Genomic DNA, 92,207 nt, shown 5'->3' with positions numbered 1-92,207 from the left:
ATCCCATCCCGAACTCAGCAGTGAAACGATGCATCGCCGATGGTAGTGTGGGGCTTCCCCATGTGAGAGTAGGTCATCGTCAAGATTCATTTCGCAAAACCCCTATCTGCGTGAGCAGGTAGGGGTTTTGTCTTTATGGCCTTGAAAGACACGCCGCCTCTAGGCCGAGGCAAGCCTGCTTCTGCAGCTGCGAACCCTGCCTTCGCAGCAAATATCTTTTGCTCGTCGGCTACCTCACGTCGCCTTATCGTAAGTGCGACAATATTGCTGACACATTACGTGACTTCCCCGTACCTACCCTGCGTCAAGGCTTAGGTTCGGGGCGATCCTGGCACCCGGACCGAGCGATGCCAGCGCACCGTGCTGCGCATTCCTGGACTTCACCACCGTCCTATCACTTGAGGTAGCAAGCAAGATGGCCAAGGCCGCCGATGTCGTTGTGCAATGCCTGGAAAACGAAGGCGTCGAGTATGTGTTCGGCATTCCCGGCGAGGAAAACCTCGACCTGCTGGAATCCCTGCGCAAGTCGAAGATCAAGCTGGTCCTGACCCGTCATGAGCAGTCCGCGGGCTTCATGGCCGCCACCTACGGCCGCCTGACCGGCAAGACCGGCGTCAGCCTGTCGACCCTCGGCCCTGGTGCCACCAACCTGGTGACCGCCAGCGCCTACGCCTACCTGGGCGGTATGCCGATGATGATGATCACCGGCCAAAAGCCGATCAAGAAGTCCAAGCAGGGCCGGTTCCAGATCATCGATGTGTGCGGCATGATGGACCCCATCACCAAGTACACCCACCAGTTCGCCTCGGCCGACAACATCCCGGCCCGCATGCGCGAAGCCTTCCGCCTGGCAGAAGAAGAAAAGCCAGGCGCTGTGCACCTGGAACTGCCGGAAGATATCGCCGCCGAGCAGACCGATGCCATGCCGATCCAGCCCAGCCTGCACCGACGTCCGCTGGCCGAGCACGTGGCCATCGAAGCGGCCGTCGAGAAGCTGCGCACCGCCCGCAGCCCGATCCTGGTGATCGGCGCCGGCGCCAACCGCAAGATGACCGCCAAGGTCCTCAAGCAACTGATCGACAAGACGGGCATTCCATTCGTCACCACCCAGCTGGGCAAAGGGGTGGTGGACGAGCGCCATCCGAGCTTCCTGGGCAACGCCGCGCTGTCGTCCGGCGACTTCGTGCACCGCGCCATCGAGGCGGCCGACCTGATCATCAACATCGGCCACGACGTCATCGAGAAGCCGCCATTCTTCATGGTGCGTGGCGGTACCGAAGTCATCCACGTCAACTTCCGCTCCGCTGAAGTCGACGCCGTGTACTTCCCGCAGATCGAAGTGATCGGCGACATCGCCAACGCCGTCTGGCAGATTGCCGAAGGCCTGGGCGACACCTCGCATTGGGACTTCACCCGCCTGCTGGCGATCCGCGAAGCCAACGAAGCGCAGATCGCCGAAGGCAAGGACGACGACCGCTTCCCGGTGTACCCGCAGCGCCTGGTCGCCGACATCCGCCGCGTCCTGCCGTCCGAAGGCATCGTGGCCCTGGACAACGGCATCTACAAGATCTGGTTCGCCCGCAACTACAAGGCCCACAAGCCCAACACCGTGCTGCTGGACAACGCCCTGGCGACCATGGGCGCCGGCCTGCCGTCGGCCATGGCGGCGCACCTGGTGTACCCGGACCGTCCGGTCATCTCGGTGTGCGGTGATGGCGGCTTCATGATGAACAGCCAGGAGCTGGAAACCGCGGTCCGTCTGGGCATGCACATCACCGTGGTGATCCTGCGTGACGACGGCTACGGCATGATCCGCTGGAAGCAGGCCAACATGGGCTTCACCGACTTCGGCCTGGACTACGGCAACCCGGACTTCGTCAAATACGCCGAAGCCTACGGCGCCAACGGTCACCGCGTCGAAAGCGCCGAAGGCCTGCTGCCGCTGCTCGAGCACTGCATCAAGACCCCGGGCGTACACGTGATCGACTGCCCGGTGGACTACAGCGAGAACGACCGCATCCTCAACCAGGAACTGCGTGAGCGCGCGTTGGCGGTCTAACGGCTGACGACCTGTCGCGGGACAAGCCCCGCTCCCCTAGGCATTGCACCTTTGGGGAGCTGGGTTTGTCCCGCGATTGCGATTGTTCAACCCATAATTTCCTCAACACCTTCCCCCATGTGCTAGGGTGCACCCAAATTTCCGCCCTAGGACACTCATCATGCTTCCCGCCCTCAGCGAAAAAGAGCTCGACCGTCTTGAAGACTTGCTGATCACCTACGGCAACGACTATTCCGTGCTCAACCTGGCAGAGCTCAACGGCTTTTTCACGGCGTTGGCCAGCTCACCCAATGCAGTCATTCCCGAGCTGTGGTTGCCTGCTGTCGCCGGCGGCAAGGTCCCCAAGTTCAAGAAGCCGGCCCATGAGGAAGCCTATACCGCGCTGATGCTGCGCTACGCCAATCAGGTGGCTCAAGCGCTGGCTGATGATCTTGAGCACTTCGAGCCATTGTTCGAAGAAAGCGAAGGCGAAGAGGGCCCGGCGATCATTCTCGAAGAATGGTGCTTCGGCTACATGCGCGGCACCCAGGTGGCCGAGTGGAGCGAGCTGCCGCCGGAGCAGGATCGCCTGCTCAAGGCCATTTCCCTGCATGGCTTGGAAGACAATTTCGAACTGCTTGACTCGATGAGTTTCGATGAGCACCAGGCCTGCGTGCCCCAAGTGGTCGAAGCCGCTCGCGGGTTGTACCTGTATCAGAAGCGGCAGCGGCACTGAGCATGGACCTTGCCGCCGCGCTGTAGGCGCGGACATGTCCCGCGCCAGGGGCTACGATTGTTCCACCTGGCGAAATACTGGATTGCTTCGCGCACCGATTCTGCTGCCCACCGATCCCGTGCAGCATGTCCTCCAGCAGCGCCACTCCCGGCGCTGATCCGGAGCCCAGAACATGCCAAGCCCGATCAAACTCTATAACTTCCCCAAGTCCGGCCATGCTCACCGCATTGAGCTGATGCTGTCGCTGCTCGAACTACCCACCGAACTGGTCTTTGTCGATCTGGTGAAGGGCGAGCACAAGCAGCCCGAATTCCTGGCCATCAACCCCTTCGGCCAGGTGCCGGTGATCGACGACAACGGTATCGTCATCGCCGACTCCAATGCCATTCTGGTGTACCTGGCCAAAGCCTATGGTGGTGAACGTTGGCTGCCTCAGGATCCGCTCGGTGCCGCTCGCGTGCAACGCTGGTTGTCGGTCGCGGCGGGCCCGTTGGCCTTCGGCCCGGCGGCTGCGCGCCTGGTGACGGTGTTCGGCGCTTCGTTCAACACCGATGAAGTCATCGGCCGTGCCCACACCTTGCTCAAGGTGATGGACGCCGAACTGGCCAAGGGCCCGTTCCTGGTCGGTGACCAGGCGACCATCGCCGATATCGCCAACTATTCGTACATCGCCCATGCGCCGGAAGGCAACGTGTCCCTGGAGCCGTACCCCAATGTGCGTGCCTGGCTAGCCCGTATCGAGGCGCTGCCAGGCTTCGTGCCCATGCCACGCACCGTCATCGGTTTGCAGAACACGCTCTGAGCCCCGAGGAATGCCGCCATGCGATCACCCTGGCATGCAGGTGAAAAACGGCTACAGGAGCAAGCCGGTGTTGCAGAGCGCATGGAGGCATTTGGGCAGAAGGTCATCCGTGACTATATGCCCGATCAGCATCGCGCGTTCTACCACCAGTTGCCGTTCATGGTGGCCGGTGCCGTCGATGCCGAGGGTAAACCCTGGGCGACGCTGCTCGAAGGCCCTGAGGGCTTCGTCAGCTCGCCCGATCCACGGCAGTTGCTGATCGGCACCGAGCTTGCCGCCGACGATCCGGCCACGCCAGGTTTGGTGGCCGGCGGTGCCGTCGGTCTGTTGGGCATCGAGCTGCATACCCGGCGGCGCAATCGCCTCAACGGCACGATTCGTCGTGCCGATGCCGGCCGATTGGAGGTAGTGGTCGAGCAGTCATTTGGCAACTGCCCGCAGTACATTCAGTTGCGCGAGTACACCCGTGTCGACCAGCCACCGCAACCGCGCCGGGATTCGGCGGCGCTTGATGCCGGCACCCGCGCCATGATCGAGAATGCCGACACGTTCTTCGTTGCCAGTTACGTAGAGTCTGAAGGCGGCCAGCGTTCAGTGGATGTCTCTCACCGCGGTGGTCGCGCCGGTTTCGTGAGAGTCGAGGGCAACCGCCTGACCATCCCCGACTATGCCGGCAACCTGCATTTCAACACGCTCGGCAATCTGCTGGTGAACCCGATCGCAGGCTTGTTGTTCGTCGACTTTGCGAGCGGCGACGTGCTACAGGTGGTCGGGCGAGCCGAGGTGATTCTCGACAGCCCGCTGATCAGCGCCTTCGAGGGCGCCGAGCGAATCTGGACCCTGGACATTGAACAGACAGTGTTTCGTCCCGCTGCCGTGTCGCTGCGCTGGACGTTCCACGAGTACGCCCCCACCAGCCTCATGACCGGTACCTGGGCGCAGGCCGAGCAGCGCCTGCAACAGCATGAGCGGCAGCGCCAATGGTTGACCTGGCGAGTGCTGCGCATCGAACAGGAAAGTCGCGATATCCGGTCGTTCTATCTGCAACCCGAGGATGGAACTCCCGTGATCTTTGCGCCCGGCCAACATATTCCCGTGCGCTTGCGGATCGATGGGCAGACGCCGGTGATCCGCACTTACAGCCTGTCCAGCGCGCCATCCGATGGCGAGCTGCGTATCAGCGTCAAGGCGCAGGGGCCGGCCTCTCGGTATCTGCATCAACAGCTGAAGGTCGGTGAACTTCTGGACGTGCGCCTGCCCATGGGTAGCTTCACCCTGGATCAACACAGCATACGACCCCTCGTGCTGATCGGTGCAGGCGTCGGCATCACGCCGCTGATCGCCATGCTCCGCGAGCAACTGGCCAGCGGGCAAGGGCGATGCATCCATCTGTTCCACGGCGGGCGCACCTTGGCCGACTTGCCATTCCAGCAGGAGCTTGCCGCGCTCCAGCAGCGGTCCAATGGTCTGCTGCATATCCACCGCGCCCTGAGCCAACCGGAAGCACATGCCGTGCGCGGCCGTGATTACACCTTCGCCAGCCGCCTGAGCATCGATCAGATCAAAGCCTCGCTGGCACTGGACGACTACGACTTCTATCTCTGCGGCCCAGCCGGCTTCACCCAGGACCTGTACGAAGGCCTGCGCGGCGTGCACGTGCCCGATGCGCGTATCCATGCCGAGGCCTTCGGCCCCTCGACCCTGCGTCGCCACACCGACGACAACCAGCCCACGCTGCAACAACCGCCGCCTGCCAACGAACCGGTACCGGTGTACTTCGCCAGTTCCGCCAAGGAAGCACGTTGGGTTCCCGACAGCGGCTCGCTGCTGGAGCTGGCAGAGCACCGGGGCCTGTCGCCGGAGTTCAGTTGCCGAGGCGGGTCCTGTGGTACCTGCAAGACCAAAGTGGTGAGCGGACAGGTCCACTACCCGATCCCGCCCGCCGAATTACCTGAACCTGGCAGCGTGCTGATCTGTTGCGCCATCCCGGCTCAGCCTGAGGGCGGTGTGCAGCCCTTGGTGCTGGAGCTCTAGCGTCAGCGCTGGAATAATCGCCCCAGGACAACGCATGGGGCGCGGCATGGACCAGATTCACCTGATGAAAGTGTTCGTGGCCGTGGGCGAGCTGGAAAGCTTCGCCGCAGCGGCCCGCCGTCTGGCCATCTCGCCGGCGGCCGTGACCCGCGCGGTCACCGCGCTGGAGGAGCAGCTCGGGGTCAAGCTGCTGCTGCGCACCACCCGCAGCGTGCGCCTGACCGAGGCCGGAGGCCGTTACCTGGAAGACACCCGACACATTCTGGCCAGTATCGTCGAAGCCAACGAAGCCGCCGCCGGCATCAACGCCGCGCCCAAGGGGGACCTGGCGGTGACGGCCCCCATCCTGTTCGGCAAGAAATTCGTCATGCCCTGCATCGTCCGTTACCTGCAGCAATATCCCGAGGTGGACGTGTCGGCGTATTTTCTCGACCGCGTGGTGAATCTGGTGGAGGAGGGCATGGACGTGGCCGTGCGCATCGGCCAGTTGCCGGATTCCGGGCTCAAGGCACTGCGTGTAGGCCAGATGCGTCGGTTGCTGTGCGCCTCGCCCGAGTACCTGGCGCGCCATGGCATGCCGCGCCATCCTTCGGAGTTGCACAGGCATCAGATCATCGCTGCCGGGGCGCTGTCGCCGCGTACGGACTGGCGCTTCGGCGCGATCGACGACCCGACGTTGGTGCGCATGAAGCCGCGCCTGACCGTGACCAGCAACGATGCCGCCATCGCAGCAGCCAGCGCAGGCCTCGGGATCGCCCGGTTGTTGTCCTATCAGGTGGCTGACGAACTGGCGGACGGGCGCCTGCAGGTGATCCTGGCCGAGTACGAGGAGGCGTCCTGGCCGATCCACATCCTGCATCGTGAAAGCAAGTACGGCTCGACCAAGGTGCGCACCTTCATCGACATGCTGGCCGAGCATTTGCGCAGCCAGGCCCATCTGGCCTGATCTCTCGCAAACACCCTGTCCACAATGGCTGCAGCTCGGTCCTGTGGGCTGGCGAAGCCTGCAAACCAGCCCCGGTATCCGGAAGGGCGCCACTCGCCCAAGCCCGTAGCCGTTGCAGGGCATTTCTAGCCCGGGCGATGCCGTTGTGCCTGGCCAGCGCACTCAGCCAGCACCTTCAGGCCCCGCATCACCTGCGGCGTGATCGCTCGCCCCAGGCATACCCGCAACCCGGTGCCAGACGCCCCATCGGCGAAGAACATCCCGCTGTCGCCCACATTACAGCCACCTTCCCCCGCCAGCCGTTGCAGCCGCGCCATGTCCGTTCCTTCAGGCAGCTCGAGCCAGTGGATAAAGCCTCCCTGAGGCGCCACATAGCCTGTCCCAGGGGGGAACGCCGACTCGACCTGCGCCAGCATCACCTCGCTCTGCGCCGCGAGCCGTCCACGCAATTTCGCGCAGTGCTCCTCCATGTACCCCCGGCCAATGAACTCATCCAGCACTCGCTGCGCCAGGCTCGACACTGCCAGATTGCGGGAAAACAGCTGGGCCAGGATGGCATCCCGATACCGGCCCGCCACGCACCAGCCTACCCGGTACCCTGGCGCCACGGTCTTGGAGAACGACGAGCAGTAGATCGTCTGCCCGCTCGTGTCGTAGTGCTTGATGGCTTTGGGCCTGTGCGCCTCGTCCACCAGGTCGAAGAAAATATCGTCCTCGATGATCGGCACATTCGCCGCCTGGGCCAACTGCGAAAGCTGCGCTCGCGCGGTGTCGGGCATGATGAAGCCGCGCGGGTTCTGCAGTGTCGGGTTGAGGAAGATCACATCGACCTTCTTGCCCTTAAGGGCCCATTCCAGGTGCGTGAGATCGATACCACTGTCGGCGTGGGTGCGGATGGGCAGGGCGCGCATTCCTAGGCGCTCGATGGTCTGCAGGATGCCGTAGTAGGTGGGCGTCTCGATGGCCACCGTGGCACCAGGCCGCGCGACGGCTTCGAGGGCCAGCTCCAGGGCCACGGTGTCACCCGAGGTCACCAGGATATCGTCCGGGCTGCAGGTCACGCCGCGCTGCAGCATCAGCCCGGCGATACGACGGCGTAGCGAGGCCAAGCCCGGCGGAGCGATCAACCCGGCCAACGGCTGATCGGCCTTGCCCACTAGCGTGGCCAGGCATTTGTTCAGCAGCACCTGAGGCGTGAGCTCATCGTGCAGTACGGCCGAGCTCAACGACAGTGTGGTGTTGCTGGCCGCCTGGGCGAGCATGGCGACCACCGCGTGGTTGACGTTGACAGAGACACTGGCCAGGTCGAACTCTTGTACCTGGGCCGCACCCTTGGCGACGAAATAGCCCACCCGAGGCGTGGCCTGTACATATGCATTGGCCTCCAGCTCTGCCAGGGCCCGTTGCACCGTGGCGATACTGCTGTCGAACAGCCGCGCCAGCTCGCGCACCGAGGGCAATTGCGTGCCGCTGGGCCATTCACCGCTGTCGATCTGGCGCAGCAGCCAGGCGTTGACGGTGTGCCAGCGTTTGTCGGGGTTGGGGTTCCGGTCCATGGGCAGCCTTGTGTCGAGTCAGGCGCAGGCCCCCGAAAGGTAGAGCAAAACCGCACCGGTTGCAGCCACGATGATAATGTTCAACAGCACCAGGGCAAAGCCGAAGCGGATCAGCCCGTGTTCTTCTTTACGGTTGGCGCCGGCCAGGCCGATGACCAGCGACAGGATCGACAAGGAGCCCAGCGCGCCATGCCCGGCGGCACTGTTGACCATGGCCGCCAGCCACGGTCCATGGGAGGTCGACAGCCCCGCGATGGACGGCATCACCAGTGTGTTGCCGCCCACATTGGACCCGGTGACATAACCCGCCAGCCCTGCCAGCAATGACACTGTCGAGGCCAGTGATACGCCTGATAACGATTGCAGGGCGCGTTGCGCTTCGAGCAGAAAGCCCGCCTTGACCATCACCTGGGAGAGCAACAAGAACAGGAAGATCGTCGCCACCGGGAACCGCGCCCGGGTGAACAAAGCCTTCCAGGCAAAGCCCGAGCCCTGGCGCCTGAGCATCATCAGCACCACCAGCAGCAACGCCAGCCCCGGTGAGGCCAATGGCTTCCATGACACGTTGGACCCGTGCACCACCCACAGCCCGTCCCAACTCGACAGCAGGAACAGCCCCCGCGAGACGATGATCACACCCAGCAGTGCCAGGTACGGCCAAGCGACGGGTGGCCAAGGCACCAAGGCGCCGCGTTTGGCATAGGAAATCCCCAACCCCACGCACGCCACAGACAATCCTGCCAGTACGCCAGAGGCTTCAGGCCCCACCCACAGATTGGCGGCATACAGGACCACACTGAACAGCACCGCGACCGTGCCCAGTCCAAGCCACGCGGCAAGGCTGCGTACACCCGCCAGAGCAAGGGCCACTGCCGTCAGGCACAGGAATACTGGCGCGCTGACCAGCGCTGAGTGGCTGCCCAGCTCATGGGCCGGCAAATGTACCAGCAGCGCGCCGATCACCGTGGCCAGCCCGAGGGTACCCCACGGCATTACGACCATCCCGGCCAGGGCCATCTTCATGCCCGCCTCACGCGAGAACAGCCCCATCAGCAGCGGCACCGTGGCGATCAGCGACACCCCGAACCCGGTCATCGCCTCCAGCAATGGCGCCAGACCCAGCACGATGAAGATCACCTGCATCGGCGGCGTCCAGCCCAGCTCCCGCACCCATGCCCCGATGGCCTGCGGTGCGCCAGCGCGTTCGACCAGGATGACGAAGGCCAGGCCCGGGACGATCACGCAGGCGGTACTCAGGAACAGGATCATGGTGTCTTGCACGATGGCGCCGGACACCGCCGCCGAAAGCGGCTGGGCGACACCCAGCCCCCACAGCAGCAGGACACCTGCCACACCGGCCAGCGCGGCCTGTACGGGTGGGCGACGCAGCAGCAGGATCAGTGTGATGACCAGGCCAATGGGGGACATTTGCAGGAGCAGGGCGGTCATGATGTGGTTCCTTCAATTGCCCGGGAATATGAAGGAGAGGGTGATAGGGCGACCGATGCGACAACAGATACAGAGACCGGCCCATTTCCAATACACCCCCAAGAGCAGCGCAAGTGCGTAGGAGCGGCCTTGTGCCGCGATGGAGCGCGAAGCGGTCCCAGAGATCTCAACGCCCATCAGGACGGCACAACTGAAACAAAAAAGGCTGCCCGAGGGCAGCCTTTGTGGGGAGCAGGGCAATCAGTCCCAGCTCAGAGCACCACCGGTCTGATACTCAATCACGCGAGTCTCGAAGAAGTTCTTCTCTTTCTTCAAGTCCATGATCTCGCTCATCCATGGGAACGGGTTGGTGGTCCCTGGATACTCTTCTTTCAGGCCGATCTGGGTCAGGCGGCGGTTGGCGATGAACTTGAGGTAGTCCTCCATCATCGCGGCGTTCATGCCCAGTACGCCGCGTGGCATGGTGTCACGGGCGTATTCGATCTCAAGCTGGGTACCCTGCAGGATCATCTGGGTCGCTTCTTCCTTCATCGCGGCATCCCACAGGTGCGGGTTCTCGATCTTGATCTGGTTGATCACGTCGATGCCGAAGTTCAGGTGCATGGACTCGTCGCGCAGGATGTACTGGAACTGCTCCGCGACGCCGGTCATCTTGTTGCGGCGGCCCATGGAGAGGATCTGGGTGAAGCCGCAGTAGAAGAAGATGCCTTCCAGGACGCAGTAGTAGGCGATCAGGTTGCGCAGCAGTTCTTTGTCGGTCTCGACGGTGCCGGTGTTGAACTCGGGGTCGGAGATGGCGCGGGTGTACTTCAGGCCCCAGGCTGCCTTTTTAGCGACCGACGGGATCTCGTGGTACATGTTGAAGATCTCGCCTTCATCCATGCCCAGCGACTCGATGCAGTACTGGTAGGCGTGGGTGTGGATCGCCTCTTCGAAGGCCTGGCGCAGGATGTACTGGCGGCACTCGGGGTTGGTGATCAAGCGGTACACGGCCAGGGCCAGGTTGTTGGCCACCAGGGAGTCGGCGGTGGAGAAGAAGCCGAGGTTGCGCATGACGATGCGGCGCTCGTCTTCGGTCAGGCCGTCCATGCTCTTCCACAGGGCGATGTCGGCGGTCATGTTGACCTCTTGCGGCATCCAGTGGTTGGCGCAGCCGTCGAGGTACTTCTGCCAGGCCCAGTCGTACTTGAACGGGACCAGCTGGTTGAGGTCGGCGCGGCAGTTGATCATGCGCTTTTCGTCAACGCGCACGCGGGCGGAGGAACCTTCGAGTTCGGCCAGGCCTTCGGCGATGTCGAGTTCGTTCAGGGCGGCCTTGGCGCGCTTGACGGCTTCGGAGTCGTCGGCGGTCGCTGCACGGGCTTCCTGGGCTGCGGCGTCACCGGCGCTGTCCAGCTTGTCGAGGGTGGCGGCGGCATTGGCCTGTGCGGGGGTGGCGCCTTTGGCGGCGACTTCGCCGTCTTCCTTGTCGAATTCGTCCCAGCTCAGCATGGTCCTGGCTCCTGCTAGAGGGTTGCGCGGGGCAACCGATTGGATTTTAAAAAAGGTGACGCCTGCAAGGCCCGAAAGGGCGATATGGCAGGCAGTGAGCGCGTGCGCTCGTCACGTTTGAAGGTGTCGGGTCAGCGTCTGTCCGTGCCTCGGGGGAGGGGCCAGAACGCTTGAATACAGTGTGGCAACGATAAAACGTGCGGGCCGGCCAAGCGGTTGGGTACGGCTTGTGTCACGCAGTCGATCATTGGCTAAACCCTTTTTTCGAGGGGGGCGAAGTATAACGGAATTCGCTACCGATCGGAGCGACGCTGGGCCGGTCTGCTGTAATTTTTCGACCGGTATCAGGCGCGTCCGTTCACGAATCACGCGTCGTTTCCACGGGGAAGAAGTTTAGCGGAAAAATCGCAGATGTGGTGTCGGATTTTTTGATCCAACACAAAATATTGTGTTTTTGAGGGCTGGCGCGCGGCATCGAAAAACCGCACCCGGAAGGTCTTGGCCTCCCGGGCGGGGCTTAGTGGCAGCGGTTGCGCAACGTCTGGACGATGTGCGTCCTGGGGTTGTTGCGCGCCTCTTCGACCGTAGTGAAACGACCGGTTTCGGCATTGCGGCCAATCTTGCGAGTTGCAGGTTTCTTCCGAGCCATCGTGATGTCTTCCGTGTGGGCCAGTGAAGCCCCAAACCCTGGAATCCAGAGTATGGAGCAGCACTGTTTTATCCCTTCGCGAAAGCGACGTGCAGAGGGCAGTGTCTCTCGATGACGCAGATACAAAAATGCCGCAAGGGGCGCCCGAAGGCGCCTCCCGCGGCATGGGGTGTTACTGGCAGGCTTCGCAGTCTGGCTCGTCGATCGCGCAGGCCTTCGGCACTGGGGCTGGGCCCGCTGCCTGGGCCGGGGCGCTGTCGCCGCCGCTGGAAACAGCGTTGAGCTTGCCGGTGTTGATGGTCGACTTCTCGGTGCTGGTGGCGGCCAGGGCACGGAGGTAGTAGGTGGTTTTCAGGCCACGGTACCAAGCCATGCGGTAGGTCACGTCCAGCTTCTTGCCCGAGGCGCCGGCGATGTACAGGTTCAGCGACTGGGCCTGGTCGATCCACTTCTGGCGACGGGAGGCGGCGTCGACGATCCACTTGGTCTCGACTTCGAACGCGGTGGCGTACAGGTCCTTGAGCTCTTGCGGGATACGCTCGATCTGCTGAACCGAACCGTCGTAGTACTTCAGGTCGTTGATCATGACCGAGTCCCACAGGCCACGAGCCTTCAGGTCGCGGACCAGGTACGGGTTGATCACGGTGAACTCGCCCGACAGGTTCGATTTGACGTACAGGTTCTGGTACGTCGGCTCGATCGACTGCGAAACGCCGGTGATGTTGGCGATGGTCGCGGTCGGCGCGATAGCCATGATGTTCGAGTTGCGGATGCCTTTCTTGACGCGCTCACGGACAGGGGCCCAGTCCAGAGACTCTTCCAGGTTGACGTCGATGTACTTGGCGCCACGGGCCTCGATCAGGATCTGCTGGCTGTCCAGCGGCAGGATGCCCTTGGACCACAGCGAGCCGTCGAAGGTCTGGTACGCACCACGCTCGTCGGCCAGGTCACAGGAGGCCTGGATGGCGAAGTAGCTGACCGCTTCCATCGACTTGTCGGCGAACTCGACGGCAGCGTCCGAGCCGTACGGGATGTGCTGCAGGTACAGCGCGTCCTGGAAGCCCATGATGCCCAGGCCGACCGGACGGTGCTTGAAGTTCGAGTTCTGTGCTTGCGGCACCGAGTAGTAGTTGATGTCGATCACGTTGTCGAGCATGCGCACGGCGGTCTTGACGGTACGCGCCAGTTTCGCGGTGTCCAGCTTGCCATCGACAATGTGGTTCGGCAGGTTGATCGAACCCAGGTTGCACACGGCGATTTCATCGGCGTTGGTGTTCAGGGTGATCTCGGTGCACAGGTTCGAGCTGTGGACCACGCCCACGTGCTGCTGCGGCGAGCGCAGGTTGCATGGGTCCTTGAAGGTCAGCCATGGGTGACCGGTCTCGAACAGCATCGACAGCATCTTGCGCCACAGGTCTTTGGCCTGGACGGTCTTGAACACCTTGATCTTGTTGTACTCGGTCAGGGCTTCGTAGTACTCGTAGCGCTCTTCGAAGGCCTTGCCGGTCAGATCGTGCAGATCCGGCACTTCCGAAGGCGAGAACAGGGTCCACTTGCCGTCGTCGAAGACGCGCTTCATGAACAGGTCCGGGATCCAGTTGGCGGTGTTCATGTCGTGGGTACGGCGACGGTCGTCACCGGTGTTCTTGCGCAGCTCGAGGAATTCCTCGATGTCCAGGTGCCAGGTTTCCAGGTAGGCGCAGACCGCGCCCTTGCGCTTGCCACCCTGGTTGACCGCGACGGCGGTGTCGTTGACGACCTTCAGGAACGGCACGACGCCTTGCGACTTGCCGTTGGTGCCCTTGATGTACGAGCCCAGGGCGCGTACCGGGGTCCAGTCGTTGCCCAGGCCGCCAGCAAACTTGGACAGCATGGCGTTGTCGTGGATGGCCTTGTAGATGCCCGACAGGTCATCCGGCACGGTGGTCAGGTAGCAGCTCGACAGCTGCGGACGCAGGGTACCGGCGTTGAACAGGGTCGGGGTCGACGCCATGTAGTCGAACGAGGAGAGCAGGTTGTAGAACTCGATCGCACGGGCTTCTTTGTCTTTTTCCTGCAGCGCCAGGCCCATGGCCACGCGCATGAAGAAGACCTGTGGCAGCTCGAAGCGCACGCCATCCTTGTGGATGAAGTAGCGGTCGTAGAGGGTTTGCAGGCCCAGGTAGGTGAACTGCTGGTCACGCTCGTGTTCGATGGCCTTGCCCAGACGCTCCAGGTCGTAGCCTTTGAGGGCAGGGTCGAGCAGCTCGAACTCGACGCCTTTCTCGACGTAGGCCGGCAGGGCCTTGGCGTACAGGTCGGCCATCTCGTGGTGGGTGGCGCTGTCGGCCACGCCCAGGAAGCCCAGGGCCTCGGCACGCAGGGTGTCCATCAGCAGGCGGGCGGTGACGAAGGAGTAGTTCGGCTCGCGCTCGACCAGGGTACGGGCGGTCATCACCAGGGCGGTGTTGACGTCCTTGATGGCCACGCCGTCGTACAGGTTCTTCAGGGTGTCGCGCTGGATCAGCTCGCCATCGACTTCGGCCAGGCCTTCGCAGGCTTCGCTGATGATGGTGTTCAGGCGCGCCATGTCCAGCGGCGCCAGGCTGCCGTCGGCCAGGGTGATGCGGATGCTTGGGTGCGGCTCGACCACGGATTCGGTGTTGGCGCGGGTGGCACGCTCCTTGGCGCGCTGCTCGCGGTAGATCACGTAGTCACGGGCGACTTTCTGCTCGCCGGCGCGCATCAGGGCCAGTTCGACCTGGTCCTGGATTTCCTCGATGTGGATGGTGCCACCCGATGGCATACGACGTTTGAAGGTCGCGGTGACCTGTTCGGTCAGACGAGCGACGGTGTCGTGGATGCGCGACGAGGCGGCGGCGGTGCCGCCTTCAACTGCGAGGAACGCCTTGGTGATGGCCACGGTGATCTTGTCGTCGGTGTAGGGAACGACAGTACCGTTACGCTTGATCACGCGCAGTTGACCGGGTGCGGTCGCGGCCAGATCCTGGTTCGAATCGGCGGCCTGCGGCACCTTGGCCTGCGGGTTCTCGCGAGTTGTGTCGGTTTGCATGGGTGGGTGTCTCCACAGTTTCTATATTGTTCAGGCGCCTTTGGGGCGCCCACCGTTCCATCCACTAGCCTGATGGCCCTGAGCGGGGACGCGCATGCACGCGTAACCGCCCGCTCGGGCGTACCGACTTCGGGACAGACTCAGGAATAAGGGGCAATAACCTGCCGCTCCCTGGCCGAAGTCAAAGGTTTTGGGCCAGGCCCAAAAACTGTTGCTGATGAGTGCCAGGCCTGGCCTGCAACACCCATACCCGAACAAGGCCCTGGATGGGCTTGCCTCGGTCGCCTCCGCAGGAGCGGTTTGGCTGCTGGAATCACGTTAAGTTCAGCCAGAAAAATCGCTTGAACTTCTCTGTTGACTTGTGTTTGTGATTTTGCTCGAACCCCAATATCTAGTGGTTCGCTGCGATGGGGATACAAGATAATGCGGTCTCAGGGGCTTTGCAAGGCGAGCGCCTGTGGATAACTTGTGCGTACTTTGTGTGTGATCCGTGGGTATTCGCTGTAGGCCTTGTCCTAACTGGCCTTCACTTTTTTTCTGCGTCCCGATGCCCCGTCGCGGATTTTTTCGGGCGCGAACCCTATCACAAAAATCGCCCTGGTCGAGGGCCTGCGACCGGCGGCTCGGCGTGGTTGGCAGGGGCGGGGACGAGACGTAGTATCCGCGGGCAATGTTGCCTTTTGGTGAAGGATGGTTGCCTGGCCCGATGCGATGTCGGTCCCGGACCGCAACGCCAGCAGGCGGCTTCAGAACAAGAATAAACAGTGAAGGCGGACCATGGACCAGCCCAACAACCGGATATTGATCGTCGAGGACGACCAGCGACTGGCGGAGCTTACCGCCGAGTACCTGCAGGCCAACGGTTACGAGGTGGCGGTGGAGGGCGACGGCGGTCGCGCGGCGCGGCGTATCATCCACAGCCAACCGGACCTGGTGATCCTCGACCTGATGCTGCCCGGCGAAGATGGCCTGAGCATCTGTCGGCGTGTACGCGGCCAGTACGCCGGCCCCATTCTCATGCTCACCGCCCGCAGCGATGAATTGGACCAGGTCCAGGGCCTGGACATGGGCGCCGACGACTATGTCTGCAAACCGGTGCGCCCGCGCCTGCTCTTGGCGCGCATCACCGCCTTGCTGCGGCGCAGCGAAGCCCCGGAAAACAAGCGTCAGGAACTGCAGTTTGGCCCATTGCGCATCGACAACCGCCTGCGTGAGGCCTGGCTAGGCGAGCAGGCGATCGAACTGACCGGCGCCGAGTTCGACCTGCTCTGGCTGTTGACCAGCAATGCCGGGCGAGTGCTGTCCCGCGAGGAGATCTTCACCTCCTTGCGCGGCGTCGGCTACGACGGCCAGGACCGTTCGATCGATGTGCGTATTTCCAAGATCCGCCCCAAGATCGGCGACGACCCGATCCATCCGCGGCTGATCAAGACCCTGCGCAGCAAAGGCTACCTGTTCGTCGGCGAGGCCGCCCAGGCAGCGGCCCCATGAATTCGATCTTCCTGCGCATCTACGGCGGCATGCTCGCCGTGCTGGTATTGGTGGCGGTGCTTGGCGTGCTCAGCCTGCACCTGGTCAACCAGGTGCGCGCCGAACAGCACCGTGAAGGGCTGGCCCAGGGTACCTTCAGTCTCATGGCGGACAACCTGGCCCTGCAGGATCCGGTGGAGCGCAAGCGCTCGTTGTTGATCTGGGAACGCCTGCTCGGCGTGCCGTTGGACCTGCAGCCATCCTCGGCCTTCGCCCTGGACGGCGGTCAGCGCACGCGTCTGCGCCGGGGCCTGGTGGTGGTGGAGAAGACCGGCCCGCATACCGTGCGTGTCTTGCGCCAGATCGGCGATGAAGACCAGTTGTTGGTGGCCCAGGTCAAGCAGGTCAGCGAACAGTTGGCCCGCGCCACGCTCTACCTGCTGGCCGATGAACTGGTGCGCTACCCGGTCACCGAGCAGCAACGACGCCTGGCCGAGATCAGCAAGAGCAAAGGCTTTGGCTTCGACATCGCCCTCCAGCGCCTGGAGCGGGCGGGCCTGGACGACGACCAGCGGCGCCGGGTGGAGGAGGGCGACACGGTGATGGCGCTGGGCAAGGATGGCGATTCGGTGCGGGTGTTCTCCGGATTGACCGGCTCGCCCTGGGTGCTGGAGATCGGGCCGTTGCATCAGCTCAACCCATATCCACCGCAATTGCTGGTCCTCATCGCCTTCCTTGGCCTGTGCCTGATCGGCCTGGTGGTCTACCTGCTGGTGCGCCAGTTGGAGCGACGTCTGTCGGGGCTGGAGGTCGCCGCCACACGCATCGCCCAAGGCAGCCTGGAGACCCGTGTGCCCGCAGGCGACGCCGACTCGGTGGGGCGCCTGGCCGAGGCCTTCAATGGCATGGCGGAACACCTGCAGCGTTCATTGACCATGCAGCGCGAGCTGGTGCGGGCTGTGTCTCATGAATTGCGCACGCCCGTGGCGCGTCTGCGCTTTGGCCTTGAGATGCTCGAGAGCGCCAGCACCGAGCAGGCCAGGGCCAAGCACCTGGCCGGCATGGACAGCGACATCCAGGACCTGGACAACCTGGTGGATGAGATGCTGACCTACGCCCGCCTGGAGCAGGGCACGCCGGCCCTGAAGTTCCAGGCAGTGGACCTCGATGCGCTGCTCGAGCGCGTGATCCAGGAGCTGTCGCCATTGCGTGCCGAGGTCAAGGTGGTGCGCGGCGATTGCCAAGGCGCGGAGGCGGCGGGCGCCTGGGTCGAGGCCGAGCCCCGCTACCTGCACCGGGCGCTGCAGAACCTGGTGGGCAATGCCATGCGTCACGCCGAATCCCAGGTCAGGTTGAGCTATCAGTTGGGGCAGGAGCGCTGCCGCATCGATGTGGAGGACGATGGGCCCGGTATTCCCGAAGGGGTCTGGGATCGCATTTTCACCCCCTTCACCCGTCTCGACGACAGCCGTACCCGCGCCTCCGGCGGCCATGGCCTGGGGTTGTCGATCGTGCGCCGGATCATCTACTGGCACGGTGGCCGGGCCATGGTCGGACGCAGCGAAGCGCTGGGTGGGGCCTGCTTCAGCCTGATCTGGCCGAGCAGCCGGGCACAGGTTTAGGGGTTACACGCTGATCAGGCTCAGCAGGTAGCCGTCCTGGACGCAGAATTGGCCCTCCAGCTCCTGGCCGGCCTGCCATTGGGCTGACAGGTCGGTGAGCAGGCGCAGGCGGGCCTCACCATCGATAGACCATTCGAGCAGCTCGGCGTGTTCGAAGTAGAAACGTTGCCGGGTCAAGGGGTAGAGCGCCTTGAACAGGCTTTCCTTGAGCGAAAACGTCAAGGTCACGCCCAGGCTGAGCTGGCTGCGGTCTAGGCGTTGGAGTTCGGCGGGGGTGAGGATCTCACCTGCCAGGCGCTCGGCGCGCTCGTCGTCCAGCAAGGATTCCTGATCCAGGCCCAGGCCACCGCTGTCGCCATCGGCGGCGACCACGGCGGCGGCCCAGCCTTTGCCATGGGTGATCGAGCCGTGAATACCGGCCGGCCAGATCGGTGAGCGATCCTCGTGGGTGGCAGGCACATAGTCGCGTCCATCCAGTGCAAGCAGGGCCGCACGGGCGCAGACCCGGCCGGCGAGGTACTCGGCCTGGCGCTTGGCCACTGAGCGCTGCAGGCTGGCGCTTTGCTCGATGCCGGCGCGCTGGAAGTCGTCCGGTGCCAGGCGGGTAGGGTCGAAGGTGCAACTGACCAGCACCGCGCCCGGGACCGGGCGCGGCAGGGGCCAGTGGTATTGAAGAGGGGAGCAGCAGGTCGGGAGTCTGGTCATGGAGGCTATTGTGCCAGTGGCGTCCGACTGCGCAAACCAGGCGAATGCCGGGCCCTCGATCACTGACCCGGCAGGTTTCAGTCGAAGGATTTCTTGAGGAAGGCCTGCATGTCCGCCCACGAACGTTCGTCCGCCGCCTTGTTGTAGCCCATGTCCGGCCCGCCATGTTCGCCATGGCTCAGCCGATCGGCATCCGGGTTGGTGAACCCATGCTTGGCGTCGGGAATGGCAACGAACGTCATGTCGGCGCCGGCATCGTGCATTTCCTGCTTGAACGCGGCCACCTGCTCTGGCGGGATCAGGCTGTCGGCCTCGCCGTGCTCCACCAGGATCTTTGCCCTGACCATCCCGGGCTTGGCCGGCGTCTGGGTGGCCAGCGGACCATGGAAACTCACGACCGCGTCGAGTTTCTCGCCTCGGCGTGCGGCATCGAGCACCACCTTGCCGCCGAAGCAGTAGCCCACCGCCGCCAACTGATGCTTGTTGGTGTTGGGCTGGATTTTCAGCAGTTCCACGCCCGCATCAAAGCGCCGTGCCGCCGCCTTGGGGTCCTTCATCGCTGCCGCCATGAACGCCTGGGCATCCTGGGGATGCTCGGTGTGCTTGCCATCGCCGTACATGTCGATGGCCAGGGCGTTGTAGCCCAGCGCCGCCAAGTCCCGGGCGCGGCGCTTGGCATAGTCGTTCAGGCCCCACCATTCATGTACCACGACGATGCCTGGGCGTTTGCCCTCGACCGCATCGTCGTAGGCGTAGTAGCCCACCAGGCGCTGGCCATCGGCGTCCTGGTAGGGAATTTCGCGGGTCTGCACGGCCGCTTGGGCGAAGGCGGCGCTGCACATCAGGGCCAGGGCAAGCAGGGAACGCATGGTCGGTACTCCTTGGGTGCGATTCGTTCAGCCGGGGTTCAGCCAGGGTTCAGCCGCGGTTCAGGGCTCCCTCCCTACTCTAGTCACCAGACACGAACACCGCCTCTAACTGGAGTATCCAACCCATGAAAACACTCAACACCCTGATGGTCGCCATGGCCGTTTGCGCCGCCAGCTTCACCGTCCAGGCTGCCGATGACACCTTCGCCAGCCTCACCTATGGCCAGACCAGCGACAAGGTCCGCAAGTCCGGCCTGCTGCAGCGCAACACCGATCACCTGAACGCCGACGGCATCATCGGCAAGGACGGCACCTGGGGCGTGCGCGTGGGCAAGATCAACGACGATGCCCGCTACTACCTGACCTACGACAACGTCTCGGGCGATCACAGCGGCATCAAGCTGCGCCAGGAAAACCTGCTCGGCAGCTACGATGCGTTCCTGCCGGTGGGCGACACCACCAAGCTGTTCGGGGGTGGCAGCCTGGGCCTGACCAAACTGTCACAGGAATCCTCCGGTTATAGCCGCGACACCGACGTGGGCTATGCCGTGGGCCTGCAGGCCGGCGTGCTGCAGCAGATCACCAACAACGCCTCGGTGGAGCTGGGCTACCGTTATCTGCGCAGCAACGCCAGCACCGAACTGGCCGAGCATGGCGGTCCCAAGGCGGGCACCTTGCGGCTGACCAGCAGCGCCCAGACCTACCTGTCGGCCAACTACACCTTCTGACCCAGGCTAGGGGCCAGGGTAACGCTGGTATGCTGCACCGGTCCCTCCGTGAGGCAAGCCCGCGCCCGCCGACCAGACGTTGTGCAGGCGCGGGCTTGCCTCGCGAGGGCGGCGGACACAGGTATTGAATCAAGGAGAGCGACATGAAATTGCTGGTGGTCGAGGACGAGGCGCTGCTACGCCACCACCTGTACACCCGCCTGGGCGAGAGCGGGCATGTGGTCGAAGCGGTGGCCAATGCCGAAGAGGCGCTCTACCAGGCCGAGCAATACAACCACGATTTGGCAGTGGTCGACCTCGGTCTGCCGGGCATGAGTGGGCTGGACCTGATCCGCCAGTTGCGCAGCCAGGGCAAAAGCTTCCCTATCCTGATCCTCACCGCCCGCGGCAACTGGCAGGACAAGGTCGAAGGCCTGGCTGCCGGCGCCGACGACTATGTGGTCAAGCCGTTCCAGTTCGAAGAGCTGGAGGCGCGCCTGAATGCCTTGCTGCGCCGCTCCAGCGGGTTCACCCAAGCGACCATCGCGGCAGGCCCTCTGGTACTGGACCTCAACCGCAAGCAGGCGACCCTGGACGAGCAACCGCTGGCCCTGACCGCTTACGAATACCGCATCCTCGAATACCTCATGCGCCATCACCAGCAGGTGGTGGCCAAGGATCGTCTGATGGAGCAGCTCTACCCCGATGACGAGGAGCGCGACCCGAATGTCATCGAGGTGCTGGTCGGACGCCTGCGGCGCAAGCTCGAGGGCGACCGTGGCTTCAAGCCGATCGACACGGTGCGTGGCCTGGGCTACCTGTTCACCGAGCGCTGCCGATGATCCGCTCCCTGCGCGTACGCCTGATGCTGGCGGCGGCGCTGCTGGCGCTGTTGTTCATGCTGGCGCTGCTGCCGGCGCTGCAAAAGGCCTTCAGCCTGGCGTTGCAGGAGTCGATCGAACAACGTCTGGCCTCGGACGTGACGACGTTGATTTCCGCCGCGCGGATCGAGCAAGGGCGGCTGCAGATGCCCGAGCAGTTGCCCGATGAGCGCTACAACCTGCCCTACACCGGCCTGCTCGGCTACATCTTCGACCGCCAGGGCGCCTTGGTGTGGCGTTCGCGCGCCACCAACGGGCAGAACATCAACTATCGCCCGCGGTATGACGGGCGTGGCAATGAGTTCGCCCGGATCCACCAGGACGATGGCGAGGAATTCTTCGTCTACGACGTCGAGGTCAAGCTGCTCGGGGGCAAGAGCGCCGCCTTCAGTATCGTGGCGCTGCAACCGGTGCGTGAGTACCAGCACACCCTCGACGGCCTGCGCGAAAAGCTCTACCTGGGCTTCGGCGCCGCCTTGCTGGCGCTGATGGTGCTGTTGTGGGCAGGCCTGACCTGGGGGCTGCGCTCGTTGCGCAGGCTGAGCCTGGAGCTGGACGAAGTGGAGGCGGGCGCGCGTGATGGCCTGAGCGGTGAGCATCCGCGTGAACTGCTGCGCCTGACCGGCTCGCTCAACCGCCTGCTGCGCAGCGAACGTGAGCAACGCCAGCGCTACCGCGATTCGCTCGACGACCTGGCGCACAGCCTCAAGACGCCCCTTGCGGTGCTGCAAGGTGTCGGCGAAAGCCTGGGCCAGGGCGACAGCGAGCGCGAGCAGGCGCGGGTGCTGCAAAGCCAGATCGAACGCATGAGCCAGCAGATCGACTACCAGTTGCAGCGTGCCAGCCTGCGCAAGAGCGGCCTGGTGCGTCACCGGGTGCAGTTGCGACCGGTGCTCGAGAGCTTGTGCAACACGCTGGACAAGGTCTACCGCGACAAGCGCGTGGCGGTGAGTCTCGACATCCCCGCGGATGCCTGGGTGCCGATGGAGCAGGGGGCGGCGCTGGAGCTGTTCGGCAACCTGCTGGAAAACGCCTACCGCCTGAGCCTCGGCCAGGTGCGTGTGAGCCTGCAGCAAGCGCCTGGGCAGTTGGTGCTGTGCGTCGAGGACGATGGTCCTGGTGTGCCGGGTAGCCAGCGTGAGCGCATTCTCAAGCGTGGCGAACGGCTCGATCGCCAGCATCCGGGGCAGGGCATTGGTCTGGCGGTGGTCAAGGACATCGTCGACAGCTACGACGCTGAACTGAGCCTGGATGATTCGTCGCTGGGGGGCGCGGCGTTCCGGATCGTTTTCCATCTGGAGTGAAACCCATTGGGGCCGCGGCGAGGCCCATCGCAGGCTTGGCCACCCGACCTGAGGGCGAAGGGCGCGCACTGGGCCAGCCATGCGCACGTTTTTCTCCTCGGGCGGATTCCCGCCAACAACCCCGTTCCAATTCCGCCAGCGGGCGGAAAACCGCCAACCTCAACCTGCGCGATCGCCCCGCCATGGGGCGCTGAAAGCCCCGAAACACGGGGCCTGCACTGATTTCGAGCATTTTGGCATCGGCCTTGCTATCGACCTGGCAGAGGCCTTTCACAAGGCAGCTCGAACACAACGACAAATCCCTCCAGGTGCAGGAGGGTTCGCGCTTTAGGTGCCCCAACGCCCTGGGAAGGGTGGGCCCGGCACACTTGAGGAAAAACTAGCCATGACGACACGTCAGCCGTTGTACAAATCCCTGTATGTCCAGGTGTTGGTTGCCATCACCATCGGTATTCTGCTCGGTCACTACTACCCGGAAACCGGCGTAGCCCTCAAACCCCTGGGTGACGGATTCGTCAAACTGATCAAGATGGTCATCGCCCCGATCATCTTCTGCACCGTCGTCAGCGGCATCGCTGGCATGCAGAGCATGAAGTCGGTCGGCAAGACCGGCGGCTATGCGCTGCTGTACTTCGAGATCGTTTCCACCATCGCCCTGATCATCGGCCTGGTCGTGGTCAACGTGGTCCAGCCCGGTGCCGGCATGCATGTCGACGTCAGCACCCTGAACGCCAGCAGCGTGGCCGCCTACGCCGCGGCAGGCGCGCAGCAGACCACCGTGGGCTTCTTGCTCAACATCATCCCCAACACCGTGGTAGGTGCCTTCGCCAATGGCGACATCCTGCAGGTGCTGATGTTCTCCGTGCTGTTCGGCTTCGCCCTGCACCGCCTGGGCAGCTACGGCAAGCCGGTGCTGGACCTGATCGACCGCTTCGCTCATGTCATGTTCAACATCATCAACATGATCATGAAGCTGGCCCCGGTCGGTGCCTTCGGCGCCATGGCCTTCACCATCGGCCAATACGGCGTGGGCTCGCTGGTGCAGCTGAGCTACCTGATGATCTGCTTCTACGTCACCTGCTTGCTGTTCATCCTGGTGGTGCTGGGCAGCATCTGCCGCTTCCACGGCTTCAGCGTGCTCAAGCTGATCCGCTACATCCGTGAAGAGCTGATGATCGTGCTCGGCACCTCTTCCTCGGAGTCGGCCCTGCCACGCATGCTGGCCAAGATGGAGCGCCTGGGCGCCAAGAAGTCCGTGGTGGGTCTGGTGATCCCCACCGGCTACTCGTTCAACCTGGACGGCACTTCGATCTACCTGACCATGGCCGCGGTGTTCATCGCCCAGGCCACCGACACCACCATGGACATCACCCACCAGATCACCCTGCTGCTGGTGCTGCTGATCGCGTCCAAAGGGGCTGCGGGTGTCACGGGTTCCGGCTTCATCGTCCTGGCTGCCACCCTGTCCGCCGTGGGCCACCTGCCGGTGGCGGGCCTGGCGCTGATCCTGGGCATCGACCGCTTCATGTCCGAGGCGCGTGCGCTGACCAACCTGATCGGCAACGCCGTGGCCACCGTGGTCGTGGCCAAGTGGGTCAATGAGCTGGACACCGACACGCTGCAGGCCGAGCTGGCCTCCGGTGGCTCGCCGTTGGTCGATCCTCGTCCGGTCGATGACCTGGGCGTGGCCGAAGGCCCCGCGCGTTGATTACGTTGTGAAACAAAGAAGGCGACCCTCGGGTCGCCTTCTTTGTTTGGAGTGCCTGCCGGTCCACGCCTTGTGGAAGCGGGTTCAACCGCGAATGCTGTTTGTCATTCGACGCGGGTCTCGCCGCTGTACACCAGGATCGCCCGGCATCGCCGGCACAGGTAGCGCCGCCCCTGGCGCACCAGCTTGTGCCGCTGTGCGGTGAACGGGAAGTCACTTTCCGGGCAGGGGCAACGATAGATGTAGCGGGTGGCCACGCGCCGCTTCACTTCATAGTTGTGGCAACGGTTCGGTGGCAGTTCGTACACGCCACGCATGATCAGTTGCCATTCCTCGCCATGGGCCTGGATCCTGTCGCCGAACAGCTGATGCGCCACCAGGTGCGCGACTTCATGAGCCACGGTCTGGCGCAGGAAGTCCTCTTGGTTCTCGCGATAGAGCTGCAGATTGAAGCGCAGCAGATTCTCGTGCAGATGAGCGACGCCGGCCTTCTGGCCGCGCAGCTTGAAGCTGACTTCCGGGCGGGGGAAGGTGCGTTTGAAGAAGGTTTCGGCTTGCTGGTAACAGGTTTCGACGCGTTGTTTGAGCTGCTCGGGCATGGCGGGGTGGTTCTCCTGAGCGGGCAATTATGCCGCAAGCGCCAGGTGCCTGCCGGGCCATCTGTCAGCACACAAGCCGAGGCCGCCCTGCGGCGGCCTCGGGTGACGCTCCTATGTTGCGTTGGATCTAGTTGGTATAGACAGGCCCCACACCCAGCCCCCAGATGATCACCGTGGCGGCCATGATCGCCACCAGCACCACCAGGCCTACCGCCAGCACGGAACTGGAGAACAGGAAGCCTTCGTCGGTGGGGATGTTCATGAAGGTCGGCAGGCCGACATAGAGCAGGTAGACCGTGTAGCAAATGGCCGCCGTGCCCACCAGCATGCCTAGCCAGAGGTGCGGGTAGAGCGCCGCCAGGCCGCCGATGAACAGCGGGGTGGCGGTATAGGTGGCAAACGCCACGCATTGCGCCATGGATGGCGTGGCATCGTAGGTGCGAGCCATCCAGTGGATGAAGGCGCCCATGACCGCGACTCCGGCGAGCATCGCCAGGTAGGACATGATGCTCATCCAGAGTGCGCTTTCCATCGTCAGCATCACCGCCGGTCGATCGCCTATGACCCAGCCGACCTGGGTGGTGCCGATGAACGCCGAGACGGCCGGGATAGCGGCCAGTATCAGCGTATGGGTTAGGTACATGTGGCTGATGCTTTCGTCCTCGCCACGGATCTCCTTCCACTCCTGGTCAGGGTGGGTAAACAGCCCCAGAACGTGATGGATCATGCCGGTCACTCCTATCGTCGTTGTCAAACGCCCCCCAAGTGGAGCGCTTGCGGCCCGAGGCCTGGACACCGATGCAAGCGGTCGTGTGGCCTTATCTCGCAGTATAGGAAGCGGTTACCCGCATAAACCTGGGTTTTTAGAGCAAATTGCGCTGTCAGGCGCGCCCTTGATTCTTTATCGGAATGGCCTACGCCCAAGCTCGGTTTGTGCGTAAAATAGCCGGCTTTTGTCACACCTCGCGGATCCAAGCGCTATGGGCACCCTCTCGGTCAACCAGAACAAACTGCAAAAACGCCTGCGTCGCCTCGCTGGCGAAGCCATCACCGACTACAACATGATCGAGGATGGCGACAAGGTCATGGTCTGCCTGTCCGGCGGCAAGGACAGCTACACCATGCTCGACGTTCTGTTGCACCTGCAGAAGGTGGCGCCGATCAAGTTCGAGATCGTCGCGGTGAACATGGACCAGAAGCAGCCAGGCTTCCCTGAGCACGTGCTGCCGGCCTACCTCAAGGCGCTGGGTGTCGAGTACCACATCGTCGAGAAGGACACCTACTCGGTGGTCAAGGAGCTGGTCCCGGAAGGCAAGACCACCTGCTCGCTGTGCTCGCGCCTGCGCCGTGGCACGCTGTACACCTTCGCCGACGAGATCGGCGCGACCAAGATGGCCTTGGGTCACCATCGCGACGACATCGTCGAGACCTTCTTCCTCAACATGTTCTTCAACGGCTCGCTCAAGGGCATGCCGCCGAAGCTGCGCGCCGACGATGGCCGTAACGTGGTGATCCGCCCGCTGGCCTACTGCAGCGAGAAGGACATCCAGGCCTACTCGGACATGAAGGAATTCCCGATCATCCCGTGCAACCTGTGCGGCTCCCAGGAAAACCTGCAGCGTCAGGTGGTCAAGGAAATGCTGCTGGAGTGGGAGCGCAAGCACCCGGGCCGGACCGAGAACATCTTCCGTGCCCTGCAGAACGTGGCACCGTCGCAGCTCGCCGACCGCAACCTGTTCGACTTCACCAGCCTGAAGATCGACGAAAGCGCTACGCCGCGTTTTCTCGATGTCCTGAACATCTGACCCCATGCGCGACTACCAGTGGCTGCATGAGTACTGCCTGAACCGCTTCGGCTCGGCGCAGGCCCTGGAGGCCTTCCTGCCGCAGCCGCGCACACCTGCGCAACTGCGCGACATCGGCGATGACCGCTACCTGTCGACGCTGGCGCTGCGGGTGTTCCGCGCGGGGCTCAAGCACAGCCTGGTGGATGCCAAGTGGCCGGCCTTCGAGCAGGTGTTCTTCGGCTTCGATCCGGAAAAGGTCGTGCTGATGGGCGCCGAGCACCTCGAGCGGTTGATGCAGGACGATCGGATCATCCGCCACCTGGGCAAGCTCAAGAGCGTGCCGCGCAATGCGCAGATGATTCTCGACGTGGCGAAGGAAAAGGGCAGTTTCGGTGCGTTCATCGCCGATTGGCCGGTGACCGACATCGTCGGGCTGTGGAAGTACCTGGCCAAGCATGGCAACCAGTTGGGCGGGCTGTCGGCGCCGCGCTTCCTGCGCATGGTCGGCAAGGACACGTTCATCCCCACCGATGACATGAGCGCTGCCCTGATCGCCCAAGGTGTGATCGACAAACAGCCGACCAGCCAGCGCGACCTGGCGCTGGTGCAGCAGGCCTTCAATCAGTGGCATGAGCAGAGCGGGCGGCCTCTGTGCCAGCTGTCGGTGATGCTGGCGCATACCGTCAATCATTGAGACCTGTGTCGCCTGCTTCGCGGGTAAACCCGCTCCCACAGGGCTGGCGGTGACCTTTTAAGAAATGGGTTTACCCGCGAACACCGGCAATGCCGGTGCCATCCACCACGTAATCTGCTCCGCGGGTAACCCACGCCCGCAAGGCTGGCGGTGATCCTTGTGGGAGCGGCGGTTCGGCGCTCCGATTCACCCGCGAAAAAGCCATCGCCGCTTCTATTGCCCTTCACCCGCCATGCGCCGCTCATGCTGGAACTTCCAGCGCACATACAGCAGGGCACTGACGAACAGCCCCAGGCTCACCAGCACCTCCACCCAGCCGAACACCGCTCGTGCCGGGTCGAACGCCGCCAGCACGCCCTTGATGAAATAGATATTCACCACGAAGCACGTCCAGGCATGGGCCCGGGCGCTGCCCATCAGCATGCCCGGTAACAGCAGCAGCAGGGGGATCAGTTCGATGGCCAGGATCACCTCGACCCGCGCACCATGCAGGTTCGCGAACCACAGGTTATTGACCACCAAGAGGGCGATCAGGCCGAAGAAGCAGGCCAGGCTCAGGGCACGGGTAAACCGCACCCGCGGGGCGAGCCATTGCAGCGGCGGCAGTACCTTGGGCTTTCTAGCCACGGTCGCCCCCCAGGGCCTTGGCGGTGTTCGCCAGGCGTTGGCCCAGGGCGCGGCACAGGGCGATTTCGTGCGGGTCGAGCTCGCGCTTGCCATCGGCACCGGCGTGGTGGCTGGCGCCATAGGGCGTACCGCCGCCGCGGGTCTCCAGCAGCGCCGACTCGCTGTACGGCAGGCCCAGCACCAGCATGCCGTGGTGCATCAGCGGCAGCATCATCGACAGCAGCGTGGTCTCCTGGCCGCCGTGCAGGCTGGCGGTGGAAGTGAACACTGCCGCAGGCTTGCCGACCAGTTCACCGCCCAGCCACAGGCTGCTGGTGCCATCGAGGAAGTACTTGAGCGGCGCGGCCATGTTGCCGAAGCGGGTCGGGCTGCCCACGGCCAGGCCGGCGCAGTGACGCAGGTCGTCGAGGGTGGCGTAGAGCGCGCCGCTGGCCGGGATGTCCGGGGCCACCGCTTCGCATTCAGTGGAAATCGCCGGCACGGTGCGCAGGCGCGCCTCCAGGCCGGCCATCTCGACGCCGCGGGCGATGTGCCTGGCCATTTCGCTGGTCGAGCCGTGGCGGCTGTAATACAGCACTAGAACGTAAGGATCGCTCACGGCAGGATCTCCAGCACCTTTTCAGGCGGACGACCGATCACCGCCTTGTCACCGACGACCAGGATCGGGCGCTCGATCAGCTTCGGGTGCTGGACCATGGCGTCGATCAGTTGGGCGTCGCTCAGGGCGGGGTTGGCCAGATCCAGGGCCTTGTATTCCTCTTCGCCGGTGCGCAGCAGCTGGCGCGGGGCGATACCCAGCTTGCCAAGCAGGGCCTTGAGTGTGGCGGCATCCGGTGGGGTTTCCAGGTAGCGCACGATGGTCGGGGCCAGGCCGCGCTCTTCGAGCAGTTCCAGGGCGCCGCGGGATTTCGAACAGCGCGGGTTATGATAGAGGGTCAGATCAGTCATGACGGGTCGCATCCAGCTGGGTGTGGCGGCTATTCTAACCGCAGCGACTGTGTCGTTTGCTTGAAACTTCTAGAAGGATTGACCCATGGCAAGGCGTTTGGCAGCAGTACTGGCCATCACCGCGAGCCTGTTGCTCGGCGGTTGCGGTGCGGACTACGGCGTGGACCAGCACGGCAACACGGTAAAGGCCGAGCAGATCGACGGGCACTGGCTGGTGCTCAACTACTGGGCCGAGTGGTGCGGCCCATGCCGTACGGAAATCCCCGAGCTCAACGCTGCGGCCAAGCAGTGGGAAGCCCAGGGCATCAAGGTGGTGGGGGTGAACTTCGACGGATTGCAGGGGCAGGACTTAAAGCAGGCCGCCGAAACCCTGGGTATCGCCTTCACCGTCCTCGCCCAGGACCCGGCCGAGCGCTACGAGCTGCCACGCAGCGAGGCCTTGCCGGTGACCTACATCATCGATGACAAGGGCAAGGTGCGCGAGCAGTTGATGGGCGAGCAGACCCTCGAAGGGCTGCAGGCCAAGCTCAAGGCCTTGAAAGGCGGCGCCTGATCGAGTGTCGGGGCTGCTGAGCAGCTCTTCGCGGCACAAGGCCGCTCCTACAGAGCGACCTTGTGCGATAGGGGCGCAAAGCGCCCCAATCTGTCAGCCTTCTTCAGGCCAGAAGCGCAGCGGCTTGCCCTCGGCCGGCCAGAAGCGGATCTGCTCGATCGACGAGACGTCCCAGCGCTGCACGGTCTCCAGCGCCTGGAGGAAGCGTTTTTCCTGATCCATCAATGCAGGGGCGCACAGCTTGCGGGTCTTGCCGACCTTGCCGAAGCTGATGCGGTCGCCCTCCAGAGTGTAAGGCGCGAACCAGTGGTTGCAGCCGGCGTTGCCATAGGCGCGGCCGTCCTCGCCGAGGATCAGGGTCAGGTGGCTGTAGTCGATCAGCGGGCGTTCGCCGATCCACTCCAGCACATAGCTTTGTTCCGGTCGCAATTTCGAAGGCTCCGATGCGCAGCCGAGCAGGCCGACGGCAATCAGTGCACCGGTCAACAGATGTTTCACTGCGCGCTCCCCTGGCAGGCCGGGCACAGGTGCTGGTCGCCACGGCTGGCCCAGCCCAGCTCCGCGATACGGGCGCTGGCCGCAGGCTGGCGGGCCTTGTTGCCGAGCTTGCCGTCGACGGCGAATTCGAAGTCCAGCTCAGCCTGGCAGCCGTTGCACTTGACCTTCCAGTTGAGGATCTCCAGCTCGTTGAAGACCGGACCACTGGCCACGGCGACCCATTGGCCGCGCGGGTTGATCAGGTGGCGCACGCTCTCCACGGTCAGGCGCATGGACAGGTCCTTGCTGCCTTTGAGGGTCACCAGCAGGACATCGTCCTTCTGGATCGAACCCCCGTTGCCAGTCACCTGATAGCGGCCCGGCACCAGGGCGCGGCATTCGATCAGGGTGTGTTGCGGGTTGAAAAGGGTGTAGCGGAAATCGTGTTCGACCATGGGTCCTCCAAAATTGCCGCGTATCCTAGCATCAACCGTTCACCAGATTCTGCGGATCGCCCGCCGTCCAGCGGATGATGTTGTCCAGGGTGGTCGAGGCGATGGCCGCCAGCGCTTCATGGGTGAGAAACGCCTGATGCGCGGTGACGATCACGTTGGGGAAGGTCAGCAGCCGGGCGAGCACGTCATCCTGCAGCGGCAGGTCGGAGCGGTCCTCGAAGAACAACTGCGCCTCCTCTTCATAGACATCCAGCCCCAGGTAGCCGAGCTGGCCGCTCTTGAGCGCATCGATCAGGGCCGGCGTGTCGACCAGCGCGCCGCGCCCGGTGTTGATCAGCATGGCGCCGGGTTGCAGGCTGGCCAGGCTCCTGGCGTTGATCAAGTGACGGGTGTGCTCGGTCAGCGGGCAGTGCAGGCTGATGATCCGTGCCTGGCTCAGCAGTTCGGGCAACTCCACATAGCGGGCGCCCAGAGCGAGCAGTTCGGGGTTGGGGTAGGGGTCATAGGCCAGCAGTTGGCAGCCGAAGCCGGCCATGATGCGGGCGAAGGCGGCGCCGATCTGGCCGGTGCCGACCACCCCGACGGTCTTGCCGTGCAGGTCGAAGCCGGTCAGGCCGTGCAAGGTGAAGTCGCCTTCGCGGGTGCGGTTGTAGGCCCGGTGCAAGCGTCGGTTGAGCGCCAGGATCAAGGCCACGGCGTGTTCGGCCACGGCATGGGGCGAATAGGCCGGCACCCGCACCACCGACAGCCCCAGACGTCGGGCCGCAGCCAGGTCGACATGGTTGTAGCCTGCCGAGCGCAGGGCGATCAGGCGTGTACCGCCGGCGGCCAGGCGTTCGAGCACCGTGGCATCGAGCTCATCGTTGATGAACGCGCAGACCACCTCGAAGCCATGGGCCAGGGCGACGGTGTCCTGGGTCAGCCGGGCCGACTGGTAATGCAGCTCCAGGCCACTGTCGCGGGCGGCCTGGGTGAAGCTTTCCTGATCGTAGTGCTGGCTGCTGAACAACAGGACACGCATGGTGGTGACTCTCCAGGTTTCGTCTAGGCGCCAGTGTAGACAGCCTGCGAGCGGGAGCAGTTGATCCTGCTCAGTGGCCATCGCTGGTCGGATGAGCGCAAGTCCTTGTTCCAGGGCCCGCTAGGCGGCCCTTTCGCGGCGCAAGGTCGCCAAAGGGCCACAGAGTCTTCAGGCGCTCAGCCGCGCCTGCGCCGCGAGGCGCACGATGGCCCGATCCAGCTCGTCCAGGGCTTGCGTCGCCTGGGGGCTGTCCTGTTTGAGCAAGGTCTCGCTGCGCTGGCAGGCCGCGCGCAGTTGCGGTACGCCACAGTAGCGCGAGGCACCGTTGAGGCGATGGACCCGTTCGATCATCGCCGTGCGATCGCCCTGTTCACGGGCGGCGCGAATCGATTCGCGGTCAGTCTCGAGCGACGCCAGCAGCATGGCCAGCATGTCAGCGGCCAGGTCCGGCTTGCCGGCGGCCAGGCGCAGGCCCTCCTCGGGGTCGAGTACCTTCAGTTCGCTGCTGTCGGCGGCCCGTTCGGTGCCGCGCTCCGGCATGGCGGGGGCCAGGCTCAGTCCGGTCCACTTCATCACCACCTGGGACAGCTGACGCTCGCTGATTGGCTTGGTCAGGTAATCGTCCATGCCGCTGTGCAGCAAGGCCCGTTTCTCGTTGGCCATGGCGTGGGCGGTGAGGGCGACGATGGGCAGCGGGCTGCCGCTCTGGCTGGCTTCCCAGCGGCGGATCTGCTCGGTGCAGGCGCGCCCGTCCATTCCCGGCATTTGCACATCCATCAAGACCAGGTCGAAGGGCTCGTCCTGCACGGCCTTGACTGCGGCATAGCCGTTGTCGAGCGCCAGCACCTCGGCACCCAGGCCTTCGAGCAGGGTCTGTACCAACAGCAGATTGGCCGGGTTGTCGTCCACGCAGAGAATCTTCGGCGCCCGGGTAGTGCCGCTGGTGCGCGCGTCGCTGGCCACACGGCGCGGTTGCATCAGTTCGAGCAGCAGGCGGCGCAGCTTGCGCGTGCAGGTCGGCTTGGACAGCAACTGGCCATGAGCATTGGGCAAGTAGGGGTGGTAGAGCGCCTGTTCAGTGGTCGGGCATAGCACCACGCACAGGCAGCCCAGGCGTTCCAGTTGCTGGTGATAATGGCCAAGCTGTTCGGGCGAAAGCGTGCCCAGGTTGGCCCCGAGTACGGCGAACTCGAATGGCTGGCCGGCCTGACTCGCCGCCTGGACGCCTTGCAACAACTGGTCGAAGGAGGCGAACAGGCTGACGCTCAGGCCGCAATCTTCCAATTGGTGCTCCAGGGCTTGGCGCGCGAGCTCATGGCCATCGACGATGGCGGCGCGGCGGCCGAGCAAAGGTTGCAGCGGCTGTTCCTGCGCATCGTCATGGGCCCGCGGCAGGCTGAGGCTGATCCAGAACTGCGAACCTTCTCCGGGGGTGCTGTCCACGCCGATCTCGCCCCCCATCTGTTCGATCAGGCGCTTGGAGATCACCAAGCCCAGGCCGGTGCCGCCCGGCTGGCGTGACAAGGAGTTGTCGGCCTGGCTGAAGGCCTGGAACAAAGTGCGCACATCCTGAGGCGACAGGCCGATGCCGGTGTCCTGCACGCTGATGCGCAACTGTACGTTGTCTTCCTGTTCGTCCTCGATCATGGCGCGCACGACGATGGTGCCTTCGCGGGTGAACTTGATGGCGTTGCTCACCAGGTTGGTGAGGATTTGCTTGAGTCGCAGCGGGTCGCCGATCAGCGACAGCGGGGTGTCGCGGTAGACCAGGCAGAGCAGCTCTAGCTGCTTGGCGTGGGCCGCGGGGGCCAGGATGGTCAGCGTGTCCTGGATCAGGTCGCGCAGGTTGAACGGGATGCTGTCGAGCACCAGCTTGCCGGCCTCGATCTTGGAGAAGTCGAGGATCTCATTGATGATCCCCAGCAGGTTGTCGGCGGACTTCTCGATGGTATTGAGGTAGTCGAGTTGGCGCGGGGTCATCTCGCTGCGTTGCAGCAGGTGGGTGAAGCCGAGGATGCCGTTGAGCGGCGTGCGAATCTCATGGCTCATGTTGGCCAGGAACTCGGACTTGATGCGGCTGGCCTCCAGGGCCTCCTTGCGCGCCATGTCCAGTTCGATGTTCTGGATCTCGATGGTTTCCAGGTTCTGGCGCACGTCTTCGGTGGCCTGGTCGATGCTGTGCTGCAACTCTTCGTGGGCGTTTTGCAGGGTCTCGGCCATGCGGTTGATGCCCGCCGCCAGTTCATCCAGCTCATGACTGCCCATCGACGGCAGGCGCTGCTCCAGGTTGCCTTCCTTGAGCTGGGTGACGGCGTGCTTGATGCGGCTGAGCGGGTCGTTGATCGTCCGGCTCATGCGCAGGGCGAGCAGCACGGTGAGCGACAGGCAGCCGAAGATCAACAACAGGCTGGTGAACAGGTTGCGATAGCCGCGCAGCAAGGTGCCGTCGTGGGACAGCTCGATCTCGACCCAGCCGAGCAGACGCTCTGCTTCGGCAGGGACCGCCTGGGTGGCCAGGTCGCGATGATGGCCGAAAACCGGCATCAGGTAGCGGGTGGCATCGTTGCCGGAGCGTTGCAGCAATTGGGTGCCGGTCCCGCCGGTCGGAGCCTGGTTGAGCATGCTCGGTCCGGCATGGGCCAGGCGCGAGCGGTCGGGGGCCAGAAACGCCACGGCACGCACATCGGCCTGCTCCAGGGCTTGGGCGGCGATGCGCTCGAGCAACTCCTGGGCCTGGGCCGGGTTGGCCAAGGAGGGCGCTGCCAAGGGCGCAAGCTGCTCGGCGAGCATCTTGCCGCGCTGGAGCAACTGAGTACGCAGCTCGTTTTGCTGCAGCCAGGTGAAATAGCTTCCCAGCACCAGGGCCATCAGGCTGGCTGGCAGCAGGGCCAACAGCAGGACCCGGCTTCTGATTCCCAAACGATCGAGCACATTTGTCTCCTGTCATGTGCTTGCCTGCCGTCAGCAGAGAACGGCCCCAGGCGGAACGTTACTCCCCAGGGCCGTCTGATGCACTTCTTTGTATCTCTTTTATACGGTTTAGGACCTCGGCGGCCTGAATCATTTGGGGGGGCAGGTGGCAACAGGCTATCGCCGGTCGTAATCCGGTTGCCTTGACCGGGTGCATGGCCAATAATCGCGCAGTTGAGAATTAATGTCAGAAGCCAATGAATCCCGAAGCTATTAAGCCGTCCACCATTCTCGCCATCGAGGACGATCCCGTGCTGGGGGCCTACCTGCATGACGAGCTGCAGCGCGACGGCTTCCTGGTGACCTGGTGCCGTAACGGCCTCGAGGGCCTGGAGACCGCCAGCCGCCAGGCCTTCGACGTGGTGCTGATGGACATCCTGCTACCAGGCCTCAATGGCCTGGATGCCCTGGCCCGGTTGCGCACCCACAGCACCACTCCGGTGATCCTGATGTCCGCGCTGGGCGCGGAGTCTGATCGCATCAGTGGTTTCCAGCGGGGCGCGGACGACTACCTGCCCAAGCCTTTCAGCATGGCCGAGCTGCGGGTACGCATCGAAGCGATCCTGCGACGGGTGGCCCTGGAACGCCGTCATCAGGCGCCACGGGATGTGGCCAGTGGGCAATTGCGCTTCGACGAGGCGGCCTGCGATGTCCGGCTCGACGACCGTTCGGCGGGGCTCACCCCCAGCGAGTACCGCTTGCTCGAAACCCTCCATCGCAGCCAGGACGAAGTGCTCAGCAAGCCGTTCCTTTATCAGCAGGTATTGCAGCGCGGCTATTCCCGCCATGACCGCAGCCTGGACATGCATGTCAGCCAGATCCGCCGCAAGCTCAAGGCGCTCGGCTACCAAGAGCGGCAGATCCGCACAGTCTGGGGCAAGGGCTATACCTTGTGCGCCGGCGAGGCCGACTGACAGTGCCCGATCGCCATTCGCTGTTCTGGAAGCTCGCCATTTTGCTGGTGGGCTTTTGCCTGTTGATGATCGGCCTGAGCTACACCTGGGGCCGGCACATGGAAACCCGCAATGCCTTCCTCGACGCACCGGCCCAGGCGCAGTTGCTCGGCTACGCCGCCGAGGCCGAGCAGGCCTGGCGCCAAGGGGGCAAGGCTGGGGTGGATCGCTGGCTGGCCGGCATGCGCCAGCGCGAGTCTGGCTGGGTGAATGTGCTGGATGCCCAGTTGCACCCCTTGGGCAGCGCCACACTGTCTACCGATGAAATCCAGCGACTGACGCGCCTGCGCGGTGTCGACTGGCCCATGAGCCGGCGCAGCGTCACTCAGCCTTGGCTGCGTCTGCCGTTTCCCGACGCGCCGGAGCAGGGCATGTTGGTGATCGAGCTGCCGCAGCGGTTGAACCCCGGGCAGTACCTGCTGTTCTGGCAGGTCCTGACCAATGGTGTGATTCCGGGCCTGTTCACTTTGCTGCTGTGCGTTGGCCTGTACCGGATGCTGATCGTGCCGCTGAACCAGCTGCGCGAGCAGGCCAATGCCTGGCGCGCCGACCAGCTGTCGGCTCGCCTGGATTCGCGCACCGTCGGCCGGCATGACGAACTGGGCGAACTGGCCCGGGCGTTCGATCAGATGGCCGAGCGGTTGCAGGAAAGCGTGGCCATGCAGCAGCAGATGCTGCGCGACCTCTCCCATGAGATGCGCACGCCTTTGAGTCGCCTGCGCGTGGCCTGCGACGGCGAGACCGATCATCAGTGTCTGCGTGAGCGGGTGGCGCGGGAAATCGACTGCATGCAGCAACTGGTCGAAAACACGCTGCAACTGGCCTGGCAGGATGCCGAGCGCGCGCCGATGAACCTCGAGCCGATCCAGCTTCAGGCCCTGTGGGACATGCTCGCTGAGGACGCCTGCTATGAAAGCGGCTGGGCGCCTGAGCGTCTGCGCTGTGAGTTGCCCGCCCAGTGCTGGGTGCAAGGCAATCTCAACCATTTGGCCCAGGCGCTCGAGAACATGCTGCGCAATGCGATCCGCCATTCGCCCGAACATGGGCTGGTGCGCCTGGGTGGCCACCGCGAAGGCAGCTATTGGCGGCTGTGTCTGGAAGATCAGGGAGGAGGTGTGGACGAGGCGGACCTGGACCGGATCTTCGCGCCGTTCTCCCGCCTGGACGGCTCCCGCCCCGGAGATGGTGGCTTTGGCCTAGGCCTTAGCATCGCCCGCAGCGCAATCCAGCGTCAGGGCGGCAGCGTGTGGGCCGAAAACGGCAAACGAGGGCTGCGTTTGTGCATGCGTTTGCCGGGGCATGTGGCGCGGGATCGAAGCGCTGGCCCGGCTCTTCAGGTGCCGGCCAAGGCGAGCTTATAGCTTGTAGCTATAGCGACCACAGATTGCGTGATATGGCCAGCAAAGGTTTGCCGGTATGATAGTCGCCCCTGCCGTCCGGATTGCGAACAACGCCATGACCTTGCAGTACCCAACCATCGCCGATTGCGTCGGCAATACGCCTCTGGTTCGCCTGCAGCGTATCGCCGGCGAGACCACAAACACCCTCCTGCTCAAGCTCGAAGGCAACAATCCCGCGGGTTCGGTCAAGGACCGCCCGGCGCTGTCGATGATCACCCGCGCCGAGTTGCGTGGCCAGATCAAGCCCGGCGACACGCTCATCGAAGCCACCTCCGGCAACACGGGTATCGCCCTGGCCATGGCGGCAGCGATCAAGGGCTACAAGATGATCCTGATCATGCCGGACAACTCCACCGCCGAGCGCAAGGCGGCGATGACCGCCTATGGCGCTGAGCTGATCCTGGTCACCAAGGAAGAGGGGATGGAAGGGGCCCGGGACCTGGCCGAGAAGCTGCAGGCCGAAGGTCGTGGCCTGGTGCTCGACCAGTTCGCCAATGGCGACAACCCCATCGCCCACTATTCCAGCACCGGCCCTGAGATCTGGCAGCAGACTCATGGCAGCATCACCCACTTCATCAGTTCCATGGGCACCACCGGCACCATCATGGGCTGCTCTCAATACCTCAAGGAGCAGAACCCCGCGGTGCAGATCGTTGGCTTGCAACCGATGGAAGGTTCGGCCATCCCCGGCATTCGCCGGTGGCCCGAGGAGTACCTGCCGAAGATCTTCGACGCCACCCGGGTCGACCGTGTGGTCGACATGTCCCAAGAGGAAGCCGAGCAGACCACCCGTCGCCTTGCCCGTGAAGAGGGCATTTTCTGCGGCGTCTCTTCCGGTGGTGCGGTCGCGGCGATGCTCCGCCTGTCCCGCGAGGTCGAGAATGCGGTCATGGTGGCGATCATCTGCGACCGTGGCGACCGCTACCTGTCCACTGGCCTGTTCGACGCAACCTGATGTCCAGAAAGAAAAGCAACAGCGGCCTGCGCTTCCAGCCGGCCGGCGGCAACCGTGCGCCTCAGGTGCCGGTCGGCAAGAAACAACGCCTGGAGATCGAGCGCCTGGCCGGTGACGGGCGTGGCATCGCCTTCCATGAGGGCCGCACCTGGTTCGTCAGCGGAGCGCTGGCCGGCGAGGCGGTCGAGGCCCGGGTGCTGGGCGCCCGCGGCAAGGTGGTCGATGCGCGACTGGAGCGGGTGCTGCAGGCCAGCCCCGAACGGCGCGAGGCGCCTTGCCGGTACTATGAGCGTTGCGGTGGCTGCCACCTGCAGCACCTGCCTCATGACGGCCAATTGACGCTCAAACAGCGCTTGCTCGCCGAACAACTGCAGCGGGTGGCCGGTGTGCAACCCGAGCAGTGGGCCGCGCCACTGGTCGGCCCTGAATTCGGCTACCGGCGCCGGGCGCGCATCGCGGTGCGCTGGGACCCGAAGGCGCGTCAGCTGGAGGTGGGTTTTCGTGCCGAGGCCAGCCAGGACATCGTCGCCATCGATGAATGCCTGGTGCTGGTACAGCCCTTGCAGGATATTTTCCGTCAGTTGCCGAGTGTGCTGCGTAGCCTGAGCAAACCCCAGGCACTGGGACACGTCGAGCTGTTCAGCGGTACCGCCCAAGCGGTCCTGGTGCGTCATGTGGCGCCCTTGCCCGCAGAGGATCAGGCACGGCTGCAAGCCTTCTGCGAGCAGGCTGGCGCCCAGCTCTGGTTGCAGGGCGACGGCGAACCGGCGCCGGTCGAAGCCGGTCAGACGCTTGGTTTTGCGCTCGAGCCCTGGGGGCTGGAGCTGGCCTGGCGACCGGGGGATTTCGTCCAGGTCAACGCCCAGGTCAACACCTTGATGATCGAGCAGGCGCTGGCGTGGCTGGCGCCTCAACCGGAGGAGCGGGTGCTGGATCTGTTCTGCGGCCTGGGCAACTTTGCCTTGCCGCTGGCCGGTCAGGCCCGGGAAGTGGTGGCCGTGGAAGGCGTGCAGGCCATGGTTGAACGGGCCGAGGCCAATGCCCGTAGCAACAATGTGCATAATGCCCGCTTTTTTCAGGCCGATTTATCGCAGCCTTTGGCGGGCGCCGGATGGGCCGCCGAGGGCTTTTCTGCGGTACTCTTGGATCCACCGCGCGACGGTGCTTTCGAGGTGGTGCAAGGCATCGCACGACTCAAGGCCAAGCGGCTGGTCTATGTGTCCTGCAACCCGGCCACGCTGGCGCGAGACGCCCAGGTTCTGGTCGGGCAGGGGTACCGGTTAACAAGGGCCGGGATCCTCGACATGTTTCCTCAGACGGCACATGTCGAGGCCATGGCGTTATTCGAAGCGGGCTAGCCAGGCTGGCCCCTTGGTGCGGCGTCCAGGGACTGGGCGGCGTACGGTGATTGCCAGTGCACCCGCGTGGTGCGCTGTATGGAAAGGTAAAAGAAAGATGGTACAGGTGAGAGTGCACCAGCCGGTCAATACCGACGGTAGTATCAATCTCGAAGCATGGCTGGATCATGTGGTGAGCGTCGACTCGGCGCTGGACCGCAAGGCGCTCAAGGAGGCCTGTGATTTCGCCCAGGAGGTCGAGAAGAAGGGCAACCCGGCCAAACATTCCTGGGCCGACGGTACGTCCAGCTTCCAGGCGGGCCTGGAGATCGCCGAAATCCTCGCCGACCTCAAGCTCGACCAGGATTCCCTGGTGGCGGCGGTGATCTATCGCTCGGTGCGTGAGGGCAAGGTGACCCTGGCCGAGGTCGGCCAGCGTTTTGGCCCGGTGGTCTCCAAGCTGATCGACGGCGTGCTGCGCATGGCCGCCATCAGTGCCAGCCTGAGCCCGCGCCAGTCGCTGGTGCTTGGCTCCCAGGCGCAGGTCGAGAACCTGCGCAAGATGCTGGTGGCGATGGTCGACGACGTGCGCGTCGCCCTGATCAAGCTGGCTGAACGTACCTGCGCCATCCGGGCGGTCAAGGCCGCCGATGACGAAAAACGCCTGCGCGTGGCGCGTGAGGTGTTCGATATCTATGCGCCGCTCGCCCACCGCTTGGGCATCGGCCACATCAAATGGGAGCTGGAGGACCTGTCCTTCCGCTACCTCGAACCCGACCAGTACAAGCAGATCGCCAAGCTGTTGCATGAGCGCCGGCTCGACCGGGAGCGCTTCATCAGCGACGTGATGAACCAGCTGCAGAACGAGCTGCTCGCCACGGGGGTGAAGGCAGATATCAGTGGCCGGGCGAAACATATCTATTCCATCTGGCGCAAGATGCAGCGCAAGGGGCTGGAGTTCAGCCAGATCTACGACGTGCGCGCCGTGCGTGTGCTGGTGCCGGAGATCCGCGACTGCTATACCGCGCTGGGCATTGTCCACACCCTCTGGCGGCATATTCCCAAGGAGTTCGACGACTACATCGCCAACCCCAAGGAGAACGGCTACCGCTCGCTGCACACTGCGGTGATCGGCCCGGAGGGCAAGGTGCTGGAGGTGCAGATCCGCACCCATTCCATGCACGAGGAAGCCGAACTCGGCGTCTGTGCCCACTGGCGCTACAAGGGCACCGACGTCAAGTCCAGCTCCAACCACTACGAAGAGAAGATCTCTTGGCTGCGCCAGGTGCTCGAGTGGCACGAGGAATTGGGTGATATCGGCGGCCTGGCCGAGCAACTGCGGGTCGACATCGAACCAGACCGGGTCTACGTGTTCACCCCCGACGGCCATGCCATCGACCTGCCAAAAGGCGCCACGCCGCTGGACTTCGCCTACCGTGTGCACACAGAGATCGGCCACAACTGCCGCGGCGCCAAGATCAACGGGCGTATCGTTCCGCTCAACTACAGCCTGCAGACCGGCGAGCAGGTGGAGATCATCACCAGCAAGCACGGCAGCCCGAGCCGGGACTGGCTGAACTCCAACCTGGGCTATGTCACTACGTCCCGGGCGCGGGCCAAGATCGTCCACTGGTTCAAACTGCAGGCGCGCGACCAGAACGTCGCCGCCGGCAAGACCCTGCTCGAGCGTGAGCTCAGCCGCTTGGGTCTGCCGCAGGTGGACTTCGAGCGCCTGGCCGAAAAGGCCAACGTCAAGACTGCCGAGGACATGTTCGCTGCCCTGGGGGCAGGTGACCTGCGCCTGGCGCACATGGTCAACGCGGCCCAGCAACTGCTCGAGCCGGAGCGCATCGAGCAGATCGAGCTGATCCCGCGCAAGGCCAGCGGCACCCGCTCCGGCAAGCGTGGCGACATCCAGATCCAGGGCGTCGGCAACCTGCTCACGCAGATGGCCGGTTGCTGCCAGCCGCTGCCAGGCGATGCCATCGTCGGCTACATCACCCAGGGCCGCGGCGTGAGCATTCACCGCCAGGACTGCGCCTCGGTGCTGCAACTGGCCGGCAAGGAGCCGGAGCGGATGATCCAGGTCAGCTGGGGGCCGATCCCGGTGCAGACGTATCCGGTCGACATCATCATTCGCGCCTACGACCGTCCGGGGTTGCTGCGCGACGTGTCGCAGGTGCTGCTCAACGAAAAGATCAACGTGCTGGCGGTCAACACCCGCTCGAACAAGGAAGACAACACCGCGCTGATGTCGCTGACCATCGAGATCCCTGGCCTGGACGCCCTCGGGCGTTTGCTGGGCAGGATTTCGCAGTTGCCGAACATCATCGAGACGCGGCGTAACCGTACCCCTTGAGACCGAGGCGTCCTCTTCGCGGGTAAACCCGCTTCCCACAGGTACAGTGCACATCTGAAGTGCTGCACTCACCCTGCGGGATCGGGTTTACCCGCGAAGAAGCCGCCGCTAAGGACCTGCCCACATGACTTACACCCTCGACGACCTGCTGCACCTGATGGCCCGTCTGCGCGACCCGCAATACGGCTGCCCGTGGGACCTGAAGCAGAATTACGCGAGCATCGTTGCGCACACCCTCGAAGAGGCCTACGAAGTCGCCGACACCATCGAGCGTGGGGACTTCGAGCACTTGCAGGGTGAACTGGGCGATCTGTTGTTCCAGGTGGTCTATTACAGCCAACTGGCCCGTGAGGAGGAGCGTTTCGAGTTCGCGGGCGTGGTGGACGCCATTACTCGCAAGCTGATTCGCCGTCACCCCCATGTGTTCCCCTCCGGCGACCTCTATGCCCCGCTGGACACTCCGCGCCTGGACGAGACGCAGGTCAAGTCGCGCTGGGAAGCGATCAAGGCCGAGGAGCGGGCCGAGAAGAGCGGGCCTGAGCAGTTGTCGTTGCTCGACGACGTGCCGGCGGCATTGCCGGCCTTGTCTCGTGCGGCCAAGCTGCAGAAGCGCGCGGCCACGGTCGGTTTCGACTGGCCGGACGCGCTGGCGGTGCTGGACAAAGTCCGCGAAGAGCTGGATGAAGTCCTGCAGGCCATGGCCGATGGCGACGCTGATGCACTGGAAGATGAGATCGGCGATCTGCTGTTCGCCACTGTCAACCTGGCCCGCCACCTCAAGCATGACCCGGAAAACGCCCTGCGCCGCGCCAACCGCAAGTTCGAGCGGCGGTTTCGTTTTATCGAACAGGCATTGCGCGACGGTGGTCGGCCGATCGAAGATTGTACCCTCGATGAACTGGACGCCCTGTGGGGCGAAGCCAAGCGTCAGGAAAAGAACCTGCCCAGCTGCGGCTGAGCTGTTGCATAAGTGAGTGAATACATGAGCCTTTCCCTTCGCGACCAATTGCTCAAGGCCGGTCTGGTCAACCAGAAACAGGTCAAGCAAGTCAACAAAGCCGAGAAGAAACAAAAGCGCCTGGAGCACAAAGGCCAGGTCGAGGTTGACGACAGCCAGCAGCGTCAGGCCAAGGAAGCCATGGCCGAAAAGGCCAAGAAAGACCAGGAGTTGAACCGTCAGCTTCAGGAAAAGGCCGAGCAGAAGGCCCGGGCCGCGCAGATCAAGCAACTGATCGAGGCGACCCGCCTGCCCAAGCTCAATACCGAGGACTACTACAACTTCGTCGACGACAAGAAGGTCAAACGTATCGCCGTCAACGCCCTGATGCGCAGCAAGCTGAGCAACGGCGCCCTGGCCATCGTGTCCTTCGGCGGCGGCTATGAAGTGATCCCGCGCGAGGCGGCGGTGAAGATCCAGGAGCGTGATCCCCATCGTATCCTGCTGCTCAACACCCATGTCGAGGAAGCGGACGAGGACGATCCGTACGCGGCCTACAAGATCCCTGACGATCTGATGTGGTAATAGACGAAAACCCCGCTTAGGCGGGGTTTTTCGTGGGCAGTGCGATCATTGCGTGCTGTGCTGGTTTTCCAGGCATTCCAGCTCGCTGCGGTACTGTTGGGCTTCGTGTTCGGAGTGGAACATACCCACCAGTTCGCCCTGCTGATGCACGTCCCAGATCCGCAGACCGTGGGCCTGGCTTTCGTGGGACATTTTCGATTCGTCGCGTTCGGTTACTTGAACAGTCATCGTTAAACTCCACTTTCGGTTGGCTGCGGCAACATGTCGCAGGCCTTCTTTATAGAGTTAGTTAGCAGGCTAAGTAAATAAAACGACGATGAAACAAAGTTCATGAACGGCCCTTCGCGGACACCTAGGAATGGGGTTGGCGAGAGGGCCGCGCAAAGCATCAGGCAAAAAGAAGCCCCGCACGGGGCGGGGCTTCAGGCCTTGCTGGCAGCGGTGATCAGTTGCCTTTCACCGACTTGCCATCGACTGTGCCATCCTGCAGCACGATCACGTATTCCTTGCCATCGGTCTCGACCTGGCGCAGTTGCACCAGCAGGTAGTCCCATTCCTTGGCGAACCACAGCTCGGTGATGCGCTTGCTCTGGCTCGGGTCGCGTACGCGCTCGACCTTCACGGCATCGACCTGGCCGGTCTTGGTGGTGACTTTCTCGGTACCGAGCACGCGGAAGTCGTAGGTGTCGATCTCGTCACCGTCGACGACCTGATAGGTCATGCTCTTCTTGCCGGCGGCCACGTCATGCTGCAGCGCCAGCTGGTAGGACGACTTGTCCAGTACACCGCGGTTGAGCGGCAGGTTGATCGCATCGCCACGGTCGCTGCCGGTGACCTTCTTGCTGCTCCAATCGAAGTCCAGATCGACTTGCTTCGCCTTGCCCAGGCCGCCACGCTCGAAGTGATACTTCTGTGGCAGCAGGGTGTCGTTGTCCAGACGCAGGGTGCTTTGCTCGGTCAGGCTGGCGATCATCATGGAAGCCTTGAAGTTCAGGCTCCAGGTACCGTTGGCGTTCTTTACCAGGCTGCGCTCGGCGGTGCCGCTCATGGGCAGCTGCTTCCAGTCGGCGGTGTAGCTGGCCGAGAAAGGCTTCAGATCAGCTGCCTGGAGGGGCAGGGCGAGCACGGCGAGAGCCAAGAGCAGGGCGCGACGCATAAGTTCTCCTAGGGTCGAATCAAGTGACCGCTGGCCGCCAAGGGCTGGCCATCCAGTAGTGCGCCGTGTTCGCCCAGACGCAAGCGTCCTTCGGCGAACCAGCGCACCGCCAGCGGATAGATCTGGTGTTCCTGGCGATGAACTCGCTGTGCCAGGCTGTCGGGTGTGTCGCCTGGCTCCACCGGTACCACTGCCTGTACGACCAGAGGGCCGCCATCGAGTTCCTCGGTGACGAAGTGTACGCTGCAACCATGCTCCGCGTCGCCCGCCTCCAGCGCACGCTGGTGGGTGTGCAGCCCCTTGTACTTGGGCAACAGTGACGGATGGATGTTGAGCAGGCGGCCCTGGTAGTGGCGTACGAAGCCGCCACTCAAGATGCGCATGAAGCCCGCCAGTACCACCAGGTCAGGCTCGAAACCATCGATCAGCGCCATCAGCGCCGCATCGAAGGCTTCACGGCCATCGAAGCCACCGTGCGCGAGCACGGCGGTCTCGATACCCGCGGCCTGGGCCCGTTGCAGGCCATAGGCATCGGCGCGATTGGAAATCACGCCACGGATGCGCACCGGGCTGTCTTCGCCACGGCTGGTGTCGATCAGCGCTTGCAGGTTGCTGCCGGAGCCCGACAGCAGTACCACGACATTGCAGGTCTTGCTTGGCATCAGTGCGCCTTGAGGTTTTGCAGCTCGACCTGGGCGGCATCCGCCGGTGCTTCGGCGATGCGGCCGATGACCCATGGCTGCTCGCCGGCGTCACGCAGCACCTGCAGGGCGCTGTCGACCTTGTCCTGGGCCACGCAGATGACCATGCCGACGCCGCAGTTCAGGACGCGGTGCATCTCGTGCTCGTCGACGTTGCCTTTTTCCTGCAGGAAGTCGAATACCGCCGGGCGCTGCCAGCTGGCCACGTCGATGATGGCCTGGGCATTGTCGGGCAGGACGCGTGGGATGTTGTCCAGCAGGCCACCGCCGGTGATGTGGGCCATCGCCTTGACCGCGCCGGTGTCTTTGATCAGCTTGAGCAGCGGCTTGACGTAAATGCGGGTCGGGGCCATCAGCAGGTCGGCCAGCGGCTTGCCGTCGAGCTGGGTGTTCTCGATGTCGGTGCCGGACACTTCGAGGATCTTGCGGATCAGCGAGTAGCCGTTGGAGTGCGGGCCGGAGGACGGCAGGGCGATCAGGGCGTCACCGGTGACGACCTTGGAGCCGTCGATGATTTCGGACTTTTCCACCACGCCGACGCAGAAGCCGGCCAGGTCGTAGTCTTCGCCTTCGTACATGCCAGGCATCTCGGCGGTCTCACCACCGACCAGGGAGCAGCCGGCCAGTTCGCAGCCGGCGCCAATGCCGGTGACCACGGTGGCGGCCACGTCGACGTTGAGCTTGCCGGTGGCGTAGTAGTCGAGGAAGAACAGCGGTTCGGCACCACAGACCACCAGGTCGTTGACGCACATGGCGACCAGGTCCTGGCCGATGCTGTCGTGCTTGTTCAGGTTCAGCGCCAGGCGCAGCTTGGTGCCGACGCCATCGGTGCCGGAGACCAGAACCGGCTGCTTGTAGCCGGCCGGGATCTCGCAAAGGGCGCCGAAGCCGCCCAGGCCACCCATGACTTCAGGGCGTGCGGTGCGCTTGGCCACGCCCTTGATGCGTTCGACCAGTGCTTCGCCGGCGTCGATGTCTACACCGGCGTCCTTGTAGCTCAGGGAGGGTTGCTTGCTCATTGATCCAGGCCTTTAAGAGGGAGGGATTCGGGAAAACGACCGCGACGGCCAAGGCCGGCTCGAAGGGCGGCGGCTGCCTGTACGTCACTGGTCTGCGAAGGCGCGCGATTTTATCAGGGTTGCCGGGCAGCGGCCATCCTCAGGCCGACGGGCAGGCCGGGAATCTGGCAAAAAACATCCTTTCACTGGCCGCGACTGGTTGCCGCGCCAGTGCCTGTATAAGGTAATAGCAATGGCGGCGGGCCGAATTTGTCCGGCATGGCGGAGCGTTTTGCGCAGTGTCGTGGTCACAGCAGCAGATTCGGGGCCTGACGCCCCTTGGTCATCTGGACAGGAATCCTCCATGCGTTTTCTCAATCACCTGGCTGTCGCCTGCCTGGTCGCGGTCAGTGCCGTGGTCCAGGCCGAGCCGGTCTCCGGGCTCTACCAGGTCCGTGAACCCGTCGAAGGACAGGGCGGCGAAGCCCGCGCCCAGGCCACCAGCAAGGCCTTGGACACACTGGTGCTGCGCCTGACCGGCGATCCCAAGGCCGCGCAGAGCCCCGCCCTGGCAGCCCTGCGCAAGGACCCGCAGCAAATCATCAACCAGGTGGGCTCCGAAGCCGGTCCGCCTGAAACCCTGTTGGTGGAGTTCGACCCAGGCAGTACCGAACGTGCCCTGCGCCAGGCGGGCCTGGCGCTATGGGGCAGCAACCGTCCTTCGATACTCGGCTGGTGGCTGAACGACACTGCCGAGGGCAGCAACCTGGTTGGCGATGGCCAGTCGACGGCCACGCCACTGCGCCGCGCGGCCCAGCACCGTGGCCTGCCGCTGCGCTTGCCCCTGGGCGACCTGCAGGAGCAGTTGGTGGCCAATGCCAAGCAGCTCGAAGGCAGCGACCCCGCGCCGCTGCGTGAGGCATCGGAGCGCTACGGCGCCGATGCGCTGTTGGCGGTGCATGCCCAGGAGGCCGATGGCAAGTGGCAGGGCAAGTGGCAGTTGTGGCTGGGCGATCAGCGCGAGCAAGGCAATGCCGAAGGCGCCGACCAGGCGGCCCTGGCCGATGCGGTGATGTTGGCGGTCAGCACCCGCCTGGCGCCGCGCTACGTCACCCGCCCGGGCGCCAGCAGCGAACTGCAACTGCAAGTGCAGGGCATGAACCTGCAGCACTACGCAGAGCTCAGCCGGGTACTTGAGCCTTACGCCCCGCGTTTGCGACAAGCCGAGGGCAGCACGCTGACTTACAGCGTCACCGGTAACCGCGAGCAGTTGCGTGCTCAGTTGGGGCTGGCCAAGTTGCAGGAGTTGCCACCTGAACAGGCAACAACAGCTCCCGTATCCACCCCGGCGCCTGTCCAGGCGCCCGAGGGACAACCCTCTGCGGTGGCCCAGCCGCCTGCGCCCAAGCCATTCGATGGCTTGCGTTTTCGTTGGTAAGGAGTACCAGGCATGATCGAGGTTCGCCGTTGGGCGTGGTTGGCTGTGGCGCTGCTGGTCGCTGTACTGCTTTATTTTCTGCACAACATCCTGTCGCCGTTTTTGGTAGGCATTCTTCTGGCGTATCTGGCCGACCCGTTGGTCGATCGCCTGGAGCGCATGGGGCTGTCACGCACCTGGGGCGTGGTGGTGGTGTTCAGCCTGTTCACGCTGATTTTCCTGGCCCTGTTGCTGGTGCTGGTTCCGATGCTGGCCAAGCAGCTGGTGCGCCTGTACGAACTGGCGCCACAGATGCTCGACTGGTTGCAGCACGTGGCGTTGCCGTGGGTGCAGAGCCGCTTGGGCTTGGCCGATGGGTTCTGGAAGTTCGACAAGATCAAGGCCGCCATCGGCGCGCACATGGGCCAGACCACCGACATCGTCGGTGTGCTGTTGTCCCAGGCCACGGCCTCGGGCCTGGCGCTGCTCGCCTGGCTGGCCAACCTGGTGCTGATCCCGGTGGTGGGCTTCTACCTGCTGCGCGATTGGGATCTGATGATGGCCAAGCTGCGCAGTCTGCTGCCGCGCCAGCGTGAGAGCCAGGTCGTGGGATTGGCGGGCGAGTGCCATGAGGTGCTTGGGGCATTCGTTCGTGGCCAGTTGCTGGTAATGCTGGCGTTGGGCTTGATCTATGCCGGTGGCCTGATGCTGGTAGGCCTGGAACTGGGCCTTTTGATCGGGCTTTTGGCAGGGCTTGCGGCCATCGTGCCCTACATGGGCTTCATCATTGGTATCGGTGCGGCATTGATCGCAGGCTTGTTCCAGTTTGGTGGCGACCTGTACCCGATGCTGGGCATCGTCGCGGTGTTCATGGTTGGCCAAGCCCTGGAGGGCATGGTGCTGACACCGCTGCTGGTGGGCGATCGAATCGGGCTGCACCCCGTGGCGGTGATTTTCGCCATCCTGGCCGGGGGCGAGTTGTTCGGCTTTACCGGCGTGCTGCTCGCACTGCCGGTGGCGGCGGTGATCATGGTGCTGTTGCGCCATGTGCACGACCTTTACAAGGAGTCGGACATGTACGCAGGGGATATCGACCCGGAGCTTTGACGATCGGAGCGGTAGAAGGCGCTTATTCGATCCCGGAATCCGAAAGACCCCAGTGTACTTTGTAGGAAACGCGGGCATGCCGCCGTAGGACGGCAGCCTCGCAATGGCGGATTTATCATGCAACTCCTTGATTTTACTTGTGCTCTTGCCCTCGCACATTGTGCCGCCCGCGTTGCGGGTATAGACTTTGCACACTGTTCACCAAAGGCCCCCTGTGGTCCTCGCGACCGCCCGCCAGCATGAAACCGATCCAGTTGCCCCTGGGTGTGCGCCTGCGCGATGACGCCACCTTCATCAACTATTATCCGGGCGCCAATGCCGCGGCATTGGGCTACGTCGAGCGGCTTTGCGAAGCCGACGCCGGCTGGACCGAGAGCCTTATTTACCTGTGGGGCAAGCAGGGCGTGGGCCGTACTCATCTGCTCCAGGCTGCGACACACCGCTTCCAACAGTTGGGCGAACCCGCTGTCTACCTGCCCCTTGCACAATTGCTCGACCGTGGCGTAGAGCTGCTCGACTACCTGGAGCAGTACGAGCTGGTGTGCATCGATGACCTTCATGTCATCGCGGGCAAGGCGGATTGGGAAGAGTCCATGTTCCATCTGTTCAACCGCCTGCGTGACAGCGGTCGACGCCTGCTGCTGGCGGCATCCGCCTCGCCGCGTGAACTGCCGATCAAGCTGCCTGACCTCAAATCGCGGCTGACCTTGGCGCTGATCTTCCAGATGCGCGGGCTGTCCGACGAGGACAAGCTGCGCGCCTTGCAATTGCGCGCTTCGCGGCGCGGTCTGCACCTGACCGATGAGGTCGGCCATTTCATCCTTACCCGTGGCGCGCGCAGCATGAGCGCGCTGTTCGACCTGCTCGAGCGTCTCGACCAGGCCTCCCTGCAAGCACAGCGCAAGCTGACCATCCCGTTCCTCAAGGAAACCTTGGGCTGGTAGCCCCGAAACACGCGGGCCAGAGCCCGAAAACAGAAAAGTCACATTTTTTTCGATAAAATTTGCAAATGACCCTCATAGAAGGCATAGTTCCACCCTTCTAAAGGATTACAGACACGGTCGTGCCCATGCTGAAGCGCTTCGCACCCCTCGTGCCACTTGCACTTGTGACCCTGCTTTTTGGCTGCGCCTCCCAAGGCCCCGTTTCCCAGCCGCAGGATCAAAACTCGATCGCCGCGCATTCCGCGAGCCTGATCAAACCCTCCGCCTCTTCCGTTTTCGGTGAAGAGCCGCTGGCCACTGAAGAAGACCTGGAAGCCTTTTCCGGCAACAGCAAGCCCTATGAGCTGCCAGCCCTGGCCGACAGCATCCTGGAGCGTGGCATGTCGCTGATCGGCACCCGTTACCGCTTTGGCGGTACCTCGGAGAAGTCCGGCTTCGATTGCAGCGGTTTCATTGGTTATTTGTTCCGCGAAGAAGCCGGCCTGAACCTGCCGCGCTCGACTCGCGAGATGATCAATGTCGATGCGCCGAAAGTGTCCCGCAACAAGCTCAAGCCTGGCGATCTGCTGTTCTTCAGCACCAACGGCCGTGGCCGTGTGAGTCATGCCGGTATCTATCTGGGTGACAATCAGTTCATCCACTCCAGCAGCCGCCGCAGCGGCGGTGTACGCATCGACAACCTGGGCGATCGTTACTGGAGCAAGACCTTCATCGAAGCCAAGCGTGCCTTGGCCATGGCGCCGACCACAATCTCGCGCAACTGATATCAAAATGATGTACCCTGCCGCGGCGGCGATGCTGAAAAGCTCGCCGCCGTGCGCATTTACAGAAAGCGTCTAATCTAAATTCTCACCACTTTTTGGCTTCGGCTGCGGCCGAACGGTTCCAGACAGGATGTTCTGACCATGGCGATGTTGGCGCGCTTCGCATTCCTCTCCCTGGCGGCACTGCTCGCGGCCTGCTCCAGCCATGCCCCTGCACCGGCGCCGGCGGCCAAGCCGAAGGTCATTTTCAATCAGCAAGCGTCATCCTCGCCCATGGCCGAGGACGTGCTGTTCCGTGCCATCGGCCTGGTGGGCACGCCGTATCGCTGGGGTGGCAACACGCCGGATGCGGGGTTCGATTGCAGTGGCCTGATTGGCTATGTGTACCGGGACGCCGCAGGGATCAGCCTGCCGCGTTCGACCCGCGAGATGATCGTCATGCGCGCGCCCAATGTGGACATCAACGCCCTGCAATCCGGAGACTTGGTGTTCTTCGCCACCAGCGGTGGGTCGCAGGTCAGCCACGCCGGTATCTACGTGGGGGAAGGGCGTTTCGTGCATGCGCCGTCCACGGGCGGCACGGTGCGTCTGGACTACCTGTCCAACAGCTACTGGGCCCGGGCCTACCTGCAGGCCAAGCGCGTACTGCCCGCTGGGCATCTGGCACAGAACCCCTGAGCCCCTTCACTTTCGGCTCACGCGCCAAACCACATTGCCCACATCGTCCGCCACCAAGAGCCCGCCTCGGTCATTGACCACGCCCACCGGGCGTCCCATGGCCTTGCCCTTGGCATCGAGAAAACCGGTCAGCAGGTCGATCGGTTGGCCAGCGGGCTTACCTTCGCTGTTGAAGGGTACGAAGATCACTTTGTAGCCGCTGTGCGGTTTGCGATTCCAAGACCCATGCTGGCCCACGAAGGCGCCCTGCTCGAACGGCGGCGGCAAGCCACCGGCCTGGGCAAATGCCAGGCCCAGCGATGCGGTATGTGGCCCTACCGCGTAGTCCGGCACGATCGCCTGGGCCACTTTGCCGGGATCCTGGGGCTCGACCCGTTGATCCACATGCTGCCCGTAGTAACTGAACGGCCAGCCGTAGAAGCCGCCGTCCTTCACCGAGGTGATGTAGTCAGGCACCAGGTCGCTGCCGATCTCGTCGCGTTCATTGACCGCCGTCCACAACGCGCCGGTGCGGGGCTCCCAGGCCAGCCCGTTGGGGTTGCGCAGGCCTGAGGCGAAGATGCGGTGTTCACCGCTGGCCGGGTCCACTTCCCAGATAGCGGCACGGCCTTGTTCCTTTTCCAGGCCGTTCTCGCCGACATTGCTGTTGGAGCCCACCGTGACGTACAGCTTCTTGCCGTCGGGGCTGGCGATGACATTCTTGGTCCAGTGGTGGTTCAGCGGGCCGCCGGGCAGGTCGAGTACCGGGTGGCCCTCCGCGCGCAACTGCATCGCGCCGTCCTCATAGTGAAAGCGCAACAGCCGGTCAGTGTCGGCGACATACAGATCCTTGCCCACCAGGGTCATGCCGAAGGGGGAGTTGAGGCCTTCGATGAACGTACTGCGCACCTCGGCGACGCCATCATGATCGGCATCGCGCAGCAGGGTGATGCGATTGGCGCTGGGGACCCGGGCGCCGGCACGCGCCATGACCTTGCCCATCACCCAGCCGCGCAGGCCCTTGCCATCCTCAGGCTTGGGTGGCGCATTGGTCTCGGCCACCAGTACATCGCCATTGGGCAGCACATAGAGCCAGCGCGGGTGATCGAGGTCTCGGGCGAAGGCCACCACTTGGGTGCCGGCGGCGGGCGTCGGTGTGGCGCCTTCCGGCCAGCCGATCGCCGGGGCTATGTTCACGGTCGGGATCAGGGTCTTGTTGGGTTCGGGCAGGCGGGGCGAGGGGCCGAAGCCGTCGCTGACCGCCAGGCGCGCGGACTCGCCGCAGGCGCCGAGGCTGATGGTCAGGGCCAGCAATACCGCTATACGCATCCTGTCCATGCTCGGAATCCTCATTGGGGCTTGTGAGAATTGAGAGTCGGATGCGTTGGCGTAGGTTCATTTCGGGCGCCTAGACCTATCTACCGCCGAGAGGGTGCGGCGATGACAAACATGGCAGGTCCTCGACTCAACTGGATCTGACCATGTCCGACCTTCAATCGACATTGCTTCACAACCTCAAGGTACTGGGTACCGGGCGTGCACTGGCACGGCTGGCAGATGACTTCCTGGAGCACTATCCCGATCCCTGGCGGCTGGCCCAGCAGCACGCCAGGCAGATTCTGCACCGTCATACCGGCAAGGACTGGGACCCGGACCAAATCTGGTGGCACCAGTTCACCGATGCCGCGTCCAGCCATCGTAGCTTCACGGGGTGGGCGCATTACCAGCGCCCGGTCAAGTCGATGCGCTTCACCGAGCTGATGATCAAGCGCTTCGACGTCGGCTTCCAGGATGCCAGCGACGAGTTGGACCTGTACGGCGGTTTCTATCGCCAGGGGCCGCACGCGGAGCGTTTCGATGAGCGCAACGAAGTGCCGGTGCTGGCCCGGGATATCCAGAAGGATTTCTGGAGCCTGGATTTCGCCCAGGTCATGCGCGATGACGTGGAGGCCTTCTGGAGGGCGCGCGCCAGTGATTTCAAGGTGCTCGCCAAGGTCAGCCTGCTGGCGCACTGCAAGCAAGCCGAGCGCCAGGGGCGGCTCAGTGCAGACGATGCGCGCCAGGTACGCGGCCTTGTTTCGAGCGTCCTCGCCTTCACCGATCAAGCGCCGACCTTGGAACAGCTGCGCAAGGAGTCTGGGGAAGGGGAGATCGATATCACGGCCTATCGACCGAGCGTAGGCCGGGCCTGCCTGTACATCCTGCGTCCGTCCAGCGGGCGCGTCTGGCTGTACATGCCCTATGACGAACAGGCCTTCAGAGGCTTCGCCTCGGACCAGGCCATGGCGCACTGGCTGCGTGGCTGGGCGGGCAGTACCGATGGCATGAAGCGTTTGCGGGCGGCGGTCGCGCAGGCGCATCTGGACGACGCCCCGCAGGAGGCTCTGGATGCGCTGCAGCAACTGGCCGCCAGCCCCAGCGACGCCGCTCTTTTGATGCTGCTCCAGCAGTCCAGCACACAGGCGGTGGGCAGTCTGCTTACTCAGTTGCGAGACGATGCCCGCAGCGACATGCGGCACAACGCCAAGCTGATGGTCGACAACAGTCAACTGCGCAAGGCCATGCTCAATGGCTACCTCGCAGCGTTCATCAATATCAGTGCATTGCTGGTGCCGTTGTCACCTGGCATCAGCCTGGCGATCCTGGCGGCGTCGGTGACCAAGGTCTGGCTGGACGTGGATGCCGCGGTGCACGCGCGTAGCCGCCAGGAACGGCAAGAGGCCTTGCGTGGCGCGATCATCGACTCGATCTTCGCCGCGTTGAACATGATCGAAGTGGGGCTGGGCAGCACGCATGCCTCCCTGGCCTACCGGGCACCGTTTCACGAAACCGACGTACCGCTGAGCGAATGGCGAGAAGTGGCGCAACCCCAGCGCCTGCTCGAAGACGAGCAAGCCAATGAGGTCCTGGAGGGGATGCAGCCAGGTAGCCAGGCATTGCGTGGCATCCGGCTTGGCGCCCATGGCGAGTGCTGGATCGAACTACAAGGCCTGCCCTATCGCGTACGCTACAGCAGCGAGCTGGGTACCTGGCTGATCGTCCCGCCGGACAATCCCTTCGCTTTCGGGCCGATTCGTCCGGTGCGTCTGAACGAGGCGGGTGCATGGGAGCTGCTGGCGCCGGCGCGCCTGGCAGGCGGCGCGCCGGAAGGTGCGCTTGCCCAGCGATCGTCCGCTTTCTGGGATGAATACATGCTGACCGATGAGCAGCGCAGCGAGGTCATGTCCGATGCGGCGCTGCTGCGCCAGCGAAACCTGCTCGAGCAAGAGGACATCCCGGAGCTTGCCAGCGACGCCGAGCCGCTGGTGGACGACGAAGGCTTCGACTATATCGACCACCACGGCACGCCTGCCTACACCTTCAAACACGATGGCGCGCTCAAGAATCACCTGATCGATGTCTACACCGTGGATGACTCGATCAACGACTACCTGCGCCGGGGCGAACGAAGCTTCAACTACGCCGATGAGGTCGGCTATCTCAACAAGCTGACTGACGCGGTGGAGCAATTGCCCGCCCATGCCGATGTGCCGCTGTATCGCGGCGGATGTGGTGATCGCGGCACCAGTGGCGTGCATTTTCGCACCGGGCAGTTCAAGGAAGGTGACATTCTGGTCAATACCGACCTGACCTCCTTCACTGAAAATCCCTACATCATTCGCAAATTTGCCGCCGACCCGGACCAGCTCTCGAGCCGTGGCCTGGAAGGGGTATTCGACGACACCTCCGTGGTGTTCGAGCTGCCCGCCAACAGCTACCGCAGCGGCAAGCTGATCGCGCCATTTTCTTCCCACAAATATGAGGCCGAGACCCTGTTCCTGCCGGGGGCTTACTTTCGTGTCGATGCACTCAGTGAAATCACCGGTGTGGATTATCACTTCGTCAACGTCAGGCTCCGGCAGGTGAGCAAGCCGCAAAGCGGTCCGGTGTATGACCTGCGCAGCGGGCAGCTGTTCGACAGGGCGGCTTATGTCGAACGTCTGGGGGACCCGCACCTGGTCGATCGGTTCTTCGCGCCCTGAGCCAGGGCTCACGCCTGCTTGAGCAGTAGCGCCACCCCAGGGAAATACTGCCCCAACTCGTTGTGCAGCGAGCGATAGGCATAAGGGAAGTGCCAGGCGATCGCACAGGCCGTGTGCTTTTGCAGGTCGTCGACCAGGTCCTGCAGCTCCTCGGGGCTGGCGTGCTGGCCAGCCTTCCAGGGGCTGACGAACAGCGCGCCGGCCTTGAGCTGGCTAGGGTAGGCGATCGGACGGGCCAGGGTTGCGGCTTCCTGCAGGGCGGTGCTCAGGTCCAGGCGCGCAATGCGCGGCCAGCGCTGGCTGACATGCAAATGAACGGATTCCTCGTTGGTGCTGATCGACAGATCGCAGCGCCCCTCGCGTTCACCTTCGTCGCGTTGCTTCTTGCTGGGGTACTGCGCCAGGGCCACTTGTTCGGCCTGCCAGGCGGCGGCTGCGAGCAGCCCGCTGTTGGTGGCCGCGCCGTGCCAGTAGGGCGCCTCGCTGTCGCCGTGCACCTGGTTGAAACGGTCGATGCATTCGATCCAGCCTTCCAGGGTCGGTCGCAGAAATTCCAGGTTCTGGTTGTTGATGATCAGGCCTCGCATGCTGCGCTCTCCTTGTTGTTTTGACCGCATTGCCGAAAACTGATGGCTATGTGATATCACTGCTGCACGTCCGGCACAAGTCATGGGATCGAGCGTCCGGTTCGCTTCATTGACGCTCCCGCCCCAACCCTCTAACCTTCGCGCGTGTTTCAGGTGCTCTGCCAGCCTCAGGCTGGGCAGGGTGAAACTGGGAAGCCGGTGGGCGCCAGCAAGGCGCGAATCCGGCGCTGCCCCCGCAACGGTAGGTGAGACAAAGGCCGCGCAGAGCCACTGGATACGCGTATCCGGGAAGGCGCGCGACCCATGGGCCAAGGCCCTGCTCACGAGCCCGGAGACCGGCCTGTCACTGCCAACGGCATCACGGAGGGTGATGCGCGGTGCACCGTGGCGCTTGCCGCGGCCCCTGCGCGTTCTCCGTCTGCCTGTCTATCGACCTGTCGTCGCTTTCCGTGCGCGGCGACGGCCTGCGGAGAATCCTGATGAGCGAATCCACCGAACGCGACGAACGTCACCTGGCGCGCATGCAGCGCAAGAAGGCGATCATCGACGAGCGAATCGCCAATGCCCCCAATGAATGCGGCCTGCTGCTGGTGCTCACCGGCAACGGCAAGGGCAAGAGCAGCTCGGCCTTCGGCATGCTCGCCCGCGCCATGGGGCATGGCATGCAGTGCGGCGTGGTGCAGTTCATCAAGGGCCGCGACAGCACGGGCGAAGAGCTGTTCTACCGCCGCTTCCCCGAACAGGTGCGCTACCACGTGATGGGCGAGGGCTTTACCTGGGAAACCCAGGACCGCCAGCGTGACATCACCGCCGCCGAGGCCGCCTGGGCGGTATCGCGCCAGCTGTTGCAGGATCCGTCGGTGCAGTTCGTGGTGCTGGACGAGCTGAACATCGCGCTCAAGCACGGCTACCTGGATCTGGACCAAGTGCTGTCGGACCTGCAGGCCCGCCCGCCCATGCAGCATGTGATCGTCACCGGCCGCGCTGCCAAGCCCGAGATGATCGAGCTGGCCGACACCGTCACCGAAATGGGGGTGATCAAGCACGCCTTCCAGGCCGGCATCCGTGCCCAGAAGGGCGTGGAGCTATGAGCCAGACCCGGCATTGCCCGGCGGTGCTGATAGCGGCACCGGCTTCCGGTCAGGGCAAGACCACGGTCACCGCTGCCCTGGCGCGCCTGCACCGCAACCTTGGTCGCAAGGTCCGGGTGTTCAAGTGTGGGCCTGATTTCCTCGACCCGATGATCCTCGAACGTGCCAGTGGTGCGCCGGTGTACCAGCTCGACCTGTGGATGATCGGGGCAGAAGAGAGCCGACGTCTGCTCTGGGAGGCGGCAGGCGATGCCGACCTGATCCTGATCGAAGGCGTCATGGGGTTGTTCGACGGCACGCCCTCGAGCGCGGACTTGGCGCGCCACTTCGGCGTGCCGGTGCTGGCGGTGATCGATGGCACGGCCATGGCCCAGACCTTCGGCGCCCTGGCGTTGGGCTTGGCGCGCTATCAACCTGACCTGCCCTTCGCCGGCGTGCTGGCCAATCGGGTCGGCAGCCTGCGCCATGCGCAGTTGCTCGAAGGCAGCCTTACCGAAGGCTTGCGCTGGTATGGCGGGCTGTCCCGCGAGCGCGGCATCGAGTTGCCCAGTCGTCACCTAGGGCTGGTCCAGGCCAGTGAACTCAACGACCTGGACCTGCGTCTGGACGCGGCAGCCCAAGCCCTGGGCGACAGCTGTGACGCTGCCTTGCCGCCGCCTGTGGCGTTCGCCGGGCCAACCCCGGTGACGACCCAGCCGTCCCTGGCGGGCGTGCGCATTGGTGTGGCCCGGGATGAAGCCTTTGCCTTCACCTATGGCGCCAACCTTGACCTGTTGCGTGAGCTCGGCGCGCAACTGCTGTTCTTCTCCCCCGTGCATGACCACGCGTTGCCGCCCGTGGACAGCCTCTATCTGCCCGGCGGCTATCCCGAATTGCATCATCATGCCCTGTCTGCCAACGCGCCGATGCGCGAGGCGATCCGAGCCCATCACGCCCAGGGCAAGCCTTTGCTGGCCGAATGCGGTGGCATGCTCTACCTGCTCGATGCCCTGACCGACGTGGCCGGCGAGCGTGCCGAGCTGCTTGGCCTGCTGCCGGGCGAGGCGGTGATGCAAAAGCGCCTGGCCGCCCTGGCCCTGCAAGCGGTGGCGTTGCCAGAAGGCACCTTGCGTGGCCATACCTATCACCATTCCTTGACCGATACCGCTCTTAAGCCGATCGCACGAGGCCAGAGCCCCAACGGCGGACGTGGCAACGAGGCGGTCTATCGCGTCGGGCGCTTGACCGCGTCCTACGTGCACTTCTATTTCCCTTCCAACCCCGACGCGACGGCGGCGCTGCTGAGACCATGAGCGAACACGCTTTTTCCGCTGTCGAGCGCGCCGCGGTCTACCGCGCCATCGGCGAGCGCCGCGACATGCGCCATTTTGCAGGCGGTGAAGTCGCCCCCGAGCTGCTTGCCCGCCTGCTTGCCGCTGCCCACCAGGCGCCCAGTGTCGGATTGATGCAGCCCTGGCGTTTCATCCGCATCAGTGATCGTGGCTTGCGTGGCCGTATCCAAGCCCTGGTGGAGCAGGAGCGGGCGCGTACCGCCGAAGCCTTGGGCGAGCGCTCCGATGAGTTCATGAAGCTCAAGGTCGAAGGCATCCAGAACTGCGCCGAGGTGCTGGTGGCGGCGCTGATGGACCACCGCGAAGCGCACATCTTCGGCCGCAGGACCTTGCCGGAGATGGACCTGGCCTCGCTCGCCTGTGCCATCCAGAACCTCTGGCTGGCCGCCCGCGCCGAGGGCCTGGGCATGGGCTGGGTGTCGTTGTTCGACCCGCAGGCGCTGGGCGAGCTGCTGGGCATGCCGAAAGGTGCCAAGCCGGTGGCCGTGCTGTGCCTGGGGCCGGTGGCCGAGTTCTATCCCGCGCCGATGCTGGTGCTGGAGCAGTGGGCCCAGGAGCGGCCGCTGAGTGACATGCTCTATGAAAATCATTGGGGAGAGGGGCAATGAGCATCGCTTTACTGACCGTGGCCGGGGTGGCGTTGGATGCCTTGCTGGGTGAGCCAAAACGGCGTCATCCGTTGGTGGGCTTCGGCAACTTCGCGGCGCGCCTGGAGCAGCGTTTGAATGCCGGCGGTCGGGGGTGGCGCAGCCATGGCGTCAGCGCCTGGCTCCTTGCCGTGGTGCCCTTGACCCTGCTGGTGCTGGTGCTCTCCTGGCTACCCTTCATTGGCTGGTGGGTGGATGTACTTGCGCTGTATTGCGCCCTGGGGCTGCGCAGCCTGGGCGAGCATGTGTTGCCTGTGGCCGAGGCGCTGCGCCGGGGAGACCTGGACGAGGCGCGGCGGCGGGTGGGGTTTCTGGTGAGCCGTGAAACCCGTGAGCTGGACGAACCTGCCGTGGCCCGAGCCGCCACCGAATCGGTGCTGGAGAACGGCAGTGATGCGGTGTTCGCGGCGTTGTTCTGGTTCATCGTGGCCGGTGCGCCTGGGGTGGTGCTGTATCGCCTGAGCAATACCCTCGATGCCATGTGGGGCTATCGCAATGAACGCTTCGAGCGTTTCGGCTGGGCCGCGGCGCGTATAGACGATGTGCTCAATTACATTCCCGCCCGGCTGGTGGCCCTGACCTATGCGCTGCTGGGCAAAACACGCCTGGCCCTGGCCTGCTGGCGCAACCAGGCGCCGCTGTGGGACAGCCCGAATGCCGGGCCGGTGATGGCGGCGGGGGCAGGTGCCCTGGGCGTCGAGCTGGGCGGCCCAGCGGTGTACCACGGCGAGCTGCATGAGCGTGCGCGCCTGGGCGAAGGGCCTGCGGCCGACGCCGAGGCCATCGAGCGCGGCTGGAGCCTGGTGCAACGCGGCGTGTGGCTGTGGTTACTGTTGATCTGCCTGGGAGCATACGTGAATGCTTGAACATGGTGGTCGTCTGCTGCGCGCGGTGCGCCAGTACGGCATTGCCCGTGAACAATGGCTGGATCTTTCCAGCGGCATCGCACCTTGGCCCTACGCCATCCCAAAGATTGCGCAGGAGGCCTGGGCACGACTGCCCGAGGTCGAGGATGGCCTGGAGCAGGCGGCGCGCACCTACTATGGCGTCGACAGCCTGCTGCCGGTGGCCGGCTCCCAGGCGGCGATTCAGGCCTTGCCGTGCCTGCGACCTGCCGGGCGGGTCGGCGTACTCGCGCCGTGCTATGCCGAGCACCCGCACGCCTGGCGACGCGCAGGGCACCAGGTGGTCGAGCTGGCCGACGGGCAGGTCGAACAGACCCTGGACAGCCTCGATGTGCTGGTGCTGGTCAACCCCAACAACCCCACGGGGCGCTGCGTCCCGCGCGAGCGCTTGCTCGACTGGCACGCCCGCCTGGCGCGTCGTGGTGGCTGGTTGCTGGTCGACGAAGCCTTCATGGACAACACCCCGGCCCAGAGCATCGTCGATTGCGCCGATCGCGCCGGGCTGATCGTGCTGCGTTCGTTCGGCAAATTCTTTGGCCTGGCCGGCGTGCGACTGGGCTTCGTGATGGCCGAGCAGATCCTGTTGCAGCGCCTGGCCGAACTGCTCGGGCCCTGGACCATCAGCGGCCCGACGCGGGTCCTGGGGCAGTCTTGCTTCAACGACGAAGCGGCCCACCGTACTCAGATCGCCCGTTGCGCCCAAGCCAGTCGGCGTCTGGCGGCGCTGCTCGAAGCGGCCGGTTTGAGGCCCAGTGGCGGCTGCGACCTGTTCCAGTACGTGCGCCTGCCACAGGCCGCGCAGTTGCATGAATTTCTTGCTCGGCGGGGCATCCTGGTGCGCCTGTTCGAACAGCCCCTGGCGGTGCGCCTGGGGCTGCCGGCCACTGAAGCGGATGAGCAGCGCCTGCGCGACGCTCTGGCGGACTACCAGAAGGAGTCGGTATGACCACCCTCATGGTGCAAGGCACCACCTCCGATGCCGGCAAGAGCACACTGGTCACCGCCCTGTGCCGCTGGCTGTTGCGCCAGGGCGTCGATGTGGTGCCGTTCAAGCCGCAGAACATGGCGCTCAACAGTGCTGTGACCGCCGATGGCGGCGAGATCGGCCGCGCCCAGGCGGTGCAGGCCCAGGCTTGCCGGCTGGCGCCACACACCGACATGAACCCGGTATTGCTCAAGCCCAACAGCGACACCGGGGCCCAGGTGATCGTCCATGGCCGTGCCGTCACCTGCATGAATGCGGTGGCCTACCACGACTACAAGGCCATCGCCATGCAAGCGGTGTTGGAATCCCACCAGCGCCTGAGCGCCGCCTACCCAGTGGTGATGGTCGAGGGCGCGGGCTCGCCGGCGGAAATCAACCTGCGTGCGGGCGATATCGCCAACATGGGCTTTGCCGAAGCGGTGGACTGCCCGGTGATCCTGGTGGCGGACATCAACCGTGGCGGGGTCTTCGCCCATCTGGTGGGCACCCTGGAGCTGCTGTCGCCGAGTGAGCAGGCGCGGGTCAAAGGCTTTGTCATCAACCGCTTTCGGGGTGACATCGCCTTGCTGCAACCGGGCCTGGATTGGCTGGAGCAGCGCACCGGCAAGCCGGTGTTGGGTGTGTTGCCCTATGTGACCGACCTGCACCTGGAGGCTGAGGATGCCATCGATGCGCGCCAGGCGACCCAGGCTGGCCGCCTGTTCAAGGTGATCGTCCCGGTGCTGCCGCGTATCAGCAATCACACCGACTTCGACCCGTTGCGCCTGCACCCGCAGGTCGACCTGCAGTTCATCGGCCCCGGCCAGCCGATCCCTCCCGCTGACCTGATCATCCTGCCCGGCTCCAAGAGCGTGCGGGGCGACTTGGCGCAATTGCGTGAGCGCGGCTGGGACGTCGCCATCGCGCGACACCTGCGTTATGGCGGCAAGGTCATCGGCATTTGTGGTGGGCTGCAGATGCTGGGCCGTGAAGTGCAGGACCCGCTGGGCCTGGAAGGCCCGGCCGGCGCCAGCCCTGGGCTGGGCCTGCTCGATTTTGTCACTGTGCTGGAAGCCGAGAAGCAATTGCGCAATGTGCGCGGCACCCTGGGCTTGGAGCAGGCGGCGGTCGGTGGGTATGAAATCCACGCCGGCGTCACCCGCGGCCCGGCCCTGGAACGTCCGGCGGTGCAACTGGACGATGGCCGCTGCGACGGTGCGATCAGCGCCGATGGGCAGGTGCTCGCCACCTACCTGCATGGCCTGTTCGAGGGCAGTCATTCGTGTGCGGCGCTGCTGCGCTGGGCCGGGCTGGAGGATGCCCAGATCATCGACTACGACGCCTTGCGCGAGCGAGACATCGAGCGCCTGGCCGACCTTGTGGAGCAGCACCTGGACACCGCGCGCCTGCGCCAATTGTGTGGAGTCGCCTGACATGCGCAACCTGATCCTGGGCGGTGCCCGCTCCGGCAAAAGCCGCCTGGCCGAACAGTTGGCCCAGGCCAGCGGCCTGCCAGTGACCTACATCGCCACCAGCGAGCCGCTGGACGGCGAGATGAACGAACGCGTGCAGTTGCATCGCCAGCGTCGTCCTGCCGAATGGGGGCTGATCGAAGAGCCGCTGGCCTTGGCCCAAGTGTTACGTGCCGAAGCCGCGCAAGGGCGCTGCCTGTTGATCGATTGCCTGACCCTGTGGCTGACCAACCTGCTGATGCTGGACGACGACGCCCGGCTGGCCCAGGAGCGCGATGCGTTGCTCGACTGCCTCACGACACTGCCCGGCACGATCATCCTGGTCAGCAACGAAACCGGCCTGGGCGTGGTGCCCATGGGCGAGCTGACCCGGCGCTATGTCGATCTGGCCGGCTGGCTGCACCAGGCGGTGGCCGAGCGCTGCGAACGCGTGGTGCTGACCGTCGCTGGCCTACCCCTCATGCTCAAAGGACCCTCCCTATGAATCAATCCTGGTGGCGCGACGCCTGCCAAACCATCGACCTGACCGCCATGGACCAGGCCCGTGCCCGTCAGCAGCAACTGACCAAGCCCGCGGGCTCCCTTGGCCAGTTGGAAGACTTGGCCGTGCAACTGGCGGGTCTGCAAGGATGCGAGCGGCCGACGCTGGAGCGGGTGGCCATCACGATCTTTGCGGGCGACCACGGTGTGGTGGAGGAGGGTATCTCCGCCTATCCACAGGCGGTGACCGGCCAGATGCTGCGCAACTTCGTCGGCGGTGGCGCGGCGATCAGTGTATTGGCGCGCCAACTTCAGGCCACCTTGGACGTGGTCGACCTGGGCACCATCGACTCCGAACTGGCCTTGCCAGGGGTGCGCCACCTGCGCCTGGGCGCCGGTACCGCCAACTTCGCCCGCCAGCCGGCGATGACCGAGGCGCAGTGGCAGGCGGCACTCGCCGCCGGGCGCGACAGTGCGTTGCGGGCCGCCGAGCAGGGCGCCACGCTGTTCATCGGCGGCGAGATGGGCATTGGCAATACCACCGCCGCAGCCGCGTTGGCCAGTGCTTTGCTGGGCTGCTCGGCGCAGGCGCTGAGCGGCCCGGGTACGGGCCTGGATGCGGCTGGTGTACGGCACAAGGCGCAAGTGATCGAGCGCGCGCTTGGGCTGCATGGAGTGGGGGCCGACGATCCACTGCAGGCCCTGGCCTGTGTCGGTGGTTTTGAAATCGCCGCGCTGGTCGGTGCTTACCTGGCGTGTGCCCAGCAGGGCGTGGCGGTGTTGGTGGACGGCTTCATCTGCAGTGTCGCTGCCTTGGTGGCGGTGCGTGTGAATCCTGGTTGCCGACCGTGGCTGCTGTTCGCGCACCAGGGGGCGGAACCGGGGCATCACGTCTTGCTCGAAGCGCTGCAAGCGACCCCGTTGCTGGCCCTCGGCCTGCGTTTGGGCGAGGGCAGTGGCGCGGCCTTGGCCGTGCCGCTGATGCGCTTGGCCTGTGCCCTGCACGGGCAAATGGCGACCTTCGCCGAGGCCGCGGTGGCGGATCGCTCGGCATGAGGCTCGACCTGCTGCGCCATGGCGAAACCGAACTCGGCGGTGGGCTGCGCGGCAGCCTGGACGACGCCTTGACCGAGCGCGGCTGGGCGCAGATGCGCGAGGCGGTGGCCGAGGCGGGGCCTTGGGACGTGCTGGTCAGTTCCCCACTGCGTCGCTGCGCGCATTTTGCCGATGAACTCGGCGCGCGGCTGGCGTTGCCGGTGCAGCGCGAGGCTGGTGTGCGTGAGCTGCATTTCGGTGATTGGGAAGGACGCAGCGCGGCGCAGATCATGCAAGACCAGGCCGATGCGCTAGGGCGCTTCTGGGCCGACCCGTATGGCTACACCCCGCCCAATGGCGAGCCCGTGAGCGCATTTGCCGAGCGGGTGCTGGCGGCCATCGACGACCTTGGCAGGCAGCACCTGGGCAAGCGCGTGCTGCTGGTCACCCATGGCGGCGTGATGCGGCTGTTGCTGGCGCGTGCCCGTGGCCTGCCGCGTGAGCAACTGCTGCAGGTCGAGGTCGGGCATGGGGCATTGCGCCGCCTGCGCCTGACGAGCGATGGCCAATTGCGCGAGGAGGGCTGAAATGCTGCCTTTCTGGATTGCCCTGCAATTTCTGAGCAGCCTGCCGGTGCGCCTGCCGGGGATGCCGGAACCTCGGCAGATGGGCCGTTCGTTGTTGTTCTACCCGGTGATTGGACTGCTGTTTGGCCTGCTGCTGTGGGGAGCCAGTCATTGGCTTGCAGGTGTCGCCGCGCCGTTGCACGCTGCCTTGCTGCTTACGCTGTGGGTGCTGCTCAGTGGTGCTCTGCACCTGGATGGCCTGGCCGATAGTGCCGACGCCTGGCTGGGGGGCTTTGGCGATCGTGAGCGCACCTTGCAGATCATGAAGGACCCGCGCAGCGGCCCGATCGCGGTCGTGACCTTGGTACTGGTGTTGTTGCTCAAGTTCTGTGCCCTGTGGGTTCTGGTGGAGCGCGATGCGGGGGCTTGGCTGGTGCTGGCCCCGGTCGTCGGTCGGGCCGCCTTGCTGGGGTTGTTCATGGGCACCCCCTATGTGCGCCCGGGCGGGCTCGGCCAGGCGCTGGCCGACCATTTGCCCCGGCAGGCGGCGGGCGGGATGCTGGCTGCCAGTGCGCTGGTCTGTGTGCTGTTCGGAGGTTCGACGGCACTTTGGGTGCTGCTGGTGTCGGGCGTGGTCTTTTTCTGGATTCGTCACCTGATGTGTCGGCGCCTGGGCGGGACCACAGGAGACACCGCCGGGGCCCTGTTGGAGCTATTGGAACTGACGGTGGTGTTGGGCCTGGCGTTGTCTGGGCATTGAGGTCTTCGCTGTCAACGCTGGCCCTTTCGCGGGTAAATCCCATCGTTCTACGGTGAGCAGTGGGAGCGGGTGAGCCCGCGAAAGGGCCTGACACACCGACACCATGCAACTTCCCGCAATGTTCCTGAACGGTTTCCCTGGGCAGGCGGGCGTATGCTCACGGGCCGTTCACTCGACCAGGGAGCCCTCGCATGCGCCACTGGATGTTCGCCAGCCTGATCGCGCTGGCCAGCCTGCCGGCCACCGCCGCAGACCTCATCGATTTCTGGGACACTCCTCGCCACGGCGGCAACAGCTTCAATCGCCTGCCCCCCGATCAACGCTACTTCCAGGCCCTGAGTGGCTATGGCGCCACCTGGGTGCGGCTGTCATACGACAAGTGGAAGCCTCAGGGGCGTGATTTCCTGCTCGGCGATGCCGATGCCTACAACGGCCTTTCGCCCAAGGATCTGGCGCAGTTGAAGAGCGTTTTGGACAACGCCCACGCCGCGGGTCTGAAGGTCGTGATCGCTCCGCTTTCGTTGCCGGGCATGCGCTGGTCACAGAACAACCAAGGCCAGTTCGACGACCGGCTCTGGCAGGACAAGCGCTACTGGGCCCAGGCGGCCAACTTCTGGCGCGACCTTGCCCAGGTGCTGAAGGATCACCCCGCCGTGGCGGCCTACAACCTGATCAACGAGCCTGCGCCCGAACGCAATGCTGGCCTCGCCGAGCATGCCGATCTGCAACGTATGAAGCAGTGGTACGTTGGCGAGCAGGGCGGCCCACGTGACCTGCTGGCGCTGTATCGCGAGCTGGTGGCGGCGATCCGTGAGGTGGATGCGGTCACCCCGATCATGCTCGATGCCGGCTGGTACGCCGCTGCCGATGCCTTCGGGTATTGGCCGGCGCCCTTGCAGGATGGGCGAGTGCTTTACAGCGTGCACATGTACGAGCCCTATTCGGCCACCAGTGCACCGAACATGGCGCGCAAACAACCGATTCCCTATCCAGGGCTGGCACCGTTCGGCGGCAAGCGTGAACAGTGGGACGGCAAACGGGTAGCGGCTTATCTGCAAAAGCCGCTGGATTGGGCGGATGCGATGGGGGTTCCTCGCTCGCGGCTGGTGGTGGGGGAGTTCGGTTGCATGCGCCGGCTGGCGGGGTGCAAGCAATACCTCGAGGATGTCCTCACGGTCTTGGACAAGCAGCAGTTGCATTGGGCCTTCTACAGCTTCCGTGAGGACAACTGGGACGGAATGGACTACGAACTGGGTGCGGCCAAGGTGCCCTGGCGCTATTGGCAGGCAATCGACAAGGGTGAGCCCGATCCGGTGGCGCGCCAGGCCACGGCTGAATTCGAGCCGATTCGTCGGCGCTTGGCGCCCTGAATCATCTTTGAAACTTCTTGCAACATCCTGGGTGCGGGTATATACACGCATTCATGCTGACCAGTGAATGCATCTGTACCCATCTGCGTCGCGCCGCCCGTGGGGTGAGCCGGCACTACGACGAAGCCCTTGCCGGCTTCGGCGTCAATGTCGCCCAGTTTTCCCTGTTGCGCCACCTGCAGCGGCTCGATCGACCGAGCATCACCACCTTGGCCGAGGCCATGGGCCTTGACCGTAGCACCCTCGGGCGCAACCTGCGCGTGCTGGAGGCCGAAGGGCTGGTGAGGCTGGCCGATGGCGACGACCAGCGCAATCGCGTGGTGCTGTTGAGCGCGGCGGGTGAAGCGCTGTTGCGTGCGGCGCATCCGGCGTGGGAGCAGGCCCAGCGGCAATTGGTGGAGCGACTGGGCGAAGGGCAGCGGGATGCGCTGATCGGGCTGCTGGAACGTCTGGCCTGATGCTTTACAACTAGAAGTGGGTATATACCCGCATAAACCTTGCGATGTGCTGGAGAGAACGACGATGACCTCGGTATGGCGAACCAGCGGGTGGGTGTTGTTGGGGGCGGCGCTGATCCTGGCGTTGTCCCTGGGGGTGCGGCACGGCTTTGGCCTGTTTCTGGCACCGATGAGTGCCGAGTTCGGTTGGGGGAGGGAAGTGTTCGCCTTCGCCATCGCCCTGCAGAACCTGATATGGGGCCTGGCCCAGCCATTTGCCGGGGCCTTGGCTGACCGCCTGGGCGCCGCGCGGGTGGTGATCATCGGCGGGATTCTCTACACCGTGGGCCTGATGCTGATGGGCATGGCCGACTCGGCCTGGTCGCTCTCGTTGAGTGCTGGCCTATTGATCGGCATCGGGCTGTCCGGCACGTCCTTCTCGGTCATCCTGGGTGTGGTGGGGCGCGCGGTCCCAGCGGAAAAACGCAGCCTGGCCATGGGCATCGCCAGTGCCGCCGGCTCATTCGGTCAGTTCGCCATGCTGCCGGGCACCCTCGGCCTGATCCAATGGCTGGGTTGGTCGGCAGCCTTGCTGGTTTTGGGCCTGCTGGTGGCCTTGATCGTGCCGTTCGTAGGCTTGTTGCGTGATCGGCCGCTACCGAGCCATGGTGCCGAGCAGACCCTTGGCCAGGCGCTTCACGAGGCGTGTTCGCATTCAGGGTTCTGGTTGCTGGCGCTGGGCTTTTTCGTCTGCGGGTTCCAGGTGGTGTTCATCGGCGTGCACCTGCCGGCCTATCTGGTGGACCAGCACCTGCCGGCGACCACTGGCACCACCGTGCTGGCGTTGGTCGGGCTGTTCAACATCGTCGGTACCTACACCGCCGGTTGGCTGGGTGGGCGCATGTCCAAGCCGCGGCTGCTGACCGGCTTGTACCTGTTGCGGGCGGTGGTGATTCTGTTGTTCCTGTGGGCACCAGTGACTCAGGTCAGTGCCTACCTGTTCGGCATCGCCATGGGCCTGTTGTGGTTGTCCACGGTCCCGCTGACCAATGGCACCGTGGCCACGGTGTTCGGTGTGCGCAACCTGTCCATGCTCGGCGGTATCGTCTTCCTGTTCCATCAGTTGGGCGCCTTCCTCGGTGGCTGGCTGGGCGGGGTGGTGTATGACCGTACCGGCAGCTACGAACTGGTCTGGCAGATTTCGATTCTGCTGAGCGTGTTGGCCGCAGCCCTCAACTGGCCGGTGCGCGAGCGCCCGGTGGCGCGGCTGCAGGCCCAGCCGGTATGAACCGCTCCCTGATGCGCGGGTTGCTGGCAGCCGTTGCGCTACTGCTGCTGGCACTGGTGTGGTGGGGCTGGCACGAGGGCGGGCTGGCGCTGATGCAGTTGGGCATGGGTGTTTGTTAGGCGCTACCCTGCAGGTAAAGGATTCTCATCTTGCAGGAGTGCCGAACGATGTCCCTACGCAGGTTTACCCTTTCGTTACTGGTTCTTGCCGCCGCCTCGTCCACTTGGGCGGCCGACTGTCCCGCCTTGCTGCAAGGCAGCCTGCCCGAGCTGCGTGGCAAAGAGCAGATCGATTTGTGCGAGCGCTTTGCCGGCAAGCCGCTGGTGGTGGTCAACACCGCCAGCTATTGCGGTTTCGCCCCGCAGTTCGAGGGCTTGGAGTCTACCTACAAGGCCTACCACGAACAGGGCCTGGAGATGCTCGGTGTGCCTTCGAACGACTTCAAACAGGAAGACGCCGACAGCGAGAAGACCGCCAAGGTGTGCTACGCCAACTACGGCGTGACGTTCACCATGACCAAGGCCCAGGCGGTACGCGGCAAGGATGCGGTGCCTTTGTTCATTGAACTGGCGCGCCAGAGCAGTGCGCCGAAATGGAATTTCTACAAGTATGTGGTCGATCGGCAAGGCAAAGTGATCGCCAACTTCTCCAGCCTGACCAAACCCGACGATCCGGCCTTCCAGGCAGCGATCGAGAAAGCCATCGCCTCCCAGCCGTAATGGTCAGTGCGGGTGCACGGTCAGGGCCACCAGGCGGGTTACCACAGGGCGTACCAGTAAGACACAGACAAAAGCCACTGGCATTGCCAGCCGGTACGCCTGCAGCACTTTGTTCAAGAAATCATCGCCCACCCCGGCGGTTGCCGCAGTGATCACGAAGCACATCAGCAGGGCCATGATGGCCGACATGTAAAAGGCAAATACATAAGGCGTGGCGCTCGCGCGCAGCTTGCGGCGGCTGCGCAGGGCGGACAGTTCGCTCATCGAAAATTTCCTCGTCGAATCAATTGAGGCGCTCAGGTTAATCAGTACGGCCAGAGGGCTGTAGACCACGAGGAGTGAGTTCTTTATAAAGAAAAACTTACGAATTAGAAGGCGCACCGATGGACCTGCTCAATGCCATTCGCTGTTTCATCAAGGTTGTCGAGGCTGGCAGCATCGCGGGTGGGGCGCGCAGCCTTGGCGTGAGCCCTGCGGCGGTCAGCCAGAACCTGGGGCGTCTTGAGCAGCACTTGCAGGTGGTGCTGTTGTCGCGCACCACGCGCAGCATGGCGCTGACTTCGGCAGGTGCCTTGTACTACGAGAAAGTGCGCCATGTGGAGCGTGATCTGGCGCAGGCCGAGCTGGCAGTCACCACCCCTGAAAGCGAGCCGCAAGGGCGCTTGTGCATTGCTTCGACCTCGGCGTTTGGGCGGCATGTACTGGCGCCGCTGATTCCCGGGTTCAGTGCGCGATATCCCTTCCTTTCGATAGAGTTGGTAACGACTGACCGGAAGGTCAACCATGCGCGTGAGGATGTCGATGTGAGCCTGCGCATTCCCCCGCAATTGGAAGACCACCTGTTGGCCCGACACATCGCGCGTATTCCGTTCATCTGCTGTGCATCGCCAGGGTACCTGGAGAGTGCCGGGCTGCCAGGCACTCCGCAAGCCCTGCGGGATCACCGTTGCCTGGTGTTTCGCTACCCCGTCGATGGGCGTTTGTTGCGCTGGGGGTTCGTGCGTGATGGGCTGCGTTTCGAAGCAGAGTTCGGCAATGTGCTCATCAGCGACGACATCGATGCCCTGACCCAGATGGCACTTAGCGACGGGGGTATCACCCGTCTGGCGGAATTCATCGTCAAGCCGCACCTGGCCGCTGGCCGGCTGGTGCCGTTGTTCGAACCTGGCGATGCAGGGCAGGCCTACGCCCAGACCGAGCCGATGGACATCTATCTGTGCCTGGCCGACCGCTTTGCCATGACGCCCAAGGTGCGGGCGTTCACGGCCTACCTACAGGAGGCGTTGGGCGACGCCTGGACTGTGCAGGCATGAAAAAACCGCCACGAGGGCGGTTTCTTCATGCTGCGTGTGCGACTCAGAAGCGGTAGGTGAGGGAGGCACCGAGGCCATGAGCGCTGTTTTCGTACTTGGCCTGGTAGGCGCCTTTGGGGTTGGTTTGGCTGCCCACATTGACCTTGGTGTCTTCCTCCCACAGGTAGGAGTAAGCCACGTCGATGGTCATGTCGTCGTTCGGGCTCCAGCCAGCACCAAAGCTGACAGCCTTGCGATCGCCAGTCGGGATACGTGGCGAGCGGTCGTGGTTGTTGGTAGGCGACTGATCCACGGAGAAGCCTGCACGCAGGGTCCACTCCTTGTTCACTTTGTAAGCGGCACCAATGGCGTGAGCCCAGGTGTCATGCCAGTTTTGCTCTTCGGTAATAGTTTCGAACTGAGAGCCTTTCAGTGGGCCGGGAACATCGTTCTCTACGACGATACTTTCCAGGCGGCTCCAACGGGTCCAGGTGCTGCCCGCATAGAGGGTCCACTGATCATTCAACTCGTGAGTGATCGAGAGATCGACGGACTCTGGGGTCTTGATCTTCAGGCTGGCGTCGAACTTGTCGCCGTTGAATGGGCCGATCAGAGGAGTGCTGACGCGGGTTTTGCCTTCGAGCTTGTAGTCGACCATTGAGTGGTACGTCAGGCCAACGCGGGTATTGTCAGTGGCCTGGACCAGAACACCGATGTTGTAGCCCACAGCAGTGTCATCGCCTTTGACCTTCACTTCACCGTCATTGAAGCCAGGGCTGCGCGGATTGAGCAGGTTCGAGCCCAGTTCGCCCTTGATGCGGTTGATGGTTGGACCGAAGCCGACCGATACCTTGTCGTTGAAGGCATAGCTTACAGTTGGCTGGAAGGTGATGACTTCCACGTGGCTCTTCTTGCCCCAGTAGCGGGCGGCGTCATCGCCACCATAATCGGTGACCAGACCAAATGGCACATAGACACCAAAACCGACGCTCCAATGGTCATCAAGCGGCTTGACGTAGTAGCCCATCGGGACGCCAACAGTCGGGACCATGTCGCCATCTGTTTCACCTGGCAGGCTTCTTCCCGCGACGCTGGCCCCCCGACCCGAGATATCTGACTTGGCGATGACAGCGGCACCACCCACGGTGACTTGCTCGCGCTTCAGGCGCGACATGCCGGCAGGGTTGCCATAGACAGTGCTGGCATCTTCGGCAGAAGACGAACGACCCGCGAAACCTGTCCCCATACCGCTGACGCTTTGTTCATTGAGGGCGAAGCCGGCAGCGAACAGTTGGCTGGATGCGAGGGCGACAGCTACACCGAGGGAGGTTTTGAGCATTGCTTTTTTCATTATTGTGAAACTCCTTGGGTTCTCCGGGGCGAAAAGCTACCAACAAATTACGCGCTGCGCCATAGGCTCAATCGCAGCCGTTCGCGTAGTTTTGTAGGACAATCCGACCAAAATTCCCTTTTTTCCGGTTATGTTGTAAGGCATCTCTTAAGATGCTTCGGACAGAATCGGGTTCACACAGAGATGCCAGGCGTGAGTGAAATCGCGCAGACGGCCTTGGGGGTGGAAGATCTGTCGCCAGATGCGCGCCAATCCCAACAGGTCATCGGCCGCTGGTAATCGGGGCGCCTGCTCTTCGATGAGCATCCAGGCAATGGCGGTGGAGTAGCGAAGGTTGACCGCCAGTTCCAGGTGCGGTCCGCGCAAGAAGGCGTGCTGGCTGGCCAGGCCGCGGACCAGGCTCGCCAGATCCGGGTCGCGCGCCAGGAAATCGTCCCAGAGCGCCTGATGGCGGGTTTCGCCGATTCGGTAGAGGCCATGACCCCGCCTGTCATGCAATGCCGAGCCGAGTGCCGACTGGCTGGCGGCCACGCCCAGCAGCAAGGCTTCGGCGCTTTCGCAATGACGGTCCAGGTAGATCAGGGTCGGTCGGATCACATACTGACACAACTCTTTAGCCGCGATACCCATGATGCCCTCGATCAAGTAAGGGCCGACGGGCGCTGGAGCTTGGCAGCTGGTGAATTGATCAGGCCCGCCGGAAGCGGCTCGCACCGCTCGAGTTGAAGTGTAGTGTGATAATCGTGGTGTAAAGGGCTGTTTTTAAATCGATTACTGCCGGAGCTCTCGGCGTATATGCCTTGTAGCAATTACGCCAAGAACGATCGGGCAGGCGAGTCAGAGGGTTATCGAGCGTGTGAATACGCAGGTATTTGCCGTTCACGCGGCCAGGGACTGGCGGGTGCGTTCAATAATGGCCTGCAGTGGAGCGCTGCGATTGTACTGCTCGGGGTACAGACGTTCGGTATGGCACGCAACGCCATGTTCGTCGACCAGGGTGAAGCTGAAGCTACCCTTGCGCGGTGCAACGATGAGGCACTTCAAGGGGGCGAAGGCCTGGGACAGGGTGCCGATAGCGGATTGGATCTGATGATGGGTATTCATATTGTTGGATGTTCCTGCATTTAACACGGGGTTCGATCCGTGCATCTTAGAAACGTTCCAGTGACGCCTTTATTAAGGGACGAAGAACCTGACTGGAACAGGGCAGCCAGATGAGGCGCAAGCAAATGTGGGCGCTGGGCTGACTGGTAGGTACATCAGAAGGCGGGCAGGCACACCAAGGCCAAGGTTCGAGGCCTCTGGGTGAAGATATCCCGATCAATCTGTTACGTGATTCGTGATGGAGCAGCGGGGCTGCCTGGGAATCATCGAGTGGGCCGGTCCTGGTTTCAGCAGTGGTTGCCCGTTGGGTCGAGCGGCGCACTGCAAGGACGCTATTGGCCAGAATTGACTTTCAGCTGGGTACTAACGGCGAGCACCCTACCGTAAATCACTAGGCCTGGCAAGCAAATTTGTGCTTTTCCTGGCGAGCCGAGCAGTATGGCGTTTATTTCACGGGCTGTGAAGGGGGGAAGCGGGTGGGCAGGGTGGGGCAGTGGGCAGACGCGGGTATCCAAATGGGTGTGCGCCACTCACTTGTACACACAGTGACGATGACTTGTAACAACCTGGCAACAACCTCCGACGAGCTCGCCAATGACTTGACTGCACACTTAAGTCAATGAAAAAAAACACTAATTTTTGCTGGTGAAAAAATCGACAGTTTGACCGAAAGCCCCATTCCATAGGGCTTTGCGGCCCTACTGTGGTGGTTGTCCACCGAGTTATCCACAGCTTCTGTGGATTGTCCCGAGCGCTTGCTCTAGGACGGGCGTGCCAGCTGTTTTTCGAACTGTCCGACAATGTTGGGTCAAAGGGGGAGCGCTACCATGACAGTGAGAAACGTCAAGAAAAGATCATAGAAATTTTTTTTAACATCTGCCTGCAAGCGGAGGGTCACGCCGGGGAAAAAAGAGTACAGTGGCGCGCCTCTCGAGTTGCCTTCGCTGTTAGTTATGAAGTTTCGCGGTAAACCCCTCGCAAGCCCACCGGTCTCTACGTCCGAGACTTCCTCCAAACGCTTTTCCCTGAAAGTGGCCCTGTGGTTACTCGACAGCCCACGCCTGGGCGACAAGCCTCGCGTCAAGCACCTGGCCGGCCGTCTGCTCAAGCAGCCTGCGCGTCAGGGCGTGGTGGTGGCCCAGAGCCGGCTGGGGCAGATGCTCTGCCGGGAGTGTGGCAATGCCCGCGACCGACGCATTGGGCACGACCTGTTGCGCCAAGCTGCGCGCGCGGGCGATCGTCGTGCCCAACTTGAATATGGTCGGTTGTGCCAGACCAGCGAGCCCGAGCAGGCACGCTACTGGCTGGAGCTGGCGGCAGGGCAGGGCTCCCAAGAGGCACGCCGGCTACTCCTGCAGCTGTTGCCGGCGTGAGGCATCATCGCGGAGCAAGCGCGTTTTCACACCCGGGGGAGCGCGCGTGCGCCGCAACCGTGCCGATGAAGCCACCCAATGCCTCAACTGATAAGCTGCACGGCATTGTCGAACATCGATTGGAGTCGCTATGGCAGTGGATCTTGCCAGTATCTTGCTGGGCCTCGTTGCCGCAGCGGTCCCTTGCCTGGGTTGGGCACTGCAGTTGCAGCGAAAGCTGTCGGCGCGGCACTCGGAACTGGCCTTGATGCAAGAGCGCCTCTGCGGTGCGCAACTGGCCCAGGAAGGTCTGCAAGCGCAACTGGAGGCGTGCCGCGACGAGATCAGCGACCTCAGCGAAGCCAACGTGGTCAAGCAGACCACGTTGGCGGCTCAGACCCGCGAGCTCGAATTGCTGCAGATCGACCGCGACAATGCCCGTGATGCCGCCCACGCCTGGCAGCTCGAGCGGGCCAATCGCGAAGCCGAGCAGCGTCGGTTGGAGGCCCAGGCCGCACGCCTGGAGGCAGAGCTGCGTGAACAGCAGGACAGCCACCAACAGCGTCTCGAAGACCTGCAAGAGGCGCGGGATACCTTGCGTGCCCAGTTCGCCGAGATGGCGACCAAGATCTTCGACGAGCGTGAACAACGTTTCACCCAGACCAGCCAGCAGCATCTGGGGCAGTTGCTCGACCCGCTCAAGGAGCGTATTCAGGCCTTCGAGAAGCGTGTGGAGGAGAGCTACCAACAAGAGGCGCGCGAGCGATTTTCCTTGGGCAAGGAGCTCGAGCGCCTGCAGCAGCTCAACCTGCGCCTGTCGGATGAAGCCACCAACCTGACCCAGGCCTTGAAGGGGCAGAAGACCCAGGGTAACTGGGGCGAGCTCATTCTCGAGCGGGTGCTGGAGCATGCGGGCCTGGAGAAGGGGCGGGAGTACCAGACCCAGGTCAGCCTCAAGAGCGCCGACGGAGAGCGTTATCAGCCCGATGTGCTGATCATGCTGCCAGGTGACAAGCAAGTGGTGGTCGATGCCAAGGTCAGCCTCACGGCGTATCAGCAATTTGTCGGTGATACCGATGCCGAGCGCGCCCAGGCCGCGCTGAAACAGCATGTGCAGTCTCTGCGCAGTCATGTCAAAGGCCTGTCGAGCAAGGACTACAATCGCCTGGACGGCTTGCACAGCCTGGATTTCGTCTTGTTGTTCGTGCCCATAGAGGCGGCGTTCTCGGCGGCCCTGCAGGCCGAGCCCAACCTGTTCCAGGAAGCATTCGACCGGCAGATCGTAATTGTCAGCCCGACCACCTTGCTGGCGACCTTGCGGGTCATCGACAGCCTGTGGAAGCAGGAACGCCAGAGCCAGAACGCGCGAGAAATCGCCGAGCGAGCCGGTTGGCTGTACGACAAGTTCGTCTTGTTCATCCAGGACCTGGACGAACTGGGCAGCCGCCTGCAGCAGGTGGACAAGGCCTATGCCGCTGCACGCAACAAACTCTGTGAGGGGCGCGGCAACCTGGTCAGCCGCAGCGAACAACTCAAGTTGCTTGGCGCCCGAGCCAGCAAGAGCCTGCCGGGCGAGTTGCTCGAACGGGCGCTTGCCGAGGGCGTACTCGCTGACGAAGCGCTTACTGAACCAGGCTCAGATGGCGGTTGAGCAGGGCGCGCAAGGCTGCGGGCTTGACGGGTTTGGCCAGGTAGTCGAGGCCGGCGGCGTGGACCATGGCGATGGTCTCGTTGCGCCCGTCGGCACTGATCACCACCCCAGGCACGGGTTCACCCAGGCGGGTGCGTAGCCAGGCCATCAGCTCGGTACCGGTCTCGCCATCGTCCAGGTGGAAATCCACCAGCGCCAGGTGCGGACGCATGCCTTGGGCCAGCAACGCTTCGCACTCCTCGCGGTTACGTGCGGTCCAGACCTGACAGCCCCAGCGGCTGAGCAGGCTGTTCATGCCCAGAAGAATGCTGTCTTCGTTGTCGACACACAGCACCTGCAGGCCAGCCAGGGGCTGGCTGACCTGCTCCACGGGCGTTCGGGTTTCGGGCGCCGGGGCCCGGGCGATCGGTACGCTGACCCTGAATACGCTACCCTTGCCCGGCCAGGAGCGCACCTCCAGTGGATGCCCCAGTACCCTGCACAAGCCATCGGCGATCGCCAGACCCAGGCCCAGGCCTTTTTCGGCGCGCGTCTGGTGGCTGTCCAGGCGTTTGAACTCCTGGAAGATCACCTGCAGCTTGTCGTCGGCAATGCCCGGGCCCCGATCCCAGACCTCCAGCCACAGGCGTTCGCCTTGGCGGCGCACGCCGAGCAGCAGCGGGCTCTTGCCGTAGCGCAGTGCATTGGTCAGGAAATTCTGTAGCACCCGGCGCAGCAGTTTCATGTCACTTTCGACGCGCAGCCGGCTGCCCCGCAGGCGGAACTCCAGGTCTTTCTCCGCAGCCAGCACCTTGAATTCGGTACCCAGGGTATCGAACAGTTCGTTGAGGGCGAACGGCTTGGGATCGGGCGTGATCTTGCCGTTTTCCAGGCGTGAAATGTCCAACAGGTCGCTGATCAGCTCCTCCGCCGAGCGCAGCGAGCTGTCCATGTGCTGCACCAGTTGGCGGGCCTCTTCATTCATGCCTTCAGCCTGTTGCGACAGGGCGGCGGAGAACAGCCGCGCGGCATTGAGCGGCTGCATCAGGTCATGGCTGACCGCGGCCAGGAAGCGAGTCTTGGACTGGCTGACCGCTTCGGCACGGCTCTTGGCCTCCGACAGCGCCTGGTTGAGCTGGGAGAGCTCCTGGGTCCGTTCGGCGACCCGTTGCTCCAGCCCTTCGTTGGCGTCCTTGAGGGCCTGCTCCGCCTCGCGGAACGGGGTGATGTCGGTGAAGCTCATGACAAAGCCGCCGCCCGGCATCGGATTGCCGATCAGCTCGATGACTCGGCCATTAGGGAACAGCCGTTCGGAGGTGTGCGCGCGTCCCTGGCGCATCCAGTGCAGGCGACGGGCGACATGCACCTGTGCCTCGCCTGGGCCGCACAAGCCGCGCTCGGCGTTGTAGCGGATGATGTCGGCGATCGGCCGACCCACGCTGATCAGCCCGTCGGGGTAGTTGAACAGCTCCAGGTAGCGGCGGTTCCAGGCCACCAGGTGCAGGTTCTGGTCCACCACGCTGATGCCCTGGTTGATGTTCTCGATGGCGCCTTGCAGCAGGGCCCGGTTGAACTGCAGCACTTCGCTGGCTTCGTCGGCGATGCGCACCACGTCTTCGAGCTGCATCTCTCGGCCTTCGATGGCCGCCTTGACCACTGCCCGGGTCGATGAGGTGCCAAGCACACCGGCCAACAATCGTTCGGTGTGCTCGATCCAGTCGCCGTCGGCGTTCTGGTTGGGGTTGAAGCCCTTGCCCTGGCGATAGGCGAAGCGGATGAAGCTTTGCCGTGCCCGCTCTTCGCCCACGAAGCGCGCAGCCAGCTTGAGCAGGTCGTCGATCTGCACCGCCAATAGCGACCGGTTGCTGGGGCGGGCGCTGCTCTGTTGACCGATGAAGCGGCCTGCCTGCCAGTGCTCCGAAACCCGTGTACGTGACAGGATCGAGACCCAGGCGAACAGGATGAAATTGCCTGCCAGGGACAGCACCACGCCCTGGGTCAGCGGGGTGATCGGCAGGTTCAATGGGTTGCTGTGCAGCCAGGCAAGACCTGGGAACAACTGCAGCGACCAGCCCAGACTGTGGGTGGCGATCGGCAGCACCAAGGTGTAGAACCACAGGAAGATCCCGGCGGCGAGCCCCGCGAACACGCCTCGGCGGTTGGCCTGTTTCCAGTACAGCGCGCCCAGCATGGCCGGTGTCAGCTGGGTCACGGCGGCAAAAGCGATCTGGCCGATGGTCGCCAGGCTGGCGGTAGAACCCAGCAGACGGTAGCTGACATAGGCCAGCAGGAGGATGGCGACGATGGTCACCCGGCGTACCGAGAGCATCCAGTGACGGAACGCTTCGAACGGCCGCTCGGCGTTCTTGCGACGCAGCAGCCACGGCAGCAGCATGTCGTTGGACACCATGGTCGACAAAGCCACTGCTTCGACGATGACCATGCCGGTGGCGGCCGAGGCACCGCCGATGAACGCCAGCAGTGCCAGGCTTGGGTGGGCCTCGGCCAGGGGCAGGCTGATGACGAAGGAGTCGGAAATAACCGTGCCTGGCAGCAGCATCTGCCCGGCCAGGGCTATTGGCACGACGAACAGGGCGGCCAGCGCCAGGTACAGCGGAAACACCCAGCGGGCCATGCGCATGTCCTGGGGCTCGATGTTTTCCACCACGGTCACATGGAATTGCCGGGGCAGGCAGATGATGGCCATCATCGCCACGGCGGTCTGCACCACCATCGAAGGCCAGTTGACGGTCTCCTGCCAATAGCTTTCCAGGTGCACCGACTGGCGCGCCTGGGTGAACAGGTCGTCGAAGCCGTCATACAGGTTGAACACCACGAAAGCGCCGACGGCGAGGAAGGCCAGCAGCTTGACCAACGATTCGAAAGCAATCGCCAGGACCATGCCCCGGTGGTGTTCGGTGACATCGAGGCTGCGCGTGCCGAAGACGATGGCGAACAGCGCCAGTACCAGCGAAATCACCAGTGCGGTGTCCTGCACCCGGGGGCCTGTGGCATCGGCGTTGGCACCGATCAGCAGGTTGACGCCGAGCACGATGCCCTTGAGTTGCAAGGCGATGTAAGGCAGCACGCCGACCAGGCAGATCAGCGCCACCACCACCGCCAGCGACTGCGACTTGCCATAGCGCGCGGCGATGAAGTCGGCAATCGAGGTGATGTTCTCCTGCTTGCTGATGAGCACCATCTTCTGCACCACCCAGGGCGCGAAGACCAGCAACAGCACCGGCCCCAGATAGATCGGCAGGAACGCCCAGAGCTGTTCGGCAGCCTGGCCGACTGCGCCGAAGAAGGTCCAGCTGGTGCAGTACACCGCCAGCGACAGGCTGTACACCCAGGCGCGCAGGCGCGGCGGCAACGGCGTGCTGCGGCGGTCGCCGTAGAAGGCGATGGCGAACATGATGGCCATATAGGCCAGGGCGACCACGGCGATCAGCCCACTGGACAACGACATGCAAACTCCGGAGCAAAAAATAAAACGCGGTCCCGATCAATCAGTCTGGCACGCAGCCTGAGGTTCGTCAGCGCAGACCATGGTCGCAGTGGCAGGAGGTCGCAGGGCTTGCGGTCTTGGCCCGTGATAAGACGATGTGGACAACCCACTGCTCATGGCCGCTCCATCGTGCCTCTTGTCCCCAGGTAGTAGAACACTGCCGCCAGTATCACCGACAACACCAGCAGGTAGAAGACCGCCACCGGCACCATCTGCCCCAGGGCGAATCCAACGAGCACAGGCCCCAGCGCTGCGCCGAGGTTGGAGAGGTTCTGCGCGCCATAGTAGATCCCGCGCAGGTGCTCCGGCGCGATCAGGTCGATGAACATGTATTCGGCCGGGATCACGATGATCTCGCCCAGGGTGAACACCAGCATCGCCAGGCACCAGGCCATGATCGAGCCGGCCAGGGAAAAGCCCAGCAGGCCAAGGACGAACAAGGCCATGCCCGCCATGAGCCAAGGCATCAGGCGCTGGCGGTCGATGCGACGCCCCACCAGGTACTGCAGCGCGATCACCGTTGTGGCGTTGGTGGTCACCAGGTAGCCCACCAGTCGCGCCGCCTCGCTGGCGCTCGCGGTGACCACCAGATACTGGGAGAGGTACGCGGTGAACTGGCCGAATACCACAGCGCTGAGCACGCCGCCCAGGGTGAAGCACACCAGTCGACGGTCACGGGCCAACTGCAGGCCGACCTGGACGAAGCCGGCGCTGGGCTGGCGCGGCTCGCTGGCCTTCAGCTGACGCTCGCCCAGCCTATGGTAGAGCAGCGCCATGCCTAAGCCGATCCCGGCGGACACCACAAAGGGCAGGTGGTCGTTCAGCTCGAGCAAGGCCACCCCGAGCAGGGGGCCTGCGGCATAGGCGATGTTGCTCAAGGTGTACTTGATAGCGAACACCTCGGCGCGCTCGGACACCGGCAGCAACGCGCAGAAGCCTGCCTTGGCGGCGATATCGACCACCGCCAGGGCCAGGTTGATCAGCACCAAGCAGACGAAGAACAGCGTGGCCCAGCGGCTGGCGATGGCGCCGACGAAGGCCAGGGCGAACGTCAGCATGGCGCCGATCAGCAGGGCGTGGGGGCTCAAGGTGTCGACCAGATGGCCGCCATACAGGCTCAGCAGCGATGCCAGGATCAGCGCGCCGCCGATCAGCAGGCCGATGTGGCTGACCGACAGCTGGAAGTTGTCCGCCAGGTAGACCACCAGGTAGGGCAGGGTGATCGCCCGCGCCAAGGTCAGGGCGAAGGTGATCGCCAGCAGCAGGCGTACAGCGGCGGGGTAGCGTCGGAGGGTGGCGAGCATCGGACATCCTTGTTGTCGAGTGGTGCCAAGGGCCAAGCATAAGGACGGGATGGCGATTTGTCGTGGGGGGCGCGCGCGGGCGCGCAGGGGCCGTAAAAACTTCACGCATTCTTCCGGTTGCCAGCGAGCCCCATTCCCATGCAGATTTGTGGCTTCTCGCGCTGTGCGTGCCTCCAATGAAAAAGCCCAACCAGGTACACGGACGATGAGTCACCCCTCGCAATTCACCCTGCTCGGCAAGCGGCGCTTTTTGCCGTTCTTCATTACCCAGTCCCTGGGTGCCTTCAACGACAACCTGTTCAAGCAGTCGCTGATCCTGGCGATCCTGTACAAGCTCAGCCTGGAAGGCGATCGCTCGATCTGGGTCAACCTCTGTGCGCTGCTGTTCATCCTGCCGTTCTTTTTATTCTCGGCACTGGCTGGGCAGTTTGGCGAAAAGTTCGCCAAGGATGCGCTGATCCGGGCGATCAAGTTGGCCGAGATCGTCATCATGGCCATTGGCGCCACGGGGTTTGTGACCGGCCACTTGCACCTGATGTTGCTGGCGCTGTTCGCCATGGGCACCCACTCGGCGCTGTTCGGCCCGGTGAAATACTCGATCCTGCCCCAGGCCCTGCGTGAGGAGGAACTGGTCGGCGGCAATGGCCTGGTGGAAATGGGCACCTTCCTGGCGATCCTGGCCGGAACCATCGGTGCTGGCGTGATGATGTCTTCTGGTAGCTACGCCACAGTGGTCGCCGCAGGTGTGGTCGGTACCGCGGTGCTCGGGTACCTGGCCAGCCGCTGGATCCCCCGGGCGGCAGCCGCGGCGCCGCAGATGAAGCTGGACTGGAACATCGTCAAGCAATCCTGGGCCACCTTGCGCCTGGGCCTTGGGCAGACGCCAGCGGTGTCGCGCTCGATCATCGGCAATTCCTGGTTCTGGTTCGTCGGCGCCATCTACCTCACCCAGATCCCGGCTTACGCCAAAGACTGGCTGCATGGCGACGAGACCGTGGTGACGCTGGTGCTGACCCTGTTCTCGGTGGGCATCGCCCTGGGCTCTTTGCTGTGCGAGCGCCTGAGCGGGCGCAAGGTGGAGATCGGCCTGGTGCCGTTCGGCTCGTTCGGCCTGACCCTGTTCGGCCTGCTGTGGTGGTGGCATTCGGGCGATGTGCCGGTGGGCGACGTACCCTATGACTGGCTCGCGCTGCTGGGCATGGGCCAGGCCTGGTGGATCCTGTTGTCGATCGTCGGCCTGGGCGTGTTCGGTGGTTTCTACATCGTGCCGCTGTATGCCTTGATCCAGGCGCGTACCCCCGAGGATCAGCGGGCCCGGGTGATTGCCGCAAACAACATCCTCAATGCACTGTTCATGGTGGTGTCGGCGATCATCACGATCGTGCTGTTGAGCATGGCGAAACTGAGCATTGCGCAATTGTTCCTGGTGGTGTCGTTGCTCAACGTTGCGGTCAATGCCTACATCTTCCGCATCGTGCCTGAATTCACCATGCGCTTCCTGATCTGGCTGCTCAGCCATTCCATGTACCGTGTGCAGCACAGGGATCTGGAGCGCATCCCTGATGAAGGCCCGGCATTGCTGGTGTGCAACCACGTCTCCTTCGTCGATGCATTGCTCATCGGCGGCGCCATTCGCCGGCCGATACGTTTCGTCATGTACTACAAAATCTACAACCTGCCGGTGCTCAACTTCGTGTTCCGCACCGCCGGGGCCATTCCCATCGCCGGACGCGGCGAAGACGAGGCCACCTACGAGCGTGCCTTTGCGCGCATTGCCGAGTACCTGGCGGATGGTGAACTGGTCTGTATCTTCCCCGAAGGCAAGCTGAGCGCCGATGGCGAGATCGATGTGTTCAAGGGAGGGGTGAGCCGCATTCTCCAGGAAACGCCTGTGCCGGTGATCCCGCTGGCTTTGCAGGGGCTCTGGGGCAGCTTCTTCAGTCGCGATCCGAACAAGGGCTTTTTCAAGCGCCTGTGGTCGAGGGTGACGCTGGTGGCTGGCACCGCCATCCCGGTGGAGGCGGCGCAGCCGGATGCGCTACGCGAGAAGGTCAGTGCCCTTCGCGGCGATGTGCGTTGAGTGATGAAAGGAGGAAGGTCAGCTGGTGCTGACCTTCAGGCCGACCAGGCCGGCGATGATCAGTGCAACGCTGATCAGGCGCATGATCGCCATGGACTCGCCGAACAGGATGATGCCGGCGATCACAGTGCCGACGGCGCCGACGCCGGTCCATACGGCATACGCCGTGCCCAGCGGCAGTTCCTTCATGGCCAGGCCCAGAAGGCCCAGGCTCACGGCCATGGCTGCGACGGTCAGTGCGGTGGGGAGCGGACGGGTGAAGCCGTCGGTGTACTTCAGGCCTACAGCCCAGCCAACTTCGAACAGGCCAGCGAAGAACAGGATGATCCAGGACATGGTGGTCTCCATCGTTGTTAAGGATGGGGCCGTCCCCCTGAATGATCACGCAGAGCGTCGTGAGGTCGTCCTCACAGTGCGCACTATACTGCCCATTTCCAGAAAAGAGGGCAAGTCCAACGGATTCTCGGTATCAGCGCCGGCCATGCCGAGGCAGGTTTGTCCTGCGACAGGCCGGCGCTGGAAACATCAGTGGCTGTCTGGCACAGCCCGGACAACGCCGTCAGGGTTTTCCATCCGGCGGAACCAGGTCGACAGCAGCGCCCCGGAAATGTTGTGCCACACACTGAACAGCGCACTGGGTACCGCCGCCAGCGGTGAAAAATGCGCCGCCGCCAGCGCTGCGCCAAGCCCAGAGTTCTGCATGCCCACCTCCAGCGCCAGCGATTTGCGCTGGGCCAGCGGCAACTTGCACAGCTTGCCGGTGATATAGCCGAGCAAGAAGCCAAAGCCGTTGTGCAGGATGACCACCGCCATGATCAACAGGCCCGACTCGGCAATCTTCGCCTGGCTGGCCGCCACCACCGCGCACACGATCATGACGATGCTCACCACCGACACCAGCGGCAACACCTGAATGGCCATCTGCACGCGCGCACCCAGCACACGCTGGGCAACCACGCCGAGCACGATGGGCAACATCACCAACTGCAGGATTGACCAGAACATGTCCATGAAGGACACCGGCAGCCAGGCCGAGGCCAGGAACCAGATCAGTGCCGGTGTCAGCAGTGGCGCGAGCAGGGTGGTCACTGCGGCGATCGCCACCGCGAGCGCCAGATCACCCTTCGACAGCCAGACCATCACGTTGGACGCCGTGCCGCTTGGGCAGCAGCCGACCAGGATTACGCCCACGGCGATCTCGGCGGGCAACTGGAACAGCTGGCACAGCAGCCAGGCCATGCCCGGCATGATCACGAAGTGCGCCACCACTCCCAGCGCCACCCGCCAGGGCTGGCGGGCGAGGGCGGCGAAGTCGTCGAGCTTGAGGGTCAGGCCCATGCCGAACATCACCAGGCCCAGCAGAGGCACGATGGCGACCTTCAAGGCGATGAACCATTCGGGCACGAGGAAGGCCAGGCAGGCGAACACCAGCACCCAGAGGGCGAAGGTATTGCCGACGAAGCGGCTGAGGGCGGCGAGGGCACGCATGGGGCAGGTCCTTTTGTCTTTATATAGGTGATGGCGCCAGATGTTCACTTGTCGCCTGGGCCAAAGCAATCGCGGGGCAAACCCGCACCTGCAGGGGTTGCGATGACCCTGCAGGAGTGGGCGTGCCCCGCGATAGGCGGATGATGGTTACCGAGTCAGACCCCTTGCGGAATCTCCTCGCCACCCAACGCCTCGAACAGCGCCGGCAAGAACTCGGTGAAGGTCATCATCATCAGGGTGAAGCTCGCATCGAACTGCTGTTGGGCTTCTTCACCGCCATCCTGTTCGGCTTGCTCCTGCAGCAGCTCCTCGAACTTCAGGCGCTTGATCACGGTCTTGTCGTCCAGCACGAACGAGAGCTTGTCCTGCCAGGCCAGGGCCAATTGAGTGACCACTTTGCCGGTACCCAAGTGCAGTTGGATCTCTTCGCTGGCCAGATCCTGACGCTTGCAACGAACGATACCGCCGTCTTCATGGGTATCGCGCAGCTCGCATTCGTCCAGGACGAAGAAGTCTGGCGCAGGTGCCTGGGATTTGACCCAGTCGGTCATGGTCGCGCTCGGGGCGATCTTCACGGTGACCGGACGCACTGGCAGCGAACCCATGACTTCACGCAGGGTCGACAGCAGGTCTTCGGCGCGTTTGGCGCTGGCCGAGTTGACCAAGATCAGGCCCAGGCGAGGGGCGATGGCGGCGAAGATCATCGAGCGGCGGATGAAGGCGCGCGGCAGGAACGACTGAATGATGTCGTCCTTGATCTGGTCACGCTCCTTCTTGTAGACCTTGCGCATTTGCTCGGTCTCGATCTCTTCGACCTTTTCCTTGACCGCATCGTTGACCACGCTGCTCGGCAGGATGCGCTCTTCCTTGCGCGCGGCGATCAGCAGGAAGTCACCGCTGACGTGCACCAGAGGAGCATCCTCGCCCTTGCCGAACGGGGCGACGAAGCCGTAGGTGGTCAGCTCTTGGCTGGCGCAGGGGCGGGCCGGCTTGCTGGCCAGGGCGGCTTCCAGTGCCTCGGGCTCGAACGGGATGTCCTGGGTCAGGCGGTAGGTCAGCAGGTTCTTGAACCACATGAGGGTGAGTCTCTCCTTAATGCATAAGGCGGGCATTATTCTCCGAGGGGCGGCCACAGGCCAACCCTGTCAGAGGGCCACCAGGCACTTATTCATAAGGAAAAGCGTGGTTGCGCTAGGTCTTTGAAAGATCTCAAAATTTTTTTTAAAAAAGTGCTTGCCAGGGTGGCGGGTCCTCCGTAGAATGCGCGCCACACCGAGACGTTGGGTGATTAGCTCAGCCGGGAGAGCATCTGCCTTACAAGCAGAGGGTCGGCGGTTCGATCCCGTCATCACCCACCACTTCTCGATGTTTAGCGCAGCGGTAGTTCAGTCGGTTAGAATACCGGCCTGTCACGCCGGGGGTCGCGGGTTCGAGTCCCGTCCGCTGCGCCATATTCCAGCTTCCAGGGCCCACTGAACACCCGGAAGCCACAAAGAAAGCGACCTTAGGGTCGCTTTTTTTGTTTCTGACGTTCCTCTGGCCCACAGGCGCTCAGAGAGATTCCGCGATCGCGAGTGGGGCGCGTGGCAGTCAGGCCGTCGCGATTGCCTGGGTTTTTTCTTCCTCACGCAGCGTCAGCACCTCCACGCCAGTTTCCGTCACTGCCACCGTATGTTCCCACTGGGCTGACAGCGAATGGTCGCGGGTAATCACGGTCCAGCCATCGCGCAAGGTGCGTGTGCCGCGTCCGCCCTGGTTGATCATCGGTTCGATGGTGAAGACCATGCCGGGCTTTAGCTTCATGCCCATGCCAGGCTGGCCGAAGTGGAGGACTTCAGGGCCTTCGTGCATTTGTTGGCCGATGCCGTGGCCGCAGTATTCCCGGACCACGCTGTAGCCCGCCGCCTCGGCGTGAACCTGGATGGCATGGCCGATATCGCCGAGGGTGGCGCCAGGGCGAACCTGGGCAATGCCTTTCCAGAGTGCCGCATAAGTTGTATCCACCAAGCGCCGGGCGTCGTCGCTGATCTGGCCTAGACAGTACATTTTCGACGAGTCGGCAATATAGCCACCCTGTTCCAGGGTGATGTCGACATTGATGATGGACCCCTCCCTGAGCACTTCGTCGGCCTTTGGCATGCCATGGCATACCACATGATCCACGGAGGTGTTCAGCGCATAGGGGAAGCCGTACTGCCCTTTGCTCGCCGGTCGCGCCTTGAGCGTCTGGACGATGAAAGCCTCGGCGCGGTCGTTGATCTGCAGTGTGGTCACGCCTGGGCGAATGAAACCGTCCAGATCAGCGAACACCTGGGCTAGCAGTTGGCCTGCTCGGCGCATGAGGTCGAGTTGGGCCGGGGTCTTGAGAATTACTTGGGACATTGGCGGGGCTAGGATCGTATTGGCAAAGAGTCGCCAGAATAGCCCTGCAGACGATGCATGCGCCACCGCTTGGAGGGGGAGGGTGAACAGGTGCTTGAAGCGCGGGGCTCGAGGCTGCAAGCTGCCGGGCATGAACCTCGACACCCGCATCAAATATCGCCATCTGCTGTGCTTTCTGGAGATTGCCCGTCAGGGCAGCCTGGCCAGGGCCGCGGACGTGTTGGCGATCAGCCAGCCGGCGATTTCCAAGACCCTGCGCGAGCTGGAAGAACTGCTCGAAACCCGGCTGTTCGAGCGCACCCGCCAAGGCGCCGAGCTGACCGCCGCGGGTACCTTGTTCATGCGCTATGCCGGACCCAGCGTCCAGGCGCTGCGCGAAGGCGTGGGCAGTGTGCGCGGCGAGGCGCGGGCACCGTCGCAGGTGCGCATTGGTGTCCTGTCGACGGTCGAAAGCCTGCTCATGCCGGAGGTCCTTTGCCGGCTGCACCAGCGGCACTCGGCATTGGTGATCGAAGTGGTGACCGGCGCCAGTGCCCAGCTACTGGGGCAGCTGCGCGTGGGTGAATTGGAACTGGTGGTCGGGCGTATGACCGACAGCCCTCAAATCCAGGGGCTGTCCTTCGAGCATTTGTACAGCGAATCGATGACTTTAGTGGTACGGCCGGGGCATCCCTTGCTGGCGCGCCAGTCTCTGGAACGCGCGCGGGTCGGCGACTACCCGCTGGTGCTGCCGCCCCAGGGCACGACCATCCGCCAGCACGCCGACAGCCTATTCGTGCAGTGCGCGATCCAGATGCCAGCCCAGCGCCTGGAGACGTTGTCCCTGGCCTTGAGCCGTCGTTACCTGCTTGGCAGCGATGCGGTCTGGGTGGCGCCGCGTGACGCGGTACTGATCGACCTGGGGCGCGGCGAGCTGGTCGAACTGGACCTCGGTGTGTGTGAGCCTGGCGGTTCGGTGGGCATCTGCCGCAATGCCGCACTGCCCCAGGGCCTGCCTGGACAATGGGTGTGCGAGGTGCTGCGTGAAGTCGCGGAGCAGTATCGGGATGGCTTGTATCCTTGAGCGTTGCAGGCCTTTGGCCATATCGAAGGCAGCCTTGCGGCTCGAGTCAGCTAGGCGTATGGACGATGTCTCCTTTAATGGATCGGAAATATCCGTGAACTTATCGGACATTCCCTGCTCTCATGCCGGTAGCCATTGGTCACGGCCGCCTGCTAAGCTCGCGGCTTTACCTGATTGCCCTTATGGCGCATGAACAAGGAACTAGCATGAAACAGCATCGTTTGGCGGCTGCGGTTGCCCTGGTTGGCCTGGTCCTGGCGGGCTGCGACGCTCAGACCAGCAGCGTCGAGCTGAAGACTCCGGCACAGAAAGCCTCCTACGGTATCGGCCTGAACATGGGCAAGAGCCTGGCTCAGGAAGGCATGGAAGACCTTGATTCCAAAGCAGTAGCCCTCGGTATCGAGGATGCGGTTGCCAAGAAAGAGCAACGCATCAAGGACGAAGAGCTGGTCGAGGCGTTCACCGCGCTGCAGAAGCGCGCCGAAGAACGCCTGGCCAAGGCCAGCGAGGAAGCGGCCAGCGCCGGTAAGAAATTCCTCGAAGACAACGCCAAGAAGCCAGGCGTGGTCACCACCGCGTCGGGCCTGCAGTATGAAGTGGTCAAGAAGGCCGACGGCCCGCAACCCAAGCCGACCGACGTGGTCACTGTCCACTACGAAGGCAAGCTGATCGATGGCAAGGTCTTCGACAGCTCCGTCGAGCGCGGCAGCCCGATTGATCTGCCTGTCAGCGGTGTAATCCCTGGCTGGGTTGAAGGTCTGCAACTGATGCACGTTGGCGAGAAGTACAAACTGTACATCCCGGCTGACTTGGCTTACGGCGCCCAGAGCCCGAGCCCGCTGATCCCGGCCAACTCGGTCCTGGTGTTCGACCTGGAGCTGATCGGCATCAAGGATCCAGCCAAGGCTGAAGGCGAGGCTGAGGCTCCTGAAGCCGAAGCGCCAGCCAAGTAATTGCGCTGTTCCCAACGCCCCGTCTCGACGGGGCGTTGTCGTTTCTGCAGGCCGGTAAAGACGAACCTCGCCACGGCTACAGGGTCTTAGCAAGGGGAGGGCGCCACGCAAGCAAAACGTTTGCGGATTTGAAACGACTGTGTAAAAAACGCCCGATCTGAGCGAGACCCTTGCCCGGTGGGCACCTCGCGTCGGAAACTGCACCCTGTTCACAAGGTTATCCACAATAAATGTGGATAACCTTCCCTGCCGATATGGAGGCCTTATGAGCGCACCCTGGAATTTCGCCCGCTTCCTGCCTTTGGCAGAGCGCCTGCTCAGCCGTGGCCGTCTGCCTGCCTTGTTGTTCGCCGTGGCACGCAAAGGTCCGAAGCTTGGCCAACTGCGTGAGGATGTACGCCTGTTGCAGGCCCTATGCCTGGCTTGGTGGCGTGGGGAGTACCGGGCTATCAGCTCCAAGGCGTTGATCACCGTGGTGGCTGGTCTGCTGTACTTTGTCAGCCCGCTGGATGCCATTCCCGATTGGCTGGTAGGTGTCGGTTTTCTCGACGACATCGCCGTACTCGGCTGGGTGCTCAAGACCGTGGCCGATGAACTGAACCGCTTCAAGGCCTGGCGCGACAGCCAGGCGCCCGAGCGGCTACGGGTGGTGGAGCGTCTGCCGGATACCCCCGAAAGCCTGCGCCTTGAGCGTCGCGCGCCCTGAGGCTTTGCTCCCAGAGGTGCCCTTGAAATCTGCGCAGCACCTGTGGGGGCGGTCTATCGAAGCGTCGAACCGCTGCGAAGCAGACGACTCCCAGATCTTCTGCAAAAACGCGAATCCGCCTGATCTGCACAGACCCCCGCGCTTGGACATATAATTGGCATAAGGATTATGCCTACGGATTACATGCTGTAATCCTACGTAAAGGGGGTTGTAATGGGTATTCAGGTCATCAGCCGGGACGGTCAACCCGAGTACGCCGTAGTGCCCTGGGAGCAGTATCAGGCGTTGCTCAAGGCTGCCGGGCAGGCGACTGCCAGCGTAGAGCCGAAAGCGCCTGCCGCCGCCGAGGCACCGAGCCTGGCACCATTGAGCGAACTGACGCGATTGCGTGAAGCCAAGGGCCTGGCGCCGGAGCAACTGGCGCGCAGTGTCGGTATCAGCCCGGCTTACCTGGGTATGATCGAAGCCGGTGAACGTCAGCCGGACGCTGCGATCTTGCGCAGTCTGGCCTGGCACCTGGGTATCGCTGGCTGGAGCGAGCCATCATGAGCCAGGTGAGGATCAGTCGACAGCATTGGGAGAGCCTGCTGGGCGAGCTCGATGTGGCCCGCCGTCAACGTCACCTGCTTACCTACCGTGCCTTGATCGAACGTCTGCAGCTCCCCAGCCCGGCCATGCAGACCTTGACCGCCGCCCTGGAGTACCTCGCCGTCCTCGATGCCCGTGCCGATCAGCCGCTGCGCAGCTCGTTGGTGATCAGCCAGGGCGCCAGCCGCCTGCCGCGTACCGGCTTCTTTGAGTGCGTAGAGCGCCTGGGGCGTTTTTCCGGGCCGGTCGATGGCCTGGAAGCGGCGTCTTGGCATGCCTCCGAGGTGGTGCGAGTGTTCGAGTACAGCTATCCGGAGCACGCCTGACGGCAGTTGATCAGACCGCTGTCTGTTCGGTGATCAACCTCAGCAGGTCGAGCACCCGCCCGGTGCCCAGATAGCGGCCGTTGTGGGTGATGACAAAGTCTTCATCGAGGCGTTGGCGTGCCCTGCTGGTAATCAGGCGGCTGGCCTGGTGCAGCGACTTGCGGCGCTCCAAGGTCAGAAAATCCACACTCATCAGTTGCGCAATCGCTGTCGCCGGAGTGGCCAGCAACCCCTGGCGATGGATGATGCCGCAGGGGCTGCCCTGTTCATCCAGCACGGCGAGGGCGTTGACTCCGGCGCATGCCTCGAACGTATTCAGCACCTCTTCGATCTTGCTATGAAGCGTCACCGCCGGTCGTTCGATCAGCAACGCGCTCAGGTCGTCGAGCGCAGTTCTGGGGGCGGGCGTATCGCTGTCGGTCTGAAGCAGCAGATGGAGTCCATCGCGTGGCGGGTACTCCTGTGGCCGGCCAAGCAGGTAGCCCTGAACCAGGTCCACGCCCATTTCCCGAAGTACCGCCAGTTCTTCTGCGAGTTCGATGCCCTCGGCGATCACCTGGGCCCTTGAGGCGCGTGCGATCTGCAGGATGGAGCCTACGAATTCGCGTTTGAGCGCGTCCAGATGGATCCCGTCGATGAAATGCCGATCGATCTTCACGTAGTCTGGCCGCAGTTCTGACCACAGGCGCAGGCTGGAGTAACCTGCCCCCAGATCGTCCAGAGCAATGGAAAAGCCCATGTCGCGGTAGTGGTGCAGGGCGTTGGACAGCAGCTGGAAATCGTCGGTCGGGGTGTGTTCGGTCAACTCGATGACCACGCGGCTCGGCGGCAGCCCAACCTGCTCCAGCAGCCTGAGGGTACGGCCGGAGGGGTAATGTGGCTCGAGTAGCGACTCGGGCGAGACGTTGAGAAACAGCTTGCCCTCCAGCGCCTGGTCACAGAAGCGCCGGCAAGCACTGTCGCGGCAGGCCTCTTCCAGTTCGGTGAGGCGACCGGCCTGGTGGGCGATGGCGAACAGGTTCAGGGGGGCGTGCAACGGGCTGTTGGAAGGCCCGCGACTGAGCGCCTCGTAACCAAAGACGCGGCGTTCGGAAAGGCAGATGATCGGCTGGAACAGGCTATGGATGCTGCGTTGAGCCAGGATGGCGCTCAATGCGCTGAGCTGTTCGGCGACGGTCATGGACTGCTTCCTGAAAGAAAAAGGGCCGGGCGCTTGCGCGTCCGGCCCTTCTATTTCACGACAGTCGAATGACTATTTGATGACAGGTCGCATTATTCTGCCATCACGCTTTTTAGTGCTTGGCTACCTGCGAATTGAGGCTCAGGTAGTCGAGCAAGATGCGCCCTGTTTCGGACAGGTAGGCATCGTCTTCCGGCTTGGTGTCCTCGTCCTCGGTCGGCAGGGCGTCCTCGTCTTCCTTCTTGAGCTCCTTGAGCGGTTCTTCGCCCTTGGCCTTGCGACGGATGTTCTCCAGCGCCAGTTGCTTGGCTTCGATCTCGTCGTGGCGGGCGCGGCGCTCCTGCTCGTTGAGGCTGACGGTCTTTTCGTTCATCAGCTTCTGGGTCAGGGCCAGGCGATCGCGGATATAGGCAAACTCCGGATCCTTGGCGCTGCGCGCATCGTGGCGGGCCTTGAGCTCGGTCAGGAATGGCTTGAACGGGTCCACGGCTGGGCGCACGACGGGGCGGATGGTGTCCCACGGCATGGCTTCTGGCAGGGCGCTTTCGCCGATTTCCTTGGTGTCGATGATCGACGGGTAGTCGATGTCCGGCAGGACGCCCTGGTGCTGGGTGCTCTGCCCGGAAACCCGGTAGAACTTGGCCAGGGTCAGTTTCAGCTCGCCATGGTTGAGCGGCTGGATGGTCTGCACGGTGCCTTTGCCGAAGGTCTGGCCGCCGATGATCAGGGCGCGATGGTAGTCCTGCATGGCACCGGCGAAGATCTCCGAGGCCGAGGCCGAGAGGCGGTTGACCAGCAGGGCCAGTGGGCCTTTGTAGAAGGCGCCAGGGTTCTCGTCCTCGAGCACATCGACACGGCCGTCGCTGTTGCGCACCAGCACTGTCGGGCCCTTCTCGATGAACAGGCTGGTCAGTTCGGTGGCTTCTTGCAGGGAACCGCCGCCGTTGTTGCGCAGGTCGATGACCACGCCGTCGACTTTTTCCTTCTGCAGCTCGGTCAGCAGCTTCTTCACGTCACGGGTGGTGCTCTTGTAGTCCGGATCCCCTGCGCGATAGGCCTTGAAGTCCAGGTAGAACGCCGGGATCTCGATGATGCCCAGCTTGTACTCGCGCCCGTCCTGCTTGAGCTTGAGCACCGACTTCTTGGCGGCTTGCTCCTCAAGCTTGACCGCCTCGCGGGTGATCGACACGATCTTGCTGGTCTGGTCGTTAGGCGCGTTGCTGGCCGGGATGATCTCCAGGCGCACCACCGAGCCTTTCGGGCCGCGAATCAGCTTGACCACTTCGTCCAGACGCCAGCCGACCACGTCGACCATTTCCTTGTTGCCCTGAGCCACGCCGATGATCTTGTCGGCCGGTGCCACCTGCTTGGTCTTGGCGGCCGGGCCTGCCGGTACCAGGCGCACGATCTTGACCTGGTCGTTATCGCTTTGCAGGACAGCGCCAATGCCTTCGAGCGACAGGCTCATGTTGATGTCGAAGTTTTCCGCGTTATCCGGCGACAGATAGTTGGTGTGCGGGTCGTACGACTGGGCAAAGGTATTGATGTAGGCCTGGAAGATATCCTCGGCACGGGTCTGGTCCAGGCGCGACAGCTGGTTCTTGTAGCGCTTGGTCAGGGTTTCCTGGATCTGCTTGGGGTCCTTGCCAGCGATCTTCTGGCGCAGGACTTCATCTTTGACGCGCTTGCGCCACAGGTCGTCGAGCTCGGCCTCGTTCTTCATCCACGGGGCATCCTTGCGGTCGACCAGCAAGGTTTCACGGGTGGTGAAGTCCATCTTGTCGACGCCTTTGTCCAGCTCCGCCA

The 92,207-nt window shown here is 63.6% G+C and carries 84 protein-coding genes, 2 tRNA genes, 1 rRNA gene, 1 pseudogene and 1 riboswitch (1 of these 89 only partly in view); of the genes and pseudogenes, 54 read left to right on the top strand and 34 right to left on the bottom strand.

What is annotated here, in order from left to right:
• From rrf to ACNFCH_RS13550, 6 genes are all read left to right on the top strand, one after another.
• Window positions 1–85: ribosomal RNA gene (gene rrf / locus ACNFCH_RS13575) — 5S ribosomal RNA — on the top strand; the annotation flags it as partial.
• A gap of 330 nt (window positions 86–415) precedes the next feature.
• Window positions 416–2,059 (top strand): acetolactate synthase large subunit, encoded by a 1,644-nt coding sequence (locus tag ACNFCH_RS13570; protein WP_099592774.1) that lies wholly within the window; start codon window positions 416–418, stop codon window positions 2,057–2,059.
• Between the two features lie 160 nt (window positions 2,060–2,219).
• The gene (locus tag ACNFCH_RS13565; RefSeq protein ID WP_070091762.1) at window positions 2,220–2,774 is read left to right on the top strand and encodes a UPF0149 family protein; all 555 of its coding nucleotides are present in this window, start codon (window positions 2,220–2,222) and stop codon (window positions 2,772–2,774) included.
• A gap of 172 nt (window positions 2,775–2,946) precedes the next feature.
• Window positions 2,947–3,576, top strand: coding sequence for a glutathione S-transferase family protein (locus tag ACNFCH_RS13560; protein WP_416742974.1), 630 nt, complete (start codon window positions 2,947–2,949; stop codon window positions 3,574–3,576).
• 18 nt (window positions 3,577–3,594) lie between these two features.
• Window positions 3,595–5,610 carry a pyridoxamine 5'-phosphate oxidase family protein gene (locus ACNFCH_RS13555; RefSeq protein WP_416742973.1) on the top strand — a complete coding sequence of 672 codons (2,016 nt, stop codon included), beginning with the start codon at window positions 3,595–3,597 and terminating at the stop codon, window positions 5,608–5,610.
• A gap of 46 nt (window positions 5,611–5,656) precedes the next feature.
• Window positions 5,657–6,556, top strand: coding sequence for a LysR family transcriptional regulator (locus tag ACNFCH_RS13550; RefSeq protein WP_337157416.1), 900 nt, complete (start codon window positions 5,657–5,659; stop codon window positions 6,554–6,556).
• A gap of 125 nt (window positions 6,557–6,681) precedes the next feature.
• Here the strand turns inward: ACNFCH_RS13550 and ACNFCH_RS13545 are convergent, their stop codons facing one another.
• The 5 genes from ACNFCH_RS13545 to ACNFCH_RS13525 all read right to left on the bottom strand — a co-directional run bounded on the left by ACNFCH_RS13545 (window position 6,682) and on the right by ACNFCH_RS13525 (window position 14,753).
• Complete coding sequence (locus ACNFCH_RS13545) at window positions 6,682–8,112, bottom strand: PLP-dependent aminotransferase family protein (RefSeq protein WP_337157417.1); 1,431 nt, start codon at window positions 8,110–8,112, stop codon at window positions 6,682–6,684.
• Between the two features lie 18 nt (window positions 8,113–8,130).
• Window positions 8,131–9,561 (bottom strand): transporter, encoded by a 1,431-nt coding sequence (locus ACNFCH_RS13540; protein ID WP_337157418.1) that lies wholly within the window; start codon window positions 9,559–9,561, stop codon window positions 8,131–8,133.
• A 240-nt stretch (window positions 9,562–9,801) separates the two neighbouring features.
• The gene (locus tag ACNFCH_RS13535) at window positions 9,802–11,052 is read right to left on the bottom strand and encodes a ribonucleotide-diphosphate reductase subunit beta (RefSeq protein ID WP_070091759.1); all 1,251 of its coding nucleotides are present in this window, start codon (window positions 11,050–11,052) and stop codon (window positions 9,802–9,804) included.
• 517 nt (window positions 11,053–11,569) lie between these two features.
• Window positions 11,570–11,701, bottom strand: a complete 132-nt coding sequence (locus tag ACNFCH_RS13530) for a hypothetical protein (protein ID WP_416742972.1) — start codon at window positions 11,699–11,701, stop codon at window positions 11,570–11,572.
• A 172-nt stretch (window positions 11,702–11,873) separates the two neighbouring features.
• The gene (locus ACNFCH_RS13525) at window positions 11,874–14,753 is read right to left on the bottom strand and encodes a ribonucleoside-diphosphate reductase subunit alpha (RefSeq protein WP_416742971.1); all 2,880 of its coding nucleotides are present in this window, start codon (window positions 14,751–14,753) and stop codon (window positions 11,874–11,876) included.
• 777 nt (window positions 14,754–15,530) lie between these two features.
• On the opposite strand from ACNFCH_RS13525, the gene ACNFCH_RS13520 reads away from it, so the two are divergent.
• Both ACNFCH_RS13520 and ACNFCH_RS13515 read left to right on the top strand, forming a co-directional pair.
• Window positions 15,531–16,244 carry a response regulator transcription factor gene (locus ACNFCH_RS13520; RefSeq protein WP_337157419.1) on the top strand — a complete coding sequence of 238 codons (714 nt, stop codon included), beginning with the start codon at window positions 15,531–15,533 and terminating at the stop codon, window positions 16,242–16,244.
• Window positions 16,241–17,845, top strand: coding sequence for an ATP-binding protein (locus ACNFCH_RS13515; RefSeq protein ID WP_337157420.1), 1,605 nt, complete (start codon window positions 16,241–16,243; stop codon window positions 17,843–17,845). The genes ACNFCH_RS13520 and ACNFCH_RS13515 overlap by 4 nt, the downstream gene beginning before the upstream one ends.
• 3 nt (window positions 17,846–17,848) lie before the next feature.
• On the opposite strand, the gene ACNFCH_RS13510 is transcribed toward ACNFCH_RS13515, so the two are convergent.
• Together ACNFCH_RS13510 and ACNFCH_RS13505 are read right to left on the bottom strand one after the other, a co-directional pair.
• On the bottom strand, window positions 17,849–18,550 hold the full coding sequence (locus ACNFCH_RS13510; protein WP_337157421.1) for a 4'-phosphopantetheinyl transferase family protein: 702 nt from the start codon (window positions 18,548–18,550) through the stop codon (window positions 17,849–17,851).
• 77 nt (window positions 18,551–18,627) lie between these two features.
• On the bottom strand, window positions 18,628–19,419 hold the full coding sequence (locus ACNFCH_RS13505) for a dienelactone hydrolase family protein (protein WP_337157422.1): 792 nt from the start codon (window positions 19,417–19,419) through the stop codon (window positions 18,628–18,630).
• Window positions 19,420–19,544: 125 nt separating this feature from the next.
• Between ACNFCH_RS13505 and ACNFCH_RS13500 the strand changes: the two genes are divergently transcribed.
• The 4 genes from ACNFCH_RS13500 to ACNFCH_RS13485 all read left to right on the top strand — a co-directional run bounded on the left by ACNFCH_RS13500 (window position 19,545) and on the right by ACNFCH_RS13485 (window position 24,019).
• Window positions 19,545–20,147: a hypothetical protein gene (locus ACNFCH_RS13500; protein WP_416742970.1), complete on the top strand. Its 603-nt coding sequence runs from the start codon at window positions 19,545–19,547 to the stop codon at window positions 20,145–20,147.
• Between the two features lie 143 nt (window positions 20,148–20,290).
• On the top strand, window positions 20,291–20,968 hold the full coding sequence (locus tag ACNFCH_RS13495; RefSeq protein ID WP_196164490.1) for a response regulator: 678 nt from the start codon (window positions 20,291–20,293) through the stop codon (window positions 20,966–20,968).
• Window positions 20,965–22,311, top strand: a complete 1,347-nt coding sequence (locus ACNFCH_RS13490) for an ATP-binding protein (protein WP_337157424.1) — start codon at window positions 20,965–20,967, stop codon at window positions 22,309–22,311. Before ACNFCH_RS13495 ends, ACNFCH_RS13490 begins: the two co-directional genes overlap by 4 nt.
• A 385-nt stretch (window positions 22,312–22,696) precedes the next feature.
• Complete coding sequence (locus tag ACNFCH_RS13485; RefSeq protein WP_070091750.1) at window positions 22,697–24,019, top strand: dicarboxylate/amino acid:cation symporter; 1,323 nt, start codon at window positions 22,697–22,699, stop codon at window positions 24,017–24,019.
• Between the two features lie 104 nt (window positions 24,020–24,123).
• Here ACNFCH_RS13485 and ACNFCH_RS13480 read toward each other — a convergent pair whose 3' ends face one another.
• Complete coding sequence (locus tag ACNFCH_RS13480) at window positions 24,124–24,618, bottom strand: SprT family zinc-dependent metalloprotease (protein WP_337157425.1); 495 nt, start codon at window positions 24,616–24,618, stop codon at window positions 24,124–24,126.
• A 127-nt stretch (window positions 24,619–24,745) separates the two neighbouring features.
• Complete coding sequence (locus ACNFCH_RS13475) at window positions 24,746–25,345, bottom strand: Yip1 family protein (RefSeq protein ID WP_070091748.1); 600 nt, start codon at window positions 25,343–25,345, stop codon at window positions 24,746–24,748.
• Between the two features lie 253 nt (window positions 25,346–25,598).
• Here ACNFCH_RS13475 and ttcA point away from each other — a divergent pair, with 253 nt between their 5' ends.
• On the top strand, window positions 25,599–26,423 hold the full coding sequence (ttcA, locus tag ACNFCH_RS13470; protein ID WP_337157426.1) for a tRNA 2-thiocytidine(32) synthetase TtcA: 825 nt from the start codon (window positions 25,599–25,601) through the stop codon (window positions 26,421–26,423).
• A 4-nt stretch (window positions 26,424–26,427) separates the two neighbouring features.
• A complete protein-coding gene (locus ACNFCH_RS13465; protein ID WP_416742969.1) occupies window positions 26,428–27,099 on the top strand; it encodes a DNA-3-methyladenine glycosylase I in 672 nt (223 codons plus the stop codon).
• A 213-nt stretch (window positions 27,100–27,312) separates the two neighbouring features.
• On the opposite strand, the gene ACNFCH_RS13460 is transcribed toward ACNFCH_RS13465, so the two are convergent.
• The 3 genes from ACNFCH_RS13460 to arsC are packed head-to-tail and all read right to left on the bottom strand — an operon-like array spanning window position 27,313 to window position 28,674.
• The gene (locus ACNFCH_RS13460) at window positions 27,313–27,726 is read right to left on the bottom strand and encodes a DUF2069 domain-containing protein (protein WP_416742968.1); all 414 of its coding nucleotides are present in this window, start codon (window positions 27,724–27,726) and stop codon (window positions 27,313–27,315) included.
• On the bottom strand, window positions 27,719–28,324 hold the full coding sequence (gene wrbA, locus ACNFCH_RS13455; RefSeq protein WP_337157429.1) for an NAD(P)H:quinone oxidoreductase: 606 nt from the start codon (window positions 28,322–28,324) through the stop codon (window positions 27,719–27,721). The genes ACNFCH_RS13460 and wrbA overlap by 8 nt, the downstream gene beginning before the upstream one ends.
• Window positions 28,321–28,674, bottom strand: a complete 354-nt coding sequence (arsC, locus tag ACNFCH_RS13450; protein ID WP_337157430.1) for an arsenate reductase (glutaredoxin) — start codon at window positions 28,672–28,674, stop codon at window positions 28,321–28,323. Before arsC ends, wrbA begins: the two co-directional genes overlap by 4 nt.
• An 85-nt stretch (window positions 28,675–28,759) precedes the next feature.
• Between arsC and ACNFCH_RS13445 the strand changes: the two genes are divergently transcribed.
• Window positions 28,760–29,227, top strand: a complete 468-nt coding sequence (locus ACNFCH_RS13445; RefSeq protein WP_196164498.1) for a TlpA disulfide reductase family protein — start codon at window positions 28,760–28,762, stop codon at window positions 29,225–29,227.
• A gap of 93 nt (window positions 29,228–29,320) precedes the next feature.
• Here ACNFCH_RS13445 and ACNFCH_RS13440 read toward each other — a convergent pair whose 3' ends face one another.
• The 4 genes from ACNFCH_RS13440 to ACNFCH_RS13425 all read right to left on the bottom strand — a co-directional run bounded on the left by ACNFCH_RS13440 (window position 29,321) and on the right by ACNFCH_RS13425 (window position 34,111).
• Window positions 29,321–29,725, bottom strand: coding sequence for an META domain-containing protein (locus ACNFCH_RS13440; RefSeq protein ID WP_337157431.1), 405 nt, complete (start codon window positions 29,723–29,725; stop codon window positions 29,321–29,323).
• Window positions 29,722–30,159, bottom strand: coding sequence for a hypothetical protein (locus ACNFCH_RS13435; RefSeq protein ID WP_070091740.1), 438 nt, complete (start codon window positions 30,157–30,159; stop codon window positions 29,722–29,724). The genes ACNFCH_RS13440 and ACNFCH_RS13435 overlap by 4 nt, the downstream gene beginning before the upstream one ends.
• Window positions 30,160–30,190: 31 nt before the next feature.
• The gene (locus ACNFCH_RS13430; RefSeq protein ID WP_416742967.1) at window positions 30,191–31,180 is read right to left on the bottom strand and encodes a 2-hydroxyacid dehydrogenase; all 990 of its coding nucleotides are present in this window, start codon (window positions 31,178–31,180) and stop codon (window positions 30,191–30,193) included.
• A 168-nt stretch (window positions 31,181–31,348) separates the two neighbouring features.
• Window positions 31,349–34,111: a response regulator gene (locus tag ACNFCH_RS13425; RefSeq protein WP_337157433.1), complete on the bottom strand. Its 2,763-nt coding sequence runs from the start codon at window positions 34,109–34,111 to the stop codon at window positions 31,349–31,351.
• 236 nt (window positions 34,112–34,347) lie between these two features.
• Between ACNFCH_RS13425 and ACNFCH_RS13420 the strand changes: the two genes are divergently transcribed.
• From ACNFCH_RS13420 to ACNFCH_RS13390, 7 genes are all read left to right on the top strand, one after another.
• Complete coding sequence (locus ACNFCH_RS13420; RefSeq protein ID WP_416742966.1) at window positions 34,348–35,064, top strand: response regulator transcription factor; 717 nt, start codon at window positions 34,348–34,350, stop codon at window positions 35,062–35,064.
• A 2-nt stretch (window positions 35,065–35,066) separates the two neighbouring features.
• Window positions 35,067–36,464 (top strand): sensor histidine kinase, encoded by a 1,398-nt coding sequence (locus ACNFCH_RS13415; protein WP_416742965.1) that lies wholly within the window; start codon window positions 35,067–35,069, stop codon window positions 36,462–36,464.
• A 94-nt stretch (window positions 36,465–36,558) separates the two neighbouring features.
• Window positions 36,559–37,458: a cysteine synthase CysM gene (gene cysM, locus ACNFCH_RS13410; protein WP_070091770.1), complete on the top strand. Its 900-nt coding sequence runs from the start codon at window positions 36,559–36,561 to the stop codon at window positions 37,456–37,458.
• Complete coding sequence (rlmD, locus tag ACNFCH_RS13405) at window positions 37,458–38,816, top strand: 23S rRNA (uracil(1939)-C(5))-methyltransferase RlmD (protein WP_416742964.1); 1,359 nt, start codon at window positions 37,458–37,460, stop codon at window positions 38,814–38,816. The genes cysM and rlmD overlap by 1 nt, the downstream gene beginning before the upstream one ends.
• A gap of 97 nt (window positions 38,817–38,913) precedes the next feature.
• On the top strand, window positions 38,914–41,154 hold the full coding sequence (gene relA / locus ACNFCH_RS13400; protein WP_070091734.1) for a GTP diphosphokinase: 2,241 nt from the start codon (window positions 38,914–38,916) through the stop codon (window positions 41,152–41,154).
• Window positions 41,155–41,278: 124 nt separating this feature from the next.
• Window positions 41,279–42,112 (top strand): nucleoside triphosphate pyrophosphohydrolase, encoded by an 834-nt coding sequence (gene mazG, locus ACNFCH_RS13395; protein ID WP_337157437.1) that lies wholly within the window; start codon window positions 41,279–41,281, stop codon window positions 42,110–42,112.
• A gap of 24 nt (window positions 42,113–42,136) precedes the next feature.
• The gene (locus tag ACNFCH_RS13390) at window positions 42,137–42,676 is read left to right on the top strand and encodes a DUF2058 domain-containing protein (RefSeq protein WP_070091732.1); all 540 of its coding nucleotides are present in this window, start codon (window positions 42,137–42,139) and stop codon (window positions 42,674–42,676) included.
• A 45-nt stretch (window positions 42,677–42,721) separates the two neighbouring features.
• Here the strand turns inward: ACNFCH_RS13390 and ACNFCH_RS13385 are convergent, their stop codons facing one another.
• The 4 genes from ACNFCH_RS13385 to purM all read right to left on the bottom strand — a co-directional run bounded on the left by ACNFCH_RS13385 (window position 42,722) and on the right by purM (window position 45,552).
• Entirely contained in the window at window positions 42,722–42,904 is a 183-nt protein-coding gene (locus ACNFCH_RS13385) for a hypothetical protein (protein WP_196164507.1), read from the bottom strand.
• Window positions 42,905–43,121: 217 nt separating this feature from the next.
• Entirely contained in the window at window positions 43,122–43,832 is a 711-nt protein-coding gene (locus tag ACNFCH_RS13380) for a DUF3108 domain-containing protein (RefSeq protein WP_416742963.1), read from the bottom strand.
• 8 nt (window positions 43,833–43,840) lie between these two features.
• Complete coding sequence (gene purN, locus ACNFCH_RS13375) at window positions 43,841–44,494, bottom strand: phosphoribosylglycinamide formyltransferase (RefSeq protein WP_337157439.1); 654 nt, start codon at window positions 44,492–44,494, stop codon at window positions 43,841–43,843.
• Window positions 44,494–45,552 carry a phosphoribosylformylglycinamidine cyclo-ligase gene (gene purM, locus ACNFCH_RS13370; protein WP_070091728.1) on the bottom strand — a complete coding sequence of 353 codons (1,059 nt, stop codon included), beginning with the start codon at window positions 45,550–45,552 and terminating at the stop codon, window positions 44,494–44,496. Before purM ends, purN begins: the two co-directional genes overlap by 1 nt.
• A 343-nt stretch (window positions 45,553–45,895) precedes the next feature.
• Between purM and ACNFCH_RS13365 the strand changes: the two genes are divergently transcribed.
• The 5 genes from ACNFCH_RS13365 to ACNFCH_RS13345 all read left to right on the top strand — a co-directional run bounded on the left by ACNFCH_RS13365 (window position 45,896) and on the right by ACNFCH_RS13345 (window position 50,441).
• Entirely contained in the window at window positions 45,896–46,969 is a 1,074-nt protein-coding gene (locus tag ACNFCH_RS13365) for a DUF2066 domain-containing protein (RefSeq protein WP_416742961.1), read from the top strand.
• Between the two features lie 12 nt (window positions 46,970–46,981).
• Window positions 46,982–48,055 carry an AI-2E family transporter gene (locus ACNFCH_RS13360; protein ID WP_416742960.1) on the top strand — a complete coding sequence of 358 codons (1,074 nt, stop codon included), beginning with the start codon at window positions 46,982–46,984 and terminating at the stop codon, window positions 48,053–48,055.
• A gap of 239 nt (window positions 48,056–48,294) precedes the next feature.
• A complete protein-coding gene (hda, locus tag ACNFCH_RS13355; protein WP_070091725.1) occupies window positions 48,295–48,999 on the top strand; it encodes a DnaA regulatory inactivator Hda in 705 nt (234 codons plus the stop codon).
• 125 nt (window positions 49,000–49,124) lie between these two features.
• On the top strand, window positions 49,125–49,763 hold the full coding sequence (locus tag ACNFCH_RS13350) for a C40 family peptidase (protein WP_337157442.1): 639 nt from the start codon (window positions 49,125–49,127) through the stop codon (window positions 49,761–49,763).
• A gap of 141 nt (window positions 49,764–49,904) precedes the next feature.
• Window positions 49,905–50,441 (top strand): C40 family peptidase, encoded by a 537-nt coding sequence (locus ACNFCH_RS13345; RefSeq protein WP_337157443.1) that lies wholly within the window; start codon window positions 49,905–49,907, stop codon window positions 50,439–50,441.
• Between the two features lie 6 nt (window positions 50,442–50,447).
• Here the strand turns inward: ACNFCH_RS13345 and ACNFCH_RS13340 are convergent, their stop codons facing one another.
• Window positions 50,448–51,758 carry a sorbosone dehydrogenase family protein gene (locus ACNFCH_RS13340; RefSeq protein ID WP_337157444.1) on the bottom strand — a complete coding sequence of 437 codons (1,311 nt, stop codon included), beginning with the start codon at window positions 51,756–51,758 and terminating at the stop codon, window positions 50,448–50,450.
• Window positions 51,759–51,901: 143 nt separating this feature from the next.
• On the opposite strand from ACNFCH_RS13340, the gene ACNFCH_RS13335 reads away from it, so the two are divergent.
• Window positions 51,902–54,442 carry a dermonecrotic toxin domain-containing protein gene (locus tag ACNFCH_RS13335; protein ID WP_416742959.1) on the top strand — a complete coding sequence of 847 codons (2,541 nt, stop codon included), beginning with the start codon at window positions 51,902–51,904 and terminating at the stop codon, window positions 54,440–54,442.
• Between the two features lie 8 nt (window positions 54,443–54,450).
• Here the strand turns inward: ACNFCH_RS13335 and ACNFCH_RS13330 are convergent, their stop codons facing one another.
• A complete protein-coding gene (locus ACNFCH_RS13330; RefSeq protein ID WP_416742958.1) occupies window positions 54,451–55,029 on the bottom strand; it encodes a hypothetical protein in 579 nt (192 codons plus the stop codon).
• Window positions 55,030–55,163: 134 nt separating this feature from the next.
• Window positions 55,164–55,388: riboswitch (cobalamin riboswitch) on the top strand.
• Window positions 55,389–55,508: 120 nt separating this feature from the next.
• On the opposite strand from ACNFCH_RS13330, the gene cobO reads away from it, so the two are divergent.
• The 15 genes from cobO (at window position 55,509) to ACNFCH_RS13255 (ending at window position 68,094) form a co-directional block, all read left to right on the top strand.
• The gene (gene cobO / locus ACNFCH_RS13325) at window positions 55,509–56,120 is read left to right on the top strand and encodes a cob(I)yrinic acid a,c-diamide adenosyltransferase (RefSeq protein ID WP_416742957.1); all 612 of its coding nucleotides are present in this window, start codon (window positions 55,509–55,511) and stop codon (window positions 56,118–56,120) included.
• Entirely contained in the window at window positions 56,117–57,412 is a 1,296-nt protein-coding gene (locus tag ACNFCH_RS13320) for a cobyrinate a,c-diamide synthase (RefSeq protein ID WP_416742956.1), read from the top strand. The genes cobO and ACNFCH_RS13320 overlap by 4 nt, the downstream gene beginning before the upstream one ends.
• Window positions 57,409–58,059 carry a 5,6-dimethylbenzimidazole synthase gene (gene bluB / locus ACNFCH_RS13315; RefSeq protein WP_416742955.1) on the top strand — a complete coding sequence of 217 codons (651 nt, stop codon included), beginning with the start codon at window positions 57,409–57,411 and terminating at the stop codon, window positions 58,057–58,059. The genes ACNFCH_RS13320 and bluB overlap by 4 nt, the downstream gene beginning before the upstream one ends.
• Window positions 58,056–58,964, top strand: a complete 909-nt coding sequence (gene cbiB / locus ACNFCH_RS13310; protein ID WP_416742954.1) for an adenosylcobinamide-phosphate synthase CbiB — start codon at window positions 58,056–58,058, stop codon at window positions 58,962–58,964. Before bluB ends, cbiB begins: the two co-directional genes overlap by 4 nt.
• On the top strand, window positions 58,957–59,949 hold the full coding sequence (cobD, locus tag ACNFCH_RS13305; protein ID WP_416742953.1) for a threonine-phosphate decarboxylase CobD: 993 nt from the start codon (window positions 58,957–58,959) through the stop codon (window positions 59,947–59,949). The genes cbiB and cobD overlap by 8 nt, the downstream gene beginning before the upstream one ends.
• A complete protein-coding gene (locus ACNFCH_RS13300) occupies window positions 59,946–61,400 on the top strand; it encodes a cobyric acid synthase (RefSeq protein ID WP_337157452.1) in 1,455 nt (484 codons plus the stop codon). The genes cobD and ACNFCH_RS13300 overlap by 4 nt, the downstream gene beginning before the upstream one ends.
• 1 nt (window position 61,401) lies before the next feature.
• Complete coding sequence (cobU, locus tag ACNFCH_RS13295; protein WP_337157453.1) at window positions 61,402–61,923, top strand: bifunctional adenosylcobinamide kinase/adenosylcobinamide-phosphate guanylyltransferase; 522 nt, start codon at window positions 61,402–61,404, stop codon at window positions 61,921–61,923.
• Entirely contained in the window at window positions 61,920–62,975 is a 1,056-nt protein-coding gene (gene cobT, locus ACNFCH_RS13290) for a nicotinate-nucleotide--dimethylbenzimidazole phosphoribosyltransferase (protein WP_416742952.1), read from the top strand. The genes cobU and cobT overlap by 4 nt, the downstream gene beginning before the upstream one ends.
• Window positions 62,972–63,541 carry an alpha-ribazole phosphatase family protein gene (gene cobC / locus ACNFCH_RS13285; protein ID WP_337157455.1) on the top strand — a complete coding sequence of 190 codons (570 nt, stop codon included), beginning with the start codon at window positions 62,972–62,974 and terminating at the stop codon, window positions 63,539–63,541. Before cobT ends, cobC begins: the two co-directional genes overlap by 4 nt.
• A gap of 1 nt (window position 63,542) precedes the next feature.
• Window positions 63,543–64,280 carry an adenosylcobinamide-GDP ribazoletransferase gene (locus tag ACNFCH_RS13280; RefSeq protein ID WP_196164525.1) on the top strand — a complete coding sequence of 246 codons (738 nt, stop codon included), beginning with the start codon at window positions 63,543–63,545 and terminating at the stop codon, window positions 64,278–64,280.
• A gap of 191 nt (window positions 64,281–64,471) precedes the next feature.
• Window positions 64,472–65,650: a glycoside hydrolase family 5 protein gene (locus ACNFCH_RS13275; protein WP_416742951.1), complete on the top strand. Its 1,179-nt coding sequence runs from the start codon at window positions 64,472–64,474 to the stop codon at window positions 65,648–65,650.
• 53 nt (window positions 65,651–65,703) lie between these two features.
• Window positions 65,704–66,108, top strand: coding sequence for a MarR family winged helix-turn-helix transcriptional regulator (locus ACNFCH_RS13270; protein WP_196164527.1), 405 nt, complete (start codon window positions 65,704–65,706; stop codon window positions 66,106–66,108).
• A 64-nt stretch (window positions 66,109–66,172) separates the two neighbouring features.
• On the top strand, window positions 66,173–67,375 hold the full coding sequence (locus tag ACNFCH_RS13265; protein ID WP_196164528.1) for an MFS transporter: 1,203 nt from the start codon (window positions 66,173–66,175) through the stop codon (window positions 67,373–67,375).
• Entirely contained in the window at window positions 67,372–67,494 is a 123-nt protein-coding gene (locus ACNFCH_RS13260) for a hypothetical protein (protein ID WP_337157457.1), read from the top strand. Before ACNFCH_RS13265 ends, ACNFCH_RS13260 begins: the two co-directional genes overlap by 4 nt.
• A 48-nt stretch (window positions 67,495–67,542) precedes the next feature.
• Window positions 67,543–68,094, top strand: coding sequence for a glutathione peroxidase (locus tag ACNFCH_RS13255; RefSeq protein WP_337157458.1), 552 nt, complete (start codon window positions 67,543–67,545; stop codon window positions 68,092–68,094).
• A gap of 3 nt (window positions 68,095–68,097) precedes the next feature.
• On the opposite strand, the gene ACNFCH_RS13250 is transcribed toward ACNFCH_RS13255, so the two are convergent.
• Window positions 68,098–68,358, bottom strand: coding sequence for a DUF2798 domain-containing protein (locus tag ACNFCH_RS13250; RefSeq protein WP_337157459.1), 261 nt, complete (start codon window positions 68,356–68,358; stop codon window positions 68,098–68,100).
• A gap of 119 nt (window positions 68,359–68,477) precedes the next feature.
• On the opposite strand from ACNFCH_RS13250, the gene ACNFCH_RS13245 reads away from it, so the two are divergent.
• Window positions 68,478–69,407, top strand: coding sequence for a LysR family transcriptional regulator (locus tag ACNFCH_RS13245; protein ID WP_337157460.1), 930 nt, complete (start codon window positions 68,478–68,480; stop codon window positions 69,405–69,407).
• Between the two features lie 43 nt (window positions 69,408–69,450).
• On the opposite strand, the gene ACNFCH_RS13240 is transcribed toward ACNFCH_RS13245, so the two are convergent.
• From ACNFCH_RS13240 to ACNFCH_RS13230, 3 genes are all read right to left on the bottom strand, one after another.
• Window positions 69,451–70,737, bottom strand: coding sequence for an OmpP1/FadL family transporter (locus ACNFCH_RS13240; RefSeq protein WP_337157461.1), 1,287 nt, complete (start codon window positions 70,735–70,737; stop codon window positions 69,451–69,453).
• Between the two features lie 147 nt (window positions 70,738–70,884).
• Window positions 70,885–71,367 carry a hypothetical protein gene (locus tag ACNFCH_RS13235; protein WP_196164533.1) on the bottom strand — a complete coding sequence of 161 codons (483 nt, stop codon included), beginning with the start codon at window positions 71,365–71,367 and terminating at the stop codon, window positions 70,885–70,887.
• A gap of 249 nt (window positions 71,368–71,616) precedes the next feature.
• Window positions 71,617–71,841, bottom strand: coding sequence for a hypothetical protein (locus tag ACNFCH_RS13230; protein ID WP_043215552.1), 225 nt, complete (start codon window positions 71,839–71,841; stop codon window positions 71,617–71,619).
• Window positions 71,842–72,794: 953 nt separating this feature from the next.
• On the opposite strand from ACNFCH_RS13230, the gene ACNFCH_RS13225 reads away from it, so the two are divergent.
• Together ACNFCH_RS13225 and rmuC are read left to right on the top strand one after the other, a co-directional pair.
• Window positions 72,795–73,214, top strand: coding sequence for a sel1 repeat family protein (locus ACNFCH_RS13225; protein ID WP_337157462.1), 420 nt, complete (start codon window positions 72,795–72,797; stop codon window positions 73,212–73,214).
• Between the two features lie 244 nt (window positions 73,215–73,458).
• Window positions 73,459–74,844, top strand: a complete 1,386-nt coding sequence (gene rmuC / locus ACNFCH_RS13220) for a DNA recombination protein RmuC (RefSeq protein ID WP_337157584.1) — start codon at window positions 73,459–73,461, stop codon at window positions 74,842–74,844.
• Here the strand turns inward: rmuC and ACNFCH_RS13215 are convergent.
• Window positions 74,816–78,292, bottom strand: a complete 3,477-nt coding sequence (locus tag ACNFCH_RS13215) for a NahK/ErcS family hybrid sensor histidine kinase/response regulator (RefSeq protein ID WP_337157463.1) — start codon at window positions 78,290–78,292, stop codon at window positions 74,816–74,818. The two genes, rmuC and ACNFCH_RS13215, sit on opposite strands and share 29 nt — an antisense overlap.
• A gap of 152 nt (window positions 78,293–78,444) precedes the next feature.
• Complete coding sequence (locus tag ACNFCH_RS13210) at window positions 78,445–79,635, bottom strand: MFS transporter (protein ID WP_416742950.1); 1,191 nt, start codon at window positions 79,633–79,635, stop codon at window positions 78,445–78,447.
• Between the two features lie 205 nt (window positions 79,636–79,840).
• Between ACNFCH_RS13210 and ACNFCH_RS13205 the strand changes: the two genes are divergently transcribed.
• Window positions 79,841–81,715, top strand: a complete 1,875-nt coding sequence (locus ACNFCH_RS13205; protein WP_416742949.1) for an MFS transporter — start codon at window positions 79,841–79,843, stop codon at window positions 81,713–81,715.
• Between the two features lie 18 nt (window positions 81,716–81,733).
• On the opposite strand, the gene sugE is transcribed toward ACNFCH_RS13205, so the two are convergent.
• From sugE to rdgC, 3 genes are all read right to left on the bottom strand, one after another.
• Window positions 81,734–82,051 (bottom strand): quaternary ammonium compound efflux SMR transporter SugE, encoded by a 318-nt coding sequence (sugE, locus tag ACNFCH_RS13200; protein WP_196164538.1) that lies wholly within the window; start codon window positions 82,049–82,051, stop codon window positions 81,734–81,736.
• 189 nt (window positions 82,052–82,240) lie between these two features.
• A complete protein-coding gene (locus ACNFCH_RS13195) occupies window positions 82,241–83,203 on the bottom strand; it encodes a bile acid:sodium symporter family protein (RefSeq protein WP_416742948.1) in 963 nt (320 codons plus the stop codon).
• Between the two features lie 155 nt (window positions 83,204–83,358).
• Entirely contained in the window at window positions 83,359–84,279 is a 921-nt protein-coding gene (gene rdgC / locus ACNFCH_RS13190) for a recombination-associated protein RdgC (protein ID WP_337157467.1), read from the bottom strand.
• 206 nt (window positions 84,280–84,485) lie between these two features.
• Between rdgC and ACNFCH_RS13185 the strand changes: the two genes are divergently transcribed.
• A tRNA-Val gene (locus ACNFCH_RS13185) sits at window positions 84,486–84,561 on the top strand.
• A gap of 16 nt (window positions 84,562–84,577) precedes the next feature.
• Window positions 84,578–84,654 (top strand) — tRNA-Asp (locus ACNFCH_RS13180).
• A 139-nt stretch (window positions 84,655–84,793) separates the two neighbouring features.
• Here ACNFCH_RS13180 and map read toward each other — a convergent pair.
• Entirely contained in the window at window positions 84,794–85,585 is a 792-nt protein-coding gene (map, locus tag ACNFCH_RS13175; protein ID WP_196164540.1) for a type I methionyl aminopeptidase, read from the bottom strand.
• 130 nt (window positions 85,586–85,715) lie between these two features.
• Between map and pcaQ the strand changes: the two genes are divergently transcribed.
• The 5 genes from pcaQ to ACNFCH_RS13150 all read left to right on the top strand — a co-directional run bounded on the left by pcaQ (window position 85,716) and on the right by ACNFCH_RS13150 (window position 89,221).
• Window positions 85,716–86,648: a pca operon transcription factor PcaQ gene (gene pcaQ, locus ACNFCH_RS13170; RefSeq protein ID WP_416742947.1), complete on the top strand. Its 933-nt coding sequence runs from the start codon at window positions 85,716–85,718 to the stop codon at window positions 86,646–86,648.
• Window positions 86,649–86,854: 206 nt separating this feature from the next.
• Window positions 86,855–87,601: an FKBP-type peptidyl-prolyl cis-trans isomerase gene (locus tag ACNFCH_RS13165; protein ID WP_337157470.1), complete on the top strand. Its 747-nt coding sequence runs from the start codon at window positions 86,855–86,857 to the stop codon at window positions 87,599–87,601.
• Window positions 87,602–87,866: 265 nt separating this feature from the next.
• The gene (locus ACNFCH_RS13160) at window positions 87,867–88,307 is read left to right on the top strand and encodes a YkvA family protein (protein WP_196164543.1); all 441 of its coding nucleotides are present in this window, start codon (window positions 87,867–87,869) and stop codon (window positions 88,305–88,307) included.
• Between the two features lie 213 nt (window positions 88,308–88,520).
• Window positions 88,521–88,856, top strand: a complete 336-nt coding sequence (locus ACNFCH_RS13155) for a helix-turn-helix domain-containing protein (RefSeq protein ID WP_416742946.1) — start codon at window positions 88,521–88,523, stop codon at window positions 88,854–88,856.
• A complete protein-coding gene (locus ACNFCH_RS13150; RefSeq protein WP_043206664.1) occupies window positions 88,853–89,221 on the top strand; it encodes a hypothetical protein in 369 nt (122 codons plus the stop codon). The genes ACNFCH_RS13155 and ACNFCH_RS13150 overlap by 4 nt, the downstream gene beginning before the upstream one ends.
• 25 nt (window positions 89,222–89,246) lie before the next feature.
• On the opposite strand, the pseudogene ACNFCH_RS13145 reads toward ACNFCH_RS13150, so the two are convergent.
• Window positions 89,247–90,401 (bottom strand): annotated as a pseudogene (locus ACNFCH_RS13145) (EAL domain-containing protein); the annotation flags it as partial.
• A 112-nt stretch (window positions 90,402–90,513) separates the two neighbouring features.
• A protein-coding gene (locus ACNFCH_RS13140; RefSeq protein WP_337157471.1) for a carboxy terminal-processing peptidase crosses the window boundary here: on the bottom strand, window positions 90,514–92,207 show its 3' portion. It continues 388 nt past the right edge of the window; only the last 1,694 of its 2,082 coding nucleotides appear in the window; its start codon lies beyond the right edge, outside the window — the gene reads right to left on this strand; its stop codon occupies window positions 90,514–90,516.

The sequence above is a fragment of the Pseudomonas sp. NY15354 genome (assembly GCF_048068075.1).
Lineage (GTDB): Bacteria > Pseudomonadota > Gammaproteobacteria > Pseudomonadales > Pseudomonadaceae > Aquipseudomonas > Aquipseudomonas guariconensis_C.
This window is presented reverse-complemented; position numbering and strand designations above follow the sequence as displayed.

Excerpts from the sequence above, each read along its gene's own strand:
- ACNFCH_RS13165 (WP_337157470.1), top strand. The coding sequence starts at position 86,855 with ATGAAACAGCATCGTTTGGCGGCTGCGGTTGCCCTGGTTGGCCTGGTC.
- cbiB (WP_416742954.1), top strand. The coding sequence starts at position 58,056 with ATGAGCATCGCTTTACTGACCGTGGCCGGGGTGGCGTTGGATGCCTTG.
- ACNFCH_RS13505 (WP_337157422.1), bottom strand. The coding sequence starts at position 19,419 with ATGCGTTCCCTGCTTGCCCTGGCCCTGATGTGCAGCGCCGCCTTCGCC.
- ACNFCH_RS13530 (WP_416742972.1), bottom strand. The coding sequence starts at position 11,701 with ATGGCTCGGAAGAAACCTGCAACTCGCAAGATTGGCCGCAATGCCGAA.
- ACNFCH_RS13270 (WP_196164527.1), top strand. The coding sequence starts at position 65,704 with ATGCTGACCAGTGAATGCATCTGTACCCATCTGCGTCGCGCCGCCCGT.
- relA (WP_070091734.1), top strand. The coding sequence starts at position 38,914 with ATGGTACAGGTGAGAGTGCACCAGCCGGTCAATACCGACGGTAGTATC.
- ACNFCH_RS13515 (WP_337157420.1), top strand. The coding sequence starts at position 16,241 with ATGAATTCGATCTTCCTGCGCATCTACGGCGGCATGCTCGCCGTGCTG.
- ACNFCH_RS13550 (WP_337157416.1), top strand. The coding sequence starts at position 5,657 with ATGGACCAGATTCACCTGATGAAAGTGTTCGTGGCCGTGGGCGAGCTG.
- ACNFCH_RS13420 (WP_416742966.1), top strand. The coding sequence starts at position 34,348 with ATGAATCCCGAAGCTATTAAGCCGTCCACCATTCTCGCCATCGAGGAC.
- rdgC (WP_337157467.1), bottom strand. The coding sequence starts at position 84,279 with ATGTGGTTCAAGAACCTGCTGACCTACCGCCTGACCCAGGACATCCCG.
- cobU (WP_337157453.1), top strand. The coding sequence starts at position 61,402 with ATGCGCAACCTGATCCTGGGCGGTGCCCGCTCCGGCAAAAGCCGCCTG.
- cobC (WP_337157455.1), top strand. The coding sequence starts at position 62,972 with ATGAGGCTCGACCTGCTGCGCCATGGCGAAACCGAACTCGGCGGTGGG.
- ACNFCH_RS13555 (WP_416742973.1), top strand. The coding sequence starts at position 3,595 with ATGCGATCACCCTGGCATGCAGGTGAAAAACGGCTACAGGAGCAAGCC.
- ACNFCH_RS13365 (WP_416742961.1), top strand. The coding sequence starts at position 45,896 with ATGCGTTTTCTCAATCACCTGGCTGTCGCCTGCCTGGTCGCGGTCAGT.
- ACNFCH_RS13210 (WP_416742950.1), bottom strand. The coding sequence starts at position 79,635 with ATGCTCGCCACCCTCCGACGCTACCCCGCCGCTGTACGCCTGCTGCTG.
- ACNFCH_RS13500 (WP_416742970.1), top strand. The coding sequence starts at position 19,545 with ATGAAAACACTCAACACCCTGATGGTCGCCATGGCCGTTTGCGCCGCC.
- ACNFCH_RS13235 (WP_196164533.1), bottom strand. The coding sequence starts at position 71,367 with ATGGGTATCGCGGCTAAAGAGTTGTGTCAGTATGTGATCCGACCGACC.
- ACNFCH_RS13255 (WP_337157458.1), top strand. The coding sequence starts at position 67,543 with ATGTCCCTACGCAGGTTTACCCTTTCGTTACTGGTTCTTGCCGCCGCC.
- ACNFCH_RS13265 (WP_196164528.1), top strand. The coding sequence starts at position 66,173 with ATGACCTCGGTATGGCGAACCAGCGGGTGGGTGTTGTTGGGGGCGGCG.
- ACNFCH_RS13495 (WP_196164490.1), top strand. The coding sequence starts at position 20,291 with ATGAAATTGCTGGTGGTCGAGGACGAGGCGCTGCTACGCCACCACCTG.
- ACNFCH_RS13560 (WP_416742974.1), top strand. The coding sequence starts at position 2,947 with ATGCCAAGCCCGATCAAACTCTATAACTTCCCCAAGTCCGGCCATGCT.
- ACNFCH_RS13390 (WP_070091732.1), top strand. The coding sequence starts at position 42,137 with ATGAGCCTTTCCCTTCGCGACCAATTGCTCAAGGCCGGTCTGGTCAAC.
- cobO (WP_416742957.1), top strand. The coding sequence starts at position 55,509 with ATGAGCGAATCCACCGAACGCGACGAACGTCACCTGGCGCGCATGCAG.
- rlmD (WP_416742964.1), top strand. The coding sequence starts at position 37,458 with ATGTCCAGAAAGAAAAGCAACAGCGGCCTGCGCTTCCAGCCGGCCGGC.
- ACNFCH_RS13195 (WP_416742948.1), bottom strand. The coding sequence starts at position 83,203 with ATGCGTGCCCTCGCCGCCCTCAGCCGCTTCGTCGGCAATACCTTCGCC.
- ACNFCH_RS13155 (WP_416742946.1), top strand. The coding sequence starts at position 88,521 with ATGGGTATTCAGGTCATCAGCCGGGACGGTCAACCCGAGTACGCCGTA.
- ACNFCH_RS13485 (WP_070091750.1), top strand. The coding sequence starts at position 22,697 with ATGACGACACGTCAGCCGTTGTACAAATCCCTGTATGTCCAGGTGTTG.
- ACNFCH_RS13230 (WP_043215552.1), bottom strand. The coding sequence starts at position 71,841 with ATGAATACCCATCATCAGATCCAATCCGCTATCGGCACCCTGTCCCAG.
- ACNFCH_RS13240 (WP_337157461.1), bottom strand. The coding sequence starts at position 70,737 with ATGAAAAAAGCAATGCTCAAAACCTCCCTCGGTGTAGCTGTCGCCCTC.
- ACNFCH_RS13525 (WP_416742971.1), bottom strand. The coding sequence starts at position 14,753 with ATGCAAACCGACACAACTCGCGAGAACCCGCAGGCCAAGGTGCCGCAG.
- ACNFCH_RS13275 (WP_416742951.1), top strand. The coding sequence starts at position 64,472 with ATGCGCCACTGGATGTTCGCCAGCCTGATCGCGCTGGCCAGCCTGCCG.
- ACNFCH_RS13475 (WP_070091748.1), bottom strand. The coding sequence starts at position 25,345 with ATGATCCATCACGTTCTGGGGCTGTTTACCCACCCTGACCAGGAGTGG.
- ACNFCH_RS13490 (WP_337157424.1), top strand. The coding sequence starts at position 20,965 with ATGATCCGCTCCCTGCGCGTACGCCTGATGCTGGCGGCGGCGCTGCTG.
- pcaQ (WP_416742947.1), top strand. The coding sequence starts at position 85,716 with ATGAACCTCGACACCCGCATCAAATATCGCCATCTGCTGTGCTTTCTG.
- ACNFCH_RS13350 (WP_337157442.1), top strand. The coding sequence starts at position 49,125 with ATGCTGAAGCGCTTCGCACCCCTCGTGCCACTTGCACTTGTGACCCTG.
- ACNFCH_RS13345 (WP_337157443.1), top strand. The coding sequence starts at position 49,905 with ATGGCGATGTTGGCGCGCTTCGCATTCCTCTCCCTGGCGGCACTGCTC.
- ttcA (WP_337157426.1), top strand. The coding sequence starts at position 25,599 with ATGGGCACCCTCTCGGTCAACCAGAACAAACTGCAAAAACGCCTGCGT.
- ACNFCH_RS13465 (WP_416742969.1), top strand. The coding sequence starts at position 26,428 with ATGCGCGACTACCAGTGGCTGCATGAGTACTGCCTGAACCGCTTCGGC.
- ACNFCH_RS13385 (WP_196164507.1), bottom strand. The coding sequence starts at position 42,904 with ATGACTGTTCAAGTAACCGAACGCGACGAATCGAAAATGTCCCACGAA.
- ACNFCH_RS13520 (WP_337157419.1), top strand. The coding sequence starts at position 15,531 with ATGGACCAGCCCAACAACCGGATATTGATCGTCGAGGACGACCAGCGA.
- ACNFCH_RS13480 (WP_337157425.1), bottom strand. The coding sequence starts at position 24,618 with ATGCCCGAGCAGCTCAAACAACGCGTCGAAACCTGTTACCAGCAAGCC.
- ACNFCH_RS13360 (WP_416742960.1), top strand. The coding sequence starts at position 46,982 with ATGATCGAGGTTCGCCGTTGGGCGTGGTTGGCTGTGGCGCTGCTGGTC.
- purN (WP_337157439.1), bottom strand. The coding sequence starts at position 44,494 with ATGCCAAGCAAGACCTGCAATGTCGTGGTACTGCTGTCGGGCTCCGGC.
- ACNFCH_RS13205 (WP_416742949.1), top strand. The coding sequence starts at position 79,841 with ATGAGTCACCCCTCGCAATTCACCCTGCTCGGCAAGCGGCGCTTTTTG.
- ACNFCH_RS13340 (WP_337157444.1), bottom strand. The coding sequence starts at position 51,758 with ATGGACAGGATGCGTATAGCGGTATTGCTGGCCCTGACCATCAGCCTC.
- ACNFCH_RS13225 (WP_337157462.1), top strand. The coding sequence starts at position 72,795 with ATGAAGTTTCGCGGTAAACCCCTCGCAAGCCCACCGGTCTCTACGTCC.
- bluB (WP_416742955.1), top strand. The coding sequence starts at position 57,409 with ATGAGCGAACACGCTTTTTCCGCTGTCGAGCGCGCCGCGGTCTACCGC.
- map (WP_196164540.1), bottom strand. The coding sequence starts at position 85,585 with ATGTCCCAAGTAATTCTCAAGACCCCGGCCCAACTCGACCTCATGCGC.
- sugE (WP_196164538.1), bottom strand. The coding sequence starts at position 82,051 with ATGTCCTGGATCATCCTGTTCTTCGCTGGCCTGTTCGAAGTTGGCTGG.
- ACNFCH_RS13160 (WP_196164543.1), top strand. The coding sequence starts at position 87,867 with ATGAGCGCACCCTGGAATTTCGCCCGCTTCCTGCCTTTGGCAGAGCGC.
- ACNFCH_RS13510 (WP_337157421.1), bottom strand. The coding sequence starts at position 18,550 with ATGACCAGACTCCCGACCTGCTGCTCCCCTCTTCAATACCACTGGCCC.
- ACNFCH_RS13570 (WP_099592774.1), top strand. The coding sequence starts at position 416 with ATGGCCAAGGCCGCCGATGTCGTTGTGCAATGCCTGGAAAACGAAGGC.
- ACNFCH_RS13260 (WP_337157457.1), top strand. The coding sequence starts at position 67,372 with ATGAACCGCTCCCTGATGCGCGGGTTGCTGGCAGCCGTTGCGCTACTG.
- ACNFCH_RS13430 (WP_416742967.1), bottom strand. The coding sequence starts at position 31,180 with ATGCGTGTCCTGTTGTTCAGCAGCCAGCACTACGATCAGGAAAGCTTC.
- cobD (WP_416742953.1), top strand. The coding sequence starts at position 58,957 with ATGCTTGAACATGGTGGTCGTCTGCTGCGCGCGGTGCGCCAGTACGGC.
- ACNFCH_RS13150 (WP_043206664.1), top strand. The coding sequence starts at position 88,853 with ATGAGCCAGGTGAGGATCAGTCGACAGCATTGGGAGAGCCTGCTGGGC.
- cobT (WP_416742952.1), top strand. The coding sequence starts at position 61,920 with ATGAATCAATCCTGGTGGCGCGACGCCTGCCAAACCATCGACCTGACC.
- hda (WP_070091725.1), top strand. The coding sequence starts at position 48,295 with ATGAAACCGATCCAGTTGCCCCTGGGTGTGCGCCTGCGCGATGACGCC.
- ACNFCH_RS13545 (WP_337157417.1), bottom strand. The coding sequence starts at position 8,112 with ATGGACCGGAACCCCAACCCCGACAAACGCTGGCACACCGTCAACGCC.
- purM (WP_070091728.1), bottom strand. The coding sequence starts at position 45,552 with ATGAGCAAGCAACCCTCCCTGAGCTACAAGGACGCCGGTGTAGACATC.
- cysM (WP_070091770.1), top strand. The coding sequence starts at position 36,559 with ATGACCTTGCAGTACCCAACCATCGCCGATTGCGTCGGCAATACGCCT.
- arsC (WP_337157430.1), bottom strand. The coding sequence starts at position 28,674 with ATGACTGATCTGACCCTCTATCATAACCCGCGCTGTTCGAAATCCCGC.
- ACNFCH_RS13245 (WP_337157460.1), top strand. The coding sequence starts at position 68,478 with ATGGACCTGCTCAATGCCATTCGCTGTTTCATCAAGGTTGTCGAGGCT.
- mazG (WP_337157437.1), top strand. The coding sequence starts at position 41,279 with ATGACTTACACCCTCGACGACCTGCTGCACCTGATGGCCCGTCTGCGC.
- ACNFCH_RS13565 (WP_070091762.1), top strand. The coding sequence starts at position 2,220 with ATGCTTCCCGCCCTCAGCGAAAAAGAGCTCGACCGTCTTGAAGACTTG.
- ACNFCH_RS13330 (WP_416742958.1), bottom strand. The coding sequence starts at position 55,029 with ATGCGAGGCCTGATCATCAACAACCAGAACCTGGAATTTCTGCGACCG.
- ACNFCH_RS13335 (WP_416742959.1), top strand. The coding sequence starts at position 51,902 with ATGTCCGACCTTCAATCGACATTGCTTCACAACCTCAAGGTACTGGGT.
- ACNFCH_RS13380 (WP_416742963.1), bottom strand. The coding sequence starts at position 43,832 with ATGCGTCGCGCCCTGCTCTTGGCTCTCGCCGTGCTCGCCCTGCCCCTC.
- ACNFCH_RS13435 (WP_070091740.1), bottom strand. The coding sequence starts at position 30,159 with ATGGTCGAACACGATTTCCGCTACACCCTTTTCAACCCGCAACACACC.
- ACNFCH_RS13300 (WP_337157452.1), top strand. The coding sequence starts at position 59,946 with ATGACCACCCTCATGGTGCAAGGCACCACCTCCGATGCCGGCAAGAGC.
- ACNFCH_RS13540 (WP_337157418.1), bottom strand. The coding sequence starts at position 9,561 with ATGACCGCCCTGCTCCTGCAAATGTCCCCCATTGGCCTGGTCATCACA.
- ACNFCH_RS13320 (WP_416742956.1), top strand. The coding sequence starts at position 56,117 with ATGAGCCAGACCCGGCATTGCCCGGCGGTGCTGATAGCGGCACCGGCT.
- ACNFCH_RS13250 (WP_337157459.1), bottom strand. The coding sequence starts at position 68,358 with ATGAGCGAACTGTCCGCCCTGCGCAGCCGCCGCAAGCTGCGCGCGAGC.
- ACNFCH_RS13445 (WP_196164498.1), top strand. The coding sequence starts at position 28,760 with ATGGCAAGGCGTTTGGCAGCAGTACTGGCCATCACCGCGAGCCTGTTG.
- ACNFCH_RS13215 (WP_337157463.1), bottom strand. The coding sequence starts at position 78,292 with ATGTCGTTGTCCAGTGGGCTGATCGCCGTGGTCGCCCTGGCCTATATG.
- ACNFCH_RS13535 (WP_070091759.1), bottom strand. The coding sequence starts at position 11,052 with ATGCTGAGCTGGGACGAATTCGACAAGGAAGACGGCGAAGTCGCCGCC.
- ACNFCH_RS13280 (WP_196164525.1), top strand. The coding sequence starts at position 63,543 with ATGCTGCCTTTCTGGATTGCCCTGCAATTTCTGAGCAGCCTGCCGGTG.